The organism is Kitasatospora sp. NPDC096147 (assembly GCF_044763225.1).
Lineage (GTDB): Bacteria > Actinomycetota > Actinomycetes > Streptomycetales > Streptomycetaceae > Kitasatospora.
In genome coordinates, this window is sequence record NZ_JBIWFX010000009.1 from 1 (window position 1) to 114,608 (window position 114,608).

At 73.9% G+C, this 114,608-nt stretch carries 102 protein-coding genes (1 of these 102 running past the window's edge); 49 read left to right on the top strand and 53 right to left on the bottom strand.

Annotated elements, in window-relative coordinates; translation table 11 throughout:
* Positions 1-445: 445 nt before the first annotated feature.
* The 3 genes from ACIRBX_RS25800 to ACIRBX_RS25810 all read right to left on the bottom strand — a co-directional run bounded on the left by ACIRBX_RS25800 (position 446) and on the right by ACIRBX_RS25810 (position 3,200).
* Positions 446-754: a Scr1 family TA system antitoxin-like transcriptional regulator gene (locus tag ACIRBX_RS25800; RefSeq protein ID WP_402300350.1), complete on the bottom strand. Its 309-nt coding sequence runs from the start codon at positions 752-754 to the stop codon at positions 446-448.
* Positions 755-805: 51 nt separating this feature from the next.
* Positions 806-1,987, bottom strand: coding sequence for a DUF4241 domain-containing protein (locus ACIRBX_RS25805; protein WP_402299899.1), 1,182 nt, complete (start codon positions 1,985-1,987; stop codon positions 806-808).
* A gap of 658 nt (positions 1,988-2,645) precedes the next feature.
* Positions 2,646-3,200, bottom strand: a complete 555-nt coding sequence (locus tag ACIRBX_RS25810) for a hypothetical protein (RefSeq protein WP_402299901.1) — start codon at positions 3,198-3,200, stop codon at positions 2,646-2,648.
* A gap of 10 nt (positions 3,201-3,210) precedes the next feature.
* On the opposite strand from ACIRBX_RS25810, the gene ACIRBX_RS25815 reads away from it, so the two are divergent.
* The gene (locus ACIRBX_RS25815; RefSeq protein ID WP_402299902.1) at positions 3,211-3,960 is read left to right on the top strand and encodes a hypothetical protein; all 750 of its coding nucleotides are present in this window, start codon (positions 3,211-3,213) and stop codon (positions 3,958-3,960) included.
* A 19-nt stretch (positions 3,961-3,979) separates the two neighbouring features.
* Here ACIRBX_RS25815 and ACIRBX_RS25820 read toward each other — a convergent pair whose 3' ends face one another.
* Complete coding sequence (locus tag ACIRBX_RS25820) at positions 3,980-5,371, bottom strand: uracil-xanthine permease family protein (protein WP_402299904.1); 1,392 nt, start codon at positions 5,369-5,371, stop codon at positions 3,980-3,982.
* Between the two features lie 221 nt (positions 5,372-5,592).
* Here ACIRBX_RS25820 and ACIRBX_RS25825 point away from each other — a divergent pair, with 221 nt between their 5' ends.
* From ACIRBX_RS25825 to ACIRBX_RS25845, 5 genes are all read left to right on the top strand, one after another.
* Complete coding sequence (locus ACIRBX_RS25825; RefSeq protein WP_402299906.1) at positions 5,593-5,766, top strand: CsbD family protein; 174 nt, start codon at positions 5,593-5,595, stop codon at positions 5,764-5,766.
* Between the two features lie 94 nt (positions 5,767-5,860).
* Positions 5,861-6,232: a low affinity iron permease family protein gene (locus tag ACIRBX_RS25830; protein ID WP_402299907.1), complete on the top strand. Its 372-nt coding sequence runs from the start codon at positions 5,861-5,863 to the stop codon at positions 6,230-6,232.
* Between the two features lie 219 nt (positions 6,233-6,451).
* Positions 6,452-6,922 (top strand): DUF6299 family protein, encoded by a 471-nt coding sequence (locus ACIRBX_RS25835; RefSeq protein WP_402299909.1) that lies wholly within the window; start codon positions 6,452-6,454, stop codon positions 6,920-6,922.
* A 390-nt stretch (positions 6,923-7,312) separates the two neighbouring features.
* The gene (locus ACIRBX_RS25840; RefSeq protein ID WP_402299911.1) at positions 7,313-8,005 is read left to right on the top strand and encodes a DUF6882 domain-containing protein; all 693 of its coding nucleotides are present in this window, start codon (positions 7,313-7,315) and stop codon (positions 8,003-8,005) included.
* 191 nt (positions 8,006-8,196) lie between these two features.
* Positions 8,197-9,042, top strand: a complete 846-nt coding sequence (locus ACIRBX_RS25845) for a hypothetical protein (RefSeq protein WP_402299912.1) — start codon at positions 8,197-8,199, stop codon at positions 9,040-9,042.
* Between the two features lie 215 nt (positions 9,043-9,257).
* Here ACIRBX_RS25845 and ACIRBX_RS25850 read toward each other — a convergent pair whose 3' ends face one another.
* Both ACIRBX_RS25850 and ACIRBX_RS25855 read right to left on the bottom strand, forming a co-directional pair.
* Entirely contained in the window at positions 9,258-10,730 is a 1,473-nt protein-coding gene (locus ACIRBX_RS25850) for an MFS transporter (protein ID WP_402299915.1), read from the bottom strand.
* 103 nt (positions 10,731-10,833) lie between these two features.
* On the bottom strand, positions 10,834-11,103 hold the full coding sequence (locus ACIRBX_RS25855; RefSeq protein WP_402299916.1) for a hypothetical protein: 270 nt from the start codon (positions 11,101-11,103) through the stop codon (positions 10,834-10,836).
* 189 nt (positions 11,104-11,292) lie between these two features.
* Between ACIRBX_RS25855 and ACIRBX_RS25860 the strand changes: the two genes are divergently transcribed.
* Positions 11,293-11,658, top strand: coding sequence for a PRC-barrel domain containing protein (locus tag ACIRBX_RS25860; RefSeq protein ID WP_402299918.1), 366 nt, complete (start codon positions 11,293-11,295; stop codon positions 11,656-11,658).
* 217 nt (positions 11,659-11,875) lie between these two features.
* Here ACIRBX_RS25860 and ACIRBX_RS25865 read toward each other — a convergent pair whose 3' ends face one another.
* Both ACIRBX_RS25865 and ACIRBX_RS25870 read right to left on the bottom strand, forming a co-directional pair.
* Positions 11,876-14,329, bottom strand: coding sequence for a SpoIIE family protein phosphatase (locus ACIRBX_RS25865; protein ID WP_402299920.1), 2,454 nt, complete (start codon positions 14,327-14,329; stop codon positions 11,876-11,878).
* A 27-nt stretch (positions 14,330-14,356) separates the two neighbouring features.
* Complete coding sequence (locus tag ACIRBX_RS25870) at positions 14,357-18,607, bottom strand: HAMP domain-containing protein (RefSeq protein WP_402299923.1); 4,251 nt, start codon at positions 18,605-18,607, stop codon at positions 14,357-14,359.
* Positions 18,608-18,884: 277 nt separating this feature from the next.
* Between ACIRBX_RS25870 and ACIRBX_RS25875 the strand changes: the two genes are divergently transcribed.
* From ACIRBX_RS25875 to ACIRBX_RS25885, 3 genes are all read left to right on the top strand, one after another.
* Complete coding sequence (locus tag ACIRBX_RS25875) at positions 18,885-19,292, top strand: STAS domain-containing protein (RefSeq protein ID WP_402299925.1); 408 nt, start codon at positions 18,885-18,887, stop codon at positions 19,290-19,292.
* Between the two features lie 107 nt (positions 19,293-19,399).
* On the top strand, positions 19,400-20,293 hold the full coding sequence (locus tag ACIRBX_RS25880) for a SigB/SigF/SigG family RNA polymerase sigma factor (protein WP_402299928.1): 894 nt from the start codon (positions 19,400-19,402) through the stop codon (positions 20,291-20,293).
* Positions 20,294-20,682: 389 nt separating this feature from the next.
* A complete protein-coding gene (locus tag ACIRBX_RS25885; RefSeq protein WP_402299930.1) occupies positions 20,683-21,141 on the top strand; it encodes an ATP-binding protein in 459 nt (152 codons plus the stop codon).
* A gap of 303 nt (positions 21,142-21,444) precedes the next feature.
* Here the strand turns inward: ACIRBX_RS25885 and ACIRBX_RS25890 are convergent, their stop codons facing one another.
* Together ACIRBX_RS25890 and ACIRBX_RS25895 are read right to left on the bottom strand one after the other, a co-directional pair.
* Positions 21,445-21,978, bottom strand: coding sequence for a DUF4262 domain-containing protein (locus ACIRBX_RS25890; protein ID WP_402299931.1), 534 nt, complete (start codon positions 21,976-21,978; stop codon positions 21,445-21,447).
* A 115-nt stretch (positions 21,979-22,093) separates the two neighbouring features.
* Positions 22,094-23,305 carry a phosphatidylserine/phosphatidylglycerophosphate/cardiolipin synthase family protein gene (locus ACIRBX_RS25895; RefSeq protein ID WP_402299934.1) on the bottom strand — a complete coding sequence of 404 codons (1,212 nt, stop codon included), beginning with the start codon at positions 23,303-23,305 and terminating at the stop codon, positions 22,094-22,096.
* 149 nt (positions 23,306-23,454) lie between these two features.
* Between ACIRBX_RS25895 and ACIRBX_RS25900 the strand changes: the two genes are divergently transcribed.
* The 3 genes from ACIRBX_RS25900 (at position 23,455) to ACIRBX_RS25910 (ending at position 26,980) form a co-directional block, all read left to right on the top strand.
* Positions 23,455-25,215, top strand: a complete 1,761-nt coding sequence (locus ACIRBX_RS25900) for a diacylglycerol kinase family protein (protein WP_402299935.1) — start codon at positions 23,455-23,457, stop codon at positions 25,213-25,215.
* Positions 25,215-26,159: a YihY/virulence factor BrkB family protein gene (locus ACIRBX_RS25905; RefSeq protein WP_402299937.1), complete on the top strand. Its 945-nt coding sequence runs from the start codon at positions 25,215-25,217 to the stop codon at positions 26,157-26,159. The genes ACIRBX_RS25900 and ACIRBX_RS25905 overlap by 1 nt, the downstream gene beginning before the upstream one ends.
* 83 nt (positions 26,160-26,242) lie before the next feature.
* Positions 26,243-26,980 carry a phosphatase PAP2 family protein gene (locus tag ACIRBX_RS25910; protein ID WP_402300352.1) on the top strand — a complete coding sequence of 246 codons (738 nt, stop codon included), beginning with the start codon at positions 26,243-26,245 and terminating at the stop codon, positions 26,978-26,980.
* A gap of 93 nt (positions 26,981-27,073) precedes the next feature.
* Here the strand turns inward: ACIRBX_RS25910 and ACIRBX_RS25915 are convergent, their stop codons facing one another.
* Entirely contained in the window at positions 27,074-27,439 is a 366-nt protein-coding gene (locus ACIRBX_RS25915) for a PRC-barrel domain containing protein (protein WP_402299940.1), read from the bottom strand.
* 441 nt (positions 27,440-27,880) lie between these two features.
* On the opposite strand from ACIRBX_RS25915, the gene ACIRBX_RS25920 reads away from it, so the two are divergent.
* Both ACIRBX_RS25920 and ACIRBX_RS25925 read left to right on the top strand, forming a co-directional pair.
* Positions 27,881-38,767 carry an isopeptide-forming domain-containing fimbrial protein gene (locus ACIRBX_RS25920; protein WP_402299941.1) on the top strand — a complete coding sequence of 3,629 codons (10,887 nt, stop codon included), beginning with the start codon at positions 27,881-27,883 and terminating at the stop codon, positions 38,765-38,767.
* 164 nt (positions 38,768-38,931) lie between these two features.
* The gene (locus tag ACIRBX_RS25925; RefSeq protein ID WP_402299943.1) at positions 38,932-39,528 is read left to right on the top strand and encodes a hypothetical protein; all 597 of its coding nucleotides are present in this window, start codon (positions 38,932-38,934) and stop codon (positions 39,526-39,528) included.
* An 11-nt stretch (positions 39,529-39,539) separates the two neighbouring features.
* On the opposite strand, the gene ACIRBX_RS25930 is transcribed toward ACIRBX_RS25925, so the two are convergent.
* Entirely contained in the window at positions 39,540-40,442 is a 903-nt protein-coding gene (locus ACIRBX_RS25930; protein WP_402299944.1) for a LysR family transcriptional regulator, read from the bottom strand.
* 202 nt (positions 40,443-40,644) lie between these two features.
* On the opposite strand from ACIRBX_RS25930, the gene ACIRBX_RS25935 reads away from it, so the two are divergent.
* A complete protein-coding gene (locus ACIRBX_RS25935; RefSeq protein ID WP_402299946.1) occupies positions 40,645-42,000 on the top strand; it encodes an MFS transporter in 1,356 nt (451 codons plus the stop codon).
* 28 nt (positions 42,001-42,028) lie between these two features.
* Here ACIRBX_RS25935 and ACIRBX_RS25940 read toward each other — a convergent pair whose 3' ends face one another.
* From ACIRBX_RS25940 to ACIRBX_RS25970, 7 genes are all read right to left on the bottom strand, one after another.
* Entirely contained in the window at positions 42,029-42,685 is a 657-nt protein-coding gene (locus ACIRBX_RS25940; RefSeq protein ID WP_402299949.1) for a DM13 domain-containing protein, read from the bottom strand.
* An 8-nt stretch (positions 42,686-42,693) separates the two neighbouring features.
* Entirely contained in the window at positions 42,694-43,332 is a 639-nt protein-coding gene (locus ACIRBX_RS25945; RefSeq protein WP_402299950.1) for a cytochrome b/b6 domain-containing protein, read from the bottom strand.
* Positions 43,316-44,017: a molybdopterin-dependent oxidoreductase gene (locus ACIRBX_RS25950; RefSeq protein WP_402299952.1), complete on the bottom strand. Its 702-nt coding sequence runs from the start codon at positions 44,015-44,017 to the stop codon at positions 43,316-43,318. Before ACIRBX_RS25950 ends, ACIRBX_RS25945 begins: the two co-directional genes overlap by 17 nt.
* A gap of 370 nt (positions 44,018-44,387) precedes the next feature.
* Entirely contained in the window at positions 44,388-45,263 is an 876-nt protein-coding gene (locus ACIRBX_RS25955) for a hypothetical protein (RefSeq protein ID WP_402299953.1), read from the bottom strand.
* 73 nt (positions 45,264-45,336) lie between these two features.
* On the bottom strand, positions 45,337-45,864 hold the full coding sequence (locus ACIRBX_RS25960; RefSeq protein WP_402300354.1) for a SigE family RNA polymerase sigma factor: 528 nt from the start codon (positions 45,862-45,864) through the stop codon (positions 45,337-45,339).
* Positions 45,865-46,110: 246 nt separating this feature from the next.
* Entirely contained in the window at positions 46,111-46,941 is an 831-nt protein-coding gene (locus ACIRBX_RS25965) for a hypothetical protein (protein ID WP_402299954.1), read from the bottom strand.
* Positions 46,942-47,085: 144 nt separating this feature from the next.
* On the bottom strand, positions 47,086-47,328 hold the full coding sequence (locus ACIRBX_RS25970; protein ID WP_402299955.1) for a hypothetical protein: 243 nt from the start codon (positions 47,326-47,328) through the stop codon (positions 47,086-47,088).
* Between the two features lie 316 nt (positions 47,329-47,644).
* On the opposite strand from ACIRBX_RS25970, the gene ACIRBX_RS25975 reads away from it, so the two are divergent.
* Positions 47,645-48,727, top strand: a complete 1,083-nt coding sequence (locus ACIRBX_RS25975) for a LacI family DNA-binding transcriptional regulator (RefSeq protein WP_402299956.1) — start codon at positions 47,645-47,647, stop codon at positions 48,725-48,727.
* Positions 48,728-48,838: 111 nt separating this feature from the next.
* Positions 48,839-49,921: a LuxR C-terminal-related transcriptional regulator gene (locus ACIRBX_RS25980; protein WP_402299958.1), complete on the top strand. Its 1,083-nt coding sequence runs from the start codon at positions 48,839-48,841 to the stop codon at positions 49,919-49,921.
* On the opposite strand, the gene ACIRBX_RS25985 is transcribed toward ACIRBX_RS25980, so the two are convergent.
* From ACIRBX_RS25985 to ACIRBX_RS26000, 4 genes are all read right to left on the bottom strand, one after another.
* Positions 49,904-50,608: an HAD family hydrolase gene (locus tag ACIRBX_RS25985; RefSeq protein ID WP_402299960.1), complete on the bottom strand. Its 705-nt coding sequence runs from the start codon at positions 50,606-50,608 to the stop codon at positions 49,904-49,906. The two genes, ACIRBX_RS25980 and ACIRBX_RS25985, sit on opposite strands and share 18 nt — an antisense overlap.
* A gap of 89 nt (positions 50,609-50,697) precedes the next feature.
* Entirely contained in the window at positions 50,698-51,912 is a 1,215-nt protein-coding gene (locus ACIRBX_RS25990) for an MFS transporter (RefSeq protein WP_402299961.1), read from the bottom strand.
* Position 51,913: 1 nt separating this feature from the next.
* Positions 51,914-52,522 (bottom strand): dienelactone hydrolase family protein, encoded by a 609-nt coding sequence (locus ACIRBX_RS25995; RefSeq protein WP_402299964.1) that lies wholly within the window; start codon positions 52,520-52,522, stop codon positions 51,914-51,916.
* Positions 52,523-52,542: 20 nt separating this feature from the next.
* Positions 52,543-53,799, bottom strand: a complete 1,257-nt coding sequence (locus ACIRBX_RS26000) for a cytochrome P450 (RefSeq protein WP_402299966.1) — start codon at positions 53,797-53,799, stop codon at positions 52,543-52,545.
* A 237-nt stretch (positions 53,800-54,036) separates the two neighbouring features.
* Between ACIRBX_RS26000 and ACIRBX_RS26005 the strand changes: the two genes are divergently transcribed.
* Entirely contained in the window at positions 54,037-54,705 is a 669-nt protein-coding gene (locus tag ACIRBX_RS26005; RefSeq protein WP_402299968.1) for a pyridoxal 5'-phosphate synthase, read from the top strand.
* 85 nt (positions 54,706-54,790) lie between these two features.
* Here the strand turns inward: ACIRBX_RS26005 and ACIRBX_RS26010 are convergent, their stop codons facing one another.
* The 7 genes from ACIRBX_RS26010 to ACIRBX_RS26040 all read right to left on the bottom strand — a co-directional run bounded on the left by ACIRBX_RS26010 (position 54,791) and on the right by ACIRBX_RS26040 (position 64,624).
* Positions 54,791-55,207: a molybdopterin-binding protein gene (locus ACIRBX_RS26010; protein ID WP_402299969.1), complete on the bottom strand. Its 417-nt coding sequence runs from the start codon at positions 55,205-55,207 to the stop codon at positions 54,791-54,793.
* 311 nt (positions 55,208-55,518) lie between these two features.
* On the bottom strand, positions 55,519-56,610 hold the full coding sequence (locus tag ACIRBX_RS26015; protein WP_402299971.1) for a type IV pilus twitching motility protein PilT: 1,092 nt from the start codon (positions 56,608-56,610) through the stop codon (positions 55,519-55,521).
* Positions 56,607-60,497: a hypothetical protein gene (locus ACIRBX_RS26020; RefSeq protein ID WP_402299973.1), complete on the bottom strand. Its 3,891-nt coding sequence runs from the start codon at positions 60,495-60,497 to the stop codon at positions 56,607-56,609. Before ACIRBX_RS26020 ends, ACIRBX_RS26015 begins: the two co-directional genes overlap by 4 nt.
* A complete protein-coding gene (locus ACIRBX_RS26025) occupies positions 60,494-61,036 on the bottom strand; it encodes a type II secretion system protein (RefSeq protein WP_402299974.1) in 543 nt (180 codons plus the stop codon). The genes ACIRBX_RS26020 and ACIRBX_RS26025 overlap by 4 nt, the downstream gene beginning before the upstream one ends.
* The gene (locus ACIRBX_RS26030; protein WP_402299976.1) at positions 61,033-61,509 is read right to left on the bottom strand and encodes a type II secretion system protein; all 477 of its coding nucleotides are present in this window, start codon (positions 61,507-61,509) and stop codon (positions 61,033-61,035) included. The genes ACIRBX_RS26025 and ACIRBX_RS26030 overlap by 4 nt, the downstream gene beginning before the upstream one ends.
* Positions 61,506-62,717, bottom strand: coding sequence for a type II secretion system F family protein (locus ACIRBX_RS26035; protein WP_402299977.1), 1,212 nt, complete (start codon positions 62,715-62,717; stop codon positions 61,506-61,508). Before ACIRBX_RS26035 ends, ACIRBX_RS26030 begins: the two co-directional genes overlap by 4 nt.
* Before the next feature lie 77 nt (positions 62,718-62,794).
* Entirely contained in the window at positions 62,795-64,624 is a 1,830-nt protein-coding gene (locus ACIRBX_RS26040; protein ID WP_402299979.1) for a GspE/PulE family protein, read from the bottom strand.
* Positions 64,625-64,834: 210 nt separating this feature from the next.
* Here ACIRBX_RS26040 and ACIRBX_RS26045 point away from each other — a divergent pair, with 210 nt between their 5' ends.
* From ACIRBX_RS26045 to ACIRBX_RS26055, 3 genes are all read left to right on the top strand, one after another.
* The gene (locus ACIRBX_RS26045; protein ID WP_402299980.1) at positions 64,835-65,215 is read left to right on the top strand and encodes a type IV pilin protein; all 381 of its coding nucleotides are present in this window, start codon (positions 64,835-64,837) and stop codon (positions 65,213-65,215) included.
* 124 nt (positions 65,216-65,339) lie between these two features.
* Entirely contained in the window at positions 65,340-66,164 is an 825-nt protein-coding gene (locus tag ACIRBX_RS26050) for a prepilin peptidase (protein WP_402299982.1), read from the top strand.
* A gap of 145 nt (positions 66,165-66,309) precedes the next feature.
* Positions 66,310-66,861 (top strand): PadR family transcriptional regulator, encoded by a 552-nt coding sequence (locus ACIRBX_RS26055; RefSeq protein ID WP_402299984.1) that lies wholly within the window; start codon positions 66,310-66,312, stop codon positions 66,859-66,861.
* A 302-nt stretch (positions 66,862-67,163) separates the two neighbouring features.
* Here ACIRBX_RS26055 and ACIRBX_RS26060 read toward each other — a convergent pair whose 3' ends face one another.
* Both ACIRBX_RS26060 and ACIRBX_RS26065 read right to left on the bottom strand, forming a co-directional pair.
* Complete coding sequence (locus ACIRBX_RS26060; protein ID WP_402299985.1) at positions 67,164-69,200, bottom strand: FG-GAP-like repeat-containing protein; 2,037 nt, start codon at positions 69,198-69,200, stop codon at positions 67,164-67,166.
* A gap of 135 nt (positions 69,201-69,335) precedes the next feature.
* Complete coding sequence (locus ACIRBX_RS26065; RefSeq protein ID WP_402299986.1) at positions 69,336-70,565, bottom strand: molybdate ABC transporter substrate-binding protein; 1,230 nt, start codon at positions 70,563-70,565, stop codon at positions 69,336-69,338.
* Between the two features lie 299 nt (positions 70,566-70,864).
* Between ACIRBX_RS26065 and ACIRBX_RS26070 the strand changes: the two genes are divergently transcribed.
* The 3 genes from ACIRBX_RS26070 to ACIRBX_RS26080 all read left to right on the top strand — a co-directional run bounded on the left by ACIRBX_RS26070 (position 70,865) and on the right by ACIRBX_RS26080 (position 73,513).
* Positions 70,865-71,500 (top strand): hypothetical protein, encoded by a 636-nt coding sequence (locus tag ACIRBX_RS26070; protein WP_402299987.1) that lies wholly within the window; start codon positions 70,865-70,867, stop codon positions 71,498-71,500.
* A 71-nt stretch (positions 71,501-71,571) separates the two neighbouring features.
* The gene (locus ACIRBX_RS26075; RefSeq protein ID WP_402299990.1) at positions 71,572-73,146 is read left to right on the top strand and encodes a prepilin-type N-terminal cleavage/methylation domain-containing protein; all 1,575 of its coding nucleotides are present in this window, start codon (positions 71,572-71,574) and stop codon (positions 73,144-73,146) included.
* A gap of 1 nt (position 73,147) precedes the next feature.
* Positions 73,148-73,513, top strand: a complete 366-nt coding sequence (locus tag ACIRBX_RS26080; protein ID WP_402299991.1) for an excalibur calcium-binding domain-containing protein — start codon at positions 73,148-73,150, stop codon at positions 73,511-73,513.
* Between the two features lie 13 nt (positions 73,514-73,526).
* Here the strand turns inward: ACIRBX_RS26080 and ACIRBX_RS26085 are convergent, their stop codons facing one another.
* On the bottom strand, positions 73,527-74,408 hold the full coding sequence (locus tag ACIRBX_RS26085) for a hypothetical protein (RefSeq protein ID WP_402299993.1): 882 nt from the start codon (positions 74,406-74,408) through the stop codon (positions 73,527-73,529).
* Positions 74,405-74,614, bottom strand: coding sequence for a hypothetical protein (locus ACIRBX_RS26090; protein WP_402299994.1), 210 nt, complete (start codon positions 74,612-74,614; stop codon positions 74,405-74,407). The genes ACIRBX_RS26085 and ACIRBX_RS26090 overlap by 4 nt, the downstream gene beginning before the upstream one ends.
* A 525-nt stretch (positions 74,615-75,139) precedes the next feature.
* Between ACIRBX_RS26090 and ACIRBX_RS26095 the strand changes: the two genes are divergently transcribed.
* Positions 75,140-76,315 carry a PP2C family protein-serine/threonine phosphatase gene (locus ACIRBX_RS26095; protein WP_402300356.1) on the top strand — a complete coding sequence of 392 codons (1,176 nt, stop codon included), beginning with the start codon at positions 75,140-75,142 and terminating at the stop codon, positions 76,313-76,315.
* 40 nt (positions 76,316-76,355) lie between these two features.
* On the opposite strand, the gene rpmF is transcribed toward ACIRBX_RS26095, so the two are convergent.
* The 3 genes from rpmF to rpmB form a co-directional block, all read right to left on the bottom strand.
* Positions 76,356-76,520, bottom strand: a complete 165-nt coding sequence (rpmF, locus tag ACIRBX_RS26100) for a 50S ribosomal protein L32 (protein WP_402299996.1) — start codon at positions 76,518-76,520, stop codon at positions 76,356-76,358.
* A 109-nt stretch (positions 76,521-76,629) separates the two neighbouring features.
* Positions 76,630-77,793: a CobW family GTP-binding protein gene (locus tag ACIRBX_RS26105; protein ID WP_402300358.1), complete on the bottom strand. Its 1,164-nt coding sequence runs from the start codon at positions 77,791-77,793 to the stop codon at positions 76,630-76,632.
* A gap of 79 nt (positions 77,794-77,872) precedes the next feature.
* On the bottom strand, positions 77,873-78,109 hold the full coding sequence (gene rpmB / locus ACIRBX_RS26110; protein WP_402299998.1) for a 50S ribosomal protein L28: 237 nt from the start codon (positions 78,107-78,109) through the stop codon (positions 77,873-77,875).
* Positions 78,110-78,232: 123 nt separating this feature from the next.
* Between rpmB and ACIRBX_RS26115 the strand changes: the two genes are divergently transcribed.
* The 7 genes from ACIRBX_RS26115 (at position 78,233) to ACIRBX_RS26145 (ending at position 85,865) form a co-directional block, all read left to right on the top strand.
* On the top strand, positions 78,233-78,484 hold the full coding sequence (locus ACIRBX_RS26115) for a type B 50S ribosomal protein L31 (RefSeq protein WP_402299999.1): 252 nt from the start codon (positions 78,233-78,235) through the stop codon (positions 78,482-78,484).
* A 300-nt stretch (positions 78,485-78,784) separates the two neighbouring features.
* The gene (locus ACIRBX_RS26120) at positions 78,785-80,113 is read left to right on the top strand and encodes a DUF6271 family protein (RefSeq protein ID WP_402300001.1); all 1,329 of its coding nucleotides are present in this window, start codon (positions 78,785-78,787) and stop codon (positions 80,111-80,113) included.
* On the top strand, positions 80,110-80,610 hold the full coding sequence (locus ACIRBX_RS26125) for a GNAT family N-acetyltransferase (protein WP_402300003.1): 501 nt from the start codon (positions 80,110-80,112) through the stop codon (positions 80,608-80,610). The genes ACIRBX_RS26120 and ACIRBX_RS26125 overlap by 4 nt, the downstream gene beginning before the upstream one ends.
* Before the next feature lie 254 nt (positions 80,611-80,864).
* Positions 80,865-82,799: an FAD/NAD(P)-binding protein gene (locus ACIRBX_RS26130; RefSeq protein WP_402300004.1), complete on the top strand. Its 1,935-nt coding sequence runs from the start codon at positions 80,865-80,867 to the stop codon at positions 82,797-82,799.
* Complete coding sequence (pcaB, locus tag ACIRBX_RS26135; RefSeq protein ID WP_402300005.1) at positions 82,796-84,226, top strand: 3-carboxy-cis,cis-muconate cycloisomerase; 1,431 nt, start codon at positions 82,796-82,798, stop codon at positions 84,224-84,226. Before ACIRBX_RS26130 ends, pcaB begins: the two co-directional genes overlap by 4 nt.
* Positions 84,227-85,108: 882 nt before the next feature.
* Positions 85,109-85,516 (top strand): hypothetical protein, encoded by a 408-nt coding sequence (locus ACIRBX_RS26140; RefSeq protein ID WP_402300006.1) that lies wholly within the window; start codon positions 85,109-85,111, stop codon positions 85,514-85,516.
* 88 nt (positions 85,517-85,604) lie between these two features.
* A complete protein-coding gene (locus tag ACIRBX_RS26145; RefSeq protein ID WP_402300008.1) occupies positions 85,605-85,865 on the top strand; it encodes a hypothetical protein in 261 nt (86 codons plus the stop codon).
* Positions 85,866-85,939: 74 nt separating this feature from the next.
* On the opposite strand, the gene ACIRBX_RS26150 is transcribed toward ACIRBX_RS26145, so the two are convergent.
* The 4 genes from ACIRBX_RS26150 to ACIRBX_RS26165 form a co-directional block, all read right to left on the bottom strand.
* A complete protein-coding gene (locus tag ACIRBX_RS26150) occupies positions 85,940-86,659 on the bottom strand; it encodes a 4'-phosphopantetheinyl transferase family protein (RefSeq protein WP_402300010.1) in 720 nt (239 codons plus the stop codon).
* Positions 86,656-87,510, bottom strand: coding sequence for a hypothetical protein (locus ACIRBX_RS26155; protein ID WP_402300012.1), 855 nt, complete (start codon positions 87,508-87,510; stop codon positions 86,656-86,658). Before ACIRBX_RS26155 ends, ACIRBX_RS26150 begins: the two co-directional genes overlap by 4 nt.
* 4 nt (positions 87,511-87,514) lie before the next feature.
* A complete protein-coding gene (locus ACIRBX_RS26160; protein WP_402300013.1) occupies positions 87,515-87,817 on the bottom strand; it encodes a phosphopantetheine-binding protein in 303 nt (100 codons plus the stop codon).
* 67 nt (positions 87,818-87,884) lie between these two features.
* Positions 87,885-88,817, bottom strand: coding sequence for a 3-oxoacyl-[acyl-carrier-protein] synthase III C-terminal domain-containing protein (locus ACIRBX_RS26165; protein ID WP_402300015.1), 933 nt, complete (start codon positions 88,815-88,817; stop codon positions 87,885-87,887).
* A 98-nt stretch (positions 88,818-88,915) separates the two neighbouring features.
* Between ACIRBX_RS26165 and ACIRBX_RS26170 the strand changes: the two genes are divergently transcribed.
* From ACIRBX_RS26170 to ACIRBX_RS26185, 4 genes are all read left to right on the top strand, one after another.
* The gene (locus tag ACIRBX_RS26170) at positions 88,916-89,197 is read left to right on the top strand and encodes a hypothetical protein (protein ID WP_402300017.1); all 282 of its coding nucleotides are present in this window, start codon (positions 88,916-88,918) and stop codon (positions 89,195-89,197) included.
* On the top strand, positions 89,194-90,348 hold the full coding sequence (locus ACIRBX_RS26175) for a glycosyltransferase (protein WP_402300020.1): 1,155 nt from the start codon (positions 89,194-89,196) through the stop codon (positions 90,346-90,348). The genes ACIRBX_RS26170 and ACIRBX_RS26175 overlap by 4 nt, the downstream gene beginning before the upstream one ends.
* A gap of 88 nt (positions 90,349-90,436) precedes the next feature.
* On the top strand, positions 90,437-91,393 hold the full coding sequence (locus tag ACIRBX_RS26180) for an ATP-binding cassette domain-containing protein (protein ID WP_402300022.1): 957 nt from the start codon (positions 90,437-90,439) through the stop codon (positions 91,391-91,393).
* Between the two features lie 20 nt (positions 91,394-91,413).
* Positions 91,414-92,178 (top strand): ABC transporter permease, encoded by a 765-nt coding sequence (locus tag ACIRBX_RS26185; protein ID WP_402300024.1) that lies wholly within the window; start codon positions 91,414-91,416, stop codon positions 92,176-92,178.
* An 87-nt stretch (positions 92,179-92,265) separates the two neighbouring features.
* Here ACIRBX_RS26185 and ACIRBX_RS26190 read toward each other — a convergent pair whose 3' ends face one another.
* From ACIRBX_RS26190 to ACIRBX_RS26200, 3 genes are all read right to left on the bottom strand, one after another.
* The gene (locus ACIRBX_RS26190) at positions 92,266-93,558 is read right to left on the bottom strand and encodes a PLP-dependent aminotransferase family protein (protein ID WP_402300026.1); all 1,293 of its coding nucleotides are present in this window, start codon (positions 93,556-93,558) and stop codon (positions 92,266-92,268) included.
* Positions 93,555-94,487, bottom strand: coding sequence for an alpha/beta hydrolase (locus tag ACIRBX_RS26195; protein ID WP_402300028.1), 933 nt, complete (start codon positions 94,485-94,487; stop codon positions 93,555-93,557). Before ACIRBX_RS26195 ends, ACIRBX_RS26190 begins: the two co-directional genes overlap by 4 nt.
* A 145-nt stretch (positions 94,488-94,632) precedes the next feature.
* On the bottom strand, positions 94,633-95,715 hold the full coding sequence (locus ACIRBX_RS26200; protein ID WP_402300030.1) for an alpha-hydroxy acid oxidase: 1,083 nt from the start codon (positions 95,713-95,715) through the stop codon (positions 94,633-94,635).
* Between the two features lie 238 nt (positions 95,716-95,953).
* Between ACIRBX_RS26200 and ACIRBX_RS26205 the strand changes: the two genes are divergently transcribed.
* The 11 genes from ACIRBX_RS26205 to ACIRBX_RS26255 all read left to right on the top strand — a co-directional run bounded on the left by ACIRBX_RS26205 (position 95,954) and on the right by ACIRBX_RS26255 (position 107,000).
* Positions 95,954-97,318 (top strand): class I adenylate-forming enzyme family protein, encoded by a 1,365-nt coding sequence (locus ACIRBX_RS26205; RefSeq protein ID WP_402300032.1) that lies wholly within the window; start codon positions 95,954-95,956, stop codon positions 97,316-97,318.
* Between the two features lie 68 nt (positions 97,319-97,386).
* The gene (locus ACIRBX_RS26210; protein WP_402300033.1) at positions 97,387-97,674 is read left to right on the top strand and encodes a phosphopantetheine-binding protein; all 288 of its coding nucleotides are present in this window, start codon (positions 97,387-97,389) and stop codon (positions 97,672-97,674) included.
* Positions 97,671-97,946: an acyl carrier protein gene (locus tag ACIRBX_RS26215; protein WP_402300036.1), complete on the top strand. Its 276-nt coding sequence runs from the start codon at positions 97,671-97,673 to the stop codon at positions 97,944-97,946. Before ACIRBX_RS26210 ends, ACIRBX_RS26215 begins: the two co-directional genes overlap by 4 nt.
* Complete coding sequence (locus ACIRBX_RS26220) at positions 97,943-99,064, top strand: beta-ketoacyl synthase N-terminal-like domain-containing protein (protein WP_402300037.1); 1,122 nt, start codon at positions 97,943-97,945, stop codon at positions 99,062-99,064. Before ACIRBX_RS26215 ends, ACIRBX_RS26220 begins: the two co-directional genes overlap by 4 nt.
* Positions 99,061-99,921: a hypothetical protein gene (locus ACIRBX_RS26225; protein ID WP_402300039.1), complete on the top strand. Its 861-nt coding sequence runs from the start codon at positions 99,061-99,063 to the stop codon at positions 99,919-99,921. Before ACIRBX_RS26220 ends, ACIRBX_RS26225 begins: the two co-directional genes overlap by 4 nt.
* Before the next feature lie 100 nt (positions 99,922-100,021).
* Positions 100,022-101,641 carry a class I adenylate-forming enzyme family protein gene (locus ACIRBX_RS26230; protein WP_402300041.1) on the top strand — a complete coding sequence of 540 codons (1,620 nt, stop codon included), beginning with the start codon at positions 100,022-100,024 and terminating at the stop codon, positions 101,639-101,641.
* The gene (locus ACIRBX_RS26235; RefSeq protein WP_402300043.1) at positions 101,638-102,981 is read left to right on the top strand and encodes a beta-ketoacyl-[acyl-carrier-protein] synthase family protein; all 1,344 of its coding nucleotides are present in this window, start codon (positions 101,638-101,640) and stop codon (positions 102,979-102,981) included. Before ACIRBX_RS26230 ends, ACIRBX_RS26235 begins: the two co-directional genes overlap by 4 nt.
* A 101-nt stretch (positions 102,982-103,082) precedes the next feature.
* The gene (hppD, locus tag ACIRBX_RS26240; protein WP_402300045.1) at positions 103,083-104,078 is read left to right on the top strand and encodes a 4-hydroxyphenylpyruvate dioxygenase; all 996 of its coding nucleotides are present in this window, start codon (positions 103,083-103,085) and stop codon (positions 104,076-104,078) included.
* A gap of 29 nt (positions 104,079-104,107) precedes the next feature.
* Positions 104,108-105,022, top strand: a complete 915-nt coding sequence (locus ACIRBX_RS26245; RefSeq protein ID WP_402300047.1) for a phytanoyl-CoA dioxygenase family protein — start codon at positions 104,108-104,110, stop codon at positions 105,020-105,022.
* On the top strand, positions 105,019-106,041 hold the full coding sequence (locus ACIRBX_RS26250) for a thiamine pyrophosphate-dependent dehydrogenase E1 component subunit alpha (RefSeq protein WP_402300049.1): 1,023 nt from the start codon (positions 105,019-105,021) through the stop codon (positions 106,039-106,041). Before ACIRBX_RS26245 ends, ACIRBX_RS26250 begins: the two co-directional genes overlap by 4 nt.
* Positions 106,038-107,000, top strand: coding sequence for an alpha-ketoacid dehydrogenase subunit beta (locus tag ACIRBX_RS26255; RefSeq protein ID WP_402300050.1), 963 nt, complete (start codon positions 106,038-106,040; stop codon positions 106,998-107,000). The genes ACIRBX_RS26250 and ACIRBX_RS26255 overlap by 4 nt, the downstream gene beginning before the upstream one ends.
* A gap of 64 nt (positions 107,001-107,064) precedes the next feature.
* Here the strand turns inward: ACIRBX_RS26255 and ACIRBX_RS26260 are convergent, their stop codons facing one another.
* The 7 genes from ACIRBX_RS26260 to ACIRBX_RS26290 form a co-directional block, all read right to left on the bottom strand.
* A complete protein-coding gene (locus ACIRBX_RS26260) occupies positions 107,065-107,769 on the bottom strand; it encodes a metal-dependent hydrolase (RefSeq protein ID WP_402300051.1) in 705 nt (234 codons plus the stop codon).
* Between the two features lie 63 nt (positions 107,770-107,832).
* Positions 107,833-108,243, bottom strand: coding sequence for an SsgA family sporulation/cell division regulator (locus ACIRBX_RS26265; protein ID WP_402300052.1), 411 nt, complete (start codon positions 108,241-108,243; stop codon positions 107,833-107,835).
* A gap of 80 nt (positions 108,244-108,323) precedes the next feature.
* A complete protein-coding gene (locus tag ACIRBX_RS26270; RefSeq protein ID WP_402300054.1) occupies positions 108,324-108,689 on the bottom strand; it encodes a PRC-barrel domain-containing protein in 366 nt (121 codons plus the stop codon).
* 171 nt (positions 108,690-108,860) lie between these two features.
* Positions 108,861-110,174 carry a hypothetical protein gene (locus tag ACIRBX_RS26275; RefSeq protein WP_402300055.1) on the bottom strand — a complete coding sequence of 438 codons (1,314 nt, stop codon included), beginning with the start codon at positions 110,172-110,174 and terminating at the stop codon, positions 108,861-108,863.
* Positions 110,175-110,282: 108 nt separating this feature from the next.
* On the bottom strand, positions 110,283-111,488 hold the full coding sequence (locus tag ACIRBX_RS26280; RefSeq protein ID WP_402300056.1) for a peptidase S1 and S6: 1,206 nt from the start codon (positions 111,486-111,488) through the stop codon (positions 110,283-110,285).
* Between the two features lie 102 nt (positions 111,489-111,590).
* Positions 111,591-111,869: a hypothetical protein gene (locus tag ACIRBX_RS26285; protein WP_402300057.1), complete on the bottom strand. Its 279-nt coding sequence runs from the start codon at positions 111,867-111,869 to the stop codon at positions 111,591-111,593.
* A 5-nt stretch (positions 111,870-111,874) separates the two neighbouring features.
* On the bottom strand, positions 111,875-112,117 hold the full coding sequence (locus ACIRBX_RS26290) for a hypothetical protein (RefSeq protein ID WP_402300059.1): 243 nt from the start codon (positions 112,115-112,117) through the stop codon (positions 111,875-111,877).
* A 270-nt stretch (positions 112,118-112,387) separates the two neighbouring features.
* On the opposite strand from ACIRBX_RS26290, the gene ACIRBX_RS26295 reads away from it, so the two are divergent.
* A complete protein-coding gene (locus ACIRBX_RS26295; protein WP_402300060.1) occupies positions 112,388-113,374 on the top strand; it encodes a LuxR C-terminal-related transcriptional regulator in 987 nt (328 codons plus the stop codon).
* Between the two features lie 187 nt (positions 113,375-113,561).
* Here ACIRBX_RS26295 and ACIRBX_RS26300 read toward each other — a convergent pair whose 3' ends face one another.
* The gene (locus tag ACIRBX_RS26300; RefSeq protein WP_402300062.1) at positions 113,562-113,981 is read right to left on the bottom strand and encodes an SsgA family sporulation/cell division regulator; all 420 of its coding nucleotides are present in this window, start codon (positions 113,979-113,981) and stop codon (positions 113,562-113,564) included.
* A gap of 123 nt (positions 113,982-114,104) precedes the next feature.
* Positions 114,105-114,608 carry the 3' end of a M20/M25/M40 family metallo-hydrolase gene (locus tag ACIRBX_RS26305; RefSeq protein WP_402300064.1) on the bottom strand. The gene runs 1,878 nt beyond the window's last position, so 504 of the gene's 2,382 nt are visible here — the last part of the coding sequence; its start codon lies beyond the right edge, outside the window; it ends in the stop codon at positions 114,105-114,107.

The following is a 114,608-nucleotide window of genomic DNA, read 5'->3' on the forward strand; positions in this document are numbered from 1 at the left end:
GGCTTTCCGCCCCCCCCTGCGGCAAACCCCCCCCGTCGGCACCCCCCCGGCCCCCCCCCCCGCCCCCCCCGGGGGGCCCCGGGGGGGGCCCCCCCCCCCCGGGGGGGCCCCGCCGCCATTCGTGCCGCAGCGACAGTGAGGGACTGGCTCAGCTCGTACTTCGCGGGGCCAGTCACGATCTCGCGGTACAGACGCGAGGTGGCACGTCTCGGCATCGCTCTCTCCCCCTTCGCCGGGGCGGTGGGGGATTGCTTGGCAGACCGTAGGGAGTTGACCACAGAGGATTCCAGGAAGTTGCACGCGGTTGCACAGGTTCACCCAAGAACGCTGCGGGCCGTGGCGATTCGGCTCCCCGCTTCGGCTCCGTGAACTGCTTTCGCCAGTTCGGCGAACGCGCGATGGTAGGCGCGGATCTCACCGGGAGCCGTGGCGTTGACCTCCGCTGTCAGCGTCTCGACTGCCACAAGGCTCTCGTCAAAGGCGTAGAACGCTTCGAGGGCCAGACGGTCCGGCGAGCCCGAAACGGGACGATGCCGACGGAGACGTGTGGGAGGGCCGCGACATTGAGTAAGTGGTTGAGTTGGCCTGCGAGTGCTTCGTCATCACAGCCGTCTGCGTCATCCCCGGCACGACGTTGGAGGCATGCACCTTGAATTTTCGTGTCGCTGGTAGAGCGGCTTCGAGGCGGGCGTAGTGCTCGCGCGCTGCGCCATCGGACGCGGTCTCGGGGGCGCCGATCAGTGCTGGTGGCCAGTGGACGTCGGGCAGCCGAAGCGGGGCACGAACCGAAGAAGGGGGCCGACGTTCACGAGGCTATGAGGTCGGGCATTCCCTCGACCAACACGACGACGCCGACCACGTCTCCCTCCGCCGACCGGCCCACCCAGACAGGATGGACGCCGTCCGAGGCCAGCGGGAACGCTGCCAGCTCGGCACCGGAGCCGGGTTCACGCGCGCGGAGGAAGGAGGCGGAGTCCGGTTCGTACTCCCCCGCTTCCGAGTTCCGCCCCTCCCCGGCGTGCCGGATGAGCTCTTGGAGCGAGTCCCACCTGTCGGCATCCGCGAAGGCACCCGCCGCGCCGTCCGTGCCGAACCCGTACGCCTGACCCTTCTTCAGCATCCAGGTGTCGTCGCAGGGCCTGAGTGCCATCTCCCAGGACACGGCCGGAGCTTCCCCGGTGCGCACACGGAATGCCGTGACCGAAGCACGGCCGTCCGAGCCGTCGGCCTGCGCCTCGTCAAGCACGTGGGTGCCTGCGGGGATGGCGATGCTGAAGTGCGGACCGCCGGATCCCCAGGGGCAGTCGACCGCCAACAAGCCGCTCGGCACGTGCAGGGTACCGGCCCGCTCCGGCTCGACGACGACCATCTCCTCCCCCTCCTCCCCGTACGGTTCGGACATACGGGTGCCAGGCCGAAAGAGCGCGCCGAGGTCGACGGACAAGAGCATCCGGGACGGCTCCTCACACCAGGGCAGGGAAGCGTCGGGTGTTCCGGCGCGCTCCAGGTGCTCCCGCACCCAGCCCGGCAGATGCTCGGCGCTCGGAAGTGGCCAGGTCCCGAACTCCGCCCGGGCCGACCACATCTGATCGTCCGACACCGTGAGCACCGCCTCCAACGAGGCACCTCGCATGCCCTCCGGCTGGTGCGAGATCCGACCCGTGCCGTCGGGGGAGATGTCCACCACCGTGCGGGGGCGGTCCTGGGCGGATTCCGCCGCCACCCGGTCCTGGGGGTGCCAGCTGATCACACGCCGGTTCAGCAGCCGGCCCTCGTCGGCCAGCAGGCGCTGTTCCGCCTTGAGCACCGGATGGCCCTGGTCGTCGTAGGCCCACCGCTCGACGAAGCCCTCGCCCCACGACACCAGTCGCACCTCGACCGGCCTGCCGCTCCCCGGCTCCCCGAACAGCACCACGTACGGCAGCCCTGCGGCATCACGCTCCCGCGCCTGTCCGACGGACAGCGCCCGTCCACGGGTACGCGACACCGGGTCCCAACTTTCCGCGAACCCGACCTCGACGCCCGCCCCAGGTCCCCGCCCCATCAGCCACCATCCACTCGCGCCCGCTCCGTCGACCACACGGTAGCGTCCGCTGCCGACACGGTGAGGCGAGTGCCGGCCCGGCGGCCAGGCGCCTCACCAACCGGCTCGCCGACTGTCCGACGGGATGGTCTCCTACGTGAGCGGGGAGACAGGTGCAGGCGCGGACGGCGCGCGTGCGTGGGACGAGCAGCGGCCATGCACCGGGACCACACCAAGACAGCGGCGTACCAACTCCCCCGACCCCAACCGAGCGGAAGCTCCGAACTCTCCCGGCTTCGTCCACACCACAACGGCCGGCATCCCCCGGAACCTCGGCAGGCGACTGCGCCCGATCCCGACCGGTCCCCGGCACTCGCCACTCCGACCGTCCTGCTCCCTCGCCACTCCCCACTCCCCACCCCCGAGGCCTGGGTGGGGGCCGGCCCCCACGGACTGGTGGACGGAGCAACCCCAACCATGCCATCAGCCGCCGGTACCGTCGAACACGGTCGGCTCGGGCTGCTTCCGCCCCGGCTACCCGCGTACGGCAGCAGGGCCTCGGCCGGACGGGCCGTGCAGCGCGTGACAGCCCGTCAGGACGAGAGGGTCGGAAGCGCCCGGGTCACGACGGGTCGTTCGGGCAACGGTCGCCGAGCAGTGCGCAGGGCAGGCAGCGCAGGGCGGCGGGGCGTCCGTCGGCTCCGAGCGGGCAGCGACGGTCCTGCGCCCGCACCGCCGTCTCGTAGGACGACGGCCTCGGGCCGGGCTCGGCGCGGTAGGTGTCGCAGGGGCACGGTGCCTCGTTGCCGAGGCCCCTGTTCCGTACGCCCCGGCACCGGAGGAGGGCGCGGTGCTCGTTCCGCCCGTGGCCGCAGACGGTGCACGGCGGCCAAGGCTCGGTGCGGTACGCGCGGCAAGCGCAGAAGGTCTCGTTCCGGTAGCCGACCCAGTCGCCGCCCCCGTCGTAGATGTCCCCCGAGGCCGAGACCCGCACCGCGCAGTGGCCACGGTGCGCCTCGTGACCGCAGGTCACACAGTCCGGTCCGAGCGCCGCCACGGAGGCGGAGCTGCTCGCCGCCGGGAACGGAGTGCCGGTCCGCCAGACGGCGACCACGGCCACCACCACACCCACCAGCACGACGATCCCGACCAGCCCGACGATGGTCTGCGCAGCCATGCCCGCCCCCGTGTCGATCCACTCCCCTGAACCCATCACAGCAGCCCAGGACCGCTCACGTCCACGCCGCCGCAAGCAGTTCGGCCCTCCCGTCGGGGTGGACAATCCGGTGGCGACGCACGACGGATGCCGCCAGGATGGGCGGCTGGACGAGGGCCCAGGGTGGGACGACCTCGGGGAGGGTCTCACCATGGCGTTCGGGTTCTCGCTCATCATGCCCACGGTCACCCGGCTGTCGGAGGAGTACCTCGCGGAGCAGGGGCCGTTGGAGGAGGGCGCCGAGTACTACGGCAGCCTGGTGATGCGGGGCTGCCTGGACCTCGCGGAGACGGATGCGGCGTTCCGCATCGGTGGCTTCGGCAAGGACGACTGGCGGTTCGACGTGTCGTACGACATGTCGGCCTTCGTCGAGGGCCTGCAGGATCTCCTCGAAGCCCTGGAGGAGCGTGCCGCGTTCGAGCTCGATCTTTACCCGCCCGGCGTGGACCGGGTGCTGACGTTCCGTTTCGCGGAGGATCCGGTGGCGGTGGAGTGCCTGCGGCAGACGGCCCACGGGCCGGAGCGGTCGGTCGAACTCCTCCCCTACCAGCGGATGGTGTCCCTCTGCACCACGCTGGCAGGCGATTTCGCCGCGGCCCTGCACGCGGTCGGTTCGATCGTGGCCGACGAAGCCCCGTTCGCCGAGTGGCGGGCGCGATGGGGGTCCGCCGACCCGGCCGTCCACGACCAGCGGCGGCCACCCCGGTACCGACCCGGGTGACCGCCGCCCTGACGCCCGGTCAGTCGCGCTTGGTGCCGCTGTCGTCGTAGTCGCTCGTGCCGCCGTCCAGCAGCGGGGTCTCCGCCGGCTGCTTCATGTGCGCCGGCGCCATCGCCCGCAGCACGTGATACCCCGTCAGGACGATGATCGTCCCCAGCGCGATCCCGGACAGCTCGAAGTCGTCGGTGAACTTGAGCGTCACGTTCCCGATCCCGACGATCACCCCCGCCGCCACCGGCACCAGGTGCAGCGGGTTGGTCAGGTCCACCCGGTTGTGCACCCAGATCTGCGCGCCCAGCAGGCCGATCATCCCGTACAGCACCACCGTGATCCCGCCCAGCACCCCACCCGGGATCGCCGCGATCACCGCACCGAACTTCGGGCACAGGCCGAACACGATCGCGAAGCCCGCCGCGCACCAGTAGGCCGCCGTCGAGTACACCCGGGTCGCCGCCATCACCCCGATGTTCTCCGCGTACGTCGTCGTCGCCGGACCGCCCACCGCCGTCGACAGCACCGTCGCCGCGCCGTCCGCCATGATCGCGGTGCCCATCCGGTCGTCCAGCCGCTCCCCCGTCATCTCGCCGACCGCCTTCACGTGCCCGGCGTTCTCGGCGATCAGCGCGACCACCACCGGCAGGGCCACCAGCACCGCCGACAGCGAGAAGCTCGGCGCGTGCAGGGACGGCAGGCCGATCCAGTCCGCCTTCCCGACCCCCGACAGGTCCAGCCGCCAGTGGTCGACCACCTGGCCGGCCCCGTTCGCCGAGTTGATCTGCCCGAAGATCCGGTCGAAGAGCCACGACACCGCGTACCCGAAGACCAGCCCCAGGAAGATCGCGATCCGCGACCAGAAGCCGCGCAGCACCACCAGCGCCAGCCCCGTGAACAGCATCGTCAGCAGCGCCGTCCACTGGTCCTGCGGCCAGTACGTCCCCGCCGCCACCGGCGCCAGGTTGAAGCCGATCAGCATCACCACCGCACCGGTCACCACCGGCGGCAGCACCGCGTGGATCACCTTGCCGCCGAGCGCCTGCACCGCCGCGCCGCAGGCGGCCAGCACCGCGCCGACCACCAGCAGCGCACCGGTCAGCGTCGCCGCGTCGCCGCCCTGCGTCTTGATGACCGCCGCCACCCCGACGAAGGACAGGCTGCTCCCCAGGTACGACGGGATCCGACCCCCCGTCACCAGCAGGAAGAACACCGTCGCCACACCGGACACCATCACCGCGAGGTTCGGGTCCAGCCCCATCAGCACCGGCGCGACGAAGGTGGCACCGAACATCGCCACCACGTGCTGCGCCCCGAGCCCGACCGTCCGCCCCCAGGACAACCGCTCGTCCGGCCGCACCACCGCCCCGGGCCGGGGGCTCCGCCCGTCCCCGTGCACCTTCCAGCCGAACCCCGCCATGCTCTCGTTCCTCCTCGCGCACGCCTGCCGACCGGCAGGCAGATCAGAGGGTCAGCTGATCATGCCCACGTCCCCGCCGCCAATCCCCCGGACGCGGACGGGTGACCGCCCCTGACCAGCCGTCAAGCCGGGCCACGAGCATCGCGGGATGCTGCGTGGCATCTTCCGGGGCGATCGGGGCAGACGCGGCACAGATCCACTTCGACCAACCGGAGGACCGCATGAGCGCCAGCGACAAGATCGAGAACGCCGCCGACAAGGCCAAGGGCAAGCTCAAGGAGGGCGCCGGCAAGGTGACCGGCAACGAGCGGCTGGAGGCCGAGGGCAAGGCGGACCAGGCCAAGGGCGACATCAAGCAGGCGGGCGAGCACGTCAAGGACGCCTTCAAGCGCTGACCGTCCCCGTGCCGTGCGGTGGGGGCCGCCCGAACTCCTCGGGCGGCCCCCCGCCGCAGGGCGGGCCATCCGACACCGACGAGGACATGAGAACGTGACGCTCGAACATCCGGCGCGCAAGCACGGTGACGATCGGCGGGGCCGGTTCGAGCAGTTCGCCGAGCTGGCGTCGAACTTCACCAGCTCGCCGCTGTTCGCCGTGCTCTGCCTCTGCCTGGTGGCCGGCTACCTCCTGGCGCACGCGGCCGGTCTGCCCCTGCACTGGCAACTGCTGGTCGGCGACTCGATGGCGGCGGTGACGCTCCTGCTGCTCGCCATGCTGAAGAACTCCGAACGCCGGGCCGAGCACGCGATCCAGCGCAAGCTGGACGCGATCGCCCGGGCGATGCTGGAGCAGCAGGAAGGCAAGGGCAGCCAGGCCCACGACGACCTGAGGAAGGCCGTCGGCATCGAGGAGCGCCAGTAGAACCGACCGGCCGCTCGGCTGGCGACGGTCCGGCGACGGAACAGCCTTGCCCCGTAAGGCGGTTGTGCAACCGGTGGTTCCGGATTGCCTGAACGGGCACGTTCGCCCGGCCGGTTGGGCAGTTGCCGACCGGTCGGCGGATTCGTGGCGGCGGAGTCGGTACGGTCCCAGTGACAGGTCTAGACCAGGCTCTGTGACCGTTCCTGGAAGGGAAGTACGTTGCGCCGCTCTGCCTCCGCCGTTCTGTCCACCGCCGTCTCCATCACCCTGCTCTCGGGCTTCTGGGCCGCCGCGCCCGCCCAGGCCGCCACCCCGGGAACGGCTCCCGTCACCGCCACCGGGACGGTGACCCTCGACTCCACCGGGATCGTCGAGAGCGACGGGTACGTGACCCTGTCGGGCACGTACCGCTGCACAGCGCCCGCCTCCACCCCAGCGGCCATGTCCATGGTCCGCCTGACCAGCACGGTGTGGGGCGTCGGCGGCGTGACCTCTCCCGTCTGTGACGGCGCCGACCACGCGTGGGTCAAGCGCAGCTGGCCCGACAAGGAGCCGCATGTGACGGTCGGTCCGATCCAGGGCACCGCGACGCTGGAGTGGTGGCAGACCGGTGTCCCCGGCTACATCATCAAGGTGTCCAAGCTCTCGGTCGACCAGAAGATCGTCGACCTGAAGGCCCCCACGGGCTGAACCGGGACGCACCGCCCACCTCGCACCGCCCCACGGGCCCGCCCCGGCCTCCGGTAGGTACGTCCGCCCCACCGGCGGCCGGCCGGGTCCGCTCCGGGCGTGCTTCTCGTCGGCGCCCCCGAGCCGCCTCGTCCCCGCATCGGTCGACCGAGCGTGACGCTCGGGTTCCCGGCGCGGTCGACCCCCGGGGCCCGGCAAGGCTGATGAGCAATGGTCAAGACCTGTGGATGAGTTGACGGGCGATCAGGGTCGGCTCCGACCGTTGACCTGGGCCGACCTCGGGACCACCTCAAGAGCGTCGGCTCCGACCGTTGACCCGGGCCGACCTCGGGACGACCTCAGGACGGGCCCCCTTCCACGCCCGTGGCCGACGCGCCCTAGGCTGCCCGGATGATCACCACTTTCTCCGACGCCTTCCTGGACGCCACCGAGTACCACGCGGCGTGGGGCGCCCAGCAGCTCGAACTGATCGGCGAGGCCGTCCCGACCGGCCCCTGGACCGCGAGCCTCGACGAGTGCCGCTACGAGTCCGGTGGCCGGACCCTGCGGGTCGGCCTGCTGGGCAGCTACGACACGGACGAGCAGACCTGGCTGTGGGGCTGGGCCAACCCCGGACTGCGCGGCAGCGCGGTGGTCGCCGCCGGTGAGCGGATCGCCGAGTTCGGCCGCCGGCACGGCGTCGCCGAGCTGGAGCAGGAAGGCGTGGACCTCGCCGGCTTCACTGACCCGCGCCGTGCCGCCGAGGCACTGGCCTTCCTCGGCTCGGCAGTACTCGGCGCACCCGGCTACATCGGCCAGGAGGCCGGCCCCGGAACCCGGGTCTACTTCGTGCCGCAGGACCCGCAGCTCCAGCCGGCCGGGTTCGACCCGGTCACCATGCCGCGCCACCTGCTCACCGGCGCGCAGCTCTTCGCCCGCTCGCCGCGCCGGGTGGTCGAAGGCTGGTTCGCCCTGCACGGAATCCCGGCTCAGGAGGAAGCCGACCGGACTACCGCGCAGCTTCCCGGCGGCAGCACGGCGGTGGTCTCCTTCGACGGACTCGGACGGATCTCGGGCGTCGACGTCGGACCGCTCTCCGCCTGATCACGGCCTCGCCGATCACGACCTGCGGCAACGTCGTCGGGCCGCTGAACGAGGCGTGCGCGGGAGCTGACCCGAGCGGTCGACCAGCATCCCGCCACGCAAGGGCCGGGCCGCAGTGCGGAGCCGACCGCCGCCGGTGGTGAACTGCCGCCGCCGGAACCGGTGCACCGCACCCGAACGTCTGGCATGCCATGACGTCCGAGGAGCACCACCACCACGACGGCGGACCCGGCGACCACCCGACGGCCGGGCTCCGGCTGCTCGTTCGCACGGGGTCCGGCCCCTCCGAACCGGCCCGGGAGGAGCCCGTCCTGGGCGAGGCCGGCGGGCTCCGGCCGGTCGTGGTCGTCGTCGGCATCGCGATGAAGCAGGCCGCCCAGGAGGCGCTCGCCGAGCGCCTGGGGCCCGGTCACATCCTGGTGGACATCCGTGAGGCGGGCCCGGAGGCCGACCTCGTGCTCATCCCGCCCGCCAGCGCCCAACTGCTCGGCATCCTCCGTCACCAGTTCCCCCAAGCCCGCATCCTGGTCACCGAGTTCACCGACCCTGCCTACGGCGCCGACTTCCGCGGACCGATCAGCCGCATCCTCGACAGTGACGTGGACGGCTACTTCATGGCGCCCACCATGGACCACCTGGCCCGCATCACCGCGACGGCGGGCCGCGCCGTCGCGGGCGCGCTCACCAGCGGCGCCGGAGGCACCGGAGGCGGCCCGCGAGGACCGGTCGACCTCATCGAGGCCAATCGCCGCCTCCTGCTGGAGAGCGGCAGCGGGCCCGGGGCGGACCCCGTGCAGGACACGCTGGCGGGCCCGCTCCCCCGCAGGGTCGGGGAGCCGGACGCCGTCACGATCGACCTCGATGCCTGGGCACGATCCCTCGACGGTGACGCCGGGATCCTCGCGGAGCTGGCCTGGCCGCTGATCCTCCAACTCCTCGGGCAGGGCCTCCCGGTCGAGGTGCTCGGCGAACCGTCGTCCGAGCAGTGGCGTGCCCGAGCCCGCACCTCCGGCGTCCGCGTCGCCCCCAGCCGCTGACCCGGAAGGGGGGTGGCACACGCGGACCGGTACGCGGCGTTCACGGCCCGCCCCGGACGCAGGTGATCCGCTCACGTCGCCCGTCCCTCCGGCGCGTCCCTGCGGCCGACACCCCCGTAGCACCGGAGACCGGCCGACCCGGGCTCGCATCCGACCGCGACCGGCGCCTCGCCGGGTGGGGCGGGGCGCCGGTCGCGGTCGGAGCACCGGAGGGGTCAGGCGGCGTGCTCCTCGGTGCTGCGGGAGTCGGTGAGGGTGAGTGCTCCGAAGGCGGTGACCAGACCGACGATGACCGCCAGCACCGCGAAGGTGATCCGCTCGCCGTGGAAGAAGGAGCCGACGAGGGCGCTGTCCCAGGTGCCGGCGGGGAGTTGGGTGGTGACCAGCGCCGCGATCAGGGTGCCGACGACGGCGGTGCCGACGCTGCTGCCGACCTCCTGGGCGGTGTCGTTGAGGGCGGTGCCCATCGAGGTGCGGTTCTCGGGCATCTTCTCGACCAGGGCGATGGCGCAGATCGTCATGACGGTGCGCAGGCCGATGGTCATCACGACCATGCACACCGCGATGGCGGCGTAGCCGTGCGAGACGCCCCAGGCGAGGCCGGCCAGCGAGCCGGCCAGGCAGGCGGCGCCGACCAGGCAGGCGATGCGGTGGCCGTAGCGCTTGGCGAGCCACTCGGAGAGCGGGGTGGCGGCGAGCATGGTGACGATGATCGGCAGGTTCGCCAGGCCGGCCTTGACGGGGCTCCAGCCGTAGGCGTACTGGAAGTGCAGGATCAGGCCGAACATGACGGCGGCCATCGCGATGGCCGTGCCGATCTGGGCGATGGAGGCGCCGCGGACGGTGCCGTTGGTGAACAGCTTCAGGTCGAGCATCGGGGCGGCGGTGCGGCGCTCGTGCCGGACGAACGCGAGGCCGGCCACGAGGGCGCCGAGGATCGAGCCGATGGTGGTGGCGGAGGTCCAGCCGTGGTCGACGCCGCTGGTGAGCGAGTAGCAGGCGAGGCCGATGGTGGCGACGCTCAGCACGGCGCCGGGCAGGTCGAGGCGGTCGCGGGTGAGGTCCTCGGGCCGGTCGGCGGGGACGCCGAGGCGCACGCCGATGGCGGCGATCAGTGCGATCGGGGCGTTGACGAGCAGCAGCCACTGCCACTTGACGTGGGCCAGGGCGGTGCCGCCGAGCAGCGGGCCGAGGACGAAGCCGGACATGCCGACGACGATCATCACGGTCATCGCCCTCATCCGCAGGGCCGCGTCGTCGAAGAGCCGGAAGACCAGGGAGTTGGTGATCGGGGCCATGGCGGCGGCGGCGATGCCGAGGCCGGCCCGCAGGGCGATCAGCTGCCCGGCGCCGGTCACGAAGGCGACGCACAGGCTGAGCAGGCCGAACACGGCGAGGCCGACCAGCAGGACGCGGCGGCGGCCGAGCCGGTCGGCCATCGATCCGGCGGTCAGCAGCAGACCGCCGAAGGTCAGCGAGTATGCGCCGGTGACCCACTGCAGCGCGGTGGTGCCACTGCCCAGGTCCCGGCCGATGGTGGGCAGCGCGATGGACAGCAGCGTGTTGTCGACCATCTCGACGAAGAAGGCCAAGCAGAGCGCGGCCATCGGGATCCACGCCGCACGCAGCGACGGATAGGTGTGCGGTGCCGCTGCTGGGGCGACGACGGTGGTTCCGGTGCCGGTCATGACGGCCTCCTCTCGGGACGGGTGTCGGGGTCGGGTGTCGGGGTGGGCGTCGCGGTGCATCGATGCCGTCCGCACTGTCGCCGTGGCGCTGCCGCCCGTCTCCTCAGATCATCCGGGAACCCACCGGCAGGCCGCTGTCATCCCACTGACAGCCCGCCGACAGCGCGGGGGCCGTCACCAGGACACGACTGCCACGACCCCCGAGCACCGCGACCAGGCGACCAATCACCGACGCCGGGAGCGTTCGGGCGGTCAGCCGCCCGCCTCCGACGAGGAGGTCCACCGCGACCGGAACGTGCTCGAACGATGCTCCGCCCGTCCCGAACAGCTCCGCGCGATCACCACCGGGCCCGACACGCTCGCGGACCGCCACCGAGGGGCGGAGTCCTCCTGGCCCCGGTGATCCTCCGGCTGCGCGAACCGACCGGATGATCACTCGTCAGACGGTCTCCAGGGCCCTCGGCCGAGCAGCCGCCCGCCCGCGAAGTCGGACGCGTGCGCTCCGGATGGCGGGGTAGCCGACAGACCGTCAGAGCGACACCGAGACACCGAGGAGGCAGTGGTGACCAGCGGACTGTGGGGCTACGAGGGCACCGAGGGCTACGCGGCGGGCACCAGCCTGACCGGCTACCGGGTGGAGGCCACCGACGGCCACATCGGCAAGGTGGACAAGCACACCGACGTGGTCGACTCGGCGCACATCGTCGTCGACACCGGCCCGTGGATCTTCGGCAAGGAGGTCCTCCTCCCGGCCGGCACCATCACCCGCGTCGATGTCACCGAGGAGACGGTGTGGGTCGACCGCACCAAGGACGAGATCAAGAACTCCCCCGAGTTCGACAAGGACCGGCACACCGACGACCCCGAGTACCGCCGCCAGGTCGGCGCCTACTACACCGACGGCTACACCGGCGGCAGCCGCCTCTGACCCCGCGTCACCACTCGGCGGGGCCGCACCGATTCGGTGCGGCCCCGCCGTCGTCGTACTGCCGCCCGGCGCGCTCCCGCTGCCTCCGGTTCGGCGGGGCGCAGGCGAGCATCTGCCGCTCCCGGTCGGCGGACGCCGTGACCGTGGGGCACCCTGCTCGCCCCGGACGCCGGGCCGGTGTCCGCGCGCCAGGGCCCGGACACCCAGCAAGGCCGTGCTACGGGTGGCGGACGGTGATGCCGACCAGGCAGGTGTCGTCGTCGGTGTCGGCGCCGCCGTAGCGCAGCAGGTGGTCGAGGTGGCTTTCGAGGAAGTTCGCCGAGTCGGTGTGGCCGGCGGTCGCCTTCTCGCTGAGGGCGAGGAGCCCGTCGAGGGAGGCGTGGACGGATTCGTCGCGGCGTTCGATGAGCCCGTCGGTGAACATCACCAGGGTGTCGCCGGGGGCCAGGTCGAGGTGGTCCTCGTCGTACTCGGCGTGGTCGAGGACGCCCAGCAGGATGCCGTTGACCTGCGGGAGGGTGCGGGCGCGGCCGTCCCGCAGGAGCACGGGCGGCAGGTGTCCGGCCCGGGCCCAGCGCAGTCGGCGGGTGGCGGGGTCGTAGAGGGCGCACACGGCGGTGGCGGTGACGTTGTCGGTGAGGTGGTGGGTGACGCTGTTGAGCCAGGTGAGCAGCTGGGCGGGCCCGGCGCCGGTGGCGGCGAGGCCGCGCAGGGCGTTGCGCAGGGCGACCATGCCGGTGGCGGCGTCGATGCCGTGGCCGGCGACGTCGCCCACGCAGAGCAGGATCTCGCCGGACGGGAGGGTGAGGGTGTCGTACCAGTCACCGCCGACGAGGTGCTCCTTCTCGGCGGGGCGGTAGCGGACCGCGATCTGGAGGTCGTGCAGGGTCAGCGGGCCGCTCGCGGGGGGCATGATCGCGTGTTGCAGCTGGAGGGCGAGGCGGCTGCGTTCGGCGGCCTGCTGCTCGCTCTGGGCGAGTTGGTCGCGGGTGGCGGCGAGGGCGACCTCGGTCCAGTGCTGGGCGGAGATGTCCTGGTAGGCGCCGCGGACGGCGGTGAGCGCCTGGGTGTCGTCGTGGACGGGTTCGGCGACGATCCGGATGTGGCGGGAGACGCCGTCGGGGCGCTGGAGCCGGAAGGCGGTGGAGGCCGGGCGCTGGTGGTGCAGCAGCGTGCGCAGGAACCGGCCGATGGCGTGGTGGTCGTCGGGATGCGCGTGCTCGGAGATCCGGTCCAGCGGGATGGGCGGGGCGGTGGCGGTCATGCCGTGGAGGTCGAAGAGGGTCTCGTTCCAGGCGGTCTGACCGGTGATCAGGTTCTCCTCGAAGCCGCCGATCCGGCCGAGCCGCTGGGCGTGCTGGAGGAGCCGGGCGACCCGGGGCGTGCCGTCGTCCAGGCGCCAGATGACCACCACGTGCGAGCCGTGCAGGCTGATGCTGACCTGGGCCTGTGCGTGCAGGGCGATGCCGTCGACCATCGCGGTCAGCCGCATGTCCTTGGTGCGGAAGGACTCACCGGTGGCGTGGACGTGCTCCACCTTCTCCGCCAGGCCGCCGGGCTCGGCGGCCAGCGGGTACGCCTCCAGCAGGCGCGCACCGGCGACGGCGGCGGCGGGGCGCCCCGCGAAGTCGGTGAAGGCCGGGTTGACGTGGCGGACGGTGAACTCGAGCGGCAGTTCGTTCGGTCCGGTGACGAGTTGCAGCACCAGGCAGGGGTCGAGGATGCCGTCGACGAGCCGTCGGAGGTCCTCGAAGTCGCGGTCGGCCTCCGCGCCGGGTGCGGGTTCGGCCCAGTTCTCCAGGGTGGTGGCGCAGAGCTCCGCCAGTGCCTCGTACTGGCGCATGAGGGGCTGGGTCTGCGGCTCCAGTGCGGTGGGCCAGCAGATTTCGAGGGCCCCGATCAGCCGCCCGCCGGTGCCGGCCGGGACCACCACGCGGCCTCCGGTCCACCGGTGCTGGCCGATGGTCGGTAGGGCGGCGTCGGCGAGCGTGGGGTGGACGACGCTCTCGCGCGCCTCCAGCGCCCGGCGGGCCGGGGTCGGGACGCCGGGCGGGACGGTGCGCCAGCGGGCGGCCTCGGCGGTGTCGAAGCCGGCGCTGCCCTCGAGGGTGAGCGACTGGTCGGGGTGGGCGGCCCAGATGGCGACGGCGACGGCCCCGAGCGGCTGGAGGGCGGTGGTGAGGACGGAGTGGGCGACGGCTGCGCTGTCCCCGGCGGCGAGCGTGCGTGCCTGGGTGGTCCGCAGCCGCAGGGCGGCCTGGGCCCCGTCCGCACCGCCGCCGGAGGGGCTGAGGAACTCGCGGGCGATGGCGGAGATCCGGTCGGCGGAGACCTGGTTGACCAGGTCGGCGGCCAGTTCCAGGACCGGCACGCCCGCCTGGTCGGCCAGCGCGGTGAGCTGTCCGGCGGCTTCGGCCGGGCTGCAGCGCAGGCGTTCGATCAGCACGCCGGAGGCCATCTCCACGAGCGAGCGGGCGGCGGCGTCGGCGTGGACCTGGTCGAGCTCGGACCGCAGGTACTCCACGGTCGCGGCCAGCCGGGTCAGTGCGGCGGTCGGCACCGGTTCGGGGGCCTCGCCGTGCGGGAGGGCGCGCTGTGCTCCGATGCCGGGCGCCGGGTGGGCCGGTGCGGGCAGGGAGGTGGGCGTGGACGGGACGCGGGCATCGGGCACGGCGCTCTCCTGACGACGGGGGGACGGTCAGCTGTTCTCGTGCCGGGGCCTTGCCTCCAGTTGGTCGCGGATCCGGCTGATCAGGTCGGCGGCGTCGACGGGCTTGGTGACGTAGTCGCTGGCCCCGGAGGCCAGGCTCTTGTCCCGGTCGCCGATCATGGCCTTGGCGGTGACGGCGATGATCGGCAGCCCGGTGTGCTCGGGCATGGCACGGATCGCCGCGGTGGCGGCGTAGCCGTCCATCTCGGGCATCATCACGTCCATCAGGATGATGTCGATCTCCCGGTGCACGGCCAGGGCGTCGAGTGCGGCACGGCCGTTCTCCGCCTGGAGGACGTGCATGCCGTGGAGTTCGAGGATGCCGGTGATCGCGTAGAGGTTGCGGTCGTCGTCGTCCACGACCAGGGCGGTCACCCCGGCCAGCGCGGTGTCGGAGTCGGGGGCGAAGGCGGGCGCGGTGCGCGGACGGATGTCCTCGGGGCGCTCGGCGCTCATGTGGAGCGCGACGCGCTCGCGGAGTTCGTCCAGGCTGGCCAGGATCTCCAGCGGGCGTTCCCCGTTGCGCGTGAGGGTCTCGTCGACGGGGTTGAAGCCGCGGCTGCGGTGCGCGAGTACGGGGACGGACCGCAGGGCGGGGTCCCGGTCCATGTCCCTGAGCAGTCCGGCGGCGCTGCCGTCCGGCAGGTCGAGGTCGATGACCAGGCAGTGGCAGGGGTCGTCGGCGAGGAGCGCGGCGGCCTCCTGGGCACCGACGGCGGTGACGACGTCCAGTCCTCGTGAACCGGCGGCCGGCAGGTCGGCGAGGGCGTTCTCGGCGACCAGGCTGAGCAGGCCGCCCCGGCGGCCCTCGACGACCAGCAGCCGGCGGGCCGGCAGGTCCTCCGGCACGGCCTCGGGGCGGCTGCGCGCCTTCGCCGGCTCGATCGCCGCCACCGCGACCGCCTCCGCCTCGGGCGAGGGCAGGCCCTGACGGCTGACGGGCAGGTAGAGGGTGAAGGTGCTGCCCTGGCCGAGGGTGCTCTCGGCGGTGATCGCGCCACCGAGCAGGTAGGCGATCTCGCGGCTGATGGACAGGCCCAGGCCGGTGCCGCCGTACTTGCGGCTGGTGGTCCCGTCGGCCTGCTGGAAGGCGCCGAACACCGTCTCCAGGTGCTGCGGGGCGATGCCGATCCCCGAGTCGACCACCCGGAAGGCCAGCAGCGGGCCCTCGGTCCGCAGGTGGTGCGGTGCCTCGCCGGGCTTGGCGAGCTCGACCCTCAGCTCGACACTGCCCTTCTCGGTGAACTTGACCGCGTTGGACAGCAGGTTGCGCAGCACCTGGCGCAGCCGGTAGTCGTCGGTGAGGAGCGCCTCGGGGACGTCGGCGGCGCTGCGGACGGCGAAGGCGAGGTTCTTCTGGCCGGTCATCGGGCCGAAGGTGACCTGGACGTAGTCGACGAGGGTGGCGAGCGAGACCGTCTCGACGTTGAGGTCCATCTTGCCGGCCTCGACCTTGGAGAGGTCGAGGATGTCGTTGATCAGCTGGAGCAGGTCGGAGCCGGCCGAGTGGATGATGCCGGCGTACTCGACCTGCTTGGCCGTCAGGTTCCGGGCCGGGTTCTGGGCGAGCAGCTGGGCGAGGATCAGCAGGCTGTTGAGCGGGGTGCGCAGTTCGTGGCTCATGTTGGCCAGGAACTCGGACTTGTACTTGGAGGCGACCGAGAGCTGGTGGGCGCGGTCCTCCAGCTCCTGGCGGGCCTGCTCGATCTCCAGGTTCTTCGCCTCGATGTCGCTCTTCTGCGCTTCGAGGAGCTCGGCCTTCTCCTCCAGTTCGGCGTTGGACGCCTGGAGCTCCTCCTGACGGGCCTGCAGTTCCTGGGAGCGGGCCTGGAGTTCGGCGGTGAGGCGCTGGGACTCGCCGAGCAGTTCGTCGGTGCGGGCGTTGGCGACGATGGTGTTGACGTTGACGCCGATGGTCTCCATCAGCTGCTCCAGGAAGTCCCGGTGCACGGCGGTGAACGGCTGCACGGCGGCGATCTCGATGACGCCGAGCACCTGGTCCTCGACGGTGATCGGCAGCACGATCAGGGAGAGCGTGTCGGTGGCGCCGAGGCCGGACTCGACGGGGAGGTAGCCGGCCGGCAGGCGGTCGATGGCGATGGTCCGGCGGCTGCGCGCGGCCTGGCCGACCACCGACTCGCCCAGGCGGAACGGGAGGGGCCGGGCGTCGCGGGGGAAGGCGTAGGAGGCGACCAGCCGCAGCAGGGTCTGGTCGTCGGTCTCCTCGGCGAGGTAGAAGGCTCCGCACTGGGCGGCGACCAGGGGGGTGAGCTCGTCCATGACCAGCTCGGCGACCACCGCGAGGTCCCGCCGGCCCTGCATGAGGGCGGCGATGCGGGCCAGGTTGGTCTTCAGCCAGTCCTGGTCCTCGTTGGCCCGGGTGGTCTCGCGCAGCGACTCCACCATGAAGTTGATGTTGTCCTTGAGGTCGGCGACCTCGCCGGAGGCGTCGACGGTGATGGACCGGGTGAGGTCGCCGGCGGTCACGGCGCTGGTGACCTCGGCGATGGCGCGGACCTGGCGGGTGAGGTTGCCGGCCAGCTCGTTGACGTTCTCGGTCAGCCGCTTCCAGGTGCCGGAGACGCCCTCCACCTCGGCCTGGCCGCCGAGTCGGCCCTCGCTGCCGACCTCGCGGGCCACCCGGGTCACCTCGGCGGCGAACGAGGAGAGCTGGTCGACCATCGTGTTGATGGTGGTCTTGAGTTCGAGGATCTCGCCGCGCGCGTCGACGTCGATCTTGCGGGTCAGGTCGCCCTTGGCGACGGCGGTGGTGACCTGCGCGATGTTGCGCACCTGGGAGGTCAGGTTGTGCGCCATGAAGTTGACGTTGTCGGTGAGGTCCTTCCAGGTGCCGGCGACGTTGGGCACCCGGGCCTGACCGCCGAGGGTGCCTTCGGTGCCGACCTCGCGGGCGACCCGGGTCACCTCGTCGGCGAAGGCCGAGAGGGTGTCGACCATGGTGTTGATGACGCCGGCCAGCGCGGCGACCTCGCCCTCGGCCTCGACGTTGATCTTCTGCGAGAGGTCGCCCTTGGCGACGGCGGTGGCGACCTGGGCGATCGAGCGGACCTGGCCGGTGAGGTTGGAGGCCATCACGTTGACGTTGTCGGTCAGGTCCTTCCACGTGCCCGACACCCCGCGCACGGTGGCCTGCCCGCCGAGGTTGCCCTCGGTGCCCACCTCGCGGGCGACCCGGGTCACCTCGTCGGCGAACGCGGACAGCTGGTCGACCATCGTGTTGATGGTCTCCTTCAGCTCCAGGATCTCCCCGCGCGCGTCGACCCGGATCTTCTGCGACAGGTCGCCCTTGGCGACGGCGGTGGTGACCTGGGCGATCGAGCGGACCTGGGCGGTGAGGTTGTCGGCCATCACGTTGACCGACTCGGTGAGGTCGCGCCAGGTCCCGGAGACGTCCTGGACGTCGGCCTGGCCACCGAGGCGCCCTTCGGTGCCGACCTCGCGGGCGACCCGGGTGACCTCCCCGGCGAAGGAGGAGAGCTGGTCGACCATCGTGTTGATGGTCTCCTTCAGCTCCAGGATCTCGCCCCGGGCGGTGACGGTGATCTTCTGTGACAGGTCGCCCTCGGCGACCGCGGTCGCGACCTGGGCGATCGAGCGGACCTGGCCGGTGAGGTTGCCCGCCATGAAGTTGACCGAGTCGGTCAGGTCGCGCCAGGTCCCGGAGACGCCCTTGACGTCCGCCTGCCCGCCCAGGATGCCCTCGGTGCCCACCTCACGGGCCACCCGGGTCACCTCCCCGGCGAACGAGCCGAGCTGGTCGACCATCGTGTTGACGGTGTTCTTCAGCTCCAGGATCTCGCCCCGGGCGTCCACCGTGATCTTCTGCGACAGGTCGCCCTTGGCGACGGCGGTCGCGACCTGGGCGATGTCGCGGACCTGGGTGGTGAGGTTGCCGGCCATCGCGTTGACCGAGTCGGTCAGGTCCTCCCAGGTGCCGGAGACCCCGGGCACCTCCGCCTGGCCGCCGAGCCGGCCCTCGGTGCCGACCTCGCGCGCGACCCGGGTGACCTCGGAGGTGAAGAGGGAGAGCTGGTCGACCATGCCGTTGAAGACGGTGGCGATCTCCCCGAGCAGCCCGTCCGCGTCGCCCGGCAGCCGGGTGCCGAAGTCCCCGTCGCGCACCGCCGTCAACCCCGCGAGCAGCAGCCGTAGTTCAGGCGAACCGGCCTGGGCCGCGGCGCTGTCGCCGGCCTGGTGGGGAACCTCGGGTGTCCTCACGCCTGCCATCGAACGCCGCCTCCTCGAAACCCGCTCCGGCCACCGCACCGACCGACCGGCCGCACGGGCACGTACAGCCCGGCACGCTACCCCACCTCTGGACGGTCAGTGCAATGTCACCCCTACCTCCTGCCCTCTCCGCGCCCCTCAGTACCGGCGAGCCGACCGGACCTGCCACTTGCCGGGGGCCCGGCGCGGCACCGTGCCGCGCCGGGTGGACTTGGATCACGGCTCGGCGGGTGGTTAGGGTTTCATGACTTCGCCCGAGGGGACAGAGATGCACGCCGATCACGACGACCCACCCGCCCCCGGCCAGGGACTCTCCCCCGACGGGGAGCCACCCGTCCTGCTGGAGGCCGACGGATCGCGCACCCTCGTCTGCCGCCTGGCGGGGGACCTGGACATCGAGTCCCTCACGCCCGCTCAGCACCTCCTGGAGGAAGCGCTGACCCGAGCACCCCGGCTCCTGGTCATCGACCTGGAGCAGGTGCGCTTCTGCGACTCCGCCGGCCTCAACCTGCTGCTCAAGACCCGCGCCTCGGCCCTGAAGGCCGACATCGAGCTGCGCCTGGCCACGGCGGCGGTACCGGTGCTGCGCCTGCTGGAGATCACCGGAGCCCGGATGGTCTTCACCCTCTACCCGTCCACCGCCGCTGCCCTCGCCGATCCGGTCGACGCGCCCTGAATCCCCGGATCGGGACGGCCTTCACGAGCTGTTCACGTGATCGGGGGAATGGGCTCGGTGCAGGGGGTAGCCGGTACGGACCATGACGACTCGAGGAAAGGAACGACATGGCTGTGACCAGTGACGAACTCCTCCACGACCTGCGCACCACCGGCGAGGCGCAGCTCGCGCAGCCGCCGATCCCCCGGCCGGCCCTGCCGGAGCTGGCGGACGTCGGGGAGCTGCGGGAGGTCGCGCCGTCCGACGCGCGGGACCTGACCAGAGTGCTGCTGGTGCGGCTGGCCGCACTGGAGGAGGGCACCCGGGAGTACTCGTACGTCCGGTCCTCGCTGGTCGAGCTGAACCTCTCGCTGGTGCGGTTCGTCCTGCGCCGCTTCGGCTCGCACCGGGAGAACACCGAGGACCTGATGCAGGTCGGCGCGGTCGGCCTGATCAAGGCGATCGACCGGTTCGACGTCGAGCACGGGGTCGAGTTCACCACCTTCGCCATCCCGACGATCCTCGGCGAGATCCGCCGGCACTTCCGCGACGCCACCTGGGCCGTGCACGTCCCCCGCCGCCTCCAGGAGCTGCGCCTGACCCTGGCCAAGGCCCAGGACGCGCTGGCGCACGAGCTGGACCGCTCGCCGACGGTGGCCGAGCTCGCCGCACGGGTCGGCCTCTCCCAGGAGGAGGTCGTCGAGGGGCTGAACGCCGCCAACGCGCGCAGCACCGACTCGCTCGACGTACCGGCGGGAGGCGAGGACGACGAGGGCCCCGGTGCGCTGGCGGCCCGGCTCGGCGGCACCGACGACCGCTTCTCCCTGGTCGAGGACCTCGTCTCGCTCCGGCCGCTGGTCGCGGCCCTCCCGGAGCGCGACCGGCAGATCCTGTCGATGCGCTTCACGGAGGAGCTGACCCAGGCTCAGATCGGCGAGCGCCTGGGCGTGTCCCAGATGCACGTCTCCCGGCTGCTGTCGCGCATCCTCACCCAGCTGCGGCGGGGCCTCCAGGCGGCCTGACCCGCACCCCGGGGCGGGGGTGGCCACCACGGCCGGTGGCCACCCCCGCCGTTCCGGCAGCCACGCCGGAGGGCACCGGGCCGAACGCGGTGGGCAGGTCGAGCACGGCCCGCCCCCGCAGGGGTGCTCGCGCGTGCGAACCGCCGCCCCGGCAAGGGCACCCGCGTGGCCGCCGACCTGAGCATGGGTCACCTCTTGCGGCCTCCGCCGGCCGGCGTCCGCGTTCGACCCGCGTCCCCGTGCGGGCGGCGCCGCCGAGCCTCCCGGGAGTCCGGGCCTTCCTCCGATCGGTCCCGGCGCGGGAACCGCGGCCGACCACGTCGTGTCTTCGGCGTCGCAGCGGGCATCCGAGAAGTCTGTGACCGCCTCCGACACGAAGGGCCGACTGCATGAGTACGCCCCGGGAAACCCTCAACGGCCAACGCCGTCCCGGATTCCGGCCGGACCTGCCACCGGGCGGCCGGCGTCGCCGCCTCACCCTGACCGGGCGGGGGCGGCCCGTCGCGGCCTCCCGCGACTTCGCCCGCGCCGCCCTCGCCGACTGGGCGTGGCCGGGGGTGGACGACGTCCTGCTGCTGGTCACCGAGCTCGTCACCAACGCGGTCCTGCACGGCGACGGCCCGCTCGACCTCGTACTGGACGCCGACGCCCATCGGCTCCGGGTCGAGGTCGACGACGCCTCGCCGGTCCTGCCCATCCCGCGTGAACCCCACCTGCCCGCCCGCCCGGGCGGTCACGGCCTGTTCGTCGTCGCCCGCACCTGCGACCGCTGGGGCGCCGTCCCCCGGCCCTGGGGCAAGACCGTGTGGGCCGAGACCGACACGCGCCCGCCGACCGCCGGTTCCTGAACTCCGGTCAGCCGCCTCCACCCTCCCCGACGGCGGCAGGCGCATCCGGGCGGCCATCGCCCTCTGAACCGCCGCTCCGTGAGGCCGACTCGGCCACGGAACGGCACCGGCGCGGCCGCTCCGCCACAGACGGGCCGTCCCGAACCGCTGACCGAGGTCGGACGTCCGATCACCCGCGCTCGACCGGGGCACGCGCCTACCCCCTGCACCGCCGTGCCGTGCCGTGCCCTGCGTACGGGCACCCCGGCGCCGGGCTCGGCTTGCCGTGCGACGTCCCTCCTGAGGGGGGATTCTGATCCCCCCTCAGAGGGCCTCTTCGGTCCAGACGCCCTTCGGGTGCTCCTCGACGGCAAGCCACAGGCTGGGCTGGGCACGGCACCCCGGGCTGGCCCGGTCATCCGAGGGCCAGCGGTGCTCCCGGTCGGGCCAGACCAGTTGGACCACCGGGACGGGACTCCGTCGGTAGAAGCCGACGGCGGTACCGAACAGCGGAACGTGCCAGCTGGCATCCACCGGATGGAGCCCGAGCTCGTAGCCCTCGATGACATCGGGGATCAGTGCCCCGGGCTCCGTTGACGCACCGTCCCGCAGACGGGCGGCCGCAGCACCGACCCAGCGCATCAGCCCGTGCACCTCCAGGCCGAACACGGCGACCTCCGGAATCCGGTAGGAGTGCCACAGGCCGACGGTGAAGGCCCAGTCCGGCACGTCCCCGCCGCCGGCCACGCCGACCACGTGCCAGCCGTGCTCGCGGACGTGCGCCATCTCCGAGGACCAGTGCTTCGCCCGCTGGCGGCGCGCGCGGAGGGTCGCGGAGGCCGCGGGATCACAGAGCACGCAGGGGCACGAGGACGTCGGGATCAGGTCGGGCACCCCGGCATCCAAGCAGATCAGGGCCGGACGGTGATCCGGCGCGACCGGCCTGCCCCGGCGCGGACGGTGGACGGCAGGCTCAGAGGAAGTGCCGGATCGGGGCGGTGGCCGCCTCCAAGGCGCGGCGGGCCGGGCCCCGGCGGTGCCAGCGGGTCGGGGTGACGACCTCACTGCGCGTCAGGTCCTCGTCGAAGTCCCGGTCCAGGCGGGCGGTGAACTCCTCGTCCACCACGGCCAGCACCACCTCCTCGTCGTGGTCGAGCGAGCGGCGGTTGAAGTTGGCCGAGCCGACCACCGACAGCACGCCGTCCACGGTCAGCACCTTGGCGTGCATCATGGTCGGCGCGTACTGCCAGACCGTCACCCCGCACCCGGTCATCCGCCCGAAGTGCCGCTCCCCGGCCAACTGGCAGACCCGCTTGTCCATGTGACGCCCCGGCACCAGCAGTTCGACCTCGACGCCGCGCCCGGCGGCCTCGCAGAGCAGGTCGACGAAGTAGTCGTCCGGCGCGAAGTACGCGGTCGCCAGGCGCAGCCGACGCTCGGCCGAGGAGATCACCACCCGCATCAGGGTCTGCAGGTCCTGCCAGCCGACGGCGGCCGAGCCGCGCACCACCTGGACCACCGCACCGCCGGGCTGCTCGTGCTCCTCGAAGCGGTCGGCCTCGTCGTACAGCGTGCCGGGGGCGCACTCGGCCCAGTTCTGCGCGAAGGCGGCGGCGATGCCGTCCACGGCCGGGCCGACCACCCGGACGTGGGTGTCCCGCCACTCCCCCGGGTGGCGGGCGTCGCCGCACCACTCCTCGGCGATGCCCACGCCGCCGGTGAAGGCGATCCGACCGTCCACCACCAGCACCTTCCGGTGGCAGCGGTGGTTCTGCTTGAACGGCGAGAGCCGCACCGGCCGCCGGAACCAGGAGATCCGGACGCCCGCCGCCTCCATCAGGTCGAGCAGCTCCGGCTCGATCAGCCGGCTGCCGAACCCGTCCAGCAGCAGCCGGACCCGCAGCCCCTCGGCCGCCTTGCGGGCCAGGGCCCGGGCGAACCGGCGGGCGATGTCACCGCGCCAGTAGACGAAGGTCATCAGGTCCACGGTCCGCCGGGCACCGTCCACGGCCTCCAGCATCGCCGGGAAGATCTCGTCGCCGTTGCGCAGCGGCGTGAGCTCGTTCCCCTCGGTCGCGGCGATCCCGAGCAGCCCCTCCAGCCGACGGCGCAGCAGCGGCCCGCGCCCCGCTCCGGGGGAGGCCGGGTCGGGCACGACGGTCAGGGGCGCGGTCTCGGTGGTCATCGGGGTCTGCTCCGTCCTGGGGGTGACACTGCCGGACCTCCGGCTACCCCCTCACGGCAGATCGACGCCCGGGCCGGCCGGGCCGCGCGGGAGCACCCGGATCGGACCGCCCCGGGGATGGAAACCGCTGATCGGGGCACGCGAGGTCCATGACGAGGACTCAGGAGCACGCCGCCCGGACCGGGGTGGCGACAGCCTGCGCGGTGGCGGTCCAGACGGCCGTGCTGGTCGCCGCCGGCCTGCTGATCACCCACCCGCCGGCCGGCTGGTGGGACCCGGGCGAGCGGGGCCTGGTGGCCTGGCTGGCCGCGCACCGCACCCCCGCGCTGACCACAGCGAGCGACTGGCTCTCCGCTCTCGCCTTCACCCCGGCGATCGTCGCGGTGACGGCGGTCGCCGCCGCCGTGCTGCTGATGCTGCGTCAGTGGCGGGGAGCCGCCCTGCTGGCGGGTGCGGTGGCCCTCCAGGCGGCAGTCTTCGTGACGGCCGCCCACCTGGTCGACCGGGCCCGGCCCGACGTGGTCCGGCTGGACGGGGCGCTGCCGACCTCCAGTTTCCCGTCCGGGCACGTCGGCGCCGCGACCGCGCTGTACGGCGGCCTGGGCCTGCTGGTGCTCTGCGCGGCAGCGGGGCGCGGGCCCGGGCGGTGGCGGTGGCGGCCGGTGGTGTGCGCGCTGGCCTGGACGGTACCGGTCCTGGTGGCGGCCTCCCGGCTGTACCGGGGCATGCACCACCCCACCGACGTACTGGCCGGCCTGCTGAACGGCGCCGCCGCCCTCTGGGTGGTGTGGCGGGCGCTGCCCGCCCGCGCGCCCCGCAATGCCTCCGCCGACACCTCCGCCGATCCCGTCGACCGTCCCGTGCGCACCCGCACCGAGCCGACCGAGGAGCCCCCGACCGGCCCCGTCGCCCTGGTCTACAACCCGGTCGGCGTGGACGAGGCCCTGCTGACCAGGCTGGCCACCACCGTCACCGCGCACGGCCACCACCCGCCGCGCCTGCTGCCCGGCTCGGCCGAGGACTCCGGCCGGGCGGCAGCCGCACGGGCCCTCGCCGACGGGGCACGGCTGGTCGCGGCCTGCGGCGGCGACGGCACCGTGACGGCCTGCGCCGACGCGCTCGCCGGGACGGACGCCGCCCTGCTGGTCGTCCCCTGCGGCACCGGCAATCTGCTGGCCCGCAACCTCGGCCTGCCCACCGACCCGGTCGAAGCACTGGACGCCGCCCTCACCGGGGCAGCCCGCCGGATCGACCTGATGCGCGTCGAGGGCGACGACCTGGCCGCCCGGACGGCCGCCACCATGGCCGGCACCGGCCTGGACGCCGCCGTCATGGCCTCCACCGACCAGGGCCTGAAGCGCCGACTCGGCTGGCCCGCCTACCTGTTCGGCGCGGTCCGGCACCTGACCGACCGTCGCTTCGCCCTGACCGTCTCGATCGACGGCGGCACCCCCGTGCGGCGCCACGTCCGGATGGCCGTGGTCGGCAACGTCGGCACCCTCCAGGGCGGCGTGCGCCTGCTGCCCGACGCCGAGCCCGACGACGGCCTGCTCGACCTCGTGCTGGTCCAGCCGCACGGCCTGCGCGGCTGGGCCGCCACCGCGCGCGCCCTGCTCACCGGCACCCGCCGCAGCCCGCGCCCGGACGCACAGGACGCACCGCTGGAGCACTTCCGGGGCCGCCGGATCGAGCTCACCGCCGACCGGCCCCGCGCGCGCGAGTGCGACGGCGATCCGGTCAGCGAGGGCCGCGTCCTCACCCTGACGGTCCGTCCGAACGCCCTGCTGGTCCGGCTCCCCGACCCCGCCCGGGACCGGACCACTGCAGCGCACACCCCGCAGGAGAGGGCCACCACCCCCGACCACGGCCCCGCCTCAGACCACCGGTACGCACGGACGGGAGAGCACTGATGGGAACCGCCCGCCCGGTCGGCCACGGCCGCGAGCACCTCTCCGCCGAGGAGGCGGTGCTGACCCTCCGTCGGGGTGCCTGGTGGCCGCTGGCCCGGGACGCCTTCCTGCGCTTCCGCTACGCCGACGGCTTCAGCCACGCCCGCGCCCTCGCCTTCCAGGTGGTACTGGCACTGGTGCCGTTCACCATCGCCGTGGTCGGCCTGGCGTCCTCGCTGCACGGCGGCCCGGTCGGCCGGCTGGTCGCCGCCGCGATCGAACGGATGGTGCCCGCCTCCAGCGCCGAACTGGTCGGCGACGTGCTCGACCGCAGCCGGGACCACACCGGGGGCACCGTCGCCCTCTGGTTCGGCGCGCTGTTCGCCCTCGCCAACCTGATCACCGCGATGTCCCAGATCGAACGCGGTGCCAACCGGATCTACGGCATCGAACGCGACCGCCCCTTCCACCGCAAGTACGGCCGCAGCCTGCTGATGGCGGCCGGTGCGGGGCTGCCGCTCGGCGCCGGGTTCCTCGTCCTGGTGGCCGGCCGGCAGGTCACCGAGGCCGCCCAGGAGGTCTTCGGCCTGGGCCCCGGCACCGCCGCCGTCTGGACGCTGCTGCGCTGGCCGGTCGGTCTGCTGCTCACCCTCACCTCCGCCGCCGTGATCTTCCGGCGGGCCCCGCGCCGGAGCCAACCCGGCTACAGCTGGCTCGCGTTCGGGGCCGGCACCTACCTCGCGCTCTGGCTGGCCGCGACCTGGCTGCTCACCCTCTACCTGCGCTTCAGCGGCTCCTTCGACGCCGTCTACGGGCCGCTCAGCGCGGTCTTCTCGCTCCTGGTCTGGGCCTACCTGACCGCCATCGCCCTGTTCCTCGGCCTGTCCTTCGCCGCCCAGTTGGAGGCCGACCGCACCGGACGGCCCGACCCCGTCCTGCCCGACCCGGAGAGGAACGCGCCGTGACCCGCCGACCGCTTCGACCCCTGCGCCCGCTGCGAGCCCTCCGAACCCTTCGGCCGCCACGGCCCGTTCACCCCCGCCCCTCCCTGCGCACGGCGGACCTTCGGCTCGGCGAGCGCCTGCTCGCCACCGTCGCCGCCTTCGGCCTCGGCGCGGTGCCGACCGCGCTGCTGCTGGTGCTGATCGAGGCCAACTGGCCACCGCTGCACCGGCTCGACGCCGCAGCCGCCGAGCAGCTGCACACCGCCGTGCGCGACCACCCCGCCGCGCTCACCGCGCTGCGCGTGCTGAGCGAGGGCGTGTGGGATCCGCTGACGCTCCGTCTGCTGGTCGCGGCCACCGTCGGCTGGCTGTGGTGGCGCGGGGCCCGGCGGCTCGCGCTCTGGGCCGCCGCCACCGTCACGGCCTCCGGGCTGATCGGCTTGGCGGTCAAGGCGGCCGTCGCCCGGGCCCGCCCCGCCCTGCCCGACCCGGTGGCGCACGCTCCAGGCTTCTCCTTCCCCTCCGGGCACGCGATGACGGCCGCGACCTGCTGCGCGGTCCTGCTGCTGGTGTTCACTCCGGTCCTGGGCCGGCGCTCGCTCCTGACGGCCCGAGCGGTGGCCGTGGTCAGCGTGCTCGGGGTGGGGTTCACCCGGGTCGCGCTCGGCGTGCACTGGGTCAGCGACGTGCTCGGCGGCTGGCTGCTCGGCCTGGCCCTGGTCGCCGCCACCGCCTGGGCCTTCGACGGCTGGCGCCGCGACACCGGCCGGCCCGTACCCCCGCCCCTCACCGAGGGCCTGGAGCCCGAACTCGCCCGCCAGGGACCGCCCGAGCCGAGGTGAACCACCCACCCACCCACCGACCCGCGACACGCCGGAGGCGGGGCCCCACCCGCCGGTGGGGCCCCGCCTCCGTCCACCTCCCTCGACCGGAGGTCAGAGGTGGGTACCGCCGGTGAACCCGCCGGCGTAGTAGTCGCCGACCCGGTCGCGGTACTCCCGGTCCCCGGCCCGCTCGTCCTTCACGTACTCGGGTGAGTCCTTGATCTCGTCCTTGGTGCGGTCGACCCACACCGTCTCCTCCGCCACGTCGACCCGGCGGATCGTGCCGGCCGGCAGCAGCACCTCCCGGCCGAAGATCCACGGGCCGGTGTCCACCACGATGGAGGAGGAGTCGACGTCGTCGGTGTGCTTGTCCACCTTCCCGATGTGGCCGTCGGTCGCCTCCACCCGGTACCCGGTCAGGTCGGTACCCGCCACGTAGCCCTCGGCCCGCTCGTACCCCCACAGTCCGCCGGTCATCACTGCCTCCTCGCCGTCTGCGCACTCTGACGCTCCGGCGGCTACCCCACCTTCCGGACCACATGCGCGCGCCCCGCGATCCGACGGGTCCGCCCGCCCGTCACGACCGTGCCCGATCTGACCCCGTGTCACCGGGTGCGGAACGGAAGCGGACAGCCCGCCGGCGCCGTCGCACGGCCCGAGGAGCAGTGGTCCGCGCGGCACCGACCGGTCGTACGTCGCCTTCGACGGCCGGGGCCACACCGGCTCCGAGAGGCCCGCCCCCACGATCGGCCTTCAGGGTGAATCCGCATGCGGTATGAGGAGCACCTTTACCGATCATGGTGTGTCCTGCTCATCGAACGGCCTCCCGGCGACTATCTGTGACGGTGACGGTGTGTCAGCTCCCCCGGAGCGGCGCCGTCCCGCCCACCGTCCTCGGTCGTCCCGGAGGCCCCCGCCATGCGCCGCCAGCCCGTGTGGAAGCCCGCACTGCACAGGACGTTGTCCGTCCTGCTCACCTTCCTGCTCACGGCAGCCGCGCTGATGGTGCCGGCCTTCCCGGCGCACGCCGAGCGCACCGGTCTGACCTGCCGTTACAAGGACACCCTCCAGGGCGGGATGGTGATGACGGGCAACGGGTTCCTGTTCAAGAACGGCGGCGCCCCGGCCAACGTCGACAACCTCACCGGGCAGGCGACCCCGTACTCCTACACCACCCGCGACGACTCGTCCCGGGCGGACCTGGTGCTGCCCGCCGACGCCACCGTGGTCAAGGCGATGGCCTACGTCTACGGCAGCCAGTACTACGCGCCGGGCAGCGCCTACTACGCGGACCCGGACACCTTCCAGATGCGCACCCCGGCCGCCGGCTACCAGCGGCTGACCGCCGACGGCGTGGACAACATGCTGTACAGCAACGGCACCTACGGCAACAACCACCAGGCCTACCGGGACGTCACCGCCCTGGTGAAGGCCGGCGGTTCGGGCAGCTACGGCTTCGGCGACACCCCGTACTACACCAACTACGGCAGCCGGGGCTTCGGCGGCTGGGCCCTTGCCGTCGTCTACTCCTCGCCGAGCGCGCCGCTGACCCAGGTCGCGCTCTGCGACCAGTGGGCGCACATGAACGGCACCGCCGTCAGCAACACCTTCGACCTCGGCACCACCCCCTACTCGGGCGCCCAGCTCCAGCGCGCCTCGATCTACGCCACCGCCACCTACGGCGACGTCAACTACGGCGACTCCATCAAGGTGGCCGGCAGCCGGGTCTCCGACGCCGCGAACCCCGCGACCGACTGGGGCAACGGGACCTGCGCCCAGTACGGCACGGACATCCCCGGCCGCAACCCCAAGTCCGGCACCGGCTGGGGCGGCGTGGCGATGCCCTGCCCGGACATGGACGTCGACACCATCGACATCACCGCCATCGCCCCGACCACCCGGACCTTCTCGGTGGTCCAGGGCCGGGAGGGCTCGATCGAGGAGATCGGCTACGGCGTGGTCGGCTTCACCTTCGAGCCGAAGGCCGCCCCCAAGCTCGACCTCGCCAAGACCGGGAAGCTGGACGACGCCAACGGCGACGGCAAGGCCAACCCCGGCGAGACCGTCGCCTACGGCTACACCGTCACCAACACCGGCAACACCACGGTGGGTTCGATCACGGTGGCGGACGACAAGATCCCCGCGCCCGGCGCCGTCGTCTGTGCGAAGACCACGCTGGCGGCCGGCGAGAAGACCACCTGCACCGCGACGTACACCGTCACCGAGGCCGACGCCAAGGCCGGCAGCATCACCAACACCGCCACCGCCAAGGGCAAGGACCCGGCCGGCACCGAGGTCACCACCCCGCAGCGCCAGGTGACCATCCCGGCCGGCCCCGCGCCGGTCCGGGTCACCCTGGACAAGACCGTCACCAAGGCCCCCGCCCCGGTGCCCGGCAGCCCCGGCACCTACGAGACCCAGTATGAGCTGAAGGTCGGCAACACCGGCGCGGCCACCACCTACGACCTCACCGACACCCTCAAGTACGGCACCGGACTGACCGTCACCTCCGCCTCCGTCGCCAACACCACCCCGGGCGGGCTCAGCCCGGTGGCCGGCTGGGACGGGCGCGGCCAGACCAGGGTCGCCGACAAGCAGGCCATCGCGGCCGGCACCGAGGCCGCGCCCGCCACCCACGTCTGGCGGGTGACGGTGCGGTACACCGTGGACCCGGGCCAGGCCACCTCGAAGTCCACCGACTGCACCCTGGACGCGGGCGAGAGCGGCACCGGCACCCGGAACGAGGCCACCGCCACCTCCGGCGGCACCTCCTCCAGCAAGAACACCTGCACGCCGGTCGCCGCCGTCACCAGTGCCAAGACCCTGGTCTCGGCCAAGCCCACCAGCGGCGGCCAGTGGGAGGCGGTCTACGAGATCACCGTCGCCAACAAGGGCGCCGCGCCCGGCACTTACTCCCTGGACGATCGGGCCCGCTTCGGCGCCGGCACCACCGTGACCTCGGCCAAGGTGACCACCGCCCCCGCCGGGGTGACCCCGAACGCCGCCTGGGACGCCCAGGGCACCACCCGGATCGTCACCGACCAGTCGATCGGCGCGAACACCACCCACACCTACCGGGTGACCATCACCGCCCAGGTGCCGGAGAACCCGGCCGACCCGAAGTCCACCGACTGCACCCTCGACCCGGGCGAGAGCGGCACCGGCCTGCTGAACGAGTCGACCACCACCGTGGACGGCAGGCAGGAGAAGAAGGAGGCCTGCGGCGCCACCTCCAACGTCTCGATGACCAAGCGGATCTCCCAGCAGCCCACCGCCGTCCCGGGCAGCCCGGACGTCTACGAGATCAAGTGGGAGCTCACCGTCCGGAACGCGGGCGCCGCCCCGACCACCTACCAACTGGTCAACGACACCACCAGGTTCGGCACCGGCATCACCACCGTCTCGGCCTCCGTCGCCAACACCGCCCCGGGCGGCCTGGCGGTCAACGCGGGCTGGAACGGCACCAGCGACACCAAGGTCTCCGACAGCCAGGCCATCGCCGGCTCGGCCACCCACGTGTACACCGCCACCGTCCGCTACCGGGTCGACCGGGCCACCGCGACCGGCAAGTCCACCGACTGCACCCTCGACCCGGGCGAGAGCGGCACCGGCACCCTCAACAGCGCGAGCGTCACCACCGACGGCCGCACCTCCACCGACTCCACCTGCGCGGGCGTGCCGCTGCTGAAGACCACCAAGACGGTCCAGCGCACCACCCCGAACGGCGACGGCACCACCACCGTCACCTACCGGATCGAGGTCGCCAACTCCGGTGGGGCGGCGGGTGCGTACGACCTGGACGACAGGCTCGCCTTCGGCGCCGGCATCTCGGTCGTCTCCGCCCGGGCGGCCAACACCGAGCCCGGCACCCTCACCGTCGACGCCGCCTTCAACGGCCAGGACCGGACCCGGATCGCCACCGCCCAGTCCGTGGCGGCGGGCGGCACCCACGTCTACACCGTCACCGTGGTGGCGAAGGTGCCGGTCACCAGCACCGACCCCAAGTCCACCGACTGCACCGAGGACGGCGGCGAGAACGGCGCCACCGGGCTCTCCAACACCGCCACCACCACCTCCGGCGGCGGGACGCAGACCAGCCGGGCCTGCGTGGAGACCCCGAGCGTCACCATCACCAAGACCTTCACTCAGCAGCCCACCCCCGTGCCCGGCCAGGCCGGCACCTACGAGGTCCGCTACGACCTGACGGTGGCCAACACCGGCGCGGGCCCCGGCTCCTACACCCTCAGCGACACCCTGAAGTACGGCACCGGACTGACCGTCACCTCCGCCACCGGCACCAACACCACCCCGGGCGGCCTGCCCGTCCGCCCCGACTGGAACGGCACCTCCCGCACCCAGCTCAGCGACAACGAGGCCCTGGGCGCACGGACCACCCACGTCTGGTCGGTCGTGGTCCGCTACACGGTGGACGGCACGACCGCCACCGCGACCTCCACCGACTGCACCCTCGACCCGGGCGAGAGCGGCACCGGCACCCTCAACCAGGCGGGAGTGAACGTCAACGGCGGCACCGCCGAGACCAGCGCCTGCGCCGGCACCCCGCTGATCCGCACCACCAAGACCAGCCTCGACCTGACCCCGAACGGCAACGGCACCTGGACCCAGACCTACCGGATCGACGTGCTCAACAGCGGTCAGGGCGACGGGCGTTACACCCTGGACGACCGCTTCCGGTTCGGTGCCGGGATCACCGTCCAGCCCACCCCCGCCGTCACCACCACCGCCACCGGCGTGACCCCGTCCGCGAGTTGGAACGGCCAGGGGGACACCCGGGTGGTGACCGACCAGCCGCTCGCGGCCGGGGCCGCCCACGCCTACACCGTCACGGTCACCGTCCGGCTGCCCGCCGGGGGCACCGCTGACCCGGCCTCCACCGACTGCACCTTCGGCACCGGCGAGAGCGGCACCGGCCTGGCCAACGAGGCCACCACCACGGTGGCGGGCGAGACCTCCACCAGCACCGCCTGCCGCCGCACCCCGAACATCGGCGTCACCAAGACCGTCTCCGGCGGCCCGACCCAGGTGGCCGGCCAGACCGACACCTACGACCTGGTCTACGACGTCAAGGTCGCCAACACCGGTGCCGGGGACGGCTCGTACGACCTCAGCGACCAGCTCGCCTACGGCACCGGGGTCACCGTCGTCTCCGCCGCGCTCACCCCGCCGGCCGCCTACGAGTCCGAGACCTTCGACTGGAACGGCCGGGACCGGACCCTGATCAAGGCGGGCGCCCAGCTCCCCCGCGAGACCGAGCACCTGTGGCGGATCACGGTCCGCTACACCCTGGACCGGACCGCCGTCACCAACACCTCCGGTGACTGCACCCTGGACGCGGGCGAGAGCGGCACCGGCACCCTCAACCGGGCCACCGCGACCGTCAACGGCGAGGCCACCACCAAGGAGGCCTGCACCCGGGTCGGCGCCGTCCGGGTGGTGAAGACCGCCGCTCCGGCCAACCCGCTGCCCGGCGGCAAGGTCACCTACACCATCACCGTCACCAACACCGGCGGCACGGACGCCACCGGGTACCGGGTCGACGACGACCTGACCGGCCTGCTCGGCTCGGCCACCTACGGCAACGACGCCGCCGCCGTGGACGGTTCGGGCGCCGCCGTCACCCCGGCACCGGTCTACACCGCGCCGAAGCTCACCTGGACCGGCACCGTCAAGGCCGGCGGCCTGGTGCGGATCAGCTACACCGTCACCGTGCTGGACCCGGTGCCGGCCGGCCGGACCACCATGAAGAACGCCGTCACCACCGACGACCCCGGCGCCTGCCCGCCCGGCTCCACCGACCCGAGCTGCTCCACCGTCACCCCGCTCCCCCGCCTGGAGCTCACCAAGACCGCAACCCCCAACCCGGCCAAGGTCGGTGACACCGTCACCTACACCATCACCGCCCGCAACACCGGCGACGCCGACTACCCCGGCGCCAAGGTCACGGACGACCTGACCGGCGTGCTGACCGGCGCCGACTACAACGGCGACGCGACCGCCTCGGACGGCGCGGGCGGGATGTATCCGGCCCCCACCTACTCGGCGCCGAAGCTCTCCTGGACCGGCCTGATCGCCAAGGGCGAGCAGGTGGTCATCACCTACTCGGTGAAGGCCACCGGGGCCACCGCCGCCAGCCTGCGCAACCACGTCGAGGCCCCGGGCTCGGACTGCCCGCCCGGCAACACCGAGCCCCGGTGCAACCCGGTGGTGCCGCTCGCCAAGGTGACGGTGGTCAAGACCTCGACTCCCGCCGCCCCCAAGCCCGGTGACACCGTCAGCTACACCGTGACGGTCACCAACTCGGGCGACGCCGCCTACCCGGACGCCACCGTCACGGACGACCTGACCGGTGTGCTCAAGGGCGCCGACTACACCGGCACCGCGACCGCCACCGCCGGCGACGGCAGCGCGACCGCGGCACCGGACTGGTCGTCGCCGAAGCTGAGCTGGAAGGGCTCGGTCCCGGCCGGGACGGACATCGTGATCCGCTACACCGTCAAGGTGAAGAACCCGGTGCCCGCCGACGGCACCACCCTCACGAACGCCGTCACCACCAACGTGCCCGGCGCCTGCCCGCCGGGCTCCACCGACCCGGACTGCTCGACCGTCACCCCGCTCCCCCGCCTGGAGATCCGCAAGCAGGTCAGCCCGCAGTCGACCACCCCGCTGAACGTCGGCGACAAGGTGACCTACACCGTGACCGTCGCCAACACCGGCCCCGGCGACTACCGGGACGCCACCGTCCAGGACGACCTGGGCAAGGTGCTCAACGGCTCCGACGGCGCGGGCGGCGCGGCCACCTACAACGGGGACGCCACCGCCAAGGACGGCTCCGGCGCCACCCTGACCGCCCCGACCGTCACCGGCACCACCCTGCGCTGGACCGGGCCGATCACCACCGGCACCACCGTGACCTTCACCTACTCCGTCACCGTCGCCAAGGCCGGCGTGACCCTGATCAACACCGTCAGCTCCGAGGGCTCCAACTGCCTCCCGCCGGACCCGGCCGACCCGAACTGCCGCACCGTCGTCCCGACCCCCGCACTCAAGGTCTCCAAGAGCTCGACTCCCGCCGCCCCCAAGCCCGGTGACACCGTCACCTACACCATCACGGCCACCAACGGCGGCAGCGGCGCCTACCCCGGCCTGCGGATCGCCGACGACCTGACCGGCGTGCTCAAGGGCGCCGACTACAACGGCGACGCCACCGCCAAGGACGGCACCGGCGCCCCGCTGACCGCCCCCGTCTACACGGCGCCGAACCTCGTCTGGACCGGCGACCTCGCGGCCGGCGCCGGCCTGACCGTCACCTACACCGTCAAGGTGAAGAACCCGGTGCCCGCCGACGGCACCACCCTCACGAACGCCGTCACCACCAACGTCCCCGACGTCTGCCCGCCCGGCTCCACCGACCCGGGCTGCTCCACCGTCACCCCGCTCCCCCGCCTGGAGCTCACCAAGACCGCAACCCCCAACCCGGCCAAGGTCGGTGACAGCGTCAGCTACACCATCACCGCCCGCAACACCGGCGACGCCGACTACCCCGGCGCGGTGATCGACGACGACCTGAGCCGCGTGCTCGGCAGCGGCGACTACCAGAACGACGCGACCGCCAAGGACGCCTCCGGCGCCCCGCTGACGGCGCCCGCCTACACGGCCCCCAAGCTCAGCTGGACGGGCACGGTGGCCAAGGGCGGCAGCGTGGTCATCACCTACACGGTGAAGATCACCCAGGCCACCGCCACGCCCGCCGTCAACCAGGTCACCGCCGACGGCTCCACCTGCCTCCCGCCCGACCCCGCCGACCCGGCCTGCACCAGCACGGTGACGGTCAAGCACCTGACGCTCCGCAAGACCTCCGACACCACCGAGGCCAAGCCCGGCGACAAGGTCACCTACACCCTCACCGTCACCAACGACGGCAGCGCCCCGTACCCGGGAGCCTCCTTCACCGACGACCTCTCCAAGGTGGTCGACACCGCCGCCTACAACAACGACCAGACGGCCTCGGCCGGCACCGCCTCGTACGCCGCCCCGGTGCTGTCCTGGACCGGCGACCTGGCGGTCGGCGCCACCGCCACCGTCACCTACTCCGTCACCGTCAACGACCCGGTCTCGGGTGACCGGCAGCTGGGCAACACCGTGGTCTCCCCGGACTCCAACTGCCCGCCCGGCTCGACCGACCCGGCCTGCACCACCGTCGTCCCGGTCAAGCACCTCACCGTGAAGAAGACCGCGGCCCCCACGACGGTCAAGCCCGGCGGCACCGTCACCTACACCATCACCATCACCAACGACGGCACCGCCGACGCCCCGGACGCCACCTTCTCCGACGACCTGTCGAAGGTGACCGACGACGCCACCTACAACCAGGACGCCACCGCCTCCACCGGCACCGCCACCTACGCCGCCCCCACCCTCACCTGGTCCGGCGCGCTCAAGCCGGGCGAACGGGCCACCGTCAGCTACTCGGTCACCGTCAACGACCCGCTCTCGGGCGACAAGCAGCTCGCGAACACGGTGACCTCCCCGGACGGCAACTGCCCGCCCGGCTCCACCGACCCGGCCTGCACCACCGTCACCCCGGTCAAGCACCTCACCGTGAAGAAGACCTCGACCCCCGCCGAGGTCAAGCCCGGAGAGACGGTCACCTACACCGTCACCGTGACCAACGACGGCGGCACCGCCGTCCAGGGCGCCACCTTCACCGACAACCTGACCGAGGTGCTCGACGACGCCACCTACGGCAAGGACGCCAAGGCCTCGACCGGCCTGGTCTCGTACGCGACACCCCTCCTCACCTGGACCGGCGACCTGGCGGTCGGCGCCACCGCCACCGTCACCTACTCCGTCACCGTCAACGACCCGCCCAGCGGCGACCGGCAGTTGGCCAACGCCGTGGTCTCCCCCGACTCCAACTGCCCGCCCGACTCCACCGACCCCGACTGCTCCACCGTCACCCCGGTCAAGCACCTCACCGTGAAGAAGACCGCCGCCCCGGCCGCGGTCAAGCCCGGCGACAAGGTCACCTACACCATCACCGTCACCAACGACGGCAAGGCCCCCTACCCCGGCGCCACCTTCACCGACGACCTCACCAAGGTCCTGGACGACGCCACCTACGACAACGACCAGGCGGCGACGGCCGGTTCGGCCACCTACACCGCGCCCGTGCTCTCCTGGACGGGTGACCTGGCGGCCGGCGCCATCGCCACCATCACCTACTCCGTGACCGTCAACACCCCGATCGGCGGCGACGGCAAGCTCGTCAACACGGTGGTCTCCCCCGACTCCACCTGCCCGCCCGGCTCCACCGACCCCGACTGCACCACGGTCGTCCCGACCCGGCACATCACCGTCGTCAAGACCGCCGCCCCGTCCGAGGCCAAGGCCGGCGGGAAGGTCACCTACACCGTGACCGTCACCAACCTCGCCGACGAGCCGGCCGCCGCCGTCTCCTTCACCGACGACCTCACCGAGGTCCTCGACGACGCCACCTACAACAACGACCAGACCGCGACGGCCGGTTCGGCCGGCTACACCGCCCCCACCCTGAGCTGGCGCGGCGATCTGGCCGCCAAGGCGAGCGCCACCGTCAGCTACTCCGTCACCGTCAACGACCCGCTCACCGGCGACGGCGTCCTCACCAACGCGGTCGTCTCCCCCGACGGCCCCTGCCCGCCCGGCTCCACCGACCCGAGCTGCTCCACCGTCACCCCGGTCAAGCACCTCACCCTGAAGAAGTCCTCGACGCCCGCCGAGGCCAAGCCGGGTGACAAGGTCACCTACACGGTCACCGTCACCAACGACGGCAAGACCCCCTACCCCGGCGCCTCCTTCACCGACGACCTCACCAAGGCACTGGACGACGCCACCTACGGCAACGACGCCACCGCCACCACCGGCACCACCACCTACACCGCCCCGGTGCTGTCCTGGACCGGCGACCTGGCCATCGGCGCCACCGCCACCATCACCTACTCCCTCACCGTCAACAACCCCGCCACCGGCGACCGGCAGTTGGCCAACGCCGTGGTCTCCCCCGACTCCAACTGCCCGCCCGACTCCACCGACCCGAGCTGCTCCACCGTCACCCCGGTCAAGCACCTCAACGTCAGGAAGACCTCGGACCGGACCAGCGCGATGCCGGGCTCCAGGATCACCTACACCGTGACCGTCACCAACGACGGCAAGGCCCCCTACCCCGGCGCCTCGTTCACCGACGACCTCACCAAGGTCCTGGACGACGCCGCCTACGGCAACGACGCCACCGCCACCACCGGCACCACCAGCTACACCGCCCCGGTGCTGTCCTGGACCGGCGACCTGGCCGTCGGCGCCGCCGCCACCATCACCTACTCCGTCACCGTCAACAACCCGCTCAGCGGCGACGGCGTCCTCGCCAACGCGGTGGTCTCCCCCGACTCCACCTGCCCGCCCGGCTCCACCGACCCCGACTGCTCCACCGTCGTCCCGGTCCGCCACCTGACGGTCTCCAAGACCGCCGACCGCACCGAGGCCAAGGCCGGTGACAAGGTGACCTACACCCTCACCGTCACCAACGACGGCGGCACCGCCTACCCCGGCGCCTCGTTCCGCGACGACCTGAGCAAGGTCATCGCCGGCGCCGACTTCAACGACGACCACGCCGCCAGCCACGGCACCGCCTCCTACACCGCCCCGCACCTCACCTGGAGCGGCGACCTGGCGGTCGGTCAGCGGGCCACCGTCACCTACTCGATCACCCTGCGCACCCCCGTCCGGGCCGACCAGCTGACCAACCTGGTGGTCTCCCCCGACTCCAACTGCCCGCCGGACTCGACCGACCCCGCCTGCTCCACCGTCACCCCGGTGAAGAAACTGGACGTCACCAAGACCGCCGACGCCACCGGCGTCTCGGTCGGCACGAAGATCACCTACACGGTGACCGTCACCAACACCGGCCGGGTCGACTACCCCGGCGCCACCCTCACCGACGACCTCTCCCGGGTGCTCGACGACGCGACGTACAACGGCGACGCCTCCGCCACCACCGGCACCGCCGCCTACACCGCCCCGACGATCGGCTGGACCGGCGACCTGGCGGTCGGCGCCAAGGCCGTCATCACCTACTCGGTCACCGTCACCGGCGCCGGTGACAGGCTGCTCGACAACTCCGCGGTGGTGCCGGACAGCAACTGCCCGATCCCGATGGAGCCGCGCCGCCTCACCCGGGCCGCCGTCCCCTACGACCCGGCCTGCACCACCCACCAGACGGTCCGTCACCTGCGCGTCGCCAAGCAGGCCGACAAGAGCCGCGCCAAGGCCGGCGAAGCCGTCACCTACACCGTCACGGTCACCAACGACGGCACCGCCGACCACCCCGGCGCCACCTTCACCGACGACCTGACGGGCGTGCTGCGCAGCGCCGACTACAACCGCGACGCCCGGGCCACCACCGGCGCCACCGCCTACGCGGCCCCGCTGCTCAGCTGGACCGGCGACCTGGCCGTCGGCGCCTCCGCCACCGTCACCTACTCCGTCACCGTCAAGGACGGTGCGACCGCCGAGCTCCGGAACCTGGTCACCGCCCCCGACTCCAACTGCCCGCCCGGCTCGGCCGACCCCGCCTGCTCCACCGGCACCACCCCCGACCCGAAGCCCCCGGTCACCCCCACTCCGAAGCCCACGCCCAAGCCCCTCCCGGAGACCGGCGCGGACCTCCCGCTCCGCCTGCTCGGCGTCCTCGCCCTGACCACCCTCGCCCTCGGCCTCGGCACCTGGGCCGCCACCCGCCGCCGGTCCTGACGGTCCGTCCGCTCCCGTGAGCCCTCCCACCCACACCGGGTGGGAGGGCTCACGCCCGTCCTCCGCCACCCGGGTGGAACCCGCTCGCCCCCGCGCCGTCCTCCCGGGCCGCACCCACTCCGGCGGGTGCAATGGAGGGGCGAACCGACACCCGTGGAGGCACCGTGAAGCCCGGTACGACGCGCGCCCTCCTCGTCCTCGCCCTGCTCGCCGCCCCGGCCCTGCTGCCCTCCCCGGCCACCGCCGCCGATCCACCGCCCCGGCTCTCCCTCACCCTGGACGACGGCCGCGACCGGGCCCGGCCGGGCGACGAACTGACCTGGACGGTGACGGTCCGCAACCTCGGTCACACCCGGCTGACGGACCTGCGGATCACCCAGCAGCTCCCGGCCGGCGCCGCGCCCGCCCCTTCGCTCTCCACCGACGGCACACCGACCGTCACGGTCGACCACGGCACCGCCACCTGGGACGGCCTCACCCTCGAACCGGACGCGACCCGGCAGCTCCGCGTCTCCGCCACCCTCGGTGACGACCCGTCATCCCCCACCCGCGCCGCCACCACGGCCTGCGCCCACACCGCCGGCTCGACCGTCCCGCTGGCCTGCGCCTCGGACCTCGACCTGCTCCCCGTGGCCGGGACCACCACCCCGTCCCCGCTCCCGACGGCCGTCCCGATCGCCGCCGGCGCCCTCGGCCTCGCCGCCCTCGCCCTGCTGCACCGCCGCCGCTCCCGCCGGGCCGCCGCCGCCCCGACCCCCTGAACCACTCGCCGTCAGCGGGCCGCCCCCGGGTCGGCCGCGGCGTAGAGCAGGGTGCGGACGCCCGGGGCGTCCTCCGTGCCGGTGCGCCAGACCAGCCGCAGGCTGAGGCTCGGTGGCGCGGGCCGGGACAGCGGGAGCACGGCGAGCCGTCCGTCCGCGACCGCGGCGGCCACCGCGAACTCCGGGAGCAGTGCCACCCCCAGGCCCTGCTCGGCCCAGGCCCGCATCAGCGGCACGCCGTCGGCACGCAGCCGGGGCTGGGTCGGGCTGAGGAGGCGGTCGGCGGCGAGCAGGAACGAGCAGCCGGGGGCGTTGGCCAGGAGCTGTTCCCCCGTCAGGTCCTCGGCGCCCAGCGCACGGTGGCCGGCCAGCGGATGCCCGGGCCGGCCGACCAGGAGCAGCGGGACGGTCGCGACGTCGGCGAAGGAGAGCCCGGCCGGGGGCGGTCCGAAGCCGAGCCCGCCGAGGGCGGTGCCGGTGTCCAGCAGCAGCGCGGCGTCCAGGCGGCCGGCGGCGAGGTCGGTGAGCAGCTCGTCGCGGCTGCGCGAGGGGCGGAGCTCGATCCGGAGCCGGGGGTCGCGGGCGCCGACCCGGCCCAGCACGCCGGGGACGTGGGAGGCGGCGATGGTCTCCAAGGCCCCCAACCGGAGCGCCTGTTCGGCCCCGAGCACCTCGCGGCGTGCCTGGTCGGCCTGGTCCAGCAGGCGGTGTGCCCAGCCCCGGAGGCGCTCACCGGCCGGGGTGAGCCGCATGCCCCGGCTGCCGCGTTCGAACAGCAGGAGGCCGAGGGAGCGTTCGAGCCCCCGGACGTGCTCGGACACCGTGGAGGGGGCGAGGCCCAGGGCGTGGGCGGCCTCCGTCACGGTGCGGTGGCGGACCACGGCCTCGAAGACCCGGAGCTGGCGCAGTTCCATGACCGTCGCCAACCGCCCGCCGTCCGTTCGGAATTCCCGAACGGAGCTGCGGCAGGACCGGTCGCCCGGGTGGGGGTGCGGCCGGGAGGGTACCCCCGTGAACGCACTTCCTCCCCCTCCCTCGGTGCCCGGCCCCGGCCCTGGCCCTGACTCTCACCCTGGCCCTGCCTCCGTCCGCCCCGCTCTCGTCCACCCCGCACCCGTGCACCCCGCACCGGCCGTGGCCCGTCGCCCCGCCCGCGCGCTGCTCGGGGTCTCGCTCGGGTACTTCACGGTGCTGCTGGACCTGACGGTGCTGGCCGTCGCCGAACCGGACCTGGTCGCCTCGCTGCGGGTGTCGGCCGTCGGCCTCCAGTGGGTGACGGCCTCCTACACCGTGGTGTTCGCGGCCCTGCTGCTGTCCGCCGGGGCGGTGACGGACCGTCACGGGGCGGCGCGGGTGTTCCGGGTGGGGACGGCCGCGTTCGGTGCCGTCTCGCTGCTCTGCGCCGTCGCGCCGGGGCCGATGACCCTGGTGGCGGCCCGGGCCGCGCTCGGCGTGACGGCCGCTGCGGTGGCCACCTCCTCGATGGCCGTGATCGGGCAGCTGTACCCCGCTCCGGCCGCCCGGACCCGGGCGGTCGCGACCTGGGCGGCGGTCAGCGGCGCGGCGGTGGCGGCCGGGCCACCGGTCGGCGGGCTCCTGGTCCAACTCGCGGGCTGGCGAGCGGTCTTCACGATCAACGCGCCGATCGCCCTGCTGGCCCTCGCCCTGGCCGCCGGCCGTCTGCCGCGCCTGCGGCCGGGCTCTCGGCGGATCGACTGGCCCGCCCAGGCAGGTGCGGGGCTGACCCTCGCGCTGGCCACCGACGCGGCGATCGCGGCCGGTGCCGGCGCCTGGCGGCACGCGACGGCCGCCGCCGTCCTCGCCGGCGCGGCGGCTGCGGCCTTCGTCTGGCGGGAACGCCGCAGCGCTGCGCCCGTGTTCGGGGCGGGACTGCTGCGCAGTCCCGTGGTGCGGGCCGGGCTGGCAGTCGGCGCGGCGGCGAACTTCGTGCTGGCGGGCGACCTGTTCGTGCTGCCGCTGCTGTTCCAGGGCGGGCGCGGCCTGGGGGCGTTGGCGACGGGGGTGGCACTGCTGCCGCTGACCCTGCCGTTCGTCCTCAACCCGCCACTGACCGGCCGGATCGTCGTCGCCCGTGGGCCCCGGGTCCCGATCCTGGCCGGGACGGCGCTGCTGGCCGTCGGCGCCCTGGTGCTCGCCGCCGGGGCCGGAGCCGGCGCGGGCTACCCGGTCCTGGCAGCCGGACTGCTGCTGACCGGGGTCGGGACCTCCTCCGTGCTGCCCGCACTGGTCGCGGCGCTGATCGAGGCGGCGCCGGCGGGGACGACCGGGGCGGTGGCCGGGGTGCTGAACGCCTGCCGGCAGGGCGGCGCCACGCTCGGGGTGGCGGTGATGGGTGCCTGCGCCGGGACGAGCGGCGGCCCGGCCGGATCGGCAGTGGCCCTGCTGATCCCGGCCGGGGTGTGCGCGGCGGCAGGTCTGTGGTTCACGGTCCGAACCACCCCCGCGCAATGACCGCCCCTGCGCCGTGACCGCTCCGGGGTCAGCCGGCCATCGCGGTGAGGTCGGCCGCGCCGAAGCCCACCGAGAAGCGCTTGCACCAGATCACCGCGCTGTGGAAGCGGGTGAGGTCGGTGCCGGCCGGGACGGTGTAGTTCTGGTTGCCCAAGTTGCCCTTCAGGCGGCCCAGTTCGAGCGGCGCGGGGCCGAGGTCCTCCAGCTTGGAGACGGCGGCGGGGCGGGTGGAGAGGTAGACCCGGACGTCCGGGCCCTCGGAGGTGGCGAGGTCCTCCAGGCGCAGCACCGTGCCGCCGTCCGCGAGCCGCAGCAGCCGGGCCCGGCCGGTGGTGCGGTGCTCGCCGGACTGGAAAGCACCGCCGACCAGCTGGGCCGGTGCGGCGGACACCGGCGCAGCGGGCGTCGGCGCGGCGGGCATCGGTGTGGCGGGCATCGGTGTGGTGCTCATCGGTGCACCGGACATCGCGGGACCGGGCATCGATGCCTCGGCCGTCGGCGACACCATTCCCGAGGGAGCGGCGGTCGTCATCGTGCTCGGGGCCGCCACCGGCGGGAGCGCCTCCTGGACCGTGGTGTCGGTGAACGCCTTCCAGGGTTCGAAGGCGATCAGCCCCGCCGCGACGGCGAGCAGGACGACGAGGGCGGCCAAGGCCTTGACCGGCCGGGTGGTGCGGGACGACATCGGAACTCCTAGGAGGGCGGGGTCGGTTCGAGGGTCTCGTCGGGGACGGTCCAGTCGGGGTGTTCGCGGGCGGCCCAGCTGCGGGCGACGGTGCCGGTGCGCAGGCCCCGGCGGGCCTCCGGGTCACGGACGGCCAACCGGACGTGGGCCGCCACCGCCACGGCCACCGCCACAGCGAGCCAGTCGTGGACGAAGGTGGCCCCGGTACGCCAGATCAGCGGCGCGAGACCGGTGAACCACATCAGCAGCCCGGTGCCCAGCATCACCAGCACGGCCCCGGCGGTGAACGCCGCGTACAGCTTCTGCCCGGCGTTGAACTTCCCCGCCGGCCGGTGCGCCACGCGGTACCGGACGGCCAGCAGCCAGGCCCGGTCGGCGGCGGTGAAGCGGTTGAACCGGCCCAGGTCGGCACGCAGGTGGCGGGAGGCCAGGCCGAGCAGCAGCGGGGCGGGCAGCAGCAGCCCGGACCACTCGTGCACCGTCCTCACCAGGCCCCGGCGGCCGACGAGTTGGGACAGCGGCGGGTAGTAGAGGAAGGCCGCCGTGACCAGGCAGCTCAGCATCAGCCCGGCCGTGGCCCGGTGCACCCACCGCTCGGCGGGGCTGAACCGCCGCACCCGGGGGCCGGGCTCAGGAGGTCGGCGCATCGTCGCGTCCGTTCGACCGGCCGACCCAAGCGTCCACCTCGTAGCCCCGTCGCTCCCAGTACCCGGGCTCGACGGCCGGGGTGAGGGTGATGCCGGACAGCCACTTGGCGGACTTGTAGAAGTACATCGGTGCCACGTACAGCCGCACCGGGCCGCCGTGCTCGTGGCTGACCGGCGCGTCCTGCATCCGCAGCGCCACCAGCACGTCGTCCCGCCGGGCCTGATCGAGCGTCAGGCTCTCGGTGTACGCGCCGTCGAAGCACTCGAACCGGACCGCCTTCGCCTCCGGCCGCACCCCCGCCGCGTCCAGCAGGTCGGCCAGCCGCACGCCCTCGAACGGGGTGCCCGGCACCCGCCAGCCGGTCACGCACTGCACGTCGTGGACGATCCGCCGCTGCGGCAGTGCCCGGAGGTCGGCCAGCCGGTAGCTCGCCGCCCGCTCCACCAGGCCGCCGACGCTCAGCGCGTAGTCGGCGTCGGTCCGGGGCTCCACCGCATCGACCACGGAGTAGTACCGGAATCCGCCGCCACCGGGCAGCAGCCCGGTGACGCCGGTCGGGTCCAGGCTGGTGACCGCCTCCACCCCGCGCTGCAGGAACGGCCCGGCCGCGACGCCCGCCGCGCCAAGCCCGAGCATCGCCAGCACCACCCGCCGCCCGACCGGTGCACCTCTCTCATCGCTCATGCCCCGATTCGACCAGCCAGGCGGGCCCGGGCCAAGGGTGACGGGGCGGACGTCAGACTTCCGTCATCTCCTGCGCCCGCTGCGCCTCCGTCCCCGTCCGGCGCCCGGCGCCCGGAGACGGTGTGCCCAGCGGCCGGCCGGGGCGCACCGTTGTCACGCAGCCGAACGGCGACGTGGTCGCAGCTCTCCTGCCCGGCCACGAGCGGACCGGGCAGGAGCTGACGGACCATCCGGCCGGAGCGGGTCAGCCGGCCTCGACCTTGACCACCGCGTCACCCATCTCGGCCGCAGCCGCGTGGAAGCGCTGGAGCTCCACCAGGTCCGCGGCCAGGACGGCCGCCGGGACGGCCGCCCCCGTCGCCGCCTTCTGCTACTCCGTCGGACCGACCGGAACGGCCGAGGCCACAGCGGACCTCAAGGCATCCGCCGGCCCCGACGGCGCGGGCACCGCAACCCCGCCGGAGGGCCACGTCAAGGACGGCGCGACCGCGGTCGGTGTGGAGGCGCCCGGCTTCTGCGAGGAGAGCGCCGCCTCGACCCGCTTCCAGCGCGGGTCGGTCACCACGGCGGTCAACTGCGCAGCGGTCAGCGGCGGATCGGCCCGCGTGATCGGCGTGCCCTGCTCCAACGGCTTGCGGTTCCACTCCTGCAGCATCAGCTGGTAGCCGTCCTTGGTGTACAGCACGGCCGACCAGGTCTTCGAACCGGCCGGTTCGCCGCTCCGGGCCCCGGCCTGGTAGACGACCACCTGCCCGGCCTCCGTCTCCGTCTCCGTGCAGGTGTCCTCACCGAGGTACGCCGGGCAGCCCTGCGCGCCCTTCCCACCCCGGGTGATCCAGAACAGGAACTGCGCCGCGCCGTGGCCATCGTCCACCGTGAGCCGCAGCTGCGCCGGGTCCGCCTCGGTGCCCTGCGCCTGCCCCACCTCCACCGTCCCCTGCGGCAGCAGCTCGGTCAGCATCGCCTGGAACTCCGGCCCGGACACCTGGGCCGCCGCGCCGTGCGCGGCCCCGACCGGACGCGCCCCGTCGAACGCGCCCACCACCGCCGTACCCCCCACCCCGACCAGCGCCACCGCCGCGACGCCCGCCACCACCACCGACGCCCGCCGACGCCGCCTGATCGCCCGACCCCGCGCCCACGCGGTGTCCACCAGCGCGGTCGGCTCGATCCGGTAGGCCTGCCCGGCCTCCGTCATCGCCTCCGCGAACCTCGCATCGAACTCGGAAGAACTCCCTGCGGACATACGAAATCTCCCCTTCAGTCAACTCGATGAACGATCGGAAATGCCCTACCGACGAGGGCCGGGAGCCACCGGCTCAACGCCCGGCCAACTCCCCCAGGCTCTCGCCGAGCACCGCTCGGATCCGCCCCAGTGCCCGCGTCGTTCTCGTCCGGACCGCACCGGAACTGCTCTGCAGGACCGCCGCGGTCTCCTCGACGCTGCGGTCCTCCCAGTACCGCAGCACCAGCACCGCCCGGTCCTGCGGCCCGAGCCGGCCGAGCGCCTCCACCAGCGTCAGCCGCAACGCCGGATCCGCCTCCCCCGCCGGCCACTCCGGCACAGCCTCGACCGGGCGCTCGGCGGAGCTGCGGCGGCTGCGGTGCGACAGGAACACCCGGACCAGGACGGTGTGCGCGTACCCGGCCGGATTCTCGATCCGGGACCGCTTGGCGAACCACCCGGTCCGGTGCCACTGCGCGAACACCCGCCCCAGCGCCTCCTGCACCAGGTCCTCCGCGAGATGCGTGTCCCCGCCGGTCAGCAGGCACGCCGTGCGGTACAGCTGCCCGGTCCGCGCCACCGCGAACGCCCGGAACTCCTCGTCCCGCTCCCCCGCCACCATCCGCCCGACCCCCAGCTCTCGTGTTCCTCTCACACCCGAATTGACCGCCGAGCGGCCGCGGATGTTACAGACGTCCCCGAGAAACGACGAAACCCCGGACCAGGGATCTGATCCGGGGCTCCGGTCGGCCGAGCCGCCCCTGCGACGCCGGGCGGCCCGACGCTGGACGATCACGCCGACGGCCACGGGCGGACCACCGCGACACCGGCCCCGCACCCACGCCCGAGCGCAGGGCACCCGAAGCGCTCAGTAGGTCGGGCCCAGTGCCGCGAACAGCGTGTCGATCTCCAGGCGCAGCCGGGCATCCCACGCCCCCTCGACGAGGACCTCGACCAGCTCCTCGTCGGGGGCGGCGCGGGTGACGGTGGCCAGGCGGACGTGGAGCAGCGTGGTCGCACCATGGATCGGGTGGACGTCCCAGTCGGCGGGGTCCTCCTCGTCCGTGCTCCGCAGCTGCGCGCTGGCGGCGTCCCAGTCCACGTCCGTGAAGTCGTCCGCGAACCGGGACAGCAGCTCCAGGAACCGTACGAGGTCCGGACGCCGTACCCGGCCGCCGAGGCGGTGGTCCGGCGGCGGCTCGTGGTCGGCCGGGCGCAGCGCGCCGCTCACCGGGTGCTCGTCCCGGAAGAAGGTGCGCAGACGCACCGCGAGGTCGAGCTGACGGCACGCCGCCTCGGGGTCGTAGGCGGCGCTGGGCAGTTGGGGCACGCGCTTGCGTCCCGTCGGGTCCAGCCGGTAGGGCTCCTCGAAGGCCCGCTCCCAGCGGTCCACGGCGGGCGTGAACCGTTCGCGCGCCTCGGCCGCCCCGACCCCGATGTACTGCGCCACCTGCTCCCACGAGGCACCGCGTTCGCGCTCGAAGACCACCGCCCTGGTGAGCAGCCGGTCGGCGAAGTCCCGCAGTCCGGCGGCTTCGCCGGCCCGGCCGCCCAGGCCGGTCTGGTCGTCGTACCGGGTGATCGCCAGGTTCCCCGCCGCGTCGGCGAGGTCGACGCCGGCGTCGCTGAGGGCCAGCCGGGCGAGTGCCGCCCGGGTGAAGGCGCTGCGTTCGGCGTCGTAGGGCGTGGAATCCGTCAAGCCGGCTGCTCCCGTGGAACTGTCGCGTGGCCCCGGCGGTCGGGGCCGAGGGACAGTGTGGTGCGCCGGGTCGGTCGTCTCCAGTGATTTTCCGGCGGGTTCGGGCCGAACGGTCACCGTTCCCCGCCGGGCCGCCCGCCGGGGTCAGATGGCCAGGAACGCGCGCATCAGCCGGGCGGCCCGCAGGTCCGCACCGCCGCCGCCGGGCCTGCTCGGCGGGCCGGCCGGTGCCCGGCGTTCGTGCGTCACGGCCGCCACCGGCTCCGGGCCCTGCTGCCCGGTGGTCCGGACGGCAGCGGGCCGACCGGAACGGCGGCGCCCGCCGCGCTGCTGAGGGAGGGTCAGGTCGAGTCGGCGGCCGGACCCGCCGCGCGGTGCGTTGCTCATGCCGTGCGCAACGAGTGCGGTGGCCTCCAGGGCACGCCGCGACGGCGCCCCCGGCCCGCTCCGTCCGAGCGGGCGGCGTGGCAGCCCGCCGCCCTGCTGACCGGCCGTCAGCTCCGCGCCCGGACACCGGCGGTCGGCCCTCCCCCGGTGCGTGACGAATCCGCCCCCGGGGCCGCGCCGCACTTCCCGGGGGTGGGTCGTACCTCCGCCAGGCGACGGACCGAGGGGCGGACAGGGCGGGCATACGGCGCGAAGCCGGGCAATGCTCCGCGGGCGGCCGGTCCGGCCCCGGGTGCCGGATGTGTACGCTCGGCCCGTGCCGAAAGTGACGCGGGATCAAGTGGCAGCGCTGGCCGGGACATCGACCGCCGTCGTCAGCTACGTCATCAACAACGGCCCCCGGCCGGTGGCCCCCGCCACCCGGGAGCGGGTGCTGGCCGCGATCGAGCGGCTCGGCTACCGGCCGGACAGCATGGCCCAGGCGATGGCCCGGCGGCGCACCGACCTGCTGGGCATGGTCCTCCCGGATGCCCGCCAGCCCTTCTTCGCGCAGCTGGCCCACGCCGTGGAACGCGTCGCCTTCGACCGCGGGAAGCTGGTCCTGATCGGCAACTCGGACTACGTGGAGGCCCGGGAGGAGCACTACACCCACGCGTTCCTCGGCATGCGGGTCGCCGGTCTGATCCTGATCAGCCAGACCGGGGCGCAGCAGGCCGCCCGCGCCTTCGGCCAGGACGACCGCACCCGGGTGGTCCTGCTGCACCGCCGCCCGGACGCCACGGCCGGCCCGGCCAACGCCGCCGTGGTGACGGACGACGTGGGCGGCGCCCGGCTGGCGGTGCGTCACCTGATCGCCCACGGCCACCGCACGGTGGCCTGCTTCGGCCGCTCGGCCGCGACCCTGACCGCGGGCGACCCGCTGGTGGAGCGGGTGGAGGGCTGGGCGCAGGCGATGCGGGAGGCCGGGCTGGCCACCAAGGGGCTGCTGGTGGAGGCTCCGTTCGACCGGTTCCGCACCTACGGTCCGGCGCTCGGCGTCCTGCGGCGGCCGGACCGGCCGACGGCGGTCTTCTGCACCACCGACGACCAGGCGCTCGGCGTCCTGCGGGCGGCCCGTGAGCTCGGCCTGCGAGTGCCCCAGGACCTGGCGGTGGCCGGCTTCGACGACATAGCCGAGGCCGCGTTCAGCGACCCTCCGCTGACCACGGTCGCCTCCGACACCGGGGCGATGGCCGGTGCCGCCGTCTCCCTCGTGCTGGACGCGCCGGGGGCGGACGGACCGGCAGCGGACGGGCACGCTCCGGACCCCGTCCGGGTCTTCCCGGCCCGGCTGCTGACGCGGCGGTCCTGCGGCTGCGACCACCCCTCCTCCCCCGTCGCTCCTGCCAGTCGGCGGTAGCAGGGCGCCGGTCTCCGACGACCAGGACCGCGTACGGAGGACCGGGAGTATCGTCTTCACGCATGTCGTGAACCTGCAGGGGGACGAGAAGTGGACTTATCCGGATTTTCCGTGTCGGCGGGCCGTCCGGTCCTCTCCGACGACGCGCGCGAGGTCTACGGCCTGCTGGCCGGCCGGCCGAAGCCCGTCCCGATCGACGAGTTACGCGCCCGGACCGAGCTCCCGATCGACGCGCTGGACCGCGCGATCGGCGTACTGGTCCGGCTGGGGCTGCTCTGTCCGACGGCGCTCGCCGAGGGGATGCTGCACGTGATGGCGCCGGACAGTGCCCGTGCCCAGCGTCTCGGGCCGATCGTCCGGGAGCTGAACGACCGTCAGTTCGAGGTGGACTCCCTCCGGGAGGCGTACGCGGAGCTGGCCGTCGTCTACCAGCGCGCCGCGCTCGGCGCCACGCAGGCCGGCGCCGTCGAGGTGATCCGCGATCCGGCCACCGTCCTGCGGGTGCTCACCGAGTACGCCGCGGCGGCCACCCGGGAGGTGCTCGGCTCGCAGCCGGGCGGAGCGGTGCCGGACGGCGCCCTGGCGGAGTTCGGCCGGCGCACCGACGAGCTGCTGCACCGGGGGGTGCGGCTGCGGGCGCTGTTCCAGCACACCGCCCGGTACGGGCCTGTGACGGTCGGGCACCTGGAGCACCTGAGCCGCCGGGGGGCCGAGGTGCGGACCAGGAGCGACGGCTTCATGCGGCTGCTGCTCTTCGACGGCGAGGTGGCCGTGACCGGCCTGGTGGACGACCCCGGCGGCGCGGCGATCGTCCGCGACCCCCATGTGATCGCGTTCATGGCGGCGGCCTTCGAACGGGCCTGGAGCCGCGCCACGCCGTTCCGGCCGCAGTACGACCCCGTCGTCGTCGAGCAGACCTCCGACGACGTGCGGACCACCATCATGCACCTGCTGGTGGAGGGCCTGGAGGACAAGGTGGTGGCCCGGCGGCTGGGCATGTCGCTGCGGAGCTGCCAGCGCCACATCTCCGAGATCATGCGCCGCCTCGGAGCCCGGAACCGGCTGCACGCCGGCTACCTGATCGTCCATCACGGACTGCTGGAGCACGGGACGGCCCCGACGGCCGGACGGCACGGCGACGACGGCGGGGCCGCCGACGAGGCCGCCGACGGGGCGTCAGTGCACGAGGGTTGACCCGGCCCCCGGGACCAGGCCGAGCAGGGCTCCGGCCAGCTCGGCGGCCTCCCGGAGCGAGTCGGCGACCGGGGCCCCGGACGCGGCCAGCTCCGCCGCCAGCTGGGCCCCGCCGGAGAACAGCACCGCCCGGATGCCCGCGCTCCGCGCGGCCAGCCCGTCGTCCACGGTGTCGCCGATGGCCACCACCCGCGAGCCGTCCGTGCCGAGGAGCTCCAGGTGCCGCCGCATGGCGTCCGCCTTGGTCCCGCCGGTCGGTCCGCGTCTGCCGTCCACGAGGGTGAAGTACCGGGCGATGCCCAGCCGTTCGAGCTCCTGGAGCAGGGCCGCGTGGGTGTGCAGCGACAGCACCGACAGCGAGTGCCCGGCAGCGGTCCAGGCCGCCAGGACGTCCTCGGCGCCCTCCATCAGCGTCGAACCGGTCCGCGCGTAGCCGGGGTAGTTCCGCTGGAACACCGCGTCCGCGAGGTCCCACTCCTCGGCGGTCGGCATCCGGCCGAGCAGCCGGCCGTAGAAGCTCGGCACCGGCACGCAGAACTTCAGCCGGTACTCCGCCATGTCGATCGGCGCCAAACCCAGCACGGCCAGCGAGTCGTTGAGCGCGCGCAGGCGGGCGGCGTTGTCGTCCAGCAGGGTGCCGTTGAAGTCGAGGACGAGGTGGCCGCGCGGTGGTCGCGGAGCGCGCATGGGAGTCTCTCCGGTCGGATCTCGGCAGGGGCGGGCGATGGGCACGGTCCGGTTCAACGGCCTTGCTGGAGAAGGTGGTTGGGGCGGGGTCAGTCGAGCATCCGGGCGGTGGTCTCCGTCGGCGCGGGCGTCGGCGTCGCGGGCACCGGGGCGGCCGGCTCCGGCCGGGCGCCGCGCAGCGCCCCCGCCAGGGCCCGGCACAGCAGCAGGCCCGGCAGGCAGAGTGCGGCCATCACCAGGAAGGCCAGCCGGGGCGAGCCCGAGTAGAGCGGGCCGGCCACCGCCGTCATGACGGCGCTGCCGAGGCTCATCGCCACTGCCGCGTAGAGGCCGTGGGCGGTGGCCCAGAGGTTCTGCGGCAGGTGCAGCCGGACGGCCTGGGCGTGCGCGAAGTGGGTGAGCGCGAAGGTCCCGGCGTGCAGGACCTGACTGGCCACCAGCACGGCCACCGGCAGCGGCGCCGCCAGCAGCCCCCAGCGCAGCACCGACGCCACGGCGGCCAGCGCGAACAGGGCCGGCACCGACCGGGCGCCGAGCAGCGGCAGGGCGTACTTGAAGAGCAGCAGCTCCGCCGCCACCGCCAGCCCGAGCAGCAGGCTGACACCCGCGTGCGAGACCCCGAGCCCGCCGAAGTAGGCCGCCCCGAAGGCGTAGTAGATGCCGTGGGTGCCCTGGAGCAGGACGGACACCGCGAGCACCAGCAGGTACGGCCGGTGCCCGAGCAGGGTGCGCTTGGCCGCCCGGGCCGGCGGCGCCGGGCCGAGCTCCACCCCGGAGGGCGGCACCAGTCCGACGAGCGCCATCAGCAGGCAGCCGCCGACGAAGACCCAGACCAGCACGGGGGACCCGTACGCGCTCTCCAGCAGCCCGCACAGGCCCAGCCCGGCGATGAAGCCGGCCGAGCCCCAGTACCGGACGGCGCCGTAGTCGGCCCGGCCGGTCTGCGCGCCGATGGTCGCGAGCGTCTCGCTCAGCGGCATGATCAGCGGGTAGCAGAGGCCCACCAGCACCGACACCGCCACCATCGACGGCAGGCCGGCCGGGGCGAGGTAGAGCAGGCTGGTGGCGGCCGAGCCCCAGGCCAGCAGCTGGGCGAGCCGCCCGAGCGGAGCGATCCGGCAGAGCAGCGGGTAGAGGAAGGCCACCGAGGCGGAGCGGGCCAGCAGGCCGGCCGTCACGATCAGCGCGACGTCGGTCCCGTCGAAGCCCGCGTCCAGCAGCCAGACGCCCCAGTAGGAGAGGTAGACGCTCCAGGTCAGGAAGAAGAGGAAGAACCTGGCGGACAGCCAGACCCGGAACGACAACTCAACCACCTCCGGAGAGCTCGAGGAAGGCGACGGCCGACCGCCACGCCGCCCGGGCGTGCTCGGGTGCGTAGTGCGGGTTCCCCGGGTCGCAGAAGCCGTGGGTGCAGGGGTACAGCTCGGCCGTCAGGTCCTGGCGGCCGGCCAGCTTGGCGGCGAACTCCCGGCCGGAGAAGCTCGCTTCGTGCTCGGCGACCACCAGCAGGCAGCCCCCTCGGGGGCTGACGTCCAGGTGGTCGCGGATCCGGGAGCCGTAGCAGCACACCGTCCGGTCGAAGGCTCCCGCCCCGGCGGCCAGCCAGGCGGCCGTGGCCCCGACGCTGTAGCCGACGCACAGCACCCGGCGGTAGCGCCCGCGCAGCCCGTCCGCGTACCGCGCGAGGGCGAGGCCCATCCGCTCCACGCCCAGCTGGGCCGTGAAGTCCTGGTAGGCGAGCTGCTCCTCGGCCCGGCCGAACGCCTTCGGCTCGGGCCGGAAGTCGGGGGCGAACACGTCGCACCGGTGGCGGCGCAGCGCGGCGGCCACCGATGCGACGTGTGCGTTGACCCCGAAGATCTCGTGCGCGACCACCACGGCGGTGTCGTGGTGGCCTGATGGCTGGTCAGCCATGGAGTTCGCTGTTCCGATCGTCAGTCCGCGATCTCCACCGGCATGGTGACGATGCCGTGGAAGGTCGGGTTGGCGGTCCACTGGGGGTTGGTCAGGTCGTACCGGGGGGCTATGCCCGGAATCCGCTCGACCACTCCGCGCATCACCTCCTCGACCTCCACCCGGGCGAACGCGGCGGCGATGCAGGCGTGGTAGCCCCCGCCGAAGCCGAGGTGGCGGCGGCCGGTCCGGTCCAGCCGGAACTCCTCCGGTGCCTCGAACTCCGCCGCGTCGCGGCCGGCCGAGCCCAGGAAGAAGTAGACCGAGTCGTTGGCCCGGATCTTCTTGCCGTGCAGCTCGATGTCGTCCTTGGCGTGCCGGGTGATGTACTGGATCGGCGACTCGACCCGGATGCACTCCTCGACGGTGGCCGTGATCAGCTCCGGGTCCGCCTTGAGGGCGGCGAACTCGGCGGGGTTGGCGAACAGCAGGTGCAGGCAGTTGCTCAGCAGGAACTGCGGGATCTTGTGGCCGCCGAAGATCAGGTGGATGGTCTGCCGGATGATCTCGGAGTCGGCCAACTGGCCTTCCTCGTCCGGGTTCTCCGAGATCAGTCGGCTGAGCAGGTCGTTCTTCGGGCTCTCCCGCCGCTCCCGGATCGCCCGGGTCAGGAAGTCCACGATCTCCGCGAGGCTGCGCCGGGTCTGCGCGCTGATCTCCCGGTCCGGCGCCGGCTTCACCACGAAGTCCTGCATGAACGAGGCGATGTCGTCGGACCAGCCGATGAAGCGGGCCACCTCGGTGCCGGGGATGCCGAGCATCCGGCAGAGCACGATGGCGGGGATCTGGTGGGCGATCTCCTTGACGAAGTCGAAGGCCGAGCCGTTGCGGGCGATCACCCCGTCCAGCTGGTCGGCGACGATCCGCTGGATCTCCGGCCGGATGAGGTCGATCTCCTTGGCCCAGAACGCCCGGTTCATGTGGGAGCGCAGCCGGGTGTGCACCGGGCGGTCGTTGTAGATCATCCAGGTGGAGATCACGTCGATGATGTCCTGGAAGTCCCCCTCCTCACCCGGAGGGACGTTCTTCATCTTGTTGGTGATCAGCGGGCTGGTGATGAAGCTCTCGCCGACCAGGTGCGTCGCGACGTCGGCGTACCGCGTGATGAACCAGGACTCGGACTCCTCGTGCCAGAACACGGGCTCGGAGGTACGGAGTTGCTCGTACAACCGGTAGCGCTGGTTCTGGTAGGCCGTGTCGTGGATGCTGAACTGACCCATGGCGTGTTCGGTCGACATGCGCACCATACTGGCCCGCGCGCGAGCCGCTGTGACGGCCCGTCAGGGTGTCGTGTCTCCGCCAGGCGGGGACCCGAGGGGGGCCACCGCAATCGGAGGAGTGCACCGCTCGCCGGACCCGCAGGTGCGAGCTTTCCGGTGATTCCGACAGGCGTGTGCGAGATCCGGCACGGATCTTCCCTCGCAGCGGCAGGATGGGCGGTGCGGCTGCCGACACGGGAGAGAGCGGGTACGTCCATGGAGACCGAGCACGACGCCGGCCGGGAGTGGCTGCGGGGGCTGGCGGTGTTCGCCGGGCGCCTGCCGGGCTTCGACCCGGCGTCGGCGCCGGCCGATCCGGTACGGCTGTTCACGGCCTGGCTGACGGAGGCGGTGGCCGAGGGCGTGCGCGAGCCGCACGCCATGACGCTGTCCACCGTCGACGCGGAGGGCGCCCCGGACGCCCGGGTGCTGATCCTCAAGGGCGTGGACACCTCGGGCTGGCAGTTCGCCACCCACGCACTGAGCCCCAAGGGCGGGCAGCTGACCGCGCGTCCGCAGGCGGCGCTCACCTTCTACTGGCCTGATCTCGGCCGCCAGGTGCGGGTCCGGGGGGCGGTGGCGCCGGGGACGGCGGAGGAGAGTGCCGCCGACTTCCTGGCCCGCTCGCCCGCCGCCCGGGCCGAGGCGCTGACCGGCCGTCAGAGCAGGCGCGTCGACGGACCGGAGGCCGGGCCGGACGACGCCCTGGCCGAGGCCGTGGCCCGGATCGAGCGGGAGCCCTCCCTGGTCGATCCGGCCTGGACCCGCTACACCCTGGCCGCCACCCGGGTGGAGTTCTGGCAGGCTTCCCCGGACCGCTCGCACGTGCGTCTGCGCTACGACCGCGACGGCGGGCGCTGGGAGCGGTACCGGGTCCGGGCCTGACCGGCGCCGTCCCTCCGCCGGGCACGGGCCGGGCGGGGCCCGCCGTGCCGACGGCGCGGGACGGCGCAGGGCGGCGTGGGCTCGCTCAGAGCGAGAGGGAGATCTCGGTCGACTTGATCAGCGCGACCACCGACGTACCCGCCGCCAGGCCGAGCGCCTCCACCGCGTCCTTGGTGATCGCGGCCGTCAGCTCGCCGCCCTGGACGTCCACCTTCACCGAACCCATCGCGCCACCGGTCGCCACATCGGTGACCGTGCCCGCGATCTGGTTGCGGATCGAGATGCCCTCCACCGGAGCGGTCGCCAGCGAGACCTCGGTCGACTTCACCAGCGCCTTCACGGCCGTGCCCTCGGCGATGCCGAGGTCCTTCACCGCGTCGGTGGTGATCGCGGCAGTGATGTCCTGACCGCCCGTCAGCCGGACCCTCACCGTGGACATCGCCTCACCCGAGGTGACGGAAGTGACGGTACCGGGGATCTGGTTACGGATGCTCAGGCTCATGGGGGGTCACGCCTCACTCGGGTCTCTGCACCGGACTGCACGGCTTTCGGGCCGCCACCGGCCACGCTAACCGCGCGCACCGGCTCCGGCTGACGCCCCCTCGCAGCCGCGAGGACGATCCCGCCGTGTGCGTCGCATTTCCCCGTTGTCCGAAAGCCCGAAATCCCGGCCCCCGGGCCCGCCCGTTTCGGGTGTTCCGACAGGCCCCCCGCAGCGCCCGTCCAGACGGGGGCCGTACACCCGAACGGGCCGGGCCGGCTGCCGGTCCGTCAGGTGCCCCGGCAGCGCACCGCCGGACCGCTGACGGGGCGTCACACCGGCCGGATCTCCTCCGGGTGGGCGGTGTGCCGCAGGGCCTCCCGGTGGTCGACGGTGCCGGCCGCGACGAGGGCGTTAAGGCCCGTCTCCAGGGTCTGCATGCCGTCCCGGGCCCCGGTCGCGACCACGTTGCGGATCTGGCGGGTCTTGCCCTCCCGGATCAGGTTGCGGATCGCCGGGGTGGCCACCAGCACCTCGAAGGCCGCCACCCGGCCGCCGCCGGTCCGGGGCACCAGCGCCTGGCTCAGCACGCCGACCAGGGTGTGCGCCAACTGCAGGCGGACCTGGGGCTGTTGCCCGGCGGGGAAGACGTCCACGATCCGGTCCAGGGTCTGCGCGGTGTCGTTGGTGTGCAGGGTGGCGAGCACCAGGTGCCCGGTCTCCGCGATGGTCAGGGCCGCCGCGATGCTCTCCGGGTCGCGCATCTCGCCGAGCAGCAGCACGTCCGGGTCCTCGCGCAGGGCCGCGCGCAGCGCGGCGGGGAAGGACTCAGTGTCGGTGCCGACCTCGCGCTGGCTCACCGCGGAGCGCTTGTGGCGGTGCAGGTACTCGATCGGGTCCTCGATGGTGAGGATGTGCGCCGCCCGGTGGGTGTTGACGTGGTCGAGCAGCGCCGCCAGGCTGGTCGACTTCCCCGATCCGGTCGGACCGGTGACCAGGACGAGGCCGCGCGGCAGCCCGGCCCACCCGGTGACGACCGGCGGCAGGCCGAGCCGCTCGGCCGTGGGCACCTCGAACGGGATGATCCGCAGCGCGAGCGCCGAGGCTCCGCGCTGCACGAAGGCGTTCCCGCGCAGCCGGGCGCGCTGCCCCCAGCCGAACGCGAAGTCGATCTGCCGCTCCCGGCGGAACCGCTCGGTCAGTTCGCCGCCCAGGACCCCGGTCACCAGGCGGTCGGCCTCGGCCTCGGTCAGCGGGTCGCCGTCCACCGGCCGCAGGGCCCCGTCGATGCGGAGGAACGGCGCCGATCCGGCGGTGAGCAGCAGGTCGCTGCCGCCCCGGGCCCACAGGTCGCCGATCAGGTGGTCGATGATCCCGGCGTCCGGTCCGGACCGGACCTCCCCGGTGCTGGTGTGCTCGCTCATGTCAGGACCTTCCACTGCCCGACGGTCGCTGAGTGACCGTCGAAGGAGACGGCGGCCTGGAGGAGCGGGCCGGAGAGCAGCAGGATCCGGGCGCCGCCTAGGTGGGCGGTGGCGCCGCCGGGACCGGCGGTCACGGTGGGCGTCACGGTCAGCCCGGCCAGCTGGGCCGCGTCGGTCAGGCCGCACCCGGCCAGGTCGATCCGGTCGGTCACCGGGCCGTCCGCGCCGGTGCGGACCGGCAGGGCCGGAGCCCCGTCCGGCCCGGTGCAGCTGCTGCCCGGGAAGTCCACCGCGACCCGCACCGACGCCGCGTCACCGTCCTCCCGGTGCGTCACCTGGAGGACCGCGTGCTCCAGCGGTCCGGCTGTGGCGGTCGCCGGGGCCGGCCGGTCGTAGCCCCCGAGGGTGAGGGTGGCCCGGCCGCCCCCGGGGAGGGTGGCCTCGGTGACGTCCGCCGGAGCACCGGGGGCGGGGGTGGTGAACCCGTCGGCGGCGGAGGCGGAGGCCGGTGCCGCCGTCACGGTCGGGTAGGTGGTGAACCGGACCGGCTCCGGGGGGATGCCCACCACCGGGCGGAGGTAGCCGGGGGCCGGGGCGATGCCGAGGGTGATGGCCCGGGCCACGATGCCCCGGGTGACGACCTGCCCGGTCACCTGACGCATCGCCAGGTCGATGGCGGCGGTCGGCGCGTGGACGGTGCCGTTGACCACCAGGCGGCTGTGCGCGGTGGCCGTGTCGGCGTCGGCGGTCGAGCGCAGCAGCGGGCAGGCCGTACCCGTGGTGAGGCAGCCGGAGAGCGGGCGGACGGCCGGGGCCCGGACCACCAGGTCGAGCTGGACGCCGTCGAGCCGGGAGGTGGCGGCGCTGCTCCCCGGGGCCAGGCCCGCCGTGTACTCGGCGGTGAGCCCGGCGAGCTGGTCGTCCCGGGTCACGCCGCAGGCTCGGAGGTCGATCACGTCGGTGCCGAGCGTGCCCTGACGGGCGGTCAGGGCGTGCCGGGTGTCGCAGGCGGTGCCGGTACCGGAGACGGTCAGCACGGCCGTCGGCGGCGCGGCGGGTGCGGGCGGGGCAGGCGGTACGGGCGGTGCGGGGACGGGCGCTTCGGCGGGCGGCGGGGTGGTGTCGTCCTCCTGGTGCGAGACCCGCAGCAGCACCCGGTCGGTCACCGAGCCGGCCGGCAGCCGGGGCACCGCGAAGCCGCCGAGCCGCAGCGACGCCGACGGGGCGGCCGGGGCGAGCGTCGAGGTCGAGGCGGCGCCGTCGATCGCCCGTGCCAGGCCGGGGTCGCCGAACGCCGCGCTGCCGGACGAGGCGGCGCCGGCCGCCGTGCTCGGCCGTACCGGGATCGGCGGTCGCCAGGTCAGCTCCAGGGCCACGCCGTCGAGGTGGGCGGTGGCGGTGCCGCCCCCGGCGGCCAAGGCGGCGGTGTGGGTCACGCGCAGGCCGGCCAGCTGCGACGGATCCGTCAGCCCGCAGGCGGCGACCAGGTCCACGGTGTCCGTGCCCAGGGCGCCCTGACGGACCGGCAGGGCCTGCGGGGTGCACGGTCGGGGCGTGCCCGGCCCGGACGGGGTGAGCGTGACGGTCGGCGGCGGTCCGCCGGGCGCCCCGGGGTCCTCGCGGTGGGCGACGTGCAGCACCGCCCCGTCCAGGACCGAGCCGGGGGCCACCGCAGCGGTGTCGAATCCGCCGAGGGCGATGGTGGCGGTGGGCGCGGCCGGGCCGAGGGCGGCGCGGGCGGTGGCCGTGCCGTCGATCGCCAGGGCGGCGGCCGGGGGGAGGAAGTCGGTGGATTCGGCGCTGGTGGCCGGCCGGGGTGGCGGCGGGGTGTGCACGACCTCCAGCCAGATGCCGTCCAGGACGGCGGCACCCTCGCGGCCCCCCGGGGTCAGCCCGGCGGAGTACGTCGCGGTCAGGCCGGTCAGCTGGGCCGGGTCGGTGATGCCACAGGCCGTCAGGTCGAGGCGGTCCTCGGCCAGGTCGGTCCGCCGGGGCACCGGCAGGCCGGTGCACCGGGCGCCGCCGCCCGCCGGGGTGACGGTGATCGCGGCACCGGCCGCGTCGCCGGACTCCTGGTGGGCGACCCGCAGGACGGCGGAGTCGAGCCTCGATCCCGGCGGCAGGGGCGGCCGGCCGAAGCCGGCCAGCGTGATCGCCCCGGTCCGGGCCGCCGGGCCCAGGTCGGCCCGGACCACGGAGGGGGTCGGCTGCTCGCCGATCTCCAGGGCGCCGCCGGTGCCCGACGCGGTCTCACCGCCGTGGAAGCCGGTCGTGCCGGTCACCTCGGTCGGCTTGGAGGTGACCGGGGTGCGGTAGGCCACCTCCAGCCAGAGGCCGTCCAGGCGCGCGGTGGCGGCGGTGCCCTCGGCGTCCAGGGCGGCGCGGTAGGCGACGCTCAGGCCGGCGAACCGGGCCGGGTCGGTGAGTCCGCAGGCGCTCAGCAGGTCGATCGGGGTGTCCGTGATGAGCGCCGGGTGCGGGGGCAGGGGGTCGGTGCGGCAGCCGGCACCGTCGACGGCGGCGGTGACCGTCAGCCCGCCGGGGGCGGTCAGGTCGCCGTCCTCCTGGTGCCGGACGTGGAGCGTGGCGGCGGTGACGACCGAGCCGGGCGGGATCTTCGGGGAGAAGGCGCCGAGCCGGAGCTCGGCCGCCCGACGGCCCGTCAGGCCGAGCACGGCGTCGGCGGTGCAGCCCGTGGCGCCCTCCGGCGCGGCGGGCGGCGGACAGCCGGGCAGGGTCGGCCGCTCCCCGGCGGTCAGCGCCCGGGCCGGGTCGGCGAAGCCGTCGTCGCCGGCCACCAGGGTCGGCTTCAGCGCGTGGGAGGCCTGCGGCGGCCGGACGCCGTACACCGCCACCTGCTGCGCCCCCGGACGGACCGGGGCGCACAGCTCGACCCGGCCCCGGTCCACCTGCACCCGGCCGGTGCCGCCCATCACGAGCTCGACGCCCTCGGGCGCGGTCCGGTCGCAGCCGCCGGGGTCGGGGACGGTCGGACGGGCGGCGGCCCCCGGGTCCCAGCCGGACGGCGTGCCGCCGACCACCGCGACCGTGGGGTCGGCGACCGTCCAGGTGCCACCGCCTCCGGTGAAGCCCAGGTCGAAGTAATAGAGGCCCGGTGGCAGCCACACCACGATCCCGGGACAGCTCCCGCCGGTGAGCCGGGTGAGGGCGTCCGCGTCGTCGTAGGAGCCGGGCTGCAACCGCACCAGCCAGCCGCCGCCGGCACCGGGGCAGGCGGGCACCGTCCGCCGGACCGGGACGGCGGTGGTGGGCGGGGCGAGGTCCGGGTCCGCACCGACCACCGGATCGGCGGGGGCTGACGGGGTGTCACCGGCGCAGCTGCGCACGTACGGTGCCTGGGTCGGCGGCAGCGGGATCCGGGTGACGGCCGGGGAGCAGCTGCCGAGGGCGGAGACGTCGCCCGCCACCACCGCCGAGGCGCCGGGGCCGGTGGTGACGTCCGCGTGCGAGAAGACGCCGCCCTGGACGCGCAGTCCGGGCGTCGTCACCCGGATGCCCTCGTCGGCCGCCCGGCCCAAGGCCAGCAGCGCGTCCTGGGGCTGGGTCACCCGCGCGGTGGCGGGTGAGGCGTCGAGCGGGTCGCAGTGCACGGTCAGCTGGTGGCCGTTGAGCGGCGGGGCCGTGTAGTCGGTGCACGGGGCGCCCTGCGCGAAGCGGCTGATCGCCAACTGGGTGGCCCCGTCCGCGCCGTAGGCCCGCCTGCCCTGCTCGGCGAAGCCGCTCGCCGCCCTCAGCGAGGTGCCCGCGAAGGAGAGCACCGACACGGCGATCAGGCTGAGGACGAGGACGAAGGCCAGGGCCAGGATCAGGGTCGCGCCCTGCTCGTCCCGGTGCGGGCGGCCCGGCGGGGACGGCCGGGCGGTCACGCGCTGCCCACCCGTCGGAGGGCGGTCAGGGTGGTCGGGGGTGTGCCGGGGTCGGTCCGCACGGTCAGCGTCACTTCCAGGGGTGAGGTGCACGGGGTCTCGGCTCCGCAGGTCAGGGTCACCGGCCGGGTCGGTGCGGTGGGGTCGAAGCGGCCCAGCAGGGTGGGCACGGGGCCGGTGGCGGTGCAGGTGACGCGGTGCAGCTCACCGGTCGGCGGGTCGTAGGTGTAGACGACCTCGGCCCCGGGTCGGCTCAGGTGGACGATCACCTCGGTGGCGCCGCACGCGGGGGTGGTCGTGACGGCGTCGGCGCTCTGCACGTCGCCGGGGAAGTAGCGGTTGAGCGTGCCGGTCGCGCCGGTGGCGGCGACCCGCCGCCCGGTGTCGGCGGTGAACCGGAGCCCGAGCACGACGGCGGTCGGCAGCAGGGTCGCGATGATGCCCACGATGACGAGCGTGACCAGCAGCTCGGTCAGGGTGAAGCCCAGCTCGGAGCGGTCGGAGCGGCCGGTGTGCCCGGCCCGCTGACGGGTCGTCATGACGCCACCGCCGCGCGCTTGACGACCTCCAGCACGGTGTCCCGGACGGACTGCCGACCGGGCGGGCCGGTCGGGTGCACGGTGAGCGTGAGCTTCTGCACGCCCGTGTCGGCCGCCGGGCAGCGCCGGCCGAACGCGGCCGTCCCGTCCCAGTACTCCACCTCGACGGTCACGGTGAAGCCGGGCGGCGGCGTCGGCGTCGGGTAGCCCGTGGCGCAGGCCGTGTACGGGCCGCCGAGGATCGTCTCGGCGGTGCTGCGGACGAGCGCGTCCGCGCCGGTCACCCGCTGCTGGGTGGCGGAGCTGACGAGCGCGGTGCCGATGCCGCCGAGGACGGCGACGAAGGCGACACCGATGAGCGCCACCGCGACGAGGGCCTCCACCAGCGTCTCGCCCGCCTCGCCCCGAGGGCCGCCACGACGCTCGCCGCCGCGACGCTCGCCGCCGGACCGGGCCCGGACCGGGGCGGTCACCGGACCTCGACCTGGCTGTAGACGCCGTAGATCGCCGAGAGCAGCGCGACGGCCACGAATCCCACCACGGCACCGACCAGCACCACCACGGCCGGCTCGAACAGACCGGTCAGGCGCTTGATCCGGTGCTGGAGCTCCTTCTCGTAGAAGTCCGACACGTTCTCCAACTGCTCGTCGAGGGTGCCGGTCTCCTCCCCCACCCGCATCATCTGGGTGACCGCGCCGGGGAACAGGCCGGTGCGGGCGATCGGCCGGGAGATCCCGCCGCCTTCGAGCACCTCCGTCCGGGCGGTCGCGACGGAGCGCTCGTAGACCAGGTTGTCGGCGCCCGCGCCGGCCAGCGTGAGCGCCTCCGGGACGGGCACCCCGGCCTTGATCATCGAGGTCAGGATGCGGCAGAACCGTTCGATCACCAGGAAGCGCACCACGTCCCCGAGCACCGGCACCGCCAGCAGCAGGCGGTCCCGCAGGGCCCGTACCGGCTCGGTGCGCAGACCGGCCGCCACGGCCACCACCAGCCCGGCCAGGGCCCCGACGATGACCGGGTACCAGGCCGTGACGAAGTCCGTGAAGCCGAGCAGCATCCGGGTCGGCAGCGGCAGTTCGGCGTCGAAGGAGGCGAAGAACGCCTCGAAGCGGGGCAGCACGAAGACCACCAGGATCACCACCACGGCGACGGCCAGCACCATCACCAGGCTCGGGTAGGTCAGGGCCGATCGGACGCTCCGCCTGGCCTCCACGTCACGCTCGATGTAGCGGGCCAACTGGGCCATCACCACGTCGAGTTCACCGGTCGCCTCGGCCGAGTGGAGGACCGCGACGTAGAACGGCGGGAGCGCCCTGCGGTGGGCGGCCATCGCGGCGGCGAAGCCCTCGCCGAAGCGCAGCGAGTCCATCACGTCCGCCAGCACCTCGGCCAGCTTCCGGTCCTTGGTCTCGGCGCGGATGATCTCCAGCGCGTCCAGGACCGGCACACCGGCCTTGACGAAGGCGGCCATCTGCCGGGAGAAGTTGCTCAGCTCCACCAAGTCGACTTTCCTGGCGGTCAGTTCGAGCTGGAGGAGACTGCGCCCGGCGGCCTTGACGGACTGCACGGTGTAGCCCTGCCGGGCCAGGCTGTCGGTGACGCCCTCCACGCTGGAGCCCTTGAGCACACCGGTGGCCCGCCGCCCGTCCGGGCCGAGCGCGACGTACGTGAAGGTGGCCATGCCGGTGCTCTCCTGGGATGTGGGGGGGGGTGGCGAGGTGTACGCCGTCGGCGGCCAGGGCCAGGGGGGCTGTCCCCTCAGCCGACGTAGACGCCGGACATGATCTCGGCGACGGTGGTGACGCCCTCCTCGACCAGGCGGACGCCGCCGTCCAGCAGGGTGTCCATCCCCTGCTCGCGGGCGGCCCGGCGCAGGCGGTCGATCGGCGCGTTCTCCACCAGCAGCTGCTTGACCTCGTCGCTGGTGACCAGCAGTTCGAAGACGCCGATCCGCTCCTGGTAGCCGGTCCGGGAGCAGAAGGTGCAGCCCCGGCCCTGCCAGAACTCCGCGTCGGCCGATCCGCCGGCCCGGGCGAAGAAGGCCAGCTCGTCCACGCCGGGCCGGTAGGGCTCGCGGCACTGGTCGCAGATCCGCCGCACCAGCCGCTGGCTGACCACCCCGGCCACCGTGGAGGTGATCAGGAACGGCTCGATGCCCATGTCGGCGAAGCGGTGCAGCGCCGAGCAGGCGTCGGCGGCGTGGATCGACGAGAGCACGAAGTGGCCGGTGAGCGCGGACTCGACCGCGATCCGCGCCGTCTCGGCGTCCCGGATCTCACCGACCAGGATCACGTCGGGGTCCTGCCGGAGGATCGAGCGCAGTCCGGTGGCGAAGGTGATGCCCGCCTGCTCGTTGATCTGGATCTGGTTGACCGACGGGACGACGTACTCGACCGGGTCCTCGATGGTGGTGATGTTGCGCTCGCTGCGGTTCAGCTCGCCGAGGGTGGCGTACAGGGTGGTGGTCTTGCCGCTGCCGGTCGGGCCGGCGCAGGCGACCATGCCGTACGGCGAGCGCAGCAGGGACGAGAAGCGCTCGAAGGTCGGTGCGGGCATGCCGAGTTCGCCCAGCCGCAGCAGCGTGCGATTGCTGTCCAGCAGCCGCAGCACGGCCTTCTCTCCCCAGATGGTGGGGCTGGTCGCGACCCGGATGTCGAGCGGGCGGCCGTCGATCTCGGTGGTGATCTGGCCGTCCTGCGGGCGGCGCCGGTCCACGATGTTCATGGCCGCCATGATCTTGATCCGGCTGACCACCGGAGGCCCCATGCTCTCCGGCAGGCTGAGCACGTCGTGCAGCGCGCCGTCGATGCGGTAGCGGACCCGGACGCGGTCGGCGTGCGGTTCGACGTGGATGTCCGAGGCCCGGTCGCGCAGGCCCTGGGTGAGCATCAGGTTGACCAGGTGCACCACCGGGGCGTCCTCGCTCACCACCCTGGCACCGGATGCGGCGGCGCGGCCGGTCTCGCTCGCCTCGAACGCCTCGACCAGGCCGCCGGCTCCGGCCAGCACCCGGTAGGTGCCGTCGATCGCGCGCCTGATGTCCGAGGGGGCCGCGATCGCCAGCCGGACCCGGTCCGGGGCGACGGCCCGGCCCAGCCGGTCGAGCAGCTCCGGGGCGGCCGGGTCGCCCGCCGCGATCAGCAGCGCGTCCCCGTCCCGGCGCACCGCGACCACCCCCAGCGAGCGGGCCAGCGCCTCGGGCACCCGGACGGCCGCCTCGGGATCGGGCTCGCTCTGGCGCAAGTCGGCCACCGGCACGCCGAGTTGCTCCGACAGCGCCTCAATCAGCGCGCGCTCGTCCACCATCCCGAGCTCGACCAGCAGGGCGCCGATCCGACGGCCGGACACCGACTGCTGGAGCAGCACCTCGTCCAGCTGCGCCGGAGTCAACTTCCCTCGCCGCAGCAGTAGTTCACCGATCCTGGGGCCCGCTCGGCCGTCCGCCTCCGCAGGCGTCGGCGGGTCCTCGGCGAGCGGGGTCCGCTCCGTGCGGGGCAGCTCCACGCCGGGCAGCTCCGTGCCGCGCAGCTCCGCGCCGGTCGGCTCCGCACTCGCCGCGCGGCGCCTGAGAATCCGGCGGTTCGCCACGGAACCCACCCCTTTCACGAACTGTCAGCGGCTGATTAGTCAGCGGGATACTACAGCACGCCATCCGGATCGCCAGCCCCTCCGAGGGGCGGCGATTTCCCCGCCTCGAACCCTTGCAGGCCCTTGTCCGCCTCAGTAGTCTGCCGCTGATTACTCAGGTAGTTACTAGTACGCGGCGGCGCCTGCCCCGGCCGTCGTGGATGGAGAGAGATGTTCAGCAACCCGCAAGGAATCCTGCGTCACCGCACGCGCGCTCGGCACGAGCGGCCGGAGGCCGGCTTCACCCTGGTCGAGCTCCTCGTGGTCATCGTGATCCTCGGCATCCTGTCCGCCGTCGTCGTCTTCTCCGTGCGCGGCATCAACGACAAGGGCCAGAGCGCGGCCTGCCGGACCGACAAGGCCACCATCCAGACCGCCGAGGAGGCCTTCTACGCCAGTGGCCGCAACCGGTACGCCACCATGGCGGAGCTGGAGAGCGCCGGATTCCTGTCGGCCGTCTCCACCCTGTACGACGCCAAGCCGTCCGGCAGCTCCTACACCGTGACCCCGCTGCCCGCCACCGACACCACCCCGGCCAGCCCCTGCAGCTGATCCGCGCGAGCCCGCACGTCGGCCAGGAGGCGGTACGACCGCCGCCTGGCCGACGGCAGTTGCGCAGCCGCCCGCCCCCTCCCACCGGCCCCGCCCGGCCCGCCCCGAAGGACACCCCGCCGCCATGCCCCCCGCTCTCGTCGCGCTCATCGGCCTCCTGGGGCTCGCGGTGGGCTCCTTCCTCAACGTGGCCGCCTCCCGGATCCCGGCCGGCCGCTCCGTCGTGCACCCGCGCTCCGCCTGCCCGCAGTGCTCCGCGCCGATCGCGGCCCGCGACAACGTCCCGGTGCTCAGCTGGCTCCTGCTGGGCCGCCGCTGCCGCTCCTGCCGGGCCCCGATCCCGGCGCGCTACCCGCTGCTCGAAGCGCTGACCGCGCTGCTGTTCGCCGCCGAGGCGGTGCGGTTCGGCCCCTCCGGCACCCTTCCCGCCCAACTGGTTTTCACCGCAGGGCTGTTGGCCCTGGCCGTGTGCGATGCCGAGCACTTCCTGCTCCCCCGCCGCCTGGTCCACCCGACCCTCGTCCTGACCGCCGCCTGCCTGCTCGCGACCGCCGCCGCCACCGGCCAGTGGCAGCGCCTCGGCGTGGCCGCGCTCTGCGCCCTGGGAGCCTTCGCCGTCTTCTTCGCCCTGCACTGGGTACGGCCGGCCTGGCTCGGCTTCGGGGACGTCCGCCTGGCCGGGCTGCTCGGCACCGGGCTGGGCTGGCTCGGCCCGGGCCACCTCGTCCTCGCCGTGCTGGCCGGCAGCGCCCTCGGCCTGCTGATCGCCCTCGCCCTGCTGGCCACCGGGCGGGCGACCCGTCAGACCCGGCTCCCGTTCGGGGTGTTCCTGGTCGCCGGGGCCCTCGCCAGCATCCTGGCCGGCGCTCCGGTCCTGCGCTGGTACGCGGACCTGACCGCCCCCGCCCCGGTGGTCACACCGCTCCTCCCGGTCCGCAGCGCACCCTGAACGCCCGCCCGACGGGCCTGACCGACCTCCCGGCGCGCCCTGACCGCCCGCCCGGCACGCCCTGACGGACCGTCCGGCGGGCTCCCGACCGACCGACCGGGGCACGGGTCTCGGCCCGCCCGGCGGCGGTCCTTACCCTGTCACCATGAAGGAACTTGATCTGCCACTGGCCGAGTGGATCGTGCTCGCGCTCATCGCCGAAGGGCCCAGCCACGGCTTCGCCATCGCCACCCTCACCGCGGAGGGGGCCGAGATCGGCGAGTTCTGGTACGTCTCCCGCCCCATGGTCTACCGGTCGATCACCCGGCTGGTCGAGCGCGGTCTGATCACACCGGTCGGCGCCGAGGAGGGCAACCGGGGACCCCAGCGGATGGTCTACGCGGCCACCCGCCCGGCGAAGACCGCCGTCACCGGCTGGCTCGGCGAGCCGGTGACCCAACTCTTCGACGTCCGCGCCGAGCTGACGTGCAAGCTGCTGCTGCTCAAGCGGCGCGGCAGCGCTCCGAACCGCCTGGTCGAGCGCCAACGGGTCGTCATCGACGAGATCGAGGACGGCCTGCGCGCCAAGGAGGACTCCGCCGGGTACCACCTCGCCCGGGCGATCTACGCCTGGCGGCTGGAGCACGTCCGGGCCGCCCGCCGCTTCCTCGACGCCGTCGAGGCCGACGCCGCGAAGCTGGCCGCCGGCACCGGCTGAGTCCGCCCGTGGCCGTCCTTCCTCGGCAACCACGTCGGCGCCCCGCGCCCGGCGTTCCCCCCGACCGGCAGCAGCCGGAACGGCCACGGCGGACCGGACCCCGCTCGCCCCAGCCCGCTCGCCCCACCCCGTACTCCCGGCGCCCCACCACCGCAGGCATCCGCCCGCCGAGGTGGGGCGCCGTCGCGTCCGGCCCGGCGGGTACGTCCGCCGACGACGCCCGGCCCGGTGGTCGCACGGACGCGACCACCGGGCCGGGCCCCGGCGCGACCCGCCCTGCGGGCCCGCCGGTGACGGCACGGCTACGGCACCTCGACGACGCTCTCGCAGGACGCGCCGGGCGCGAGCGAGTCCGTGCCGGGCAGCACCGGTCCGCCGTTGGCGTCACCGGCGCAGACGTCCGTGCCGCTGCCGCCCGCCAGGGTGTCGCTGCCCGCACCGCCGACCACCACGTCGCTGCCGCCCCCGCCGGAGAGCGCGTCGTCACCGGCCCCGCCGTTCAGCAGGTCGTTCCCGTCCCCGCCGCTGACGGCGTCGTTGCCCGCGCCACCGAGCAGGACGTCGTTCCCGTCGCCCCCGCTGACGGCGTCGTTGCCGTCACCGGCGTCCACGTGGTCCGCGCCGCTCCCGGCCGCCACCGCGTCGTTGCCGCCGAAGGTGCAGATGGTGTCGTTGCCGCCGTTCCCGCTGACCAGGTCGTTCCCGTTGCCGGTCACGATCACGTCGGCGCCGCTGGTGCCGTTCACCGTCCCGGAGCCGGTGATGGTGGCGGCCAGGCCGTGGCAGCCGGCCGTGACGGTGATCGTCACGGTCGCGAGGCCGGAGTCGTCGGTGCCGTCGCTCACCCGGTAGGTGAAGCCGTCCGCGCCCACGTACCCGCTGCCGGGCTGGTAGGCGAACGAGCCGTCCGCCCCGAAGGTAAGGGTGCCGTGCGCCGGCCCGGTCACCAGCGTGGCCGTCAGCGGGTCGCCGTCGGGGTCGGTGTCGTTGCCGAGCACCCCGGGAGCGCCGACCACCAGCGGGGTGTCCGCCCCGATGTGGCCGTACGTGTCGCCGGCGGCCGTCGGCGGCCGGTTGGTCCGGTTGAACAGCACCGACGCGTCGTTGACGAAGGCCGGGGAGCTGTTGCTGTTCGCCGTGGCGAGGTCGGGGCGTCCGTCCGCGTCGAGGTCGCCCACCGCGACGGCCTGCGGGTTGCGACCGCCGGCCAGCCCGAAGACCAGCGGGGTGCCGAACGCACCGGTGCCGTCACCTTCCAGGACCACCACCTCGTTCGAGTCGGCGCTGGCGAGCACCAGGTCGGCGTGACCGTCGCCGTTCAGGTCGGCCACCGCCCCGGCGCTGGGGTTGGTCCCCGCCGACAGCACGCTCGCCGGGCCGAAGCCTCCGCTGCCGGTGCCGGGCAGCACCGCGACGCTGCCCGGCACGCCGGGCGCCACCACCACCGCGTCCGGCCGGCCGTCCGCGTTCAGGTCGGCGAGCAGCACCCGGGAGGGCAGGGCCACCCCGGCCGGGACACCGGAGGCCGGGCCGAAGCCGCCGGCTCCGTCTCCGGGCAGCACCGAGAGCGTGCCGCTGGTGGAGTTCGCGGTGACCAGGTCCTGGTCACCGTCGCCGTCCAGGTCCGCCGCCGCGATGCCCTGCGGGTTGGTGGCGCCGAGGGCGACCTGCACCGCCGGGCCGAAGGTGCCGTCGCCGTGGCCGAGCACCACCGAGACGTTGTCGGTGTTCGCGTTGGAGGTCGCCAGGTCCGGGGTGCCGTCCCCGTCGAAGTCGGCCACCGCGACACCGGTCGGGAAGCGCGCGACGCACGGGTTGTCGCCGGTGCTGTCGCATCCGGCCACCGGGTTGAGCTGCACCTTGGTGCCGGCGCCGAGGGCGCCCGAGCCGTCGCCGGGCCAGACCAGCGCGACGTTGCCGCGCGCGTCGTGGCTGACCACGTCGGGGTGGCCGTCGCCGTTGAGGTCGCGGATCGCCACCGAGCCGAGGAAGACGCTCGACACGGTGCGCGGCGCCTGGTACTTCGTCACCGGGCCGAAGCCGCCGCCCGTTCCGAGCAGGACGCCCAGGCCCTCGGCGCGGATCGCCGTCACCAGGTCCGGCTTCCCGTCGCCGTTCAGGTCGCCGATCGCGACGGCCGAGCCGCCCCGGCCGTTGTCGTCCAGGTTCACGGCGGCGGCGAAGGCGGTGTGGTCCGGGCCGGCCGCCACGGCCGTGCCGCCGGCCGGCAGCACGGTCGCGACCGCTACCGCGAGGACGAGGGCCGCGGCCGTGCGGGACCGTCCGCGCGCGGGCTGCCGGGCGGCCGGGCCGGGGGTCCGAGGTACTGATCTGCCCATGGATGTGGCCCCTCCTCAGGGCCGGACGTACGAGAGGGGGTGGCCGACTCCGCGGCCACCCGTGCTGCCTGGTGGTGTGCCGGCGGTCCGGGCCGCCCGCCGCCGGAGGCTCCGGCGGCGGGCGGCCCCGGTCGGCTAGAAGCCGTACGCCGCGAGGGTCGACTGGATGGTGCTGTTGCTGTCCCACTTGGTGTTGAACAGGTCGTCCCAGGCGGCCGCCGCACCGGCGTTGCCACCGGTCAGAGCCACGCCGTACTGCTCGATCTCCCCGTAGCCGGAGTAGTCGCCGGAGTCCACCTCGGTCCAGGTGTTGGGGTCGTTGCCGGTGGTGCCGTTCAGCGAGCTGGAGGTCCAACTCACGTGCATGATGTTCGACTTGGCGACCAGCCCGAGCTGGGTGTTGCCACCCGCGTTCGCCGTCACCGCGCCCCGGACCTGGCTGATCCCGGACTCCAGGCGCACCTTGCAGGCCGCGCCCGCACTGTCGCAGGCGCTACCGGTGAAGACGTTCTGGCCGACGCCGCTGGCGACCCAGGTGAAACCGTTCTGGATCAGCGCCTGCTTGGCCGCCGCACCGAACGGCGCGGAGGCCGGGTCGGCGACCGCGATCCGGCGACCGCTCGTGGCGAGCCAGCTCACCACCCCCGACATCGTGGTGGGCGCGCCGCCGCTGATCGGGGACGCGTCGCACCGGGGCGACTGTGCCTTGCCGTTGCCACTGCCGTTGGCGTCCGCGCCGAAGGCCAGCGGCGGGCTCCCGGCGTTCGACGGGTCGTCACCCTTGGTCGAGCCGGCCCAGCTGCCGCTGCAGCTGTAGATCGCCAGGTGGCCGATGGCCACCGCGTGCCGGCTGGAGCTGGTGCCGTTGCACTCGACCGTCCCGCTCGCGGTGCAGGTCCCGCCGTCGACGGTCGGGATGACCGCGTCCACGTTGGCCGCGTCGGCCGAGAGGAACGCGTCGAGGTGCAGCGGCCCGTCCACGCAGTTGTTCGAGGACGACGGGTTGCAGGTGGTGTACGGGCCCGCGCTCTTCAGCTGCTGGCGCAGGCTGCCCGAGGTGATGCCGCGCATCGTCGTGGTGTCGATGGCCGGCTTGTTCCAGTAACCGCCCACCTGGGAGGCGGTGTTCGCGGTGAACGCGGTGAAGGACCCGAGCGTGGCGATCGTCCCCTTCAGGTCGCGCACCGCCGGGTACATGTTGTTCGCGATACCGACCTGGGCGTTCGTGGTGGCGAACGCGGCCGGCGAGGCGACGGCCACCAGCACCGTCGCCAGGGCACCCGCCGCGAAGGCGCGGCGAAGCCGGCGGATCGCGGTGCGGGCGGTCTCCGGGGCGCGCCGAGCACGCCTCGACCTCAATTGCATCTGCTACTCCTCGTGGTTCCGGATGGCGGCGGTCGCCGCACGGGGCGCCCTGTTGGTGGGAACGCACGAACCCCGAACTGCCTTGGCATCTGCGAGGGTTCTCGGCACGACGGCACCGCACATGCCTAGATGGTGGCCACTCCTCCGCCGAGTAGTCAATCATTGACAACCAAGCCGGGCCTGGATCTAATGCAGCCATCCAGCCCGCGGCGCGGCCGGCGCCCGAGGGCAGCCGGCCGGCTGCCACGCGCACCGAAGGGGCCGGGCGGCACGATGAACAGAGGCGTGAGATGGCACTGTTGAGCAGACTGGCGCGTTCCCGTGCGGGCCGCTGGGGCGCGCTGGTCCTCGGGCTGGCCACGGCGGCCCTGGTGGTCGTGGCGCTGGCCCGGGACGGATCGGACGCGGCGGCCCGGGCCCGGCAGGCCGACCCCGCCTGGTGCACCCCGGGCACCCAGCGCAGCGCGCTCTGCCCGAACGCCGCGGACTTCGACCCGCAGCAGTACGCCACCCACGGCGACGCCTTCGAGTGCGTCGGCTTCGCCAACCAGGCAGACGCGCAGGCGGTGCTGCGGGCCGACCCGAGCGACCCGAACCGGCTCGACGACGGAGGCGGCGTCGCCTGCCGGGGGCTCCCCGCACCACGGGACACCACCCCCGTCACCCGCACCGGCCGGACGGCCCCCTGCGAGCCCGGCGAGTCCCGCAGCGCACGCTGCCCGGAACGCGAACGGCCCTTCGAGGCACGCTACTTCCTCCGCCACGGCACCGACGCCTACGACTGCCGCGACCTCGCCAGCCAGGCCGACGCGCAGGCGGTGCTGCGCTTCGCACCGGGCGACCCGAACCGCCTCGACCCGGACCGGAGCGGCATCGCCTGCCCCGAGCTGCCGGCGCCGAAGGACCCCAACCCCGTCCGCCGGAGCGCTCCGTGACACGCCGTCATCCCCTGTCGGCGTCCGCTCCGGAACCCCGCCGAACCGAACCCAGGAAAGCCCCCACTGCCATGACTGCGCACCATCCCCCCTCCGCACCCCAGACCGGACGCCAGGACGGCTTCACCCTCGTCGAGCTGCTGGTGGCCATCGTGATCCTCGGCGTGCTGGCCGCCGTCGTGGTGGTCTCCGTCCGGGGCATCGGCGACACGGGCCGCACCAGCGCCATCCGCGCGGACGCGGCCACCCTGCGCACGGCGGAGGAGTCCTACTGCGCGAAGCACGGACGCTACGGGACGGTCGACGACCTCAAGACCGCCGGCCTGCTGACCGGCGAGCCGGTCTACCACATGGTCACCGTCGGCGAGGAGGGCAGGTGCGGGCGGGGCGAGAAGTCCTCGTTCGCGCTGTACGACACCTCCACCGTGACGGAGTCCACCGCCGACGCGATCCCGGTGGGCACCACGCCGAGTGAGGTCGCGGTGGACGAGAAGTCCGGCCGCGCCTACGCGGTGGCCACCGGCAGCAGCACCGTGACCGTGATCGACGGCAGCACCGACGCCCCGATCGGCTCCCCGATCTCCCTGGCCGGCGTCGTCTCCGGGCCGACCCGGATCGCGGCCGACCCCGGCACCGGCCGGGTCTACGTCGGCGGCATCGGCGGCGTCGCCGTCATCGACCCGGCCGACGGGTACCGGGTGTCCCGGATCGGCGGCTACACCGCCACCGTCGTCGCGCTGGCGGTCTCCCCCGAGAACGGCGACCTCTACATCGCCGGCGGCAGCCTCGGCGACTCGGCGGTGGCCCACGTCCCGGCCGGCGGCAGCACGGCGACGCCGATCCCGCTGCCCGCCGCAGGCATCGCCGGCGCGTCGCTCGGCCTGGACTTCACCTTCGACCCAGCCCACCACGCCGTGTACCTCGCCAAGGCGAACCTCGGCATCGGCAGCACCGACGCGGCCTCCCTCGGCCTGTTCGCCATCGACGCGCGGACGCACGCCGCCACCCTGATGACCCGGTACCCCACCACCTCGACCTGCGGCAAGAACGCCGGGGACGTCCTCCTCGCCAACAGCCTGCGCGGCAGCATCGCCGTCGATCCGGCCCGTAACCTGGTCTACCTGCTCGCCAAGCGGTGCGTGCCGAACACGGCGAACCCGACCGGCCCGTGGAAGCCGGTCGCCACCACGATCGTGGTGAATCCCGCCGACCGGTCCTCGACCGCGATCAACGACCTCGGCGGCACGGTCGCACCGCTCTCCGTGGTCCACAACCCGGCGGCCGGGGCGGTCTACGTCCACCTGGAGGGCGGCTCCAACTGCGGTGCCAGCGGGGGCCGGATCGACCGGATCACCGGAACGACGGTCACCGGGCAGGCGATGATCTGCGGAGTGCTCACCCCGGGGAACCAGTCCCGCCGGTTCGCCCTGCTGCGGAACTTCAACCGGCTCTTCGTCACCCAGCAGAACAGCGAGGGCTCACCGGGCGGGATCGGGGTCACCGACGGCGGGACACTGCTGACGCGGGCCCCGCTGGGCGCGCCCGGCACGTTCACCGCCCTGGCCGTCAACAACACCACAGGGAAGGTGTACGCCGTCGATGCGACGCGCGGCACGGTCTCGGTCTACCGGACGGGCCCGGCCTGACATGACGCACCGTCAACCACCCACGGCCCGACGGGCGTCCCGCCGCTGCCTCCTCGCGCTCTCCGCCGCGGCCTCGGCGCTCGCCCTGGCCGCGTGCAGCTCCGCACCCCGGCCGCCGGCCCGCAGCTTCGACGTCACCCCCTACGTGCACCGGGGGCACGTGGCCGACTGCGACGCCTTCCGGGCCCAGGCGGACGCCCAGGCCGTCCTGCGGGCCGACGCCCTCGACCCGAACGGCCTGGACCGGGACGGCGACGGCCTCGCCTGCCCGGCCCTCCCCGGGCCCGCCGACCACCGACCGGTCCCCCGCGACTACCTCACCGACCTGGACGGCGCACCGGTGCTCGCACCGCTCGCGCCGCCGTGACGCCCGGCAGCCGTCACGGTGCGGGCGTCAACGGCAGCGGCTCGCCGAGCGGGTCCGCCGGGTTCATCCGGAAGGTCGGTTCGGTGAAGACGCCTCCCTGCATCAGGTAGTCGTACTGGTGGGCGCCGTTCCCGGACGCCACCGTGAACGGCTTCCCGTCGGTGGCGGTGACCCGCGTGGTGCCGAGCGCGGAGCCGTCGGACCAGTGGACAACGAACGCGAAGGAGTGGAGTCCGCCGGTGGTCAGCGGGATGAGCGTGAGGACCTCCGGATCGCTCTGCGTGACCTGGACCGGGAAGCCGCGCACCCGCTTGCGGCCGTCGGCGTCCTCGCCCTCCTTGAAGACGAGGGCGGGCCGCTCCCGGTCCAGGTCGACCAGGAACGAGCTGAGGTTGCTGTTGCCGCACGCACCCACCGGAGCGATCCGCAGTGCCTCGGGCGGCACCGGCTTCTGCTCCGTCACCTCGGGGGTGACGGAGGAGATGGTGACGGCGGCGGAGCCGGTGCCGCGGAGGGTCAGGGTGATGACGGAGTAGTCGGCGGGCACGGCGTCGTGCTGCCGGTCGAAGGCCGCGCGCGCCCGCTGCTGCTCCTCCCGCTCCGCGCTGGTCGTGAGCTGCCGCGCGTCCAACTGCGCGGCGACCTCCGACCGGTCCGGAGCGCGCAGGTAGACCTTGCCCCGGCCGCCGGCGCAGGCGTCCCACGGGTCCACCTGCTCCACCGTGAAGGTGAAGGGGGCCGATGCCGACGACGGGCCGCCGGTCGGAGCCTCCACCCTGCTGTTCTCGTTGCCGCAGGTGGCCGATCCCGTGCAGTGGTTGCTGGTGCAGGCCGCGAGCGGCAGCGCGAGGCAGAGCGCCAGACCGGCCGCGCCCACGGCACGGACGGGGCTCATCCGCCCGCCCCGCCGGACGGGGTCGCCGGGTCCCCGTTGGTGGTGACGGTGTTGTTCCGCCCGCACGCCGCCGTGCCGCTGCAGGTGTTGCTGTCGCCGCCGATGAAGCCGGTGGCGAACAGGCCGATCAGGGCGGTGGCGATGGCCGCCGCCGTGGCCAGGGCCGCCAGGATCACTTTGGTCCGTTGCGCCGAGGTCAGAGCCATGGGTCCCCTCCGAACAGCAGATGCCCCCGATCAGACCACCATGGAAGGACCATGCCCGCCTCCCGTCAAGGGCGGTCGCCCGGTGCGGCACCGGGTGGTTGACGAACGGTCAGCCGATCCCGGCGAAGCCCTGCCCGGCCCGCCCGCAGGTGACGCTCCGTGAGCTGCCTGCGGGCCCGCGCCACCCCTGGGACACGGCGGATCGCCGACCAGCCCCCGGGGCGCAGCAGGGCAGCGACGACGAAGACCGGCGCGAGGACGCGGAGCGGACGGCAGGAGGACCGAGGACATCGACGCACTCCACCCCCTGACACGGTGCACGAGCGGTCGGGGCGGCCACGGCGCTCTCCGTCCGCTCGCTCGGGTCCACCGGCTCGTTCCGGCTGCTCACGCGGCTACCCGGCGGGGTGCGGACCCATGCGCCTGTGCCTGTGCCGGAACCGACGGCCACCGGTGGGGTGCGGCGCCGGGTGTGTCGGACGAGGTGCGGGGAAGATGGTCGTGGAGCAATTCCGGGAGGCAGATGTGGCGCGGGATCGGATCGAGTTGGCGGACGTGCTGGCGGCGGGCGAGGAGGCCGCACCGGTGCGCTCCCTGGACGTGGTGGCGCGGAACCTGCGCGAGCGGTTCGAGGCGAGGTCGGTCTCGTTCCTGTTCGTCGACGGAGTCGGCCAGCGCCTGCTGCGCGTCGACGACGACGCCGCGTCAGGTCCGCACCGCTACGCCGAGCACATCCCCCTCGACGCGGGCACCGTCTACGACACCGTCCTGCGCACCCAGACGCTCGTCGCCGCCGCCGAGGACGACGGGGAGCAGCGGGTGCTCGCGCCGGTCACCAACCGGGGTGACACCATCGGCGTCCTCGAACTCTTCCTCGGCCACGTCACCGACGAGGTCCTGCAGCAGATCCGGGAGGCCGCCCACGCGCTGGCCTACCTCCTCATCGCGGACCGGCGCTTCACCGACCTCTACCACTGGGGCAACCGCACCACCACCGTGAGCCTGGCCGCCGAGATCCAGAGTCAGCTCCTGCCTTCGGCCCCCTGCTGCGAGGCGCCCGAGTTCACCCTCGCCTGCGCGCTGGTCCCGGCCTCCGACATCGCCGGCGACACCTACGACTACTCCCTCGACCACCACACGCTCCACCTGTCCCTGACCGACGCCATGGGGCACGACACCAGCGCCTCCCTGATGGCCACCCTCCTCGTGAACGCCTCCCGGGGCGCCCGCCGCGCCGGAGAGGGCCTGGCGGAGCAGGCCCTCCAGGTCCACCAGGCCCTCCTCGACCACGGCCGCCAGACCCTGGCCACCGGCCAGCTCCTGCGCATCGCCCTCGACGGCTCCGGCGCGCACCTCGTCAACGCCGGCCACCCCTGGCCCCTGCTGCTGCGCGCGGGTGCCGTCCGGGAGGTCGACGTGCTCATCGACCTCCCGTTCGGCGTCGAGGCCGAACGCCCCGACCGCTACCGGGTCCAGGCCCTCGACCTGCGTCCGGGTGACCGGCTGCTGCTGCACACCGACGGCATGCAGGAGCGCGACGCCGGCAAGGTCGACCTGCCGGCGCTCCTGCTCGCCACCGCCGACCTGCATCCCCGCGAGGTGGTCCGCGCCCTGGTCTCGGCCGTGACCGAAGCCTGCGCAGGTGCGGTGAAGGACGACGCCACCGTCATGTGCCTGGACTGGCACGGTCCCACCCCGTAGTTGGCCTCCCGCGCCGGCCGCTCGGCGCGGTCCCACCCGGTCACGGCGTGAGCAGCCCCCGTTCGTAGGCCCTGGCCAGCCGGCGCGGGACGAGGTGCTCGCGGCCGTCGACGGTGACCGGGACGAGCTGCGGCACCGTGGCCTTCCAACGGGCGCGGCGGTGGCGGGTGTTGCTGCGGGAGGTCTTGCGCTTGGGGACGGCCATGTCGGCGCTCCTTCGGGTGGTGACGGATGGTCAGCGGGTAGTGGTGCAGGACGGCGACGCTCGGGCCTGGTCCCCCACCACCGCCGCCGGTGCGGTGCGGTGGGTCAGGTCAGGCGACGGGTTCGAGCAGGTCCGCGAAGGCGTCCGGGAGCGCCCTCCAACCGGCCTCGCCCGCCAGCAGTTCGGCATCGGTGAGCAGACAGGAGTCCAGCAGTTCGGTGATCCCGTCGATGTCCAGCCCCTCGGCCACGAAGGCGAGTTGCTGGATCCGGTCGCCGTGCCGGGGGTGCCAGTCGAGGGCGGCGGCGGCCCGCCGCCCGGGTGGGTGGCGGTCCCAGGCGGCGTCCGACAGCGCTGCCAGCCAGGGGCCGCACTCCTCGACCACGAGGTTGGCCCCGGCCGCGTCCCAGCCCAGCATCAGCTCGGGGCGGTTGGCCAGCCAGAACCGGCCCCGGCTGCGCTGGGCCGCCGGGACCAGCAGCTCCAGCGCCGCGTGCAGCCGTCCGGGGTGCAGGGGCCGGCGCCGCTCCCACACCAGGGTGGCCACGCCGGACTCGTCGGCCTGCTGGGGCAGCAGGGCGAGCGCCGGATCGACCCGGTCGCGGGCGGCCGGGGCGTCGAAGCCGCCGAGCGCGGCCCGGAGCAGCTCGCCGGTGCCGAGCAGCACCCGCCGCGCGGTGGGGTGGAGCTGGCGCAGCATCGCCAGCCCGGCCGGTCCGCCGCGTGCGAGGGCGACGGTGGTGGCGTACTCGATCTGGTGGGCGAGCGCCTCGGCGCGGGTGCGGGTGTCGTCGGCGCAGGTGTGCTCGCCGTGCTCGGACAGCTCGTCGGGGACCGAGAGTTCGCCGATCAGCCGGTCGGGGTCGACGGCCGTGACCACCCCGGCGAGCTCGATCAGCCGGCCGACCGGGCGGCCGGCCACCTCGCCCCCGGCGAGCACCTCGGCCACCGGGCGCGGATCGCTGCCGCCCCAGAGCTCGACCACCGCGAGGCCGTGCTCACCGCCCTCGGCCAGCTCGGCGAGCAGCGGCAGCAGGTCCTCCCGCACGGTGCAGCAGGGGCAGCCGCCGACCAGCGGCAGCTCTCCGGTGTCGAGCACCCCGGCGGCGTCCCGCAGCTCCCGGCGGACGGTGCCCCGGTCGGCGTCCCGCAGGTCGTGGTGGAGCACCACGGCGTTGCCCCCGGTGTCCAGCAACTCCTGGACGGCGCGGCGCCGTTCGGCCCGGTGCAGGCCGGCGACCAGGACGACGGGGAGCCGGAGGTGGGCGGGCACCGGGCTCACCGGATCGACCTCCGCAGGCCGGGCGACCGCCCGGCACGGGCCGTCGCGGGCAGGGTGGTCCGACCGGCCATCAGACCTTCTCCCCTCGGGCCCGGATCCGGGCGACGGCGGCCTCGATCCCGATCAGGTCGACGGTCTTCAGACCCTTGGCACTGAGCGTGAGGCGGACGTGGCGCCCCTCGCTCGGCAGCCAGTAGCGCTTGCGCTGGATGTTCGGGTCGAAGCGGCGCGGGGTGCGGCGGTGCGAGTGCGAGATCGCGTTCCCGAATCCCGGCTTGCGGCCGGTGAGTTGGCAGTGGGCGGACATGGTGGGTGCTCCGTTCCGGACGGGGTGGGGTCGATGCGGAGGACTCTACATGAAAATGGATTTCATTTTGCTATGGTGGCCACATCGGCACTTCCCCGAGCCCGTACGACCCCAGGAGCACCCGTGAAGCCCGGCATCCACCCCGAGTACCGTCCCGTCGTCTTCCGCGACAAGGCCGGCGGCCTCGCCTTCCTCACCCGCTCGACCATGACCAGCAGCACGACGGTCGAATGGGAGGACGGCCGCACCTACCCCGTGATCGACGTCGAGGTCTCCTCCGCGAGCCACCCCTTCTACACCGGGAAGAGCCGGGTGCTCGACACCGCCGGCCGGGTCGAGCTGTTCGAGCGCCGGTACGGCGCCACCCGCGGCTGACCTGCGCGAACCGGCAGCCCCTCCGCTCCGCGCGCGGGCAGGAGGGGCTGCCCGTTCGGGCAGTGTCGGCAGCCGTCACCCGATCCCCACCCGTCCGTCGTTGACAGCGAAGTTGGTCTAGTCCATTTTGGTAGGGCAAGGTCGTACGCACGAGTCCGGCGGACCCTCGCGACCCGGAGCCGGGGCCACTCGGCGCACGCGCGGAGCTGCTGCGCGGCGAGGCCCCGGCGGGGCCGCCGTCCCTCCGTCAACTGACGACCTCCGCACCGAATCTGACGATCAGACGGAGAAGCCCGCAGCATGCAACGAGTCTGCCTGGCCCTGCCCACCATGCGCCCCTGCCCCGAGACCATCGTGGACCTCGCCGAGGAGGCGGCCTACGCCGTCGCCACCTTCGGGGCGGAGGTGCACCTGCTCGTGCTGGACACCACCGACGACGCCTCGTTCGCCAAGAACGCGGACGCGGTGGCCACCCTGCCCGCCACCCCCGGCGTGCACGTCCACCACCTCGGGAACGCGCAGCAGCGGGAGTTCTTCCTCCGGATCGCCGAGCGCTCCGGCTCCGCCCACGACCCGGAGCTGCTGCTGGACCTGATGCTCCCTCAGGGCGTCGCCTACGGCTCCTGCGTGAACCGGCTGTTCCTCGGCGCCGCGGCCCTGGAGTGCACCTCGGTGCACCTGCGCAACGACGACTTCGAGTACCAGACCCAGGACGGGCAGAAGGTCTACCCGATCCACTCCGAGCTGCTCTCGATCGGCAAGCCGGCCGGCCAGGCGGCGGCCGGGGTGACCGTCTCCGAGCTGGACCCGGCCGACACCGAGAAGCCGGTGATGGTGGTCAGCGGCTCGTTCCTCGGCGAACTCAACGTGGACATCGGCGAGATCCGCGAGCTGGACCCGCAGGTCTACCACGACCTGGTGCGCCTGTGGACCCCGCCGGCCTGGTCGGACGAGGACCGGGACGCGATGGTGGACCTGTCCTTCAAGGGCGTCGGCGCCGAGCCGTTCGTGACCGACGAGTCGGTCATCGGCGTGCCGGACATCTGGAAGGTCTACATGTGCAACGTCGCACTGGACCACCGGGCCTACGAGAAGCTGCCGCTGCTCCCCGCCCTGGACACCCTGGGCTGCGACTACGCCCTGCTGCACGCCCTGGTGCACTCCAAGTCGGCCGGCGTGGTGCACAACCGGCACATCGTCAACTACTACACCCCCGAGCGCAAGACCGGCGCCGGCTTCGTCAACTACCAGCTCCGGTACGTGAAGCTGCTGCTCTCGATGCTCTACCTGTACCCGGTGTACGGCGCGATGTGGGACGCGGGCAGCGACCTGCTGGACGAGCGGTACGAGCTGAAGGTCGAGCCGATCCTCGCCATGGTGCGCGACACCTTCGACGCGGACCGGGCCGGCAACGAGCACTGCCTGGACGAGGTGGAGCGCTCGTACCGCAAGCTGGGCGGCAAGTACGCCGAGCTCGCCGACGTGGTCGCCGAGCGGCGCCAGCGGCTGCTGGACGAGGCCCAGAAGGACGCCGAGCTCTGGGCCGTGCTGATCGAGGCCTGGGCCCCGATGGCCGCCGCCGCCCGCACCGAGGGCCTCTACCCCGCCGCGGACGGGGCGAGCCGGTGAGCGAGGGTGACTACCTGGTCCGCCAACTGGCCGACCGGGACTGGGACGTGGTGGTCGAGCTGGAGCACGACGCCTACGCCGCCGACGGCCTGTCCGAGGGCCGCGAGGCGCTGATGTCGCGCGCCGTCGCCTCGCCGACTACCTGCTTCGTACTGGAGCGGGACGGCGCGGTCTGCGGCTACCTGCTCAGCCTGCCGTACCCGCTGCTGCAGTGCCCGGACCTCTCCCGGGTCGAGGAGACCGTCTTCACCTCGGAGAACCTGCACGTGCACGACGTGGTGATCGCCAAGGAGCTGCGCAGCCAGAACCTCGCCGAGGTCCTGATGGTCGAATTCCGCTCCAAGGCCGACGAGTTGGGCTACCAGAGCCTCTCGATGGTCGCGGTGCGCGGTTCGGAGATCCTGGCCCGGCTGCTCGGCTTCCGCTCGAACCGCGAGGTGGCCCTGCCCGCCTCGTACGGACGGCGCGCGGTCTACATGTCGATGCCGCTGCACTGACCCCCGGAGGTCGCCTCCCCGCACGCCGCCGACGACGGCCGCGCCGGGGAGGCGGCCCGCTCCGGAGGGAGCTCGCCTTCGTCGCGAGCACGTCATCAACACCCCTTTCGTACAAGGGTAGTTCGGGAGGGGCATTGACTCCGGCGCCGGGCGCTGGGCAGGATGTCGATCATCTTTCAGCCGTGGTCGAGAGCTCCCTCACTCCAGACGCACGTTGCCGGTATTCCGCAACGCCAAAAACAGGAGGGAGCCCGGTGAGGGACACTCACACGGCCCCGGTCCCATCGGACCACGGCCACCGGACCGTCTGCGTGATCGGTGCGGGCCCCCGCGGCCTCTCGGTGCTGGAGCGGCTCTGCGCCAACGAGCGGACCGCACCCTCCCCGAGCCCGCTGACCATCCACCTGGTCGACCCCCACCCGCCCGGCGCGGGCGCGGTCTGGCGCACCGACCAGTCCAGGCACCTGCTGATGAACACGGTGACCTCCCAGGTCACGGTCTTCACCGACGACAGCGTGCGGATCGACGGTCCGATCGCGCCGGGGCCGAGCCTCTACGAGTGGGCCCGGACGCCGTTCGGGGCCGAGCCGGGGATGCTCGCCGAGGCGGCGGGGGCCGGGCCGGACTCCTACCCCACCCGCGCGTTCTACGGCGCCTACCTCCAGGCCATGTTCCGCGGCGTGGTGGACCACGCCCCGGAGCACGTCACCGTCCGGGTGCACCGGACGAAGGCCGTCGCGCTCTCCGGCCACGAGGCGCAGCAGGTACGGCTGGCCGACGGCAGCACGCTCGACGGGCTGGACGCGGTGGTGCTCGCCCTGGGCCACGTGCCGGCCGAACTCACCCCGCAGGAGCGGCAGCTGACCGAGGACGCGGCGGCGCTCGGACTCGGCTACCTGCCGCCGGGCAACCCGGCCGACGCCGACCTCAGCGGCATCCGGCCCGGCGAGCACGTGCTGCTGCGCGGCCTCGGGCTGAACTTCTTCGACCACCTGGCGCTGCTGACCGAGGGCCGGGGCGGGACCTTCGCCCGCGAAGGCGGTCGGCTGGTCTACCGGGCCTCCGGCAAGGAGCCCGTGCTGTACGCCAGTTCGCGGCGCGGGGTCCCCTACCAGGCACGCGGCGAGAACCAGAAGGGCGCCTACGGCCGGTACTTCCCGAAGCTGCTCACGGCCGAGTACGTCGGCGCGCTCCGGCAGCGGGAGACCCCGCTCGACTTCCGCCGGGACCTCTGGCCGCTGATCGCCCGCGAGGTGGAGAGCGTGTACTACGGCGCGCTGCTGGAGCTCCGGGGCCGCCCGGCCGACCGCGAGCCGTTCGCCGAGCTCTACCTGGCCGCCGAGCAGGCCGACCACCGGGCCGAGCTGCTGCACGCGTACGGCATCGACGAGGCCGACCACTGGCACTGGGACACCCTCGCCCGGCCCTGCGAGGGCCGGGAGTTCGCCGACCGCGCAGGCTTCCGCTCCTGGCTGCTGGGGTACCTGGAGCAGGACCTCCGGGAGGCCCGGGCCGGCAACGTCCGGGGACCGCTGAAGGCGGCCCTCGACGTGCTGCGTGACCTGCGCAACGAGATCCGGCTCGCGGTGGACCACGGCGGGCTGGCCGGCGGGTCGCACCGCGAGGACCTGGAGCGCTGGTACAGCCCGCTGAACGCCTTCCTGTCGATCGGCCCGCCGGCCGCCCGGATCGAGCAGATGATCGCCCTGATCGAGGCGGGGGTGCTCGAACTCACCGGCCCCGGAACGACGGTGGAGGTCGACGCCGCCCGGCGCGCCTTCGTCGCCCGCTCCGGCCGGGTGCCCGGACCGGAGGTGGTGGCCACCGTGCTGATCGAGGCCCGGCTGCCCGAGCCCGACCTGCGCCGCACCACCGACCCGCTGCTGCGGCACCTGCTGGACAGCGGCCAGGCCGTCCCGTACCGGACCCCGGGCGCCGACGGCCACCAGACCGGCGGGCTGCACGTGACGGACCGTCCGTACCGGGTGGTCGACGCGGCGGGGCGCGCACACCCGCACCGGTTCGCGTACGGGGTGCCCACCGAGGGCGTGCACTGGGTCACGGCGGCCGGGACCCGGCCCGGGGTGGACTCGGTGACCCTGGGCGACTCGGACGCGATCGCCCGCGCGATACTGGCCCTCCACCCGGTGGAGCAGCAGGAGACCGACAGGATTGGAGCCAGCGCGTGACATCCGAGACCGTGCCGTCCGAGGCATCGGTGGAGACGGTGGCGGAGGCGGACACCGGTCTGCTCTCGCCGGTCCGGGCCGGCACCCCGGTCGAGGCGGCGGTCGGTGACCGGGCCTGGCTGCAGGCGATGCTGGACGCCGAAGCCGCGCTGGCCCGCACCCAGGCGAAGCTCGGGGTGGTCCCCGCAGCGGCGGCCGAGGCCGTCACCGCCCTGGCCAAGGTCGGGAACTTCGACGTGCGGGCCCTGGCGCTGGCCTCCCGGGAGACCGCCAATCCGGTGGTCGGCCTGGTCCGGGCCCTGACCGAGGTGGTGGCCGCCGAGCACCCCGAGGCGGCGGAGTACGTCCACTCCGGCTCGACCAGCCAGGACATCCTGGACACCGGGGCGATGCTGGTCGCGGCGCGCGCCCTGCGGATCATCCGGGCGGACCTGGCGCAGGTGGCCGGGGCGCTCGCCCGCCTGGCCGAGGAGCACCGCTCCACGCCGATCGCCGGACGGACCCTCGCCCTCCAGGCGGTGCCGACCACCTTCGGCCTGAAGGCGGCCGGCTGGCGGCAGTTGGTGCTGGACGCGGACCACCGGCTGGAGCTGGTCGAGCGCACCGGCCTGCCGGTCTCGCTGGGCGGCGCGGCCGGCACGCTGGCCGGCTACCTGGAGAACGCCCGCGCCGCCGACCCGGCCACCGACGACGACCCGGCCGGCTACCTCGACCGCCTGGTCGACGGCTTCGCCGCCGAGACCGGGCTGGCCCGGCCGGTCCTGCCCTGGCACGCCCTGCGCACCCCGATCGCCGACCTGGCCGCAGCGCTGGCCTTCACGGCCGGGGCGCTCGGGAAGCTGGCCGTGGACGTCCAGGTGCTGACCCGGACCGAGCTCGGCGAGGTGGCTGAGCAGCCGGTCGCCGGGCGCGGCGCCTCCTCGGCCATGCCGCACAAGCAGAATCCGGTGCTCTCCACCCTGGTCCGCAGCGCGGCGCTCCAGGTGCCGGTCATCGCGGCCGGCCTGACGCAGTGTCTGGTCACCGAGGACGAGCGCTCCGGCGGCGTCTGGCACGCCGAGTGGCAGCTGCTGCGCGAGGCGCTCCGGCTGACCGGCGGCGCCGCCCACACGGCGGTCGAGCTGGCCGAGGGCCTCCAGGTGCGGCCCGAGCGGATGGCCGCCAACCTCGCGCTGACCGGCAGTCAGATCGTCTCGGAGCGGATCTCCGCCGTCCTCGCTCCCCGCCTCGGCCGGGCCGCCGCCCGCGCCCTGTCCTCCCGGGCCGCCGCGACGGCTGCGGCCACCGGCCGGGGGCTGGCCGCGGTGCTGGCCGAACTCCCGGAGCTGAAGGACCGGTTCACCCCGGAGGCACTGACCGCACTGTGCCGCCCGGAGGACTACCTCGGGGTCGCGGAGCCCCTGGTGGACCGGGCCCTACGGCCCTGACCCCGCCCTGAGCCCGCCCGGGGCCGTGCGAAGCGCGGCCCCGGCTCCGGCGCTGCCGTCCCGCCTCCGTCGCCCAGCCCGTGTGGCTGGCGCAGCGGCCTGCCCGTCATACCCGCGTGCCTGCCCGGCTGCCCGGCTGCCCGGCTGCCCGGCTGCCCGGCTGCCCGGCTGCCCGGCTGCCCGGCAAGCCAACCGGTAGGCCCGGCACATCCCGCCCGCCTTGGCTTCCTGCCTCGTGCCGCCCGCGCACACCCGGGTGCCCGCAGGCCAGGCGCTGGCCCCCCCAGCCCGTGCGGCCCGGCTTCGCGGTCTGCACCGCCATGGCCGCCGGCCTGCCCGGGTACCCGGTCGGGGCACCGATCGGGCAGGAGTGCCGCCCCGCCCACTCCGCCCTCGCCCACCCGGTCGTCTACCGGCCAGGCGCCCGGTAGGCCCGACGGGCCGTCAGACGCCCACCGAGCCAAGGGTCCCCACCGCCCGGCAAGCCAACCGGTAGGCCCGGCACATCCCGCCCGCCTTGGCTTCCTGCCTCGTACCGCCCGCGCACACCCGGGTGCCCGCAGGCCAGGCTCCCGTCCTGCCCAGCCCGTGCGGCCCGGCTTTCGCGGTCTGCCCCGCCATGCCCGCCGGCCTGCCCGGGCAACCGGTCGGGGCACCGATCGGGCCAGGGTGCCGTCCCGCCCACCCCGCCCTCGCCCACCCGGTTGTCCACGGGCCAGGCACCCCGTGGGCCCGACGGGCCGTCAGACGCCCACCGACCCACGGGTGGCCGCCGCCCGGTTCACCGGATCGGGTGAGATTCACCGCCCTTCCGTCACGCAGCGTGTCCATCTGGGCATCACTTCGTTACCCGGAGAGGCGAGACGGCGGGAGGTGCTGGGGATGGCGCGCTTCGACCTCGGCCGTCCGGCCCTCCCCCGCTACGTCGCCGCGCTGCTGGCCACCCTGGCTCTGCTCCAGGCGATCCTGTCCACCAGCCAGCAGGACCTGACGACGGCTCACCCTGACCACTGCCGCACCGTGCTGACGGCGAGCTCCCCACCCGGCGTGCCCGCCACACCGGACGACGCGGGGCTGCCCCACCCGGACCTGACCGGCGCCGACCGGCCGGGCCCCGGGCAGTGTGCGGTGGACGCGCACAAGAGGGGGCACGCCACCCCCCAGGTGCGCACGGCACTGTCCGCCGTGACCGTCAGTGTCACCGCCGCCCCGGACCGACCGCAGACCTGCCACCGGGCGCCGGACGCCCCACGCCCCACGCTCAACTCCCTGACGGTCCTGCGCTGCTGAGGGCGCCCGCACGCCGCCGGCCCGACCCGGGCGCGGCGTGCCGCCGCACCCCGTCCGCACACCGGCACGTCCGCAGGAGAGCTCCGCCATGCCCGACCACTACTTCGCCATGGGCGCGTTCGTGCGCGCCGAGGCCGCCCGGCAGTCCACCGTCCACCCCGCGCGCCCCGCCCGGTCGGCTCCCGCGGCCCAGCCCGCGCCCGACGCGGGGACCACGCCCGCACCGTCCGTGACCCACCGGACGCCGCCGCCCCCGAACGCCACCGTCACCGTCGCCACTCCGTCGGCACGACCGCTGCGGACGGCCGTCACGGGCGCGCTCCGCGCCCTGCGGACGGTCTTCGGATAGCGCCCCACTCGGCCGCCCGTGCCCGTGCCCGTGCCATGAAGCTCCAAGCACCGCCACGCCGCACGGGCGGCCGACTACCCCGGCACCCAGTCGTGCTGACGGACCGTGAAGGGCCGGTCGAGATCGGCGGCGACCGCCGCGCGGTACGGGCCGGGCACCGGGACGTCGCTCACCCAGAGCGGTCCCGGCCCCAACGCGCCCGGATCGCCGAGCCGCACCGGCGACGGACCGGCCAGCGGGAGGCCGAGGCCCTGGGCGAGCCGGGCGCCGTGCACCTTGACGCAGGCTTCGCGGCGGCACCAGAGCTCGGCGAACCGGTCGGCGCCCTCCTCCGGCGTGCGGGCGTCCAGGACCGACGCGGCGTCCAGCGGCGGGAAGTGACGGCGGGCGATCCGCTCGCCGACGCCCGGCCGGCGGACCTCCTCGACGTCCGCGCCGACCCGGCGTCCCTCGGCGATCGCCAGCACGGCGAGGGCCCCCGAACCGGACCAGTTGACCTGGATCCGGTCGGAGGCCGACGGGAGGAGGGGGGCGGGCTTGCCGTGCGGGCCGTGCTGCCAGACGAGTTCGGCAGCGCCGATGCCCAGCCGCTCGGCGACCAGCAGGCGGACGACGCCGCGCGCCACCGTGAACCGGGCGCCCTGCGCGGGGTCGTGGGCCCGGTCCGCCCGGGTCCGCTCCTCGGGGTCGAGCAGTCCGCGCAGCCGGCCGACCACGGCCGGGGGTTGGTCGATCGGGACCACCCACAGGTCGATCACGTCGCCGGGGGCGGCGGCCCGGGCACCCGGCTTCACGCCAGTGCCAGGGTGCTCAGCCGTCCCAGGCGCCGGTCGTGGTCGGCGACCAACAGCGGGCCGACGTCCTCCGGCCGCCGGGCGAGGCGGTCGGCCAGCAGGGTCCACACACCGGTGAACGGCTGCCCCGGCGCCGCAGCCTCGACGCTCTCCGGGGCTGCCCCGGCGCGAGGGTCCGCCGTCGGCTCAGCCGCCAGCTCAGCCGCCAACTCCGAGGCCAACAACAGATCGGTCCCGGCGCCGAGTTCACGGCGCTCGGCCAGTGCGGCGCGCAGGGCCGCCGGGCCCGTCGTCCCCGACTCCTGCCGGACCCGCAGCCCCGGTGCCGGGCGCTCCTCGCAGACCAGCACCACGGCGCGGTGCTCCTTGGGCAGGTCGACCGGCCCGGCGGGCTGGTAGGGCAGCGCGCTCTGCTCCGCGAGCACGATCACCGCGCGTCGGCAGCCGCCGGTGCGGTGGTGGGCGGAGGCCAGCCGCAGTGCGGTGAAGGCGGCCGAGCTCCCCTGGTCGCAGACCGAGAAGGCGGTCGGCTGCCCGGGGCAGTGCCGACTGAGGTAGAGGGCGGTGGGGGCACCGGGCCGGACGTCGTGGGCGGAGTGGGCGAGGATCAGCAGGTCGGCCGGCTCGTCCTCGGCCAGCACCTGGCCGAGCAGGTCGGCCGCCATCCGCCCGTAGTCCTGCCCGGCCCCCTCGCTCAGCACGTCCTCGCGCAGCGGCAGTCCGTACGGGCGGACCAGGTCGCCGACGTAGGCGCGCAGTTCGGGGTGGAGCGCGGTCTCGGCGTGGCCGTCGAACCGCGCGGCGAGCGCCCGGGTGACGCTCAGGCCCCGGGCCCCGGCGGCAGCGGGCACCGGGTCAGTCCTGCTCGACGAGGTGCCCGGCGACGTAGTCCGCGAGCCGGTCGATCGAGCGCAGGTCGTCCAGCGAGACCTTCTCGACGTTCACCTGGATGTCGAGCAACTCCTCGATCTCCAGGACCAGTTCGATGGTGCTCGCGGAGGTGAGGCTGAGGTCGGTGAAGAAGCAGACGTTCTCCAGGTCCTCGGGGACCTCGCGGCCCAGCACCCGGGGCAGCGCGTCCTTGATGCCGAGCACGATGCGCTCGCGCAGCTCGGGGTCGACCACTGCGGTGGCGGGCGGGATGACAGAGTCCGACATGGGTGAAGAACCGTTCCGTCGTGAGTGAGATGGCCCCGGGGCGCTTCGGCAGCCCGGCGGCAGCGTGTCAGTGCCGGATGACCATGGCCGAGAAGGTCGCGCCGACGCCGGCGGCGGCGATCAGGTAGTGATCGCCCGGCCGGAGCGTTCCGCCCGTGGTGGCGGTGCGGAGATTGACGAAGGCGTCTGCAGCGAAACTGTGCCCCACGGCAGGCACGTTGTCCAGCACGACCTGTTCGACAGGATAGTCCAACTCGCGGCAAATCATGCGCCAGGAAGCCTGGTTGACGTTGTGGGGAAGCAGCAGAGAAATCTCGGAGAGGTTTAGACCAGCCTGGTCGAGCGCGGCCTGGACGGCCTCGATCATGGTCGGCTGGTACTCCCGCAGGTAGCGGTTGAGCAGATCCGGGTCCTCGGCCAGCCGGCCGTCGAACTCGGGCCGCTGGCGGACCGCGTACGAGAGCACCCGGTCGCGCTCGCCGTCGGCGCTGACCAGGCAGGCCGCCGAGGCCTCGGCGAAGACCGAGGTGTCCGGGACGATCTGGGCGTCCCGGGTGAAGGTCTTCTCGCCCGCCAGCACCAGGGCCAGCGCCTCGGGGTCACCGTCGTCGGCCAGCAGCCGGCCGGCCAGGTCGACGGCCAGCAGCGAGGTGGCACACGCCTGTTGGCTGACGGTGAAGGCGTTGGCGTGGCCGAGGCCGAAGCGCCCGGCCAGCTCGTGCAGCGGGTTGAGCGGGTACGGCACCGCGACCGGCATGCTGCGCGCGTGCAGCAGGTACCGGACCCGGTGTTCGTTGCCGCGCAGTTCGGGCAGCGCCCGGACGGCGGCGTCCAGCAGGTCGAGCAGCGTCCCGTCCGGGTCCAGGCGTACCTGGTCCAGGCCGTGGAAGCGGCGGAAGAGTCGAAGTTGACGTGGGGTCAGGCCTATCCGCGCGCCGACGTCCTCGATCGATTCGAGACGTGGGGGGAGGTGGACGGCCACTGCCTCCAGAGCGGTCACCCGGGCTAGTATTCCCACGCCCGGCGGGTCGCACAAGTGATCACTGAGCCGGTGACCTCCCTTTCGCCCCCGTGCCGTCGAGCAGGTGGAGCCCCCTGATGACTGATTCCCGGCCTTCCTTCGTACACCCCGATCTCGATCCCGAGCTCGTCGCGCTGCTGGTCGAAGCCGCCGACGCACTGCCCGAATGGGCAGAGTCGATCGCCCCGCAGGCCCGACTCGACGCCGATCTGGCGCTCGACGAATGCGAGTTCGCGGTGCTGGACACCCTGCTGCGCGAGCGCTTCGGGGCCGACCTGGCAGCGCTGCGGGCCGGCCTGGACCTGGACGGACTGGCCGCACTGACCGTCGCCGACCTCGCGGAGCTGGTGCGCCGATGAGCCGCTTCCTGCTGGTGATGCCCCCGCTCACCGGACACGTCAACCCGGCCGCCGGGATCGCGCAGGAGCTGTCGGCGCGCGGCCACGAGGTGGCCTGGACCGGCGCCGAGACGGTGCTGGAGCCACTGCTCGGCCCGGAGGCCCGGGTCTTCGGCACCGGTAACCGGGCCTTCCGGGCGCTGGGCGGCCACGGCCTGGCCTCGATCCGGGCGCTGTGGGAGGGGTTCGTCGTCCCGTACGCCAAGTTCACCACCAAGCCGCTGGACGCGGTGGTGCGGGAGTACCGGCCGGACGTGCTGCTGGTGGACCAGTACACCCCGGCCGGCGCGCTGATCGCGCACCGCCACGGCCTGCCCTGGGCGAGCTTCGCCCCCGGGGCCCTGGAGCTCGGCCGCCCCTACCGGGCGCTGCCGCAGGTCGAGGCGTGGATGACGGGCCACCTGGAGCGGCTCTGGGAGCGGGCCCGGCTGCCCGCCGCCGAGTACACCGACCCCCGGTTCTCCCCGCACCTGGTGGTGGCCACCACCGGCCGGGCGCTGCTCGGCGACCTGCCCGAACTGCCGCAGCACGCCCTGGTGGGGCCGGTGCTGACCGAGCGTCCGGCCGATCCGCACTTCCCGTGGGAGCGGCTGGACCCGGCCCGCCGCACCGTCCTGGTCACCATGGGGACCCTGTCGGACGCGATCGGCGCGGACTTCCTGGACCGCACCGTCCGGGCCCTGGCCCGAGCCGGCGAGGGTGTCCAGGCCGTGGTGGCGGCGCCCCGCGGGGCACTGCCGGAGGACCTTCCGGACTCCGTGCTGGTGGTCGATCGGGCACCCGTCCTGGAGCTGCTGGCGAAGGGCGCGCTGGACGCGGTGCTCTGCCATGGTGGGATGAACACCGTCGGCGAGTCGCTGGCGCACGGCGTCCCGCTGCTGATGGCGCCGATCCGCAACGACCAGCCCCTGGTGGCCCGGCAGGTCGCCGAGGCCGGGGCCGGGCTGCGGGTGCCGTTCGCCCGGGCCGCCCCCGAGGTGATCGCCGAGCGGCTCCACCGGGTGCTTGCCGAGCCCTCCTACCGCACGGCGGCCGGGCTGATCGGCCGTCAACTGCTGGCCGGGGGCGGGGCGGTGACCGCCGCCGACCGCCTGGAGACCCTGGCGGGCTGAAATGGTCTAGTCCATTGCCTCCGACGGACGGAGCACCTATGGTGAATCCGGACGCATACATTCCGCATCCCTGTACGGGAGTTCTGGCTTGATCGAGACCAAGGGACTGCGCAAGTCCTATCCGTCCGGAAAACGCGGCCGCACCCCGGTCGACGCCGTGCGCGGCATCGACCTGGAGATCGAGGCCGGCGAGATCTTCGGACTCCTCGGGCCCAACGGCGCCGGGAAGACCACCACCCTGCGCATGCTCGCCACCCTGATCCGCCCCACCGGCGGCGAGGCCCGGATCGCCGGCGCCGACCTGCTGACCGACCCGGCCGGCGTCCGCGCCCGGATCGGCTACGTCGCCCAGGGCGGCGGCACCGGGGACACCGTCACGGCCCGCGAGGAGCTGGTGCTCCAGGCCCGGATGTACGGCACCGGCAAGGCCGAGGCGCACCGGCTGACCGAGGACGCCCTGAAGGCGTTCGAGCTCACCGACTTCGCCGACCGGCCGTGCAGCACCTACTCCGGGGGCCAGCGCCGCCGGGTGGACATCGCCCTCGGGGTGATCCACTCCCCGCAGGTGCTCTTCCTCGACGAGCCGACGGTGGGTCTCGACCCGGTCAGCCGCAGCCAGGTGTGGGCCGAGATCGAGCGGCTGCGCACCGAGGGCATGACCGTGGTGGTGACCACCCACTACTTGGAGGAGGCCGACGCGCTCTGCGACCGGGTCGCGATCGTCGACCACGGCCAGGTGGTCGCGGAGGGCACCGCCGAGGCGCTCAAGCGCGAGGTCTCCGGTGACGTCGTGCTGCTCGGTACCACCGCCGAGCAGAGCGGGACCGCCACCGAGGCGCTGCGCGGCCAGCCCTACCTGCACCGGCTGGAGCCGCAGGGCGAGGACGGCCTGCGGCTCTACCTGGACGACGGCGCCGCCGCCATCCCGCTGCTGCTGCGCGTGCTGGGCGAGGCGGGCGTGGTCCCGAAGACCGTCCAGCTCCAACGGCCCAGCCTGGACGACGTGTTCCTGGCCCGCACCGGCCGCTCCATCGACCAGTCCTGACGATCCATGAGGTCCCTCCCGTGAAGCTCGCCCGTGACACCTGGCTGGTCTTCCAGCGGCAACTGCTGCTGATGTGGCGCACCCCGGTGTGGATCGCCGTCGGGGTGATCCAGCCGGTGTTCTACCTGCTGCTGTTCGCCCCGCTGCTCAAGAAGGCGCTCGAACCGATGGGCGCCACCAGCTACGCCGAGGCGTACCGGATCTACGTCCCCGGCCTGCTGGCGGTGCTCTGCATCTTCGGCGGCCTGTACACCGGCTTCAGCCTGCTCGGCGAGCTGAAGGCCGGCGTGATCGAGCGCTCCCGGGTGACCCCGGTCAGCCGCTTCGCCCTGCTGCTCGGACGGGCTCTGCGCGAGGTGGTGGCGCTGCTCGCGCAGGCGGTCATCATCACCCTGATCGCCCTGCCGTTCGGCCTGCGGGTCGGCCCGCTGAACCTGGTGCTCGCCTACCTGCTGCTCGGCCTGCTGGCCCTGATGACCTCGGCGATCTCCTACGGCATCGCGCTGGTGCTGCCGAACGACTCCGCGATGGCCCCGGTGGTGAACACCATCTCGCAGCCGATCGCGCTGCTCTCCGGCACGCTGCTGCCGCTGGCGCTGGCGCCGATGTGGCTGCAGACCGCCGCCAAGTGGAATCCCTTCTACTGGGCGGTGGAGGGCATGCGCTCGCTGTTCTCCGGCCACGCGGGCGACAGCGTGGTCTGGCAGGGGCTGCTGGTGGTCGCGGTGCTGACGGCCGCCGCGGTCTGGTGGTCGGCCCGGCTGTTCTCGGCCCGGGTGCGGTAGCGCCGTTCTCGGCCCGGGTGCGGTGGCGCCCGGCACGCCGAAGGGGGACCAGGTTCCACACCTGGTCCCCCTTCGGCGTTCTTCGGCTCAGCCCGCCTCGGCGCGGACGAAGTCGGCCAGTCGGGCCACCCCGTCGGTGATCTGATCGGCCGTCAGCGCGCTGATGGAGAGCCGCAGACGGTGCTCACCGCCGCCGTCCGGGTAGAAGTCGGCCATCGGGGTCCAGAGCACGCCGTACTTGGCCGCGCAGCGCTCCATGGCCGCCGTGTCCGCGGTGAACGGGACGGTGAGGACGGTGAAGTAGCCGCCCTCCGGCTCGTTCCAGCCCACGCCCAGCCGCTCGCGCTCAGCGGCCGGGAAGTGCCGCTCCAGCTCCGTCAGCAGGGTGGTGAGGTTGGCCGCGTAGTAGGCGGTGGCAGGGGCGTTGGCCTCGCGCAGGCGGAAGTCGTGCGCGATCAGCAGGCCGCCGATCACGGCCTGGCTGAGGGCCGGGGTGTTCACGGTGGTCATGCTCTTCAGCTTGGCCAGCTGGTCCGCCAGCAGGGTGGTGGAGCCGTCCGGGGCCCGGACCACCTGATCGGCGATCAGGTAGCCCAGGCGGGCGCCGGGGAAGCAGGTCTTGGCGAAGGAGCCGAGGTAGACCACCTGCTGGCGGTGGTCGAGCGCCTTGAGGGTCGGCCGCTCGCCGGGCTCACGGGCGAAGAAGCCGTAGGGGTTGTCCTCGATCACCAGCAGCCCTTCGGCGGCGGCCACCTCCAGCAGCTCGGCCCGGGCCTCGACGGGCATGCTGGTGCCGGAGGGGTTGGCGAAGTCCGGCACCACGTACAGCGCCCGGGGCCGGCGGCCCTCCGCCCGCAGCCGCCGGGCGGTGGCGGCCAGCGCGGCCGGGTCGCCCTCCGGGACCGGGACGGTGGCGATGTCCAGCAGCCGGGCCGCACCGGTCACGCCGACGTAGCAGGGCGAGCTGACCAGCAGCACGTCCTGCGGGCCGGCGCAGAGGGCACGCAGCACCAGCAGCATGCCCTCCTGGGCGCCGACGGTGACCACCACCGAGGCCGGATCGACCGTCAGGCCCTCGTCGTTGGCCAGCGTGCGGGCGATCAGGTCCCCGATGATGCCCTTGGTCGGCCCGTACTGGAACAGCGCGGTGCGGACCTGGGCCTCCGTCAGGCCGCGCTCCCGCAGGTGGTCGAGGTAGACCTCCAGGTACTCCGCGACCGAGTCGGTCTCGAAGAAGCCCTCGTGCGGGCGGCCGGGGGCGAAGGAGAGTGCGTCCGGGTAGCGTTCGGTGACCTCGTTGAGGAAGGTCATGGCGTCCAGCAGCGGATCGGCGAGCGAGCCGTGCAGGTCGGCGAGCGGGAGCGTGAGCCTGTCACTCATGCGAGGGCCTCCCGCAGGCGCGCGGCGGCGTACTCCTGGGCGTCCCGGCCGGCGTCCAGCACGCCGGCCATCGCGAAGAAGCCGTGCGGCATGCCGTCGTAGCGACGGGTCTCGACCTCGACGCCGGCGGTGCGCAGCGCCTCGGCGTACGCCTCGCCCTCGTCCCGCAGCGGGTCGTACTCGGCGGTGATCACCGTGGCCGGCGGCAGTCCTGACAGGTCGTCGGCCCGCAGTGGTGAAGCCAGCGGGTCCGCGCCGTCGGCCTCCGCCTTCAAGTAGTGACCCCAGTACCAGGCCACCGAGCGCCGGTTGAAGAGCAGCGGGTCGTCGTGCTCGCGCACCGACGGGGTGTCCGCGCCGTACTCGGTGTTGGGGTAGACCAGCAGCTGGTGCCGGAAGCCCGGTCCGCCGTCCCGGCGGGCCAGCAGGGTGAGCGCGGCGGCCAGATTGCCGCCCGCACTGTCCCCGCCGACCGCGATCCGGGCCGGATCGACACCCACCTCGGCGGCGTGCTCCGCCAGCCAGCGGGCGGCGGCGGCCACGTCCTCGACGGCCGCCGGGAAGGGGTGCTCCGGCGCCAGCCGGTAGCCGACACCGACCACGACGCAGCCCACCGCGTTCGCCAGCCGGCGGCAGATCGCGTCACCCGTGTCCAGCGAACCCAGCGTCCAGCCGCCCCCGAAGAGGTAGAGCAGCGCGGGCAGTTCGGCCGCCGCGCTCGGGCGGTAGAACCGCAGCGTGAGCGGCCCGCCGGGGCCCGGCACGGTCAGCTCGGTGACCTCGTGCACGGCCTCGGGGCTGCCGCCCGCGGCCTGGATCGAGGCGAGGTCGGCGGCCCGGGCGGTGGCCAGGTCGAGCGTGTAGAGAGGGGGCGTACCGGCTTCGGCGCGCTGTCGGCGCAGGGCTTCGGCCTGGGGGTGCAGTGGCAAGGGATGTCCTGGGGTTGCGGATGGTTCGGTGGCCGGACGGCCTGGTCAGGGGGCTGAGCCCGGGGTCGGTGCGACTCAGCGGACGTCGGTGCGGCTCGGTGGGGAGCGGCGCGGCTCAGTGGAGAGCGGTGTGGCTGGGCCCGGGTCAGCGGGGTGCGGTGAGCACCGTCGGGTCGAGGTCGGCCAGCCGGGGGCGGCCCAGCAGGGCCATGGTGTCCTCGAGTTCGGCGGTCAGCAGGTCGAGCACCCCCGCGACGCCGTCCTCGCCGTCGGCGGCCAGGCCCCACAGGGCCGGTCGGCCGATCAGGACGGCCCGGGCGCCGAGCGCGATGGCCAGCGCCGCATCGGTGCCCGTCCGGACACCGCCGTCCAGCAGGACGGGCAGGGACGGGCCTGCGGCGGCGACCACTTCGGGCAGCACCGTCAGGGTCGGCAGGGCACCGTCGAGCTGTCGGCCGCCGTGGTTGGAGACCACCACGGCGTCCACGCCGTGCTCGGCGGCCAGCCGGGCGTCCTCGGCGGTGAGGATGCCCTTGAGCACGATCGGCAGGCTGCTGCGCTCGCGCAGCCAGGCCAGGTCCGCCCAGCTCAGGGTGGGGTCGAACTGCTCCTTGGCGTGCTCGGCGATGCCCGAACTGCCCTGCCCGGCGCGGTGGCTGGCGGCCATCAGTGCCTGGTCGAGGTTGACCGCGCGGACGTGGCCGGGGATGGCGAAGCCGTTGCGCGCATCGCGCAGGCGGCGGCCGATCCGGGGCGCGTCCACCGTCAGCACCAGGGCCCGGAAGCCGGCCGCCTCGGCCCGTTCGATCAGGGCGGCCAGCGCGTCCCGGCGGCGCAGCCAGTAGAGCTGGAGCCAGAGCGGGCCGGTGGCGGCCTCGGCGATGGACTCCAGGGTGCGGCTGGCGAAGATCCCGGCGACCATCAGGGCACCCGCCCGTCCGGCCCCCCGGGCGGTGGCCACCTCGCCCTCGGGGTGCAGCAGTTGGTGGTAGGCGACCGGGGCGATGCCGATCGGGGTGCGCAACGGGCTGCCCAGGAGGGCAAGACCGGGGTCCACCTCGGACACGTCCACCAGGGTGCGCGGGCGCAGCCCGCACTGCCCGAACGCCGCGCGGTTCGCGGCCACGGTCCGCTCGGAACCGCTGCCCCCTTCGACGAAGTCCCAGATGTCGTCGGCGAGTCGGGCGCGAGCCGCGCGTTCGACGTCCGCCAGTTCCAGTGGTCTCACGGGCTTCCCTTCCGGGCAGGCCGCGTTCGGACCCACCCCGATTCGGCAGCCTAGCGCCGATTGGTATAGACCTTGCCTTGGCTTTATCGTCTGTGCAATCGTCAGAAACCGAACGGACCCGGTCGTTTGAGACAGGGTCCAGACAACCTCCCACCTTCGTGGAGTGGCGTTGACCGGCTCTTCCTCCCCACCTCCCCGACCGGCCGGGACCTCGATCACCGAGGCTCCGCACGACTGGGTGGATCACATCCTCCTGGCCGGTCCCGATGACGAGTCGTGCCTGCACTTCGGCACGGCCGTCGACCGCAGGACCCTGCGCGGCCTGGTCGCCGAGCAGGCCGAGCGGCTGCGCGCCGCGGGCGTCACGACCGGCGGCACCGTCGCACTGCGGCTGGCGCCCTCGCTCGGCTACACCGCCGCGCTGCTGGCCTGCTGGCAACTGGGCGCCCAGGCGCTCCTGCTGGACCACCGGCTGACCGACCGTGAGGTCGCCCTCGCGGTCGAGCGGCTGGCCCCGCAGGTACTGGTGGAGTCCGCGCACCGGCCCGCACCGGCACTGCGCGGCTTCTCCGAGACCGACCCGGTGCCGCGCGCCCTGCCCGGCGGCCGTCCGGCCGCCACCGGGCACGCGCTGCTCCAGCTCAGCTCCGGCTCCACCGGCCCGGCCAAGGTGATCGCCCGCACCGCTGCGGACCTGATCCGCGAACTCGACTGCTACCGGCGGCTGGCGGCCTTCCCGAAGGCCGGCGAGCGGGTGGTCCTGCTCTCCTCCGTGGTGCACGTGCTCGGCCTGGTCGGCGGACTGCTGAACAGCCTGCACGCGCACGTCCCGCTGACCGTCCCGGAGCGGATGACGGCGGCCGGCATCCTGGCCGCGATCGGCGCGGACGAGGCACCCACCACCGTGATCGGGGTCCCGTTCCACGCCGAACTGCTGGCCGGGGCCACCGCTCCCCCGCCACTGCCGCAGCTGCGCCGGATGATCGTGGCCGGCGAGCTGGTCCGTCCCGGGCTGCCCGCCGCCTTCACCGCCCGCTACGGCGTGCCGCTCGGCACCATGTACGGGATGACCGAACTCGGCGTCATCGCCACCGATCTGGACGGCGGCCTGCACCCGCAGGCCGCGCCCGTGCACGGCGTCGAGCTGCGGGAGGACGGCGGCGAGCTGCACATCGCGATGCCCGCCTCGCCCTACCCCGGGCTCGCCGACCCGACCCGCTGGTCGGACGGCTGGCTGCACACTCGGGACGCGGGCCGGCTCGACCCGGCCGGCGGCCTGGTCACCGTGCTCGGCCGGCGCGACTCCCAGGTCTCGATCGGCGGCCTGAAGGTCGACCTCACCGAGGTCGAGCAGACGCTGGCCGCCGTCCCGGCGGTCCGGGAGGCCGTGGTGGTCTTCGAGGAGGGTGCCATCGGGGCCTACCTGGCCACCGAACCCGGCACCGACCCGGAGGCCGTCCGCACCGCCCTGGCCGGTGAACTCGCCGCCTACAAGCGGCCCCGACAGCTCTCCTTCCTCCCGGCGCTGCCCCGCACCGCCACCGGCAAGCTGGTCCGCGACGCCTCCGTGCTGCGCGCGGCCGCCGGCTCCGCCACCGCCTGACCCGCCGTACACGGCAGACCGCACCACCCCCGCACCACCCACCCCGACACCGCACGAGGAGCACCACCATGCAGGAGCGCATCCACGAGTTCGTCCTCGCCGCCCTCGCCGAGATGGACTACGACGTCTCCGAGGTCACCGGCGACACCGACCTGGGCCCGGCCGGGCTCGACCTCGAATCGCTCGCGCTGGCCGACCTGTCGGTCCAGGTCGAGGACGAGTTCGGGGTCAAGTTCGACCTCGACGAGATGGAGACCACCGCGCTGATGACCATCTCGCAGTTCTCCGCCGACGTGGCCCGCCGGGTCGCGGCCGGTGCCGCCGCCGCGCCGAGCACCGCCGGCAGCGCCGCATGAGCACGCCCGTCCTGCCGGACCGGGCCGAGGTGGTGGCGATGCTGGCGGCCTTCGGGCAGCGCCCGGCGGAGAGTGTCCCCGAGACCCTCGGGTCACTGGAACTCACTTGGCTGACCGCCGAGTTCGAGCAGCGCTACGCGATCGAGCTGGAGCTCTCGGACGAGCAGTTCGAGGCCGTCCGGACGGTGAACGACGCCGTCGCGGTGCTGCGCGAGGCCGTGCTCGCCGCCGGGGCCGGGGCAGACGGACCGGGTGGGGTCACCGGCTCATGAGCTCCAGCCCACCGCCGGCCGTCCGGCCGGTCTTCACCGGCCTCGGCGTGCTCAGCGCCTTCGGGCGCGGGCTCGCCCCGCTGGCCGCAGCGACCGGGGAGGGCCGGCCCGGCTTCGCCGAGGTGACCCGCTTCGACGTGGGCCGGCGCACCACCCGGACGGCGGCCCTGCTGCCCGATCCGCCCCGGCTCGCCGACGCGGTGCTCGACGCCGTCGCGGACGCGTGCGGACAGGCCGGGCTGCCCGGCGGGCGCGGAGCGCTCGACGACACCCCGCTGCTGCTCGCGCTCCACAGCGACCTGCGCACCGGCGAGGTGGCCGGGGCCGTGGCCGAGGGCGTCAGCGCGCTCGGCCTGGCCGGGGTGACCCGGGTCTACACCGGTGCCTGCGTGGCCGCCGCCACCGCCGTGGCGGACGCGGCGGCCCTGGTGGTCGCCGGCCGGTACCCCCGGGTCCTGGTCGCGGCCGGTCACCTGGTGGAGCCGGGCGTCTTCGCCGCCTTCGACGCGGGCCGGGCACTGGCCCGGGACGGGGAGTTGCGGCCGTTCAGCGACGGACGGACCGGCACGGTGCTCGGTGACGCCGCCGTCGCCGTGGTGGTCGAGGCCGACACCGCCGCCGAGCGGCGCGGCGCCGTGCCGCTGGCCCGGCTGGCCGGCTGGGGCCGGTCCGGCGACGCCCACCACGTCTGCCGCCCACGGCCCGACGGCGAGGGCGTGGTCCGCGCCGCCCGGGCCGCGCTCACCCGGGCGGGCGTCGCCCTGGCCGAGGTGGGCTACGTCAACGCCAACGGCACCGGCTCGCCGATGTCCGACCTGGCCGAGGCACGGGCGCTGCGCGAGGTGTTCGGCGAGGGTCTGGACCGGCTCCCCGTCAGCTCCAGCAAGTCCGTCCACGGCCACGCCCTGGAAGCCTCCGCGCTGCTCGAACTCGCCGTCACCATCGCGACGTTGGACGGCGCACGGCTGCCCGTCAACGCCGGCTGGCTCGGCCCCGACCCGGAGATCGACCTGAACCTCGTCCTGTCCGGCCCCCGCCCGGACCGTCCGCGCTACGCGCTCAGCCTCAACTCGGCCTTCGGCGGGGCCAACACCGCACTCCTGGTGGCTGCGGCATGAGCGGCGCACCGAGCACCGCGCCGACCGCCGGGACGACCGTCCGGACCACCACCGCGACGACCCTCGCACCGGACGTCGCGACGGACGTCGCACCGGACGTACGGCCCACCGCCGCCCTGCCCGCGCGGACCCGCGCGCAGGACCCGCTGCCGACCGGTCTGCGGGTGCTCGCCACCGCGAGCTGGCCGCCGCCGGAGGGTCCCGCCCAGCCGCCCCCGCTGCCCGGCTTCTCCGCCTCCAGCTTCAACCCGCTGGTGGCGGCCGTCGCCGACCTCTGCCTCGACCGCCACCAGACCCCGGACCTGACGGGCAGTGCGCCCGGGACGGACGGGCAGGATGACGGTGACGGAGGGCCCGTACCGCCCGGTACGGTCCGGCGGGCCCCGATCAGCGGGCAGGATGGGACGGGTGGGGACCAGGCGTCCCCGCCGCCGCCCACGCCCGACCGCACCGGGCTGGTGCTCGCCAGCACCAGCGGCGACCGGGCCACCGCCCGGGCCATCGACACCGCCGCCGCCTCCGGGCGCCGGGTGCCACCGCTGCTGTTCTTCCAGTCCAACCCCAACGCCGTCCTCGGGCACGTCGCGGCCCGCTGGGGACTGACCGGACCGGTCGTCGCCATCAGCCCGCCGAAGGCCACCGCTCCCGGCCAAGTCCACCAGGACGCCCTGGAGTTGGCCGCCCTCCTGCTCGCGGACGGCGATGCCGACCGGATCCTGGTCATCACCGCCGAACAGGCCGACGCGCCCGAACAGGCCGACCCGGCCGACGCGCCCGGCCCCGCCGAGCAGACCGGCGGGCCCGACCGCACCGACCACGCCACCGCCGTCCTGGTCACCCGCCTCCGGACCGACTGACCGCGCGTCAGCACGTCCGCCCCACACAACCCATCCGCACGCGTCCCCGACGCCGCACACCGTACCCACGTGGCCAGCGCCATGGGAGGGACCCATCACCATGAGCATCCGCAGTATCCGCAGCCTCCTCGCCGGCGACCCGGACGTCGGCGCGGGGAACGTGCTGACCAGCAGGATCGCGCTGGGCATCGGTCTCGACGACCCGCTGCTGACCTTCGACACCCCGGTCGACGACCACGCCGCCTGGGCCCCCTTCACCCTGCGCGATCTGGACCGCTCCGTCCGGGCCCGGGCCGCCGCGCTGCACGCGCTCGGCATCCGCCGCCGCGACCCGGTCGTGGTGTACGCGACCGCCCCCGCCGACCACGTGCTCTCCTTCCTCGCGCTGACCCGCCTCGGCGCGATCCCGGCCCTGCTCAACCCCAAGGTGGAGGGCGAGCGCGCGGCCCGCTACATCGCCCGGCTCGGCGCCGTCGGCATCCTCACCGACGCCGAACACCGGGCCGAGCTGGCCGGCCACGACCCGGCCACTCCGGTGCTGGCCGACGCCGCCGCGCTCGGCGCCGGCGACCCGGACGCGGCGCCCGAGCCGTACCGGCACTCGGCGGACGACCCGATCGCGATCACCCACTCCTCCGGCACCACCGGCATGCCCAAGGCCGTGGTGCACTCGCACGCCAGCCTCTACGCGTCGATCCGCCACCGGGCCTCGCTGCCCCGCGCCCAGGGCTCGGACCGGATGCTCAGCGCGCTGCCCGCCCCGCACGCGGCCACCCTGATCGCGCTGAACCTCGCGCTCAGCACGCACGGCCAACTCGCCCTGCTCTCCCAGCAGTCGGGCGGCGCCGCGCTGGACGCCATCGAGAGCTGGCGACCTCACAGCGTGGTCGGCTTCGCCGCCACCTGGGCCGAGCTGGCCCACCACGACCTGGCCGCCCGCGACCTGGACACCGTCTCGTTCTGGTGGAACACCGGGGACTGCGCGCACGAGGCCCACATCCGGCGCCTGATCGCCACCGGCTCGCGCGAGACCGTCACCCGCGAGGGCCGCCGCCGCGAGCCCGGCTCGGTCTTCATCGACGGCCTGGGCTCCACCGAGATGGGCCACTCGCACTTCTTCATCACCCACACCCCGGGCACCGAGAAGTACGGCCGCTGCGTCGGCCGCCCGCACACCTTCGTGGACTGCGAGGTGGTCGGCCCGGACGGCGCACCGCTCGGCCCCGGCGAGGTCGGCGAACTCGCCACCGCCTCACCGACCCTGGCGCCCGGCTACTGGAACGACTCGGTCACCACCTACCGCACCCGGCTGCGCGGCCGGTTCCTCACCGGCGACCTGATGTACCGCGACGAGGAGGGCTACTACTACCACGTGGACCGCCTGGTGGACGCGGTGGACCTCGGCGACGGCAGGCGGCTCTACACCGCGCTCTCCGAGGAGCGGGTGCTGGCCGCCGTCCCCGACGTGCTGGACTGCACGGTGGTGGCGGTGAAGGACGGCGACCGGGTGGTCACCGACGTGCTGCTCCAACTGGTGGCCGGCGCCGACCCCGAGGCCGACCGCACCAAGGAGGTGACGGCCGCGCTCGACGAGCACACCGCCGCCACCGTCCGGTCCATCCTGGTGGTCAGCGGCGACGACATCCCGCTCGGCCCGACCGGCAAGGTCCGCAAGGTCCTGCTCCGCGAGCGCTACCTCGCCTCGGTGGCCGCCCGATGAGCACTGACACCTCCCCCACCGCAGCCGCGAGCACCACCCCGGCCACCGGCCCCGCCACCGGCGCAGGCCCGACCGCGAACCGCCGCGTCGGCCGCCCCGGCGCGGTCGTGACCGGGATCGGCCTGGTCACCCCGCTGGGCCGCAAGACCGCCGAGGTCTTCGAGGCCCTGACCGCCGGGCGCAGCGGCATCACCGCCGTGCCGGAGGGCCACGTCGCCCACGGCTGGGTGCCCGCTGCCGGGATCTCCCCGGACATCGCCGGCCGTGAGGTGCTGCCGCCGACCGAGGCCCGCTGCGTGGACCGCTTCGCGCTGCTGGCGCTGGCCGCCGCCGACGACGCGATCGCCGACGCCGGCCTGGTGATCGGCCGGGACGTGGACGCCCGGCGCACCGCCGTGGTGCTGGGCACCGGCGGCGGTGGCCTGGAGACCTACGAGCAGCAGGCGACCCGCCGCCAGGACCGCGGCCGACCCGGCGTCAGCCCGTACATGCTGCCGGGGATGCTCTCCAACATGGCGACCGCCCGGGTGGCGATCAAGCACGGCATCCGGGGCTTCAGCAGCGCGATCGTGACGGCCTGTGCGGCCGGGGCCCAGTCGGTGGCCGAGGGGCTTCGGCTGATCCGGTCCGGCGACGCGGACGTGGTGGTCTGCGGTGGCACCGACGCCTCGCTGCACCCGACGATCATCGCCGCCTTCACCAACGCCCGTGCGCTGGCCCAGGGTTGGGAGGATCCGGCACAGGCCAGCCGCCCGTTCGACACCCGTCGCAACGGCTTCGTACTGGGCGAGGGCAGCACCGTCCTGGTACTGGAGAGCCCCGAGCACGCCGCCGCGCGCGGCGCGGCCGGCTACGCCGAGCTGATCGGCTGGGGCTCCACCACCGACGCCCACCACCCGACCACGCCCCGACCGGACGGCGAGGGGGCGGCCGACGCGATGCGGCTCGCCCTGGCCAACGCCGGGCTGGCGCCGTCCGACATCGGCTACGTGAACGCCCACGGCACCGGCACCAAGCTCGGCGACATCGCCGAATCCGCCGCGCTGAACGCGGTGTTCGGCGACCACCGACCCGCCGTCAGCTCCACCAAGGGCGCCACCGGCCACCTGCTCGGCGCGGCCGGGGCCCTGGAGGCGGCCGTCACCGCACTGGCGGTGGCCCGTGGCCTGCTCCCGCCGACCCTCAACCTGGACGAGCCAGACCCGGCCTGCCCGGTGGACCACGTCCGTGGCGCCGCCCGGCCGGTCGAGCTCCGGGCCGCCCTGAGCAACGCCTTCGCGTTCGGCGGCCACAACACCAGCCTGATCTTCGGGCCGACGCCCACCGCCACCGTCAAGTAGTCCGCGCACCACCGAGCAGCACCGCGCACCACCGAGCAGCACCCGCACCGTCCGGCAGGCCCCGCACCGCCTGCTTCCAACTCCTCGTCCCAGGAGCCACGTTGTCCATCCAGACGATCACCCACGTCGAGTACCACTGCGCGGACGCCGCGCAGACCGCCGCCGAGCTGCAGTCCGGCTACGGCTTCCGGCGCGACCCCGAGCAGCCCGACTGGAAGCCCGGGGTGCAGACCGTCCACCTGCACCAGGGCACCATCCGGCTGCGCGTGCACTCCAGCGAGACCACCGACCACCCGGTGGCCCGCTACGTCGACCGACACGGCGAGGGCGTCGCCGCGCTGGCCCTCGGCTGCACCGACCCGCAGGCCGCGCTGGAGCGGGCCGAGCGGCACGGCGCCGTCGTCCTCGACCGGGCGGGCCGCCTGATCGCCGGCTTCGGCGACACCGCGCTGCGCTTCGTCCCGCTCGACTCCGAGACCCCGGTCGCCGCCGGTTCGGGCGAGCTGCTGGACGCGCTCGACCACGCCGCGATCTGCGTGCCGGCCGGTCAACTCGCCGACGCCGTAAAGTTCTGCGAGGCCGCGCTGGGCTTCCACCGGATCTTCGGCGAGTACATCGAGGTCGGCGAGCAGGCGATGGACTCCAGCGTGGTGCAGAGCGCCTCCGGCGAGGTCACCTTCACCCTGATCGAGCCCGACACCAGCCGCCGCTCCGGCCAGATCGACCGCTTCCTGGCCGACCACGACGGCGCGGGCGTCCAGCACCTGGCGCTGCGCACCGACGACATCGCCACTGCCGTCCGCACCGCGCGGTCGAACGGCGTCGAGTTCCTCTCCACCCCGGGCACCTACTACGACGCCCTGGGCGAGCGGCTCGGCGGGACGGCGATCCCGGTGGAAACGCTGCGCGAGCTGGACGTGCTGGTCGACCAGGACCACGGCGGCCAGCTGTTCCAGATCTTCGCCCGCTCCACCCACCCCCGGCGGACCTTCTTCCTGGAGCTGATCGAGCGTCAGGGCGCCGGCACCTTCGGCACCGCCAACATCAAGGCGCTCTACGAGGCCGTCGAGCGCCAGCGCGCCACCGCCTCCGTCTGACCTCGTCCGCCCCACCCAGGAGCCAAGCCATGACCACCGCAACCGAGTTCGTCCTGACCGAGGCCGAGCGTGCCCTGCTGCCGACGCCCGAGGAGGTGGCCGGCTACCGGGAGCACGGCTGGTACCTCTCGAAGAAGCTGTTCACCGACGAGGAACTGGACACCCTCCAGGCCGCCACCGAGAAGTACTACGAGGGCCACCGGGACCGCGAACTCGCGGTCCGGCCGCCGAAGCTGGCCGCCTGGCAGCCCTCGGACGGCCCCGTCCAGCGGCACAACGACTACGTGCACGTCGAGAGCGACGCGATCGCCGCGATCCTGCGCAAGCCGCTGGTCGGCGCGGTGGCCGCGCTGCTGGCCGGGGCGGAGGAGATCCGGGTCTTCCAGTCCACCCTGATCTTCAAGCCCCCGATCGCGGGCGAGCCGTCCAACCACGTGCCGTGGCACTTCGACAAGCACTACTGGCACACCTCGACCTCGGACGAGATGCTCACCGCCTTCATCCCGTTCCACGACTGCGGGGTGGAGAACGGCACCATCACCATGGTGGACGGCAGCCACCGCTGGCGGGAGCTGCCCTCCGGCGAGGACGCCACCCGGCACTTCGCCGAGCGCGACAACTCCGAGCTGGACCAGATCCTGGCCGCCAACGCCGCGTTCAACGGCGCCGAGGTGGTCAAGGTCCCGATCGAGATCCCGCGCGGCCACGTCAGCTTCCACCACTGCCGCACCTACCACGGCAGCGGCGCCAACCTCGCGGACACCCCGCGCCGGGCGGTCTCGCTACACCTCCAGGACGGCGCCAACGAGTACCGCCACGCCACCCGGCCGGACGGCTCCGCCGCCTCCTACAACCACGACGTGCTGGTGCGCCGCACCGCCGACGACCGGCCGGACTACGCCGACCCGGAGATCTGCCCGGTGGTCTGGCAGGGCACCCCGTGACCGACGGCACCACCGCAGGCTCCGCCACCGACCCGGGCTCCGCCACCGAGCTGGGCACGCCCGCCGGACGCTACCGGATGCTGCGGCTGATCCGGGGCTTCGAGGAGTTGGCCCTCGGCCTGGTGAAGTCCGGCGAGATCACCGGCGGCATCCACCCCTACATCGGGCAGGAGGCGGTGGCGGTCGGCGTCAGCGCCGCCCTGCGACCGCAGGACCGGATCACCTCCACCCACCGGGGTCACGGCCACGTACTCGCCAAGGGCGTGGACCCGGCCCGGATGCTGGCCGAACTCCTGGGCCGCGTCGACGGGTTGAACGCCGGCCGGGGCGGCTCGATGCACGCCGCCGACTTCTCGCTCGGCATCCTGGGCGCCAACGGCATGGTCGGCGCGGGCGGCGCCATCGCGGTCGGCGCCGCCTGGTCGGCCGTCCAGGCCGGCGAGGACCGCGTCGCCGTCTCCTACTTCGGCGACGGCGCGCTCAACCAGGGCGTCCTGCTGGAGTCCCTCAACCTGGCCGCGATGTGGCGGCTGCCGGTGCTCTTCGTCTGCGAGAACAACGGCTACGCCACCACCCTGCCCGCCTCGGTGGCGGTGGCCGGCAGCGCGCGCGGCCGGGCCGAGGCCTTCGGCATCCCGGCCGTCGAGGTGGACGGGATGGACACCGAGGCGGTCCGCGCGGCAGCCGCCGAGGCGGTCGCCCGGGCCTCGGCCGGCGGCGGGCCGGGCTTCCTGGAGTGCCGCACCTACCGCTTCGAGGGCCACCACACCATGGAACGGCTGATGAAACTGGACTACCGCTCCTCCGAGGAGATCGCCGACTGGCGCACCCTCGACCCGCTGCCCCGGGCGGCGGCCCTCCTGCCGCCCGGCCTGGCGGCGGAGCTGGACGCCTCGGTGGCCGAACAGCTCGCCGCAGCGCGGGAGTTCGCGCTCGCCTCCCCGGCGCCCTCCGCGGACGGGGCCTCGGACCACCTGTACGCCTCCGGGCTGCGCCCGAGGGCGGGGGCAGCGGCATGAGGCTCTCCTACACCAAGGCCCTCAACCGGGCGCTGACCGACGCCCTCACCGAGGACCCGGCCGTCTGCGTCTTCGGCGAGGACATCGGTGCCGGCATGGCCGGGCCGACCCTCAACCTGCTCAAGCAGTTCGGCCCCGGCCGGATCGTCGACACCCCGCTCTCCGAGCAGGCCTTCACCTCGATGGCGATCGGCGCCGCACTGACCGGGCGGCGGCCGGTGATCGAGTTCCAGATCCCCTCGCTGCTGTTCCTGGTCTTCGAGCAACTCGTCAACCAGGCGCACAAGTTCTCGCTGATGACGGGTGGTCAGGCGAGCGTCCCGCTGACCTGCCTGGTCCCGGGCTCGGGCTCCCGGGACGGCTGGGCCGGGCAGCACTCCGACCACCCGTACAGCCTCTTCGCCCACGCCGGGATGAAGACCGTCGTCCCCGCCACCCCGACGGACGCCTACGGTCTGCTCCGCTCGGCGATCGCCGACCCGGACCCGGTGGTGGTCTTCGCCCCGGCCGCCGCGATGCCGGTCCGCGAGACCGTCACCTGGGACCTGGCGCCGATCCCACTCGGTTCGGCCCGGATCCACCGGGAGGGCACCGACGTCACGGTGGTCGCCGTCGGCCACCTGGTGCACGACGCCCTGGCGGTGGCCGAGGAGTTGGCGCCGGAGGGCATCTCGGTCGAGGTCCTCGACCCGCGCACCCTCTACCCCTTCGACTGGCCGGCCCTGGCCGCGTCGCTGGAGCGGACCGGGCGGCTGGTGGTGATCGACGACTCCAACCGCAGCTGCGGCATCGGCGCGGAGGTGCTCGCCACCGCCGCCGAGCAGATGCGGCTGGTGGCCCCGCCCCGGCGGATCACCCGCCCGGACGGCACGGTCCTCCCGTTCGCCCCCGGCCTGGACCGCGCGCTGCAGCCCCAGCGCGACCAACTCCTGGATGCGGTACGGGCCGTGATGAAGTGACACGGCGGTACACCGATCACGCGATGCACCGATGACGCGGTGACCCGATGACGGTTCACCACCTTCACCCCGTACCGAACAGCGGGGCGAAGGTGGTGAACCAGAGTCCCGCGAAGGTGGCGACGGTCAACAGCGGCACCAGCACCCGGGTCTCCGCCTTGCTCCCGGTACGCCGGATCAGCACGATCTCGAACCGCCGCCCGTAGGGCCAGAGCAGCGGCGCCCCCTGACGGGTCAGACAGTCCCCGAGCAGGTGGGCCAGCGCACCCAGGCCGACCGCTCCGGGGAGCAGCCCGCCCAGGCCCTCGCACCACGCGACGGCCGCCGCCGTCCCGACCCCGGCCAGGCCGACCGAGGTGATCCACGCGGTCACCCCCTTGCCGGGCGGGTGCAGATGCAGGGCCCGGGCGGCCAGGGCGAGCAGTACGAACACCAGCGGCACGGTGAAGCGCGCACCGAGCCGGTCGACGCCGAACCAGGTGCCGACGGTGATCAGCGCCACGAACAGCAGCGAGTGGGTGGCGTGCCGGTGGCCGCCACTGAGCCGGCCCACCAGTCGGCACAGCCCTCGGGTGAGGGGGCCGAACAGGTGGGCCGGCGTTGCGTCGTGGTGGTCGGCGTCGGGCAGCAGGGCGGCACCGGCGCAGAGCATCGCGCCCAGCAGCACCGCCCCGGCCTGCGGGGCCGCGCCCAGCACCCGCTCCGGCAGGAAGTGCGCCGCCACCACGTACACCAGCGCACCGCTGACCGCGTGCGACTGCCCCAACATGCCGTCCCCCACCAGTACTTCGGATACCCGTACGTCGGAGCCCCTCCCCGGGGCCCGTGGCCGTCAGCCGTCCCGGGTGAGCTCCGCCAGCTCCCGGGTCCAGTCGATCATCCGGCCCTCGGTCCCGGGCGGGACGATCCGCTGACTGGCCGCCAGGAAGGACCGGATCTCGGCGGTGCGCACCAGCAGCACGGTGCAGTCGCCCCGGGTGCGGAGCTCCAGCGCCGTCCGGTCCCGCCCGTGCGGCCTGACCCGGACGTCGCCCCGGCCCGCCCAGGTGAGCAGACCGTCCAGCAGCAGGTGCCGGGCGAAGGTCCAGGTGGTGGGCGTCCGCTCGGCCGTGCAGCCGGCCTCGAACACCATCCGGACGGCGAACGGGTCAGCCGCCCGGTACTCCAGCCGTGCGGCGAACCGTGCGTCCACCGCCGCGGCCACGGTGCCGGTCAGCGTCTGGGTGACCATGTCGTGCGGCACGGATGCCCTCCCGGGATCGTCGGACGGTCGGTCTCGGCCGTGTCGGCCTCGGACGGTCAGTCAGTCGGTCGGTCGGTCGGTCAGAGGATCGGACCGCCGTAGAACGGGCCGTAGTAACCCGCGTACCGCTCCCGGTAGTCGGGGTCCTCACCGTGCTTCTCGGCCACGTACTCGGGCCCGTGCTTGATCTCGTCCTTGGTCCGGTCGACGTGCACGACCTCCTCCTCGAGGTCCACCCGCGCCACCGTCCCGGCCGGCAGCAGCACGTGCTTGCCGAAGATCCACGGACCGGTGTCCACCACCAGGTAGCTGTCGTCCACCTCTTCGGAGAGCCGGTCGATCTTCCCGATGTGCCCGTCGGTCGCCTCGACCTTGAAGCCGATCAGATCGGTCCCGGAGACGTGGCCGGTGCCGGTGCGGAACGCCCAGATGTCGACGCTGCTCATCTGTCTACCTCCAGTGCTCGTCGCCCTGCGGGTCGTCCCCCGCAGCGCGTCCTCGGGCTCCGCCTGCCCCGGATTCCCGTGCCCACTCCCGCCTTCCCGCCCCGCCCGCGGCCGGACGGTCGGCCCGTGCTGCCACGGTCCGACCGTCCGGCCCCACCAAGCAGACCACCCTTAGCCGTTGACGACCTTGTCGTAGCGCAGGGCGACGTAGCCGGAGGCGGCGTGGCCCGCGATGTTGCCGTCCGAGCCGCCGTTCAGGTAGTCCTGACCGCGCATCATGTCGTCGTTCGGGTTGGACTCGTGGATGTACGAGAACTTGCCGGCCGCCTTGTCGACCCACTTCTCGAAGAGCACGACGTGGCCGTCCTGGGTGTTCAGCGCGTCGCCGGGCTGGAGGTCGGCCTTGGCGATGGTGGTGCTGACGCTCGGGAGGCTGGAGGTGGTGTAGCTGCTGTCGGCGTGCCAGGCCATGGAGACGAAGCCGGAGCAGTCGGTGCGGTAGTTGTGGTCGCCGTCGGGGTCGGAGGCGTACGCGCTCTGGCTGTAGGGGATGTCACGGGCCAGCCAGTTGAGGGCTCGGCCGATGACCTCGCTGCGGCCGATCGTCCCGCCCCGGGTGGAGGGGGTGGTCGGCGGGGTCGACGGCGCCCGGTAGACGCAGTCGTTGGCGAACGCGGAGAGCAGGCTCTGGGTCCAGCCGCTCGCGTCGACCGGATCCGAGGAGTGGTAGGCGATGTCGTCGCCCTTGCCGTCGGTGGGGTCCGCGTCGTGGTACCAGTACATGCCGCCGTTGGTGCGGCCGTAGTAGAGGCCGCCGCCGGGCGAGACCAGGTTGTCGACGCCCGACCAGCCGGAGGCCTTGAGCTCCGAGCGCTCCCAGTCCCCCACGCCGTTGACCTGGTAGGAGAGCAGCTTGCCGTCGGTGGTGGTGGCCACCAGGACGTCGTCGCCCGCCGCGGCCAGGGTCTTGAGGACGAAGCCCTCGCCGATCACCGCGTGCTTGGCGATGTGCGCCGGCCCGGAGGGCTTGGCCTGCGAGACGTTGTAGCGGTGGAGTTGGCCGGCGACCGTTCCGTAGAGGTGGCCCGCGCCGTCGTAGGTCAGCTTGTCGAAGGTCCAGCCGCTCTCCCAGATCCTGGTGACTCCGGCCAGCCCCAGGGAGGTGTTGTTGGTCTGGATGTCGACGCGGTACAGCTCGCCGGCCGTGGACGTCACGAGCACCGTGTTGAAGTTGAGAGCGGCCATCGCCTTGGGCGTGAACCCGAGGTCGGGTCCGATCAGCGTCTTGACCCGGTCCCCGGTGTTGGGGGATATCGCCGTGTAGGTGAGGCGGCCGTCGGGGAGGGTGCCGTAGACGGAGACGTCCCCGCCGCAGACGGCGGCGGCTTGGGCCGGGGTGGCCACGCCGAGGGTGATCAGGCTGCCGGTCGAGGCGGTCAGGGCGAGGGCTGCGGCGAAGCGACGGCCGCGGGACGACGACTGCATGAGGTTCTCCGGTTCTCGGGCAGCCCTGACGTACGAGCGTCGGGCCGAGGAAGGGAAGAGCGGACTGCGGAGGAAGGAGGTCGAGCGGGAGGCGTGACCTGCCCCGGCTCAGTACCAGTTGTTGTCCAGGAAGAAGTTCCAGGCCGCGCAGGGGGTGCCGTACCGGCCGTCGATGTAGGAGAGGCCCCACTTGATCTGGGTGAGGGGGTTGGTGCGCCAGTCGTCGCCGAAGGCCTCCATCTTGGAACCGGGCAGGGCCTGGGGGATGCCGTAGGCGGTGGAGCCCGGGTTGTCGGCCCAGTAGCGCCAGCCGCTCTCCCGCATCCACAGCTGGTCCAGGCAGTTCCACTGGGTCGTGCTGTTCCACCGGCCTCCGTCGTGCCGGTTCATCAGATCGCGGCCGGCCGCCTTCACCGCCGGGATGTCGGTGCCGTCGAGCGGATCGGTGACGGTGGTGCAGGTGAACGTCCCCGGCTGGGCCGAGAGCAGCTTCTGCGTCCAACCGCCGGTGTTGACGGGCGTGTCGGTGTGGTAGGCGATGTCGGCGCCGGAGCCGTCGGCCGGGTTGGCGTCCTTGTACCAGTACATGGCACCCGTGGTGGCGATCCGGCCGTAGTAGAGGCCACCGCCCGGCGACACGACCTGGTCGAAGGCGGACCAGCCCGAGGTCTTCAGGTCGTCCCGCTTCCAGCCACCGGCACTGTCGATCTTGTACGAGTGGAGCGCGCCCGCCGCGGTGGTGGCGAGCAACCGGTCGTCCGCGACGGCGGTGAGGGTCTTCAGGACGAAACCGCTGCCGATCTCCCTGCGTTGGCCGATGTGCGCGGAGCCCGTCGGCTTGGGTTGGGAGACCAGGTACTGGATGAGGACACCGCCGGCCGTGCCGTAGAGGTGCCCGTTCCCGTCGTAGGTGAGCTTGTCGTGGGTCCAGCCGCTGTCGAAGAGCTTGACGGGCGGCCCTTCCAGGACGAGGGCCGTGTTGTTGGTCTGCACGTCGAGGCGGTAGAGCGCGCCGGTGGTCGACGTGACGAGGACGGTGTTGAAGTTGAGGGTGGCCATCGCCCGGGGCTCGAAGCCCAGGTCCACTCCGACCAGGACCTTCTTCAACTCGCCGGTCGCAGGCGTGATGCTGCTGAAGGTGAGGCGCCCGTCGGGGAGGATGCCGTAGAGCGAAGCGGTCCCGCCGCAGGTGGTTGCGGCCCGTGCCGCCGGAGCGACGCCCGCGGCTGCGGCGGTGAGGAGCCCGGCCCCGAGGGCGCCGGACAGGGCGGCGGTCAGGGCCTTTCGGGCGACTTGGCGGAGAGGGGTCGTCACTGTGTACCTTCCGGAGGAGTCCACGGGTGGTGGCGGGCACGGGCCACGGATACGAGGGCCGCACGGCGTCCTGGAGCGGTCGGGGCGCGCGCCTGGCGGGCGTCAACTACTGGATGGCACCGGGGTGTTGTAGCCGTGGCTCCGCAGGGACCCGCGCGCGCCGTCGAGGATGAGGCGGGCCTGGTCGAGGGCGGCTGCTTCCGAGGCGGCGCGGAGGAAGAGGTAGAGGTGCACGCCGTCGTCCGAGGACCTGGCACGGACGTGCTCAAGTCCGTTCTCCGTTGCAGCGTGGGCCCAGATGAGGTCGGTGAGGAGTGCGAGGACGGCGGGGAAGGCAGGGCCGTGGTGCGGGCCTTCGAGGGGGGCGCGGACGACGCGCACGCTCGTCAGTCCCAGTTGATGCTGCCGTCGGAGGACAGCTGGACCGTGTCCCAGTTGATGCTGCCGTCGGCGAGCACCGGCACCGTGTCCCAGTTGATGCTGCCGTCGGAAGCGCTGGGGTGCTGCTGGGCCTGGGCTCCCGCAGGGGCGGCGGCCACCGGGGAGGCGCAGACGGCCCCGATCGCGGTGACGGCGCAGAAGGCGGCGGCGACAGCGGCCGAGCGAGCGGTGCGGGCGGTACGGAACATGCGAGTCCCCTTGGTCGAAGGTCGGGAGGCGAGGCGTCCGGTGCGGTGAGCCGCTCCGCGGGCTGTACCGGACCGTCTTCGCGGCTCCGGACCGGACCGGGGGCTGCCGCCCCGCCGTTCCGGTGGTCACCATGCTGCTGTCCCCCGCACACGGGGGGAAGGAGTTCTGCCTGTCACCAAGGGGACTGGCACGTTGGTGACAGAGTGCGTCTACGATCGCTGGCAAGGGCCGCTCGCGGGGGGTGGCCGAGCACGGCTGGGGGCTGGAGCATGCTGCAGGCACTGGGGCTGGGGGCCGCCGTGGAGGCCGTCTACCGGGGGCTGCTCGCCGACCCTTCGGGAGGGATCGCCGAGCTGAGCGCACACCTCGGCCTCACCCAGCAGCAGGTCCGCGACAGCCTCGACCAGCTCGCCGACCTCGGTCTCCTCAGGCCGTCACGGGACTGTCCCGGTACCTTGCAGGCAGTGCGGCCGGAGCTGGGACTGGAAGTGCTCCTGACCCGCCAGGAGCAGGAACTGGTCCGGAAGCAGCAGGAGTTGGAGCAGAGCAGGGCCGCAGCCGCACGGGTGGTCTCCGAGTTCGCGGTGCTGGGCCCGAACGTCGAGGTCGACGGCGCGGAGCGGCTCGTGGGGATGGACGCCACCCAGAGCCGGCTCGAACAGCTCGCCCACGGACTGACCCGGGAGTGCCTGGCGATCCTGCCGGGCGGCGCACTCTCGGAGGCCAGCCTGGAGGCCTCCCGCCCGCTGGACGAGCGGGCACTCTCCCGCGGCATCGAGATGTGCTCGGTGTACCAGGACAGCGCCCGCAACGATCCGACGACGCTGGCCTACGCCCGCTGGCTGACCGAGCAGGGCGGCCAGGTGCGCACCAGCCCGCTGCTCCCGCCGCGCCTGCTGGTGTTCGACCGTACGGTCGCGGTCGTCCCCATCGACCCCGGCAACTCACGCCTGGGCGCCCTCTGCACCAGCGCACCCGGCATCGTCGCCTCACTGGTCACCCTGTTCGAGCAGACGTGGGAGGCCGCCGTCCCCCTCGGAGCGGACCGCCCCCGGGCCGGCGAATCACGGCCCACCGGCACCGAGCTGGAACTGCTGCGACTCCTGGCCTCGGGCATGACCGACGAGGCGGCGAGCAAACGTCTCGGAGTGTCGCTGCGCACCGTCCGGCGGCAGATGGCCGCGCTGATGGAACGCCTGCACGCCACCAGCCGCTTCGAGGCGGGCCTCAAGGCGGCGCGGGAGGGCTGGCTCTGACGGAGCCCGGCTCCGGGCGATCCCGTCAACGACGCCGACCCGGCTCCGGCCGCGCCGACGGCAACAACGGCTCCGGCAGCGCTCACTGAGCACCCGTCAGCTCCGACCGGCCGACGTGCCGAGCCGCGGGCAGCGCAGCCTGCGGCCGGTGGGGGCACCGCGCCGTGGCGGGCCGGTCGGTGCCTGCTCAGCCGCGCAGGCGTTCCAGGCAGGCGTCCAGGTCGAGGTGGTCGCTCTCGCTGCCGAGCGGGACCAGCGCGAAGGCGTCCTCGAGGAACGCCTCGACCCGCGCGGCGGGCAGGCCGAGCACGGCGTGGCCGGCCGCGCCGCGCAGCTCGACCAGGACCAGGCCGTGCGGCCCTGGGGCGATCAGGATGTCGCCCTCGCCGGAGGGGACGCGGCGGCCCCGGGCCAGCAGGTCACGGGCGAAGGTCCAGCAGACCGGTGGCTCGCCGCCGGTGAACGGGCGGCCCGGGGAGACCCCGAGGTAGACGGCGTAGGGGAGGGCGGTGTCGAAGGTGAGGCGGCCCTCCAGGGGTGGGACGGTGTGCGGTCCGCTCAGCACCCGGACGGTCAGGCTCAGCGTGGTGGTCCTGGACGTGTCCAACGCTCCCCCTCGGGACGGGCGGGGCGGCCGGACCCTGCGGGGCCCGGCCGCCGTCTCGCTGTGCGGCTGCCCCGTACCGGGCCAGGCCACACCGTCGGGTGGGGGTCTTCGGGTGAGCGACCGTCAGATCCGGACCGTGGCGGCCACGACGGTGACGTCGGACGGGACGGAGCCCCAGGTGCTCCAGGTGAGACCGGTCGGGAGGGTGTCCAGACCGGCGGCCGGCGGGAGGCCCGGGTGGTAGGCGGTGACCCGGAGCGGGAGGCCGGGGCCGCCGGTGAGGCGGAGGTCGACGGTCAGGCCGTCAGCCGGGACGGTCCAGGCCACGAAGCCCCACTTCCAGGGGCCTTCGGCGTCGGGGCGGTTGGTGCCGCCGTGGACCTCGGCGCCGAGCACGGTGGCGCCCAGGACCTGGTGGGTGGTCAGGTCGGCGTAGACGCCGAGGTGCGAGGTGCCGGCGCCGGGGGCGATGTGCAGCCGGACGGTGCGCTCGCCGCCGGAGGTGGCGGTGCCGAGCGGCGTGACGGTGACGGCCGGGACGGGGGGCTTCACGTCGGGGGCGGGGGCGACCAGGGTGTCGGAGCCGCCGGTCGGCGAGGTGGGGAACTCGCCGCGCAGGTCGGCCCG

Excerpts from the sequence above, each read along its gene's own strand:
- ACIRBX_RS26060 (WP_402299985.1), bottom strand. The coding sequence starts at position 69,200 with ATGGGCAGATCAGTACCTCGGACCCCCGGCCCGGCCGCCCGGCAGCCC.
- ACIRBX_RS25845 (WP_402299912.1), top strand. The coding sequence starts at position 8,197 with ATGACGTCCGAGGAGCACCACCACCACGACGGCGGACCCGGCGACCAC.
- ACIRBX_RS26080 (WP_402299991.1), top strand. The coding sequence starts at position 73,148 with ATGACGCACCGTCAACCACCCACGGCCCGACGGGCGTCCCGCCGCTGC.
- ACIRBX_RS26290 (WP_402300059.1), bottom strand. The coding sequence starts at position 112,117 with ATGTTCCGTACCGCCCGCACCGCTCGCTCGGCCGCTGTCGCCGCCGCC.
- ACIRBX_RS26175 (WP_402300020.1), top strand. The coding sequence starts at position 89,194 with ATGAGCCGCTTCCTGCTGGTGATGCCCCCGCTCACCGGACACGTCAAC.
- ACIRBX_RS26215 (WP_402300036.1), top strand. The coding sequence starts at position 97,671 with ATGAGCACGCCCGTCCTGCCGGACCGGGCCGAGGTGGTGGCGATGCTG.
- ACIRBX_RS26140 (WP_402300006.1), top strand. The coding sequence starts at position 85,109 with ATGGCGCGCTTCGACCTCGGCCGTCCGGCCCTCCCCCGCTACGTCGCC.
- ACIRBX_RS26045 (WP_402299980.1), top strand. The coding sequence starts at position 64,835 with ATGTTCAGCAACCCGCAAGGAATCCTGCGTCACCGCACGCGCGCTCGG.
- ACIRBX_RS25985 (WP_402299960.1), bottom strand. The coding sequence starts at position 50,608 with ATGCGCGCTCCGCGACCACCGCGCGGCCACCTCGTCCTCGACTTCAAC.
- ACIRBX_RS26005 (WP_402299968.1), top strand. The coding sequence starts at position 54,037 with ATGGAGACCGAGCACGACGCCGGCCGGGAGTGGCTGCGGGGGCTGGCG.
- ACIRBX_RS25915 (WP_402299940.1), bottom strand. The coding sequence starts at position 27,439 with ATGACCGGCGGACTGTGGGGGTACGAGCGGGCCGAGGGCTACGTGGCG.
- ACIRBX_RS26015 (WP_402299971.1), bottom strand. The coding sequence starts at position 56,610 with ATGAGCGAGCACACCAGCACCGGGGAGGTCCGGTCCGGACCGGACGCC.
- ACIRBX_RS25955 (WP_402299953.1), bottom strand. The coding sequence starts at position 45,263 with ATGTCCGCAGGGAGTTCTTCCGAGTTCGATGCGAGGTTCGCGGAGGCG.
- ACIRBX_RS26295 (WP_402300060.1), top strand. The coding sequence starts at position 112,388 with ATGCTGCAGGCACTGGGGCTGGGGGCCGCCGTGGAGGCCGTCTACCGG.
- ACIRBX_RS25900 (WP_402299935.1), top strand. The coding sequence starts at position 23,455 with ATGACGAGGACTCAGGAGCACGCCGCCCGGACCGGGGTGGCGACAGCC.
- ACIRBX_RS25895 (WP_402299934.1), bottom strand. The coding sequence starts at position 23,305 with ATGACCACCGAGACCGCGCCCCTGACCGTCGTGCCCGACCCGGCCTCC.
- ACIRBX_RS25875 (WP_402299925.1), top strand. The coding sequence starts at position 18,885 with ATGCACGCCGATCACGACGACCCACCCGCCCCCGGCCAGGGACTCTCC.
- ACIRBX_RS26235 (WP_402300043.1), top strand. The coding sequence starts at position 101,638 with ATGAGCACTGACACCTCCCCCACCGCAGCCGCGAGCACCACCCCGGCC.
- ACIRBX_RS25840 (WP_402299911.1), top strand. The coding sequence starts at position 7,313 with ATGATCACCACTTTCTCCGACGCCTTCCTGGACGCCACCGAGTACCAC.
- ACIRBX_RS25810 (WP_402299901.1), bottom strand. The coding sequence starts at position 3,200 with ATGGCTGCGCAGACCATCGTCGGGCTGGTCGGGATCGTCGTGCTGGTG.
- ACIRBX_RS25880 (WP_402299928.1), top strand. The coding sequence starts at position 19,400 with ATGGCTGTGACCAGTGACGAACTCCTCCACGACCTGCGCACCACCGGC.
- ACIRBX_RS25905 (WP_402299937.1), top strand. The coding sequence starts at position 25,215 with ATGGGAACCGCCCGCCCGGTCGGCCACGGCCGCGAGCACCTCTCCGCC.
- ACIRBX_RS26010 (WP_402299969.1), bottom strand. The coding sequence starts at position 55,207 with ATGAGCCTGAGCATCCGTAACCAGATCCCCGGTACCGTCACTTCCGTC.
- ACIRBX_RS26245 (WP_402300047.1), top strand. The coding sequence starts at position 104,108 with ATGACCACCGCAACCGAGTTCGTCCTGACCGAGGCCGAGCGTGCCCTG.
- ACIRBX_RS25820 (WP_402299904.1), bottom strand. The coding sequence starts at position 5,371 with ATGGCGGGGTTCGGCTGGAAGGTGCACGGGGACGGGCGGAGCCCCCGG.
- ACIRBX_RS26160 (WP_402300013.1), bottom strand. The coding sequence starts at position 87,817 with ATGTCGGACTCTGTCATCCCGCCCGCCACCGCAGTGGTCGACCCCGAG.
- ACIRBX_RS26220 (WP_402300037.1), top strand. The coding sequence starts at position 97,943 with ATGAGCTCCAGCCCACCGCCGGCCGTCCGGCCGGTCTTCACCGGCCTC.
- rpmF (WP_402299996.1), bottom strand. The coding sequence starts at position 76,520 with ATGGCCGTCCCCAAGCGCAAGACCTCCCGCAGCAACACCCGCCACCGC.
- ACIRBX_RS25995 (WP_402299964.1), bottom strand. The coding sequence starts at position 52,522 with ATGGCTGACCAGCCATCAGGCCACCACGACACCGCCGTGGTGGTCGCG.
- ACIRBX_RS25940 (WP_402299949.1), bottom strand. The coding sequence starts at position 42,685 with ATGTCGTCCCGCACCACCCGGCCGGTCAAGGCCTTGGCCGCCCTCGTC.
- ACIRBX_RS26120 (WP_402300001.1), top strand. The coding sequence starts at position 78,785 with ATGCAACGAGTCTGCCTGGCCCTGCCCACCATGCGCCCCTGCCCCGAG.
- ACIRBX_RS25970 (WP_402299955.1), bottom strand. The coding sequence starts at position 47,328 with ATGAGCAACGCACCGCGCGGCGGGTCCGGCCGCCGACTCGACCTGACC.
- ACIRBX_RS26035 (WP_402299977.1), bottom strand. The coding sequence starts at position 62,717 with ATGGCCACCTTCACGTACGTCGCGCTCGGCCCGGACGGGCGGCGGGCC.
- ACIRBX_RS26090 (WP_402299994.1), bottom strand. The coding sequence starts at position 74,614 with ATGGCTCTGACCTCGGCGCAACGGACCAAAGTGATCCTGGCGGCCCTG.
- ACIRBX_RS25950 (WP_402299952.1), bottom strand. The coding sequence starts at position 44,017 with ATGAGCGATGAGAGAGGTGCACCGGTCGGGCGGCGGGTGGTGCTGGCG.
- ACIRBX_RS26190 (WP_402300026.1), bottom strand. The coding sequence starts at position 93,558 with ATGAGTGACAGGCTCACGCTCCCGCTCGCCGACCTGCACGGCTCGCTC.
- ACIRBX_RS26270 (WP_402300054.1), bottom strand. The coding sequence starts at position 108,689 with ATGAGCAGCGTCGACATCTGGGCGTTCCGCACCGGCACCGGCCACGTC.
- ACIRBX_RS26065 (WP_402299986.1), bottom strand. The coding sequence starts at position 70,565 with ATGCAATTGAGGTCGAGGCGTGCTCGGCGCGCCCCGGAGACCGCCCGC.
- ACIRBX_RS26085 (WP_402299993.1), bottom strand. The coding sequence starts at position 74,408 with ATGAGCCCCGTCCGTGCCGTGGGCGCGGCCGGTCTGGCGCTCTGCCTC.
- ACIRBX_RS26225 (WP_402300039.1), top strand. The coding sequence starts at position 99,061 with ATGAGCGGCGCACCGAGCACCGCGCCGACCGCCGGGACGACCGTCCGG.
- ACIRBX_RS26075 (WP_402299990.1), top strand. The coding sequence starts at position 71,572 with ATGACTGCGCACCATCCCCCCTCCGCACCCCAGACCGGACGCCAGGAC.
- ACIRBX_RS25825 (WP_402299906.1), top strand. The coding sequence starts at position 5,593 with ATGAGCGCCAGCGACAAGATCGAGAACGCCGCCGACAAGGCCAAGGGC.
- ACIRBX_RS26145 (WP_402300008.1), top strand. The coding sequence starts at position 85,605 with ATGCCCGACCACTACTTCGCCATGGGCGCGTTCGTGCGCGCCGAGGCC.
- ACIRBX_RS25945 (WP_402299950.1), bottom strand. The coding sequence starts at position 43,332 with ATGCGCCGACCTCCTGAGCCCGGCCCCCGGGTGCGGCGGTTCAGCCCC.
- ACIRBX_RS26230 (WP_402300041.1), top strand. The coding sequence starts at position 100,022 with ATGAGCATCCGCAGTATCCGCAGCCTCCTCGCCGGCGACCCGGACGTC.
- ACIRBX_RS26260 (WP_402300051.1), bottom strand. The coding sequence starts at position 107,769 with ATGTTGGGGCAGTCGCACGCGGTCAGCGGTGCGCTGGTGTACGTGGTG.
- ACIRBX_RS26170 (WP_402300017.1), top strand. The coding sequence starts at position 88,916 with ATGACTGATTCCCGGCCTTCCTTCGTACACCCCGATCTCGATCCCGAG.
- ACIRBX_RS26025 (WP_402299974.1), bottom strand. The coding sequence starts at position 61,036 with ATGACGACCCGTCAGCGGGCCGGGCACACCGGCCGCTCCGACCGCTCC.
- ACIRBX_RS25885 (WP_402299930.1), top strand. The coding sequence starts at position 20,683 with ATGAGTACGCCCCGGGAAACCCTCAACGGCCAACGCCGTCCCGGATTC.
- ACIRBX_RS26000 (WP_402299966.1), bottom strand. The coding sequence starts at position 53,799 with ATGTCGACCGAACACGCCATGGGTCAGTTCAGCATCCACGACACGGCC.
- ACIRBX_RS25920 (WP_402299941.1), top strand. The coding sequence starts at position 27,881 with ATGCGCCGCCAGCCCGTGTGGAAGCCCGCACTGCACAGGACGTTGTCC.
- ACIRBX_RS26255 (WP_402300050.1), top strand. The coding sequence starts at position 106,038 with ATGAGGCTCTCCTACACCAAGGCCCTCAACCGGGCGCTGACCGACGCC.
- ACIRBX_RS26055 (WP_402299984.1), top strand. The coding sequence starts at position 66,310 with ATGAAGGAACTTGATCTGCCACTGGCCGAGTGGATCGTGCTCGCGCTC.
- ACIRBX_RS25850 (WP_402299915.1), bottom strand. The coding sequence starts at position 10,730 with ATGACCGGCACCGGAACCACCGTCGTCGCCCCAGCAGCGGCACCGCAC.
- ACIRBX_RS26050 (WP_402299982.1), top strand. The coding sequence starts at position 65,340 with ATGCCCCCCGCTCTCGTCGCGCTCATCGGCCTCCTGGGGCTCGCGGTG.
- ACIRBX_RS25960 (WP_402300354.1), bottom strand. The coding sequence starts at position 45,864 with ATGGTGGCGGGGGAGCGGGACGAGGAGTTCCGGGCGTTCGCGGTGGCG.
- ACIRBX_RS26210 (WP_402300033.1), top strand. The coding sequence starts at position 97,387 with ATGCAGGAGCGCATCCACGAGTTCGTCCTCGCCGCCCTCGCCGAGATG.
- ACIRBX_RS25930 (WP_402299944.1), bottom strand. The coding sequence starts at position 40,442 with ATGGAACTGCGCCAGCTCCGGGTCTTCGAGGCCGTGGTCCGCCACCGC.
- ACIRBX_RS26275 (WP_402300055.1), bottom strand. The coding sequence starts at position 110,174 with ATGCAGTCGTCGTCCCGCGGCCGTCGCTTCGCCGCAGCCCTCGCCCTG.
- rpmB (WP_402299998.1), bottom strand. The coding sequence starts at position 78,109 with ATGTCCGCCCACTGCCAACTCACCGGCCGCAAGCCGGGATTCGGGAAC.